The organism is Tropicimonas aquimaris (genome assembly GCF_042676185.1).
In the GTDB taxonomy this organism is placed as follows: domain Bacteria; phylum Pseudomonadota; class Alphaproteobacteria; order Rhodobacterales; family Rhodobacteraceae; genus Tropicimonas; species Tropicimonas aquimaris.
The window spans coordinates 57672-169599 of sequence record NZ_JBHTJT010000012.1 but is presented as its reverse complement, the minus strand read 5'-3'; the positions used below and the strand labels follow the sequence as shown (position 1 = coordinate 169599).

Sequence of the window (111928 nt, the reverse complement as noted above, 5' to 3'; positions counted from 1 at the left end):
CCGCGGTGAGTTCGTCGGCCCCATCCGGTCCCTCGCCAAGCGGCGGGCGGTCGACGAGGATGTGGTGGTGCCCGGTGTTGGGCGCGTCCGTGCCGGCCGGCGCAACCTCCATTCCCTCCAGCCCGAAGGCGATGGTCACGGGCGAACTCACGGTCGCCCCGTCCTCGACATTGGCGAAAAAGACCCGCGCCCCCTCCGGCGACGGTGTGTCCTGGGCGATGGCCGGCGCCGCCGCGAGCATGACGGCAAGAAATAGTCCACGCATGGTATGTCCTCCCCATATCGCACGTGGCTGGAAGTATAGCGCGAACGGGGCGCGCCTCAAAACGCGCAGCAGGGGGTGAGGCCTATCCCGGCCGTCGGCGCAGGCGCTGTTCCAGCCGACGAAGGATCAGCGACAGCGACACCGTCATCAGCAGGTAGAGCAGCGCGACCACGTTGTAGGTCTCGAAATACCGGAAATTTCCGGCCGCGGTGACCTTGCCGAGCTGGGTGATGTCCATCACGCCAAGGACGGAAACGAGCGAGCTGTCCTTGATCATGGCGATGAAATCGTTGCCCAGCGGCGGCAGGATTGTGCGCATCGCCTGCGGGAAGACGATCAGCCGGAACCGCTGCCAGCCGTTGAGGCCGAGCGCCTTCGCCGCCTCGACCTGCCCCTCGTCGACCGACATGAGACCGGCGCGAAAGACCTCGGAGATGAAGGCGGAATAGCCGATCGTCAGCGCCATGATCGCGCGCCACAGCAGCGGGAAATCACGGGTGCGGATCGGCTCCATGCCAAGCCCCTCGAGCCCCCAGTTGACCGCGGCCACCAGCGCCGGCGCGATCACGAAGGCCACGTAGAGCAGCAGCACCAGGATGGGCAGCCCGCGCACGATCTCCACGTAGAAGCGGGCGCATTGGCGCAGCAGGGTGTTGCGGGAGAGCGAGGCCACCGCCAGCAGAAGCCCGATCACGCTGGCGGCGGAAAAGGCGACCACCGTGACGAAGATCGTGAGCCAGATACCGCGCGACAGGGTGGACAGGACCTGGCTGTAGAGATCGTCCGTCGCAATGCGCCAGAGAAAGAACGCGGCTATGCCCCCGGCGACCACCAGCCACCAGGGGAATTCCTTGCCGTCGTCCTTTGGGGGTGGAAGCATCGCGGCCTTTCGCATTCAGGTCCGCGATGCCCTCATCGCGGTCAGCCGCCCAACTTGTAGTCGAGGAACCACTTCTTGTTCAACGCGTCGAGCGTGCCGTCTTCTTTCATCTCGGCGATGGCGGCGTTGATCGGCTCCACGAGGTCGGAGCCCTTGGGGAAAATGAAGCCGAAATCCTCGGTGCCAAGCGGCTCGCCGATAATCTTGAGCTTGCCCTCGGAGGCGCTGACATAGCCCTGCGCGGCGGTGGAATCCGAAAGCGCGAGGTCGATGTCGCCGGTGCGCAGCGCCTGGATCGCGGCGCCGAAGGTCTCGAAGAGCTTCATGCGCGGGTTCTGCTCGTCGCCATCCAGAACGTCGTAGATCCCGACGTAGAAGGGCGTGGTGCCCGGCTGGGCGCCGATCAGGAGATCCTCGTTGGCGGCGAACTCGGTGTGATCTGAGAAGCGGTCCTCGTCGCCGGCCACGATCATCATCATCTCGGAGCGCAGGTAGGGAGCGGAAAAGTCTACCTTCTCGGCCCGGTCCTCGCGGATGGTGATGCCGGTCATACCCATGTCGTACTGCGCTTCGGACACGGCCGGGATCATCGCGTCCCAGGAGATGTTCTCGTAGGTCACTGTGATGTTCAGCCGCTCGGCGATCTCGGCCATCGCCTCGTATTCCCACCCGATCGCGTCTCCGGACGCCGGGTCGACGAATTGCAGCGGCGGATAGGCATTCTCAGTGACGACAACCACCTCACGCCCCCCGAGATCGGGGGTCTCGGCGAGGCTCGGCACGGCGCCGAGCGAGAGCAAAGCGGCCAGCGCCGCGACGGATCTGGTGAAGGGCATTACTGCCTCCCTGTTGTTGCGGGACGAGTATGGCGCAGCTTGCGCCACTGTCCAGACGGCGACGGCTCAGCCGCCGCAAACCGGGCAATCGGCACGCGGTTTCAGCGATATCTGCCGGGTTTCGCCGTAAAGGGCGTCGTAGATCAGCATCCGCCCGCGCAGCGGCTCACCGGCCCCCGAAAGCAGCTTGACGGCTTCCGCTGCCATCATCGCGCCTACCACGCCAGGCAAGGGTCCGAGAACGCCGGCCTCGGCACAGGTCGGGGCAAGGCCCGGTGCCGGCGCTTCGGGAAAGATGCATTGGTAACAGGGCGTTCCGCGTGCCGGGTCGAAGACGGAGATCTGCCCCTCCCACTGGCTGAGCGCGCCGGAGATCAGCGGGATGCCTGCAGCTGCGGCGGTGCGGTTCGCGAGGTAGCGGGTGTCAAAATTGTCTGTGCCGTCGAGGACGAGGTCATACTCGGCAAAGAGATCGGCGGCGATCTCCTCGGTCAGCCGACGATGGTAGGGCTTGATCGTCGTGAACGGGTTGCGCGCCGACATCGCCCGCGCCGCGGACAGCACCTTGGGCGTGCCCAGATCCTCGTCGCGATGCGCGATCTGGCGCTGCAGGTTCGAGACATCGACCTCGTCGTCGTCGATCACTCCGATGGTGCCAACCCCGGCTGCCGCGAGGTAGAGCAGCGCCGGCGAGCCGAGCCCGCCTGCCCCGATCACCAGAACCCGGGCCTCGCGCAGCTTCTTCTGCCCCGGCCCGCCGATCTCGCGCAGCATGATGTGGCGGGCGTAGCGGTCGAGTTCGTCGGTCTGGAAGGTCTTGCCCGATTGCGGCGCATCGTCCGCCGCTTCCGGCTGCGCCCGCCGCCGCAGCCAGCGCACGCCCCGGGAATAGCCCCAGGCCAGCGCCGCGAAGCCGCCGAAGAGGAGCCATGGGGCTGGCGACTCGCCGGTCGCCATGCGCAGCGGATGGCCGGCCGGCAGCAGGAGCTGCTCCGCCAGCACGCCCAGATATAGCACCCCGATCATCGTCCAGCGCAGGCGACGCGGCGCCGACATCACGGCGCCGATCCCCCAGATGATCGCGGCGAGGACAAGAACCAGAATCATCAGCCGCGCCCTGTGGAGCCAAAGCCGCCCGCACCGCGGGCGCTGTCACCGAGGGCTTCTGCAATCTCAAAACTGGCCTGCACGACCGGTGCCACGATTATCTGCGCCACGCGCTCGCCATGCCGGATCCGGTGCGGCTCGGCCCCGAGGTTCACCAGCAGGATGCCGAGCGGGCCGCGGTAGTCGCTGTCGATGGTGCCCGGCGTGTTGGGCAGGCTGATCCCGTGTTTCAGGGCGAGGCCGGATCGCGGGCGGATCTGCACCTCGTAACCGGGCGGGATCTCAAGTCGCAGGCCGCTGGGAATGATCCGGCGTTCCATCGGGGCCAGTTCGATCCCCTCGGCGCGATCCTCCGGCGGGAAGTTGGCGCGGATATCCGCACCTGCGGCCCCGGCGGTCTCGTAGCTCGGCAAGGCGACCTCCGGGTCGGCCCAGTCCTCGCGCAGCAGCTTGACGAGCACGCTCACGCCAGCGCCTCCGCGATCCGCTGTGCCAGTTGCCGGGCGACGGCGTCCTTGCCCATGCGTGGCCAGGTCTCCGCCCCCGCGTCGGAGATCAGCGTGACCTCATTCTCGCTGCCGCCCATGATCCCGGTGCCCTCCGACACGTCGTTGGCGAGGATCCAGTCGCAGCCCTTGCGCGCGCGCTTGGCGGTGGCATGGGCCACCACGTTATCCGTCTCGGCGGCGAAGCCTACGACGAGGGCGGGCCGGCCCTCCGTCAGGCCGGAGATCTCGGCAAGGATGTCGGGGTTCTCGGCGAACTCGAGCGCCGGCGGCGTGCCGCTGCCGTCCTTCTTCATCTTGCGATCCGCGGCATTGGCCACACGCCAGTCCGCCACCGCAGCGGCAAAGACGCCGGCATCGGCCGGAAGCGCCGCCATCACCGCATCGCGCATCTGCCGGGCGGTCTCCACCGAGACGACCTCGACCCCGGGCGGCGGAGGCACGCTTGCCGGTCCGGTGACGAAACTCACACGTGCACCGAGCGCGACGAGTGCCGCGGCAATTGCCGTTCCCTGCGCGCCCGAGGAGCGGTTGGCGATGTAGCGCACGGGATCGATCGGCTCGTGGGTCGGCCCCGAGGTGACAACCACATGGCGCCCGGCAAGCGGCCCGTCGGCGAGAGCCGCCTCCACCGCCGCCACGATGTCTGGCACCTCGGCCATCCGGCCGAAGCCGAATTCCCCGCAGGCCATCGCCCCTTCGTCGGGCCCGATCGTCCGGACCCCGTCGGCCAGCAGCGTGGCGAGGTTGCGGCGCGTCGCCGGATGCTCCCACATCCGCACGTTCATCGCAGGCGCGATCAGAACCGGCGTGTCGGTCGCCAGCAGCAGCGTCGAGGCCAGATCGTTGGCGTGCCCATGGGCCATCTTGGCCATCAGGTCCGCCGTTGCCGGGGCCACGACGATCAGGTCCGCCGAGCGGCTGAGCTCGATATGGCCCATTTCCGCCTCGTCTGTCAGGTCGAAGAGATCGCGGTAGATCTTCTCGGCGGCGAGCGCCGAGGCGCTGAGCGGGGTCACGAACTGTTCCGCCGCGGGGGTCAGCACCGGGGTCACGGCAAAGCCGCGGTCGCGCAGGCGGCGGATGAGATCGAGCGACTTGAAGGCCGCGATACCGCCACCGATGATCAGAAGGATGCGCCTCTGCGTGCTCATGTCCCGCCTTCCCCAGCTTTCCTGACCAACGGTTTAGGGGGCGCCAGCGGGGCTGGCAAGCAGCGGCGGCCGGCTCACCCCTTGCGGAACACCGCGCAAGGGTCCTCGCGCTCCGCCGGCTCGGTCACCAGCCAGGCATCATGCGGAACCTCGCCCGATGCCGCGTCGAACGGCGCCTCGAACTGGCCGAGTGTCACGACACGCAGTCCCGGCGCGGCGGCGGCAAGGTAGGCCGGCATGCCCCAGTCCCGCCGGGCATGGCCATTGCCGGTGATCACGGCCACCGGTCCGCCGGTTTCCTCCAGTGCCACCAGCGTCGTCTCGCTGAACCGTGCGTCGCGCAGGCGCTGTGCCTCGACCATTCCGCCGAGCATCTCCTCGGGGAGGGCGTTGCAATGAGCCTCCATCTGCATCGCCTCGCGTTCGGCCTGCTCCGCTTCGGGCAACGGACCGAGCCCATAGCGCTCGGCCTCGTCGCCAAAGACCTCTGCGGCGCTGCTGCCCATGGCCTCCATCAGGTCTTCCCGCGCCACCGCTGCGCCATAGATGCGCGCCTCCGGGGCCGCCAGCAGGATCGGATGGTAGAGTGAGAAATCGGGCCAGCCCGTCTCCGACCAGGCCAAGGCCTCGGCCAACGCCGCGCCATCCTCGCGCGCCATGTCGTTGGCAGTCTCGGCTTGTTCAGGGGTGAACATCTCGAACACGAGCGCTGCGGGCTGGATTGACCCGACCACCTCAGCCTGATTGGCGTGATGCGCAGGGTTGTCGTGCACCTCGCCTAGGATCACCACCGGGGCGTCGGCAGGATCGAACACCTCTACGCTCCCGACGTCTCCAGCCAAGGCCTGACCGGCGAGCAGGGTGAAACACAAGGGGGTCAGCGACAGCTTCATGCCAGCAACTGATACACCTCCGGGCTGTTGCCCTCTAGCGTCTTGCGCATCTTTGCGAAGGCCGCGGCCTCCAGCTGGCGGACACGCTCCTTGGAAAGCCCAAGCTCGACACCGAGCGACTCCAGCGTACGCGGCTCGTCCCGGAGCTTGCGCTCGATCACGATGAACCGCTCGCGTTCCGGAAGATCCTGCAACGCGGCCTGGAGCCACCCGCGCAGCGTTTCCTGATCGCGATCGACTTCGACAAGGTCTGCGGCGCACGGCCCGTCGTCTTCAAGGGTCTCGACCCACTCCCGCCCCTCGTCATCCGAGGATTGCGTGGCGTTTAGCGAGAAATCACCTCCCGACAGCCGGCCCTGCATCATCTCGACGTCCTTCAGCGGCACACCGATCTCCGTGGCGATCTGCTGACGGAGCTGGTGGCCGTCGAGAGGCGCGCCCTCTGCCTCCGCCTCGCGCTCGAGCCGAGCCTGAACCCGGCGCAGGTTGAAGAAAAGCGCTTTCTGGCTGGAGGTGGAACCGGTCCGCACCAGCGACCAGTTCCGCAGCACGTGATCCTGGATCGAGGCTTTGATCCACCAGACCGCGTAGGTCGAGAATCGAACGCCCCTGTCCGGGTCGAACTTGTCGGCAGCCTTCATGAGACCAAGCGCAGCTTCCTGGATGAGGTCGTTCATGGGTGCGCCGTAGCGGCGATACTTGGAGGCCATGGAGATCGCCAGCCTCATGTAGGCAGTGACCAGACGGTGAAGTGCCTCGGTGTCTCGCCTGTCCCGCCATGCGCGAGCGAGATCCAGTTCGGTCTCGGCGTCCAGAAGTTCCGCCGACATCGCGCGGCGGGACAACGTCATATCACGGGTTTGATCGAGTGGCATGGTCTCCCCTCCGTCATGCTTCGCAGGCGTTCTCATCTCTCTTGTGTTCTGTTACGGAAGGCGTCGGAAGTCGGATCAAAATAAAACGGAGCGGCCGGAGATGACGGGACTGACCCTGGTTCTGGGGGGCGCGAGCTCCGGCAAGTCGGACTGGGCCGAGCGGCTGGTGGGAACCACCGGGCTGCCGAAGGTCTATGTCGCCACCGCGCAGGCCTTCGATCCGGAGATGGAAGCCAAGATCGCCCGGCACCGCAGCGATCGCGGCGGCGGCTGGCAGACAATCGAAGCGCCGCAGATGCTGACCGAGGCGCTCTCCAGCCTGCCTGACGGCCATGTCGCCCTGCTCGACTGCGTCACCATGTGGCTGAGCAACCGTCTGCTTGCGGATGCGCCGCTGGAGGAGGAGATCCCGGCGCTGCTCGACGCGCTCGACACCTGCAATGTGCCCGTAGTCGTCGTCTCGAACGAGGTCGGCTTGGGGATCGTGCCGGACAACGCCCTGTCGCGCCGGTTCCGGGACCTGCAGGGCCGGCTCAATCGGCAGATCGCGGAGCGTGCCGACCGGGTGGTCGCGGTGATGGCCGGGCTGCCGCTCGTGCTTAAGGGAACGCTTCCGGAAACCGCCACATGGTAAGGTGGTGGTGGGTGCGCCACGGCCCGACGGGACGGCGCGACATGAACGGCTGGACGGACGTCCCCGCCGACCTCTCCGACACCGACCGGCTGGACCGGCTGGCGGACTTCCTGCCGGCGGAGGCCACGGTGATCTCTTCGGATCTCACCCGCGCCATCACCACCGCCGACCGCCTCCAGCGGGACCGCGCGCGGTTGCCCAACGAGGCCGGGCTGCGGGAGATCAACTTCGGCGCCTGGGAAGCGCGCAGTTTCGACGATGTGCAGGCCGAGGATCCGCGCCTGGTGCGCCGCTACTGGGAGAGCCCGGGCGACGTGCACCCGCCCGGCGGTGAAAGCTGGAACGACCTGTCGCACAGGGTCGGCAAGGTCGTGGACTGGCTCACCGGGGAGGCGGGGGACATCATCGCCGTCGCCCATTTCGGCACCATCCTGACCCAAGTCCAGCGCGCACGCGGCTGCACCCCGACCGAGGCGCTCGCCCAGGAGATCGACGCGCTGTCCGTCACCTGCCTCGTCTGGAACGGCCAGGGCTGGTCCGTCGATCTGGTCAACCACCACCCCTGACCCGGCGCGCATCCGCCGCCCGGGACGATTGGCCTCAGATTGGCATGGACCGGAGCGGTGATCTTCTTTACGCCAAGGGGCGTTCAGTCAGCGCGGGATCCCCCGCGGAGGTGCATCGTGACGTATGAGTTGTTCATCGGGAGCCGGGCCTATTCCTCTTGGTCGCTACGTGGCTGGCTGCTGTTCGAGCGGTTCGGATTGACCTGTAAGGTCCGCAAGGTGGACTTCCTCGAAGCCGGCGTCGCGGAGCAACTGGAAGCCGTTCCGCCGGCCCGCACCGTGCCGACCCTGCGCATGACCGACGGGACGATCCTCTGGGATTCGCTCGCGATCGCCGAGGAACTGGCAAGCCGTCATCCCGAGGCCGGCCACTGGCCCTCCGACCCCACCGCCCGCGCCATCGCCCGCTGTCTCGCCGCCGAGATGCACAGCGGGTTCACCGCACTGCGCAGCCAGTGCCCGATGAACCTGCAGGCCGCCTATTCCGAAGCGCCGGTGCGCGGGGACCTGCAGGCCGATCTCGATCGGATCGAGCAGATCTGGGACCACGCCCGCACGAGCCTCCGCCCCAAAGGCCCGTGGCTCTGCGGAGATTATTCGATCGCCGACGCGTTCTACGCTCCGGTTGCGGCGCGGATCGCGGGCTATGGCCTGCCGGTCTCCGAGGCCGGCCAGGCCTATGTCGCGGCCCATCTGGCCGACCCCGCGTTCCGGCGTTGGCGGGCGATGGGGATCGCGGAGGGCACCGACCTGCCCTGGTACGACCGCGACTACCCGCTGGCCGACTGGCCCGGACCGGAACCGATCCCGGCGCGGGCGGTCGATGCGGGGCCGTCGATTAACGAGACCTGCCCCTATTCCGGCGATCCGGTAACCGACTACGCCGAGATCGCCGGCCGTGTCATCGGCTTCTGCAACCCGTTCTGCCGCGACAAATCCGTCGCCGATCCGGCGGCTTGGCCGCAGCTGGCCCCTCTCATTAAGACTATGTAAACCATCCTGCCCGCATCCTCGGCCGACTTTGTCGAAACGAGGCGTTAGATGGTTGCGCGGGCGCATACGGTGGCCTTCGAGGGCGTGGAAGCCCGGCCCGTCGAAGTGCAATGCGCGATCAGCGCTGGCATCCCGGCCTTTTCCATCGTTGGCCTGCCGGACAAGGCGGTGAGCGAGGCCCGAGAGCGCGTGCGGGCGGCGCTCGGCGCGATGGCTGTCGCCCTGCCCTCCAAGCGGATCACCGTCAATCTCTCGCCCGCGGACTTGCCCAAGGAAGGATCGCATTTCGACCTGCCGATCGCGATGGCGTTGCTCGCGGCGCTGGAGATCGTCCCGGCCGACCTCGTCGAACAGACCGTAGCCCTTGGAGAGCTGTCGCTCGATGGCGACCTGGTATCGGTCATCGGCGCGCTGCCCGCCGCGATGACCGCCGCCGAGGACGGCCGCAGCCTGCTCTGCCCGGCGTCTTGTGGCCCCGAAGCGGCCTGGGTCGATGCCGTGCAGGTCATTGCACCGGCCTCCCTTACCGCCGCCGTGCGCCATTTCACCGGCCAGACGCCCCTCGCCCCGGCCAGCGCCGGAGAGGTCGTCACCACCGGCAACCTGCGCGACTTTCGCGACGTGAAGGGCCAGGAGCGCGCCAAAAGGGCGCTGGAGATCGCCGCGGCCGGCCGCCATCACGTTCTGCTCGTCGGCGCGCCGGGCGCTGGCAAGTCGATGCTCGCGGCTCGGATGCCCGGCATCCTGCCGCCGCTCTCGCCGGCCGAGGCGCTCGAAACCTCGATGATCCACTCGCTGGCCGGCCTGCTGGACGAAGGCGGCATTTCCCGCGACCGGCCGTTCCGGGAGCCGCATCACACCGCCTCGGTCCCGGCCATCGTCGGCGGCGGCCGCGGTGCGAAACCGGGGGAAATCTCGCTCGCCCACAACGGCGTCCTGTTTCTCGACGAACTGCCGGAGTTCCCGCGACAGGTGCTCGAGACCCTGCGCCAGCCGATCGAGACTGGCGAGGTCGTGGTCGCCCGCGCCAATGCCCATGTGCGCTACCCATGCCGCTTCCTGCTGGTCGCCGCCGCAAATCCCTGCCGCTGCGGCCATCTTGCCGAACCGGGCCGCGCCTGCGCCCGCGCGCCCGCTTGCGGCGAGGATTATCTTGGCCGGATCTCCGGGCCGCTGCTCGACCGGTTCGACCTGCGCATCGAGGTGCCGCCCGTCGCCTTTTCGGACCTCGACCTGCCGGAGGCCGGGGAAGGATCGGCAGAGATCGCGGCCCGGGTATCTCGCGCCCGCGACGTCCAGACGGAAAGGTATGCAGAAGCCTCGGGCGTGCGCGTCAATGCCGACGCCGAAGGCGGCCTGCTGGAGCAATCCGCACGCCCCGATTCCGAGGGCCGCGCGCTCCTGCAGAAGGTCTCGGACCGCTTCGGCCTGACCGCGCGCGGCTACCACCGGATTCTGCGTGTCGCACGCACCATTGCCGACCTCGATGGAAGCGCAGAGGTGCGTCGGCCCCATGTCGCCGAAGCCGTTTCCTTCCGTCTCAGCAGCGCACTTGCGGGATAGCGCCCCGCAGCCGCGTCCCGGATCAGTGCTGCTCGATGAACCGCGCCACCGAGCCGATGCATTCGCGCGCCTCGGGGATGTAGCCGTCGAAGATCGGCCAGATATGCGGCACGTCCTCCCATTCGTTCAGCTCGACCATGCCTCCGGCATCCCGAAGATGCGCCGCCATGCGCCGACTGTCGTCCCTCAGCATCTCCGTCGTGCCGACGTGCAACTGAACCGGCGGCGGCGCGTCGTAAAACGAGTAGAGCGGCGAGATGCGCGGATCATCCGCCGGCAAATCGCCCAGCGCCAGTTCGCTGGCGCGCTGCAGTCGGGCCGCCGGCAGGAACGGATCGCGCTCCGCATTCTCGACGACGCTGGGGCCGGAAAGTCCGAGGTCGACCCAAGGCGAAAAGGCGAAAACGGCCGCGGGCCGCTGCCCTTGCGCGCAGAGCCAGGCCAGCAGCGACAGCGCCAGCCCCCCGCCGGCGCTGTCGCCGCCCAGAATGATCCGGTCCGACGAGTAGCCGAGCTCCAGAAGGCGCGCATGCGCGCGGCACGCATCGTCGAACGCGGCGGGCGCGGGATGCTCGGGCGCCAGCCTGTAGGCCGGCGCTGCGATGGGAAGGCCCGTCACTCGAGAAAGACGCCCCATGATGCTCAGGAAGTTCTCCGGTCGGCCCGCGATATAGGCGCCCCCGTGGAAGTAGAGGATCACGCGCACCTGCGACACCGGTCCGGAACTGACCCAGTGGAGGACGGGCTCGCCCGCCGATCTCTGATGCAGCAGGTAGGGCGGGCGGCGCAGGAAACGCGCCGACATTCGGTCGAGGTCGCGCCGTGCCTCGGCGATCGAGGAGGTTGCAGCGAGCCTGGGCTTGACCACCCGGCGCAGCGCCGCGTTAAGGAGCCGGAGCCTCCGGCTCACACCGCCCGCCGCGCCTCGATCGCCTGCCAGATCTTCTCCGCGACGTTGATCCCGTCGAAACGCTCGAGCTCCTGGATCCCGGTGGGAGAGGTCACGTTGATCTCGGTCAGGTAGTCGCCGATCACGTCGATGCCCACGAAGATCTGGCCGCGCTCCCGCAACAGCGGACCGATGGCCGCGCAGATTTCCCGGTCGCGCTCGGTCAGCGCGATCTTCTCGGGCCGCCCGCCGACATGCATGTTCGACCGCGTCTCGCCCTCCGCGGGCACCCGGTTGATCGCCCCAACCGGCTCGCCGTCCACCAGAATCACGCGTTTGTCGCCATTGCTGACGTCGGGAATGAACTTCTGGGCGATAAGCGGCTCGCTGCTCAGCGAGGCGAACAACTCATGCAGGGATGCCAGGTTGCGGTCGTTCGGGTCCAGCCGGAACACGCCGGCACCGCCGTTGCCGTAAAGCGGCTTGAGGATGATGTCGCCATGCTCCTTCTTGAAGCGCCGCAGGTCTGGCAGGTCACGCGCGATCATCGTCGGAGGGATCAGGTCGGGGAACTGCAGGACGAGCAGCTTCTCGGGGCAGTTGCGGACCCAGAACGGGTCGTTGGCCACGAGGACCTTCGGCGACAGCCACTCGAGGATGTGCGTGGTCGTGATGTAGCCCATGTCGAACGGCGGGTCCTGCCGCAGCCAGACGACATCCATTTCACCGAGGTCGAGCTGCACCTCGGGGCCGAGCGTCACGTGATCGCCCTGGACCCGCCGCACCGTCATCGCCTGTGCCCGCGCCATGACGCGGCCGTCCTGCCAGGTCAGCCGCTCGGGGGTGTAGAAGAACATCTCGTGACCGCGAGCCTGGGCTTCCTCGGCCAGCCGGAACGTGCTGTCCGCGTCGATATTGACCCCGGTCACCGGGTCCATCTGAAAGGCAATTCGCAGTGGCATTGCAGGCGCTCCCCGTAAGCTTTCCGACTTCATCGCCGATGTGCCCGGAGGAGGCAACCGCTCGCGTCAGGCGCCGAAGGCATTCTCCAGCACGCGCAGCCCGCCGCGGGCATCGACCAACGCAACGTCGAACCGCATCTCGGTAAGTTGTCCGTTCGGCATCCGGCCGATGTATTCGGATGCGGACGCCACGATCCGCTCCATCTGGCGCGGCGTGACCCGTTCCACGGCGCGTGCGAAATCCCGCGCCTTCTTGACCTCGACAAAGATCAGGCCATCGCCATCGCGGACGATCAGGTCGATCTCGCCGCCGCGCCCGCGCCAGCGCCGTTCGACCACTGGAAGACCGGTTCCCGCGTAGTGACGCTCGACGATGTCCTCCGCCGCGAGCCCGGCATGGTAGGACACCGAACCGCTCATCCCTCGTCCTTTCCTTCCTGCTTCATCTGCAAGGCCATCTGGTAGACGTCCCGCCGTTTCAGACCATAGACACCGGCCAGTTCCGCCGATGCTTCCTTCACCGTCAGCCTGCCGAGCGCCTCGCGCAGCGCGGCCTCGACGTCTTCCGGCGCCGCCTCCCGGTGCTGCGCTCGGTCGATCACCAGAACGATCTCTCCCTTCAGGGACCGCTCCGACAGCCTTTCCGCGAGGTCCGCCAAGGTTCCCCGCTCGACCTCCTCAAATCGCTTGGTCAGTTCCCGGCAGACCGCTGCCTCGCGATCCCCGCCGAAACTCTGGACCAGTTCCCCTAACAACCGGCTAATGCGCTTGGGCGATTCGAACAGAAGCAGCGTGGCGTCGCTGCCTGCGAGCCCGTCGAGCCAGCTGCGGCGCGCCCCTGCGGCGGCCGGCGGGAAACCGGCAAACAGGAACCGGTCGCTCGGGAGGCCGGAGAGGGTGAGCGCCGCGAGCACGGCCGAAGGGCCCGGTGCGCAGGTCACCATGACCCCTGCCTCGATCGCGGCGCGTCCGAGCTGGTAGCCCGGGTCGGCGACGAGCGGCGTTCCAGCTTCTGACACATAGGCGATGGAGCGCCCCTCCTGCGCCATCCGCAGCAGGCGTGGCCGCTGGCTGGCGCCGTTGTGGTCGTGGTAGGCCACCATCGGCCGTCCGCCGAGGGGAATGCCGTGCAGCTCCATCAGGTGACGCGCGGTGCGGGTATCTTCGGCTGCGATCACGTCCGCGGAGGCGAGAATGTCGAGGCCGCGCAGCGTGATGTCGCGGGCCGTTCCGATCGGCGTCGCGACGAAATGAAATCCCGCCGGCAAGGTCTCCAAGCGAAACACCGGTGCCTGTTCTGTGTGAGACATTTACTTGCGACCCTCCACGCCTTACGGTCGGCCCCGTTCCGGGGGCCGCAAATGCCCGATACCAGCCCCGACCACGAAGAGCGAGATTTAGTCCATGTTTTCTGCATTGAGAATGCCCCGAGCGGTCGCGGCCCGCGGCCTGGCCCTCGTCGCCGCCGCCTTCCTGGCCGCCTGTGACACCGTGCCGACCGCCGGCGGCGGCCCCCGTATCGACGCGGGCGCACCGGTCGCCGTGGCGCTCCTGGTTCCCGGCGGGGCGGGCGGCGACGCGCTGGTTTCGCGCAGCCTCGAGAACGCGGCCCGCATGGCAATCGCCGATCTCGGCAATGTGCAGATCGACCTGCGGGTCTACACCACGGGCGGCAACGCCGCAGGCGCCTCCGGCGCCGCCACCCGTGCCGCCGACGAGGGCGCCAAGATCATCCTCGGCCCGCTCTATTCCGAGGCCGCGAATGCCGCGGGTCTTGCCGTCGCCAGCAAGAACATCAACGTGTTGTCCTTCTCGAACAACGCCGCGATCGCTGGCGGCAACGTCTTCGTTCTCGGCAACACCTTCGACAACACCGCCTCGCGGCTCGCCAGCTTCGCCGCCTCGCGCGGCAAGGGCGACATCTTTGTCGTCAACGCCCGGACCACCGCCGAGGAAATCGGCCGGGATGCGATCCTGCGAGCGGTCAACAGCAGCCGGGCGCGGCTCGCGGGCAATGCCTCCTTCGACTTCTCGCAGCAGGGGATCGTCGCGGCGGTGCCTCAGATCAGCCAGCAGGTGCAGGCCTCCGGCGCGAACGCGATCTTCTTCACCTCCGACAACGACGGGGCGATGAGTTTCCTGGCGCAGCTTCTTCCGGAGAACGGCATCGGCGCGCCCAATCACCAGTTCATCGGCCTGACCCGGCTCGACGTGCCTGCCGAGGCGCTCTCGCAGCCCGGCCTGCAGGGGGCCTGGATGGCCCTGCCCGATCCGCAGCTCAACGCCAGCTTCCGCGACCGTTACGTCTCCGCCTACGGCAGCCAGCCGCACCCGCTGGCCGGCCTGTCCTACGATGGCATCGCCGCAGTGGGCGCGCTCGTCGGGCGCGGGCAATCCGATGCGCTAACCCGATCGGCGCTCACCCAGGGCTCCGGGTTCGTCGGCGTCAACGGCATCTTCCGGCTGATGGACAACGGCACCAACCAGCGTGGCCTGGCCGTCGGCCAGATCCAGAACAACCAGGTAATCGTCATTGACCCTGCCCCAAGAAGCTTCGACGGCTTCGGCTTCTGAGCCGACGCCCGCCTTCGTTGCACCGGCCGCGCCGCGCGACCTGATCTGCGCGCCCGACACCATCTTCGATGCCGCCGGCCTGCCCGACCGCCTCGCCGAGGCGGTCGAAGGGAAGGAGGGCACGGGCCGGCGCTCCCGTGCCACTGCGATCCTCGCCGAGGCGCTTTCCGGGGGCCGGGACGCCATCGAACAGGCGTTCGACGCCTCGCCGCGGGCGGCGCGACCGCTCGTGCATTCCTACGCCTGGTTGACGGACTGCATCATCCGGAGCGCCTTCTGGACGGCCTCGACTCTGCTGTCGGACAAGCCCGCCAAGCGCACCCCCCAACGCATGTCCCTCATCGCCGTCGGCGGATATGGCCGCGGCGAGATGGCCCCGCACTCGGATGTCGACCTGCTGTTCCTCTGCGAGGATTCGGTCACGCCGGAGGTGGAGCATATCGTCGAGGAAATGCTCTACATCCTGTGGGACCTGCGCCTGAAGGTCGGCCACGCCACCCGCACCATCCGCGACTGCCTGAAGCTCGGCCGCGAGGATTTCACGATCCGGACCTCGCTGCTCGAGATGCGTCACCTCGAGGGCGACGCGGCCCTGACCGAGACCCTCGCGGACCGGCTCTGGAACGAACTCTTCAAGGGGTCGAGCAAGGATTACATCGAGGCCAAGCTGGCCGAGCGGGCCGAGCGTCACCGCAAGCAGGGCGGGCAGCGCTACATGCTGGAGCCCAACATCAAGGAGGGCAAGGGCGGCCTGCGCGATCTGCAATCCTTGTTCTGGATCGCGAAATACGTCAACCGGGTGCAGAGCATCGAGGAACTCGTCGGGCTCGGCGTCTTTACGCCGGAAGAATACTGGGCCTTTGAGCAGGCCGAGTCCTTCCTCTGGGCCTGCCGGGCACATCTGCATCTGCTGACCGACCGTCCGGTGGACCAGCTGACCTTCGACGTGCAGGTGCCGGTGGCCGAACGGCTCGGCTACACCGACCATTCCGGGCGCCGGGCGGTCGAGCACTTCATGCAGGATTACTTCCGCCATGCCACGCAGGTAGGCGAGCTCACGCGGATCTTCCTCACCGCGCTGGAGACAGCCCATGTGAAGCGAGCCCCCAAGCTCGCGAAACTCTTTCGCCGCCGCAAGAAGATCCGCGAAGGCTTCGAGATCGAGAACGGGCGATTGGCGATCGTCGACGAGGAGGCGTTCCTCTCCGACAAGCTCAACATCTTGCGGCTCTTCGACGAGGCGCTGCGGACCGATACGCTGATTCACCCCGATGCCATGCGGCTGGTCTCGGCCAACCTGAATCTGATCGACGCCGACATGCGCCGCAATCCGGAGGCAGCGCGGATCTTCCTCAGGCTCATGCTCGACCACGGCAACCCCGAGCGGGCGCTTCGGCGCATGAACGAACTCGGTGTCCTGGCAGCCTTCGTGCCGGAGTTCGAGCCGATCGTGGCGATGATGCAGTTCAACTTCTACCACGCCTACACGGTCGACGAGCACACGATCCAGTGCATCCGGGTCCTCGCGCAGATCGAGCATCGCGAACTGATCGAGGAACTACCCGTCGCCTCGCGCATCCTCGAGCGAGGCGTGAACCGCCGCGTGCTCTATCTCGCGGTCTTCCTGCACGACATCGGCAAGGGCCGGGTCGAGGACCATTCGATCCTGGGCGCCCGCATCGCCCGTCCGGTCTGCCAACGTCTCGGCCTCGACGAAGAGGAGGTCTCCACGGTCGAATGGCTGGTGCGCTCCCACCTCGTGATGTCGGACATGGCGCAGAAGCGCGACATTTCCGATCCGCGCACGGTCCGCGATTTCGCCAAGGCGGTGAAGACCCGCAAGCGGCTCGACCTGCTTACCGTCCTGACCGTCTGTGACATCCGTGGCGTCGGACCGAACGTCTGGAACAACTGGAAAGCGCAGCTTCTGCGCTCGCTCCATCGCCAGACCGCCGACGCGCTGGAAAACGGGCTGGAAGAGATCAACCGGGACAACATCGCCGAGGAGGCCCACGCCGCCCTGCGCGACTCGCTGCAGGACTGGACGCCCGAAGAGATCGAAGCCGAGATCGAGCGGCATTACCCGCCCTACTGGCAGGGCCTGCAGAACGAGACCCACCAGATCTTCGCCCGCCTCCTGAAGGGCATCCCGAACGACGAGATCCGGATCGACCTGACCCAGGACCCCGGGCGGGACGCCACGCGGGCCTGTTTCGCGCTGGCCGATCACCCCGGCATCTTCTCGCGGCTGGCCGGGGCGCTGGCACTGGTGGGCGCCAACGTGGTGGACGCACGGACCTATACGACCAAGGATGGCTACGCGACCGCGATCTTCTGGATCCAGGACGGCGACGGCGCGCCCTATGAGGCCGACCGCCTGCCGCGCCTTCGGGCGACGATCCACAAGAGCCTCAAGGGCGAGATCATCACCGGCCAGGCCCTCAGCAAGCGCGACAAGCAGAAGCGGCGCGAGCGCGAGTTCCGCTTCCCCACGTCGATCCATTTCGACAACGAAGGCTCCGACATCTACACGATCATCGAGGTCGACACCCGCGACCGGCCCGGCCTGCTCTACGATCTGACCCGCACCCTCGCCAACGCGAATATCTATATTGCGTCGGCCGTGATCGCGACCTATGGCGCTCAGGTAGTGGACACCTTCTACGTGAAGGACATGTTCGGCCTGAAGATCCACTCCGAGAGCAAGCGCAGCGCTCTCGAGAAAAAGCTGATCCAGGCCATCGAGCGCGGGGCTGAAAGGGCCAGAACCGAATGAAACCAATCCGCCTGATGGCGGGATTCCTGACGGTCGGGGTCTGGACCCTGATGTCGCGGATCCTTGGATTCGTGCGCGATATCGTCATCGCGGCCAAGCTGGGGGACGGGCCTATGGCGGAGGCCTTCCTGATCGCCTTCAGCCTACCGAACATGTTCCGCCGCTTCTTCGCCGAGGGCGCGTTCAACATGGCCTTCGTGCCGATGTTCTCCAAAAAGCTGGAGCGCGACGAGGACCCGAAGGGCTTTGCCCAGGACGCGTTCAATGGCCTCGCCTCGGTGCTGATCCTGTTCTCGCTGCTGGCGCAGGCGGTGATGCCCTGGCTCGTGCTGGCCATGGCCTCGGGCTTTGCCGGCGACGAACGCTTCGGCATGGGGGTGCATTTCGGCCGCATCGCCTTTCCCTACATTCTGTTCATCTCGCTCGCGGCGTTGCTCTCCGGCGTGCTGAACGCGACGGGCCGCTTTGTTGCGGCCGCCGCGGCGCCGGTTCTGCTGAACGTGATCCTCGTCACCTCGATGCTGCTGGCCGAGGCGACTGGTGGCGATTTCGGCACCTTTCTCGTCTGGGCCGTGCCGGTTGCGGGCGTGGCGCAGCTCGGGCTGGTCTGGTGGTCGGCCGCCCGGGCCGGGTTCCGGCTGACGCTCTCGCGGCCGCGGCTGACACCGGACATGAAACGGCTGGCGCGGATCGCCGCCCCGGCGATGCTCGCCGGCGGCGTGGTGCAGGTGAACCTGCTGGTCGGCCGGCAGGTCGCCAGCTATTTCGACGGCGCGATCCAGTATCTCAACCTTGCCGACCGGCTCTACCAGTTGCCGCTGGGCGTGGTGGCCATCGCCATCGGCGTGGTGCTGCTGCCCGACCTCTCGCGGCGCCTCGCCGCCGACGACACAGTGGGCGGCCGCGCCGCTCTGAACCGCGCGACCGAGTTCGCGCTGCTCCTGACCCTGCCCGCCGCGGTTGCGCTGGTGGTCATCGCGGAGCCGATCGTCTCGGTGCTCTACCAGCGCGGCGCCTTCGGGGCGGAGGCCGCGGCGCGCACGGCGCTGGTCACCGCGATCTATGGGCTCGGCCTGCCCGCCTTCGTGCTTCAGAAAGTGTTCCAGCCGCTCTACTTCGCGCGTCACGATACGCGGACGCCGTTCAACTACGCACTCGTCGCGATGGTGCTGAACGCGGTCATCGCCATCGGCGGTTCCTACTTCTTCGGATTCTACGCCGCCGCCTGGGCGACCACCCTCGCGGCCTGGGCGATGGTGCTTCTGCTGTGGCGCGGATCGCGGCGGATGGGCGAGGCCGTCGTGCTGGACGACCGCCTGAAACGGCGCAGCTGGCGCATCCTGGTAGCCTGCGCCGTGATGGCCGCCTGCCTTCTCGCGACCGAATGGGCCCTGGGCGATGCGCTCTACCAGTCCGGGGTGCGCTACGCGGCGCTGCTGGTGCTGGTGGGCGTGGGGATCGTGAGCTACTTCGGCGCCGCGCAGTTGGTCGGGGCAACGCAGCTCACCGAGATTCGCCGCGCGATGCGTCGCAACCACTCCGCCTGAGGCCGAGCGGGCCCTCCCGCCCGTCGTTGCCCCATCGAAGATGTGCCGCCGCCCGTTGGGCGTGGCCGCGCATCTGCGTGCGCGGCGAAGCATTCTTTGCGACCGCGCCCCATTCAGAAAACGCATAGCAGATCCGCAAATTTCGCAAATGAAATATTTTTTACTTTAGATATTTCATTTTTCGAACTATCTGGCATCCGAACGGTTACGGAGGCCTCATGACTGGCGTGACAGCAGACTGCATCTTAGGCGAAGACCTGAACCTGATTCCCCAGGAGCTGCGCATAATGTTCGGCACCCTGGTGCTTGCGCGTGCGCTCGAGGAACAGATGGAAGAGTTCAGGACCGTAGTGCCGCTGACCAAGTCGGAGCGGCAAATGCTGATGAACCTGGGCGTTCCGCGACGCATGGGCCAGATCGCCGAGACGCTCAACACCCAACCCTCGACCGTCACCTCGGTCGCCGACGCGCTCGAAGCCAAGGGCCTGCTGGAACGGGAACGCGATCCCGACGACCGGCGCGCTTGGCAGCTCCGCCTCACCGAGGCCGGCGTCTCCGCCCGCAGAAACCTGATCGAAGTCGCCGTGTCGAAGTTCCGGGAGATCTCCGGGCTGTCGACCAGCGAGATCGAGCAGGTTGCAGGCTTCTTCGATTCCGTGACCGAACACGTCCTCAAATCCGGATTCCCCAAGGGATTGACACTATGATTACCAAGAAACTCGTCATCGGCGCCGCGGTCGCCGGCTGCATCGGGCTGGCCGCAATCGCGCAAAGCACCACGCAGGAGGAAACGCCTGCGGAGATGGCGCTCAAACCGGTCAAGCTCATGCTGGTCGAGGAAGCGGAAGCGACGCTCACGCGGCAGTTCTTCGGCAAGGTCGTTGCCCGCAAGACCGTGGACCTCGCCTTTCAGGTGGCCGGCCAGATCCAGGAATTCCCCGTGATCGAAGGCACCCGGATCGAGGAAGGCGCGCTGGTCGCGCAGCTCGACCTGCGCCCCTTCGAGCTCGCCTTGGAGCAGGCGAGGCTGCAGAAGGAGCAGGCGGACCGGACGGTCGATCGCCTCGAGAAGCTCAAGGGCAGCACGGTCGGCCAAGTCGCCATCGACGACGCGGTGACATCCGCCGGCCTCGCGGAGATCGCGCTGGAGAATGCCGAGATCGCGCTCGAGGATGCGACCCTGCTGGCACCGTTCGATGCGCTGGTGGCCTCGCGGAGCGTCGAGAACTTCACTACGATCTCCGCCGGCACGCCGGTCGTGCGGCTGCACGACATGTCCGAGATCCGGGTCGAAGTCGATGTTCCGGAGGTGCTGGTCCAGAAGGCCGGCCTCGCGGAGAAAGTCAACGTGATGGCGAAGTTCCCCTCTTCGGCGACGGAATACCCGTTGCAGGTCCGCGAACTGACAGCGGAGACCTCGGCCATCGGCCAGACCTATCGCGCCACCTTCGGGATGCAGGCCCCCGAGGGGCTGTCCGTCCTGCCCGGCTCCTCGGTCACCGTGACCGCGACCCTCGCACAAGACGACGGCGGCATCATCGTGCCGGCCTCTGCCATCGCGATCGAGACGGATGGCAGCACCTTTGTCTACGTTTTCCGCCCGACCGGTGCCGCAGAGGGCTCGCTGGCAAGGACGGTGGTCGCCATCGAGCCGACCGACGACGGCGAGGTCCGGGTCGTCTCCGGCCTGACTCCGGGCGAGGAAATCGCTGTTGCCGGCGTGAACGAGCTGAAGGACGGCATGCAGGTCCGCCGCTTCGCTGGCTTCGGGAACTGAGGACGCCTCCATGACCATCGCACGCGCCTCCATCGAGCGGCCGATCTACACATGGCTGATCATCCTGGGCTGCCTTCTCGGCGGCATCTGGGGCTTCAATTCCATCGGCCGGCTGGAAGACCCGGCCTTCACCATCAAGAACGCGGTCATCGTCACCACCTACCCCGGCGCCACGGCCGAGCAGGTGGCGACGGAGGTCTCCGAACCGATCGAATCCGAGATCCAGAAGATGGGCGAGGTGGACAACATCACCTCGACCAACCGCCCGGGCTCGTCCCTGATCGAGGTCGAGATCAAGTCGACCTATGACGGCACCGAGCTGCCCAAGATCTGGACCGACCTGCGCAACCGCGTCGCAGATGCCCAGCTGCCCGACGGCGCCGGGACACCCTATGTCAACGACAGTTTCGGCGACGTTTTCGGCATCTTCTACGCGATCACCGCGCCGGGCTTCTCGGATGCCGAGAAGCACGAGCTGGCGACGTTCCTGCGGCGCGAACTGCTCGCCGTGGAGGGCGTGGCCGATATCGAGGTGTCGGGCCTGCCCGAGGAGGCCGTCTTCGTCGAGCCGGACATGACGCTCGCGGTCAACCAGAACATCTCGCCCTCCGCCCTTGCCGCGGCGCTTTCCACCGCCGACTCGGTGGTCGATGCAGGCGGCGTCGAGCACGGCCCGAACCGGACCATCATCCAGCGCCCGCAGGGTGACGATACCGTCTCGGCGATTGCCGGGCTGACGGTCGGGGTCGGTGGCGAGGTGCTTAACCTCTATGACCTCGCCAATGTCTATCGCGACCGCGAGGAGAACCCCTCGCTGATCATCCGCCAGGACGGCAAGGATGCCTTCACCCTCGGCATCGCCGGGCTTTCAACCGAGAACATCGTGACCGTCGGCAAGAGGGTCGACGAGCGCCTTGCCGAACTGAGCGCCGAGATCCCGTTCGGGGTCGAGATGAGCCCGATCTACCAGCAGCACATCGTGGTCGAGGAGGCTTCCGACGCCTTCCTGCAGAACCTCGCGATGTCGGTCGCCATCGTTGTCGCGGTGCTCGCGATCTCGATGGGCTGGCGGGCAGCGGTCGTCGTCGGCGCGACGCTGCTCCTGACCGTGGTTGGCACCGTGTTCTTCATGGACATGTTCTCCATCGAGATGGAACGGATCTCGCTCGGGGCGCTGATCATCGCCATGGGTATGCTCGTGGACAACGCCATCGTCGTCGCCGAGGGCATGCAGGTTGCGATGCTCCACGGCAAGAACGGCCGCGTGGCCGCCGACGAGGCGACCAAGAAAACGCAGATCCCGCTGCTCGGTGCCACCGTGATCGGCATCATGGCCTTTGCCGGCATCGGCACCAGCCCCGACGCCACCGGCGAGTTCCTGTTCTCGCTCTTCGCGGTGATCGGCATCTCGCTGATGCTGTCGTGGATCCTCGCCATCACGGTCACACCCTACCTCGGCAACCTGCTGTTCCGCGAGATCGACGAGGGCGAGCACGACGCCTATGGCGGGCCGCTCTTCCGCGCCTTCGGCTGGACGTTGAACGTGGCGCTGCGGCTGCGCTGGCTGGTCGTCGTCGGCCTCATCGCGCTGACCGCCCTCTGCTTCAACGCCTTCGCGAAACTGCCCCAGCAGTTCTTCCCCGACAGCAACACGCCGCTGTTCTTCGTCCACTACAAGCTGCCCCAAGGCACGTCGGTCAAGACGACGTCGGAACAGATGGCGGTGGTCGAGGACTGGCTCGACGAGCGCGAGGACGTGGTTTCCTACACCACCTTCGTGGGTCAGGGCGCGACACGATTCATGCTGACCTACTCGGCGGAAAACGCGAACCCCAGCTACGGGCACATGATTGTGCGCACCGATTCCATCGAGCAGATCCCGGCGCTCAAGGCCGATCTCGATGCCTTCGGGGCCGAAGCTCTGCCCGAGGGCGAGTTCCGCACCAAGCGGCTGGTCTTCGGGCCCGGCGGTGGTGACCCGATCGAGCTGCGCCTGTCCGGTAACGACCCGGAGGTCCTGCGCACCCTCGCCGACGAGGCGATGGGGATCATGCGGGGTGCCAGCGACAACCTCACCACGATGCACACCGACTGGCGCGAGAAGGAACTGGTGCTGCGGCCTATCTACTCGACCGACCGGGCGCAGACCGCGGGCATCACCCGCGACGACATCGCCTCGATCCTGCAGTACGCCACGGACGGCACCCGCGGCGGCACCTACCGGGAAGACGACCGGCTGATCCCGATCATCATCCGCGAGCCGCTCGACTCGAGCCTCACGCTGATGGACCAGGTGGTCTATTCGACGGCGGCCGGGACCTTTGTGCCGATCGAGCAGGTAATCGACGGCTTCGAGTTCATCCCCGAGGACACGCTGGTGCAGCGGCGCGACCGCCAGTTCACCATCACCGTCGGCGCAGACATCCGCGACGACGTGACGGCCGCCACCGTTCATAGCGAGATCAGCGCGGCCATCGAAGCGATGGACCTGCCGATCGGCTACAGCATGGCCTGGGGCGGTGAGCACGAGAACTCCGGCGAGGCGCAGGCCGCGCTTGGAAAGCAGCTCCCGATGAGCTTCCTCATCATGGTGCTGATCTCGATCGTGCTGTTCAACGCCCTTCGCCAGCCGCTGATCATCTGGCTGCTGGTGCCGATGTCGGTGAACGGCGTGGTGATCGGCCTCGGGATGACCGGCCTGCCCTTCAGCTTCACTGCCCTCCTGGGCCTGCTGAGCCTCTCGGGCATGCTGATCAAGAACGGCATCGTGCTGGTAGAGGAGATCGACCTGCTGCGCCACGACGGGCTGGAGCTGAAACCGGCGATCATCCGGGCCTCGACCTCGCGTCTGCGGCCGGTGGTGCTGGCGGCGGCGACGACCATCCTCGGGATGATCCCGCTGCTGACCGATGCCTTCTTCGTCTCGATGGCGGTGACCATCATGGGCGGGCTGGCCTTTGCCACGGTGCTCACCCTCGTGGCCGCGCCGGTGCTCTACTACATCTTCTTCCGCAAGCAGGGGATGGCCGAGGAGCGCAAACGCCACGCGAGGGATCTCGCCACCGGCGTCCCGGCATAGAAAGAAAAAGGCCGCGCGTAAAATCGCGCGGCCTTTGTCGTTCCAGCGGGGCGCGTGCGGCGATCAGCCGGCCGCCGCCCCCTCCTAGACCATCCAGGAAAGCTCCCTGCGCAGAGCCTCCAGCGTCTCCGCATTGCGTGCAGAGACCAAGTAACCCTCGTGGATCGTTGGCGCATAGTCGCGTCCGTCTAGCAGGCCGACCGCGCCACCGGCCTCGACGACGGCCAGCGCACCAGCCGCGTGATCCCAGGGCATCAGCTTGAAATCGAAGCTGAACTGCCCGTTGCCGAAACAGAAGGTCCGGTAGGCGTGGCAGGCGCAGCGCATGTCCGTGACCCGGCCCCGCCCAAGCAGGAACAGCGCGAAGCGCTCCCGCAGGTGTTCCGGCAGAAGCCAGGGCGAGCCGAAGCCGGCGAAACCGGTCGGCCCTTCCGGCACATCGAGCCGCAGCTGCCGGCGCTTCCCGTCCGCGGTGCAGAACCACGTCCCGCCGCCGCGAATTGCCATGATCCAGTCGTCGTTCAGGGGGTCGTAAAGCAGCCCGAACACCGTCTCGCCGCGATGGGTCACCGCCAGCAGCACGCCGAAGACGGAGACGCCCTTGGCGAAGTTCCAGGTGCCGTCGATCGGATCGATGATGACGGCCGTTTCCGCTATGCCGATCCGGTCCAGCAGCGTGGGGTGTTCCGCGACCGCTTCCTCGCCGACAATCTCGGCCTCGGGCAGGATTTTTGCCACCGCTGCCGAGATCGAGGCTTCGGACAGCCGGTCCGCGATGGTCACGAGGTCGTCAGGGTTGCTCTTGGCGTCGACTGAGCCTGCCTCGAGGTTCCGGAACCGCGGCAGGATCTCCTCCCGGGCGGCGGTCCGGACCGCCTCGACGAGGGCGTCCTGCTGTTGCTGGTTGGGGATCATGCCTGCTTTCCTTTCAGTTCCGGACATGGGCCTCGGCACATGTTCCCGCCACGATGCCTGACGGCTTCCTGCCCGCGGTATAGTCGCACCATGCGTCAGCCGTAAGTGCGATGCCCGGACGCGCCGGGCCTCGCTCAGATCGTGTCGAGCAGACGATACCAGCGATAGGTCAAAGGCAGGATGACACGCCGGTGGCGACCAAAGGGAAAGCGCGGCGGCGCCCGGCGCATCAGATCGGGCAGCGGTTGCCGCTGCGGACGCCCGAGCGCCAGATCGGCCAGCCGCGCGCCGGCATAGCTGCCCATGGCGACGCCATTGCCGTGATAGCACATCGCACCAAAGGCATTTTCAAGCCCGTCCAGCGGCCCGGCGAAGGGTGTCAGATCCCGGGACATTGCAACGAAGCCGGACCAGAAATAGGGCGTTTCCACTTTGCGCCAGGCCGGGAAGATCCGCTCGAAATCGGCCCGGGCCATGGCGCGGACTTCCTCGTGAGCGGCCTGTGTAGCCCGCATCGCCCCGCGCAAGCCAAACAGCATGCGCCGGTTCGGCATCAGCCGGAAATAGTGCAACAGGTGGCGCGTGTCGTAGCACATCTGGTTGGAGGTCCAGCCCTGTTCAGCCAGCTCTCCTTCCGTCATCTCGCGCGTGACGAGGATGTTGGTCTGAACCGGCAGGAACCGCCCTGCCATCCACTTCGGAATGTCGTCCGAGCCGTAGCCGTTGGTGGCCATCAGCAGTTTCGCCGCCCGCACGACACTGCGCGCCGTCTCGACCCGCCAGCCGCCGCCCTCTTCGGTGATCGTCTGTGCGGAAGAGGCGGCGAAGATCCGTGCCCCCGCCTCGGAGGCCGCGCGGGCCAGGCCGAGCGCGTATTTCAGCGGATTGAGCGCGAAGCCGATCGGGGTCGTCAGCGCGCCGTGAAATTCCTCGCTCGCCATGCCGTGCGCCACCAAATCGGTACGGTTCAGCACCTCGCAGCGCACACCGAAGCGGGCGCTGACCTCACGCGCCTCGACCTCCAGCCCGCGCACGTCCGACGCGCGATGCGCCAGCAGCGTCTCGCCATTGGAATGTACATCGGCCGCGATGCCGTGACGGTCCAGCCTCTCGGCCACCAGGTCCACCGCCAGCTTCTCGGCGTCGAAGAAACGGGCGGCATCCTCCGCCCCATAGCGGCGCTCCAATGCTGCGGGCGAAAGCTTGGCGCCGCCGAGGCAGCAGAAGCCGCCGTTTCTGCCAGACGCCCCCCAGCCCGGGGCTTCGGCCTCGAGCACCACGACATCCGCGCCCACCTCCGCCAGATCGAGCGCCGCCGACAGCCCGGTGTACCCACCGCCCACGACGACGACATCGCATCGGATATCGCCCTCGCTTTCCGGCCAGCGGGGCACCTCGGCTTCCGTCACCGTCTCGCGCCAATAGCTCGCCTCGATCGGGCGCGGCCCATAGGCCATCTCTTCATAGGGTCTCAGCATGGAGCGCTTCCGGCCGTCAGGTTTGGGCGGCCGCCTTCTCCTCGCGTGCCTGCCGAACAATGGCGTTTTTCGACATCAAGGACGCGACGATCACGCCCACCGCCACGATCGCGATCATGATCGTCGACAGCGCGTTGATCTCCGGGCTGACGCCCAGCCGCACCGACGAGAAGATCTTGATCGGCAGAGTCGTCGCGCTCGGACCAGCGGTGAAGGAGGCGATCACGAGATCGTCGAGCGACAGCGTGAAGGCGAGCAGCCACCCCGACGCCACCGCCGGCAGGATGATCGGCAAGGTCACCAGCCGAAATGCCTGGAACGGCGTGCAGCCGAGGTCGAGCGCCGCTTCCTCGACCGAGCGGTCGAAGCTGACCAGCCGCGACGACACCACGACGGAGACGTAGCACATGGAAAAGGTGGTGTGGGCCAGCACGATGGTGATGATCCCGCGATCCAGCCCGATGGCGATGAAGAGCAGCAGCAGCGACAGGCCGGTAATCACCTCGGGCATGACCAGCGGGGCATATATCATGCCGGAGAACAGCGTGCGGCCAAAGAACCGCCCGCCGCGGACCATGACATAGGCCGCCATCGTCCCCAGCACCGTCGCCACGGTGGAGGACATCACGGCCACCCGCAACGTCACCCAGGCCGCGTCGAGGAACGCCTCGTTGCGGAGCAGTTCGCCATACCACCTGGTCGAGAAGCCTGCCCAGACCGTCACCAGCTTGCTCTCGTTGAACGAGAAGATGATGAGGATCATCATGGGTATGTAGAGAAAGGCGAACCCGAGCGTCAGCGAGACTGTGTTGAACCAGGTAAGGCGTCTCATTGCTCTGCCTCCTGCTGGCGTTGCTGCTGCCGCTGGAACAGGATGATCGGGATGATGAGGATCGCCAGCAGCACCACGGCCACCGCAGACGCCACCGGCCAGTCGCGGTTGGAGAAGAACTCCTCCCACAGCACCTTGCCGATCATCAGCGTGTCGGACCCGCCCAGCAGCGACGGAATGACGAACTCACCGAGTGCGGGGATGAAGACAAGAAAACAACCGGCGATCATGCCGGGCCGGGACAGCGGCAGGGTGACCAGCCAGAACGCACCCGCGCGGGTGCAGCCCAGATCCTCGGCCGCTTCCAGCAGCGAGGCGTCGAGCTTTTCCAGCGTCGCGTAGATCGGCAGGATCATGAACGGCAGGTAGGTGTAGACGATGCCGATGTAGACGGCGGTGTTGGTGTTCAGGATCGTCAGCGGCTCCGAGATCAACCCGGTCCAGAGGAGGAACTGGTTCAGGAAGCCCTCGTTGGAGAGGATGCCCATCCACGCATAGACGCGGATCAGGAAGCTGGTCCAGAACGGCAGGATCACCAACATCATCAGAGTCGGGCGCCACTCGTCCGGGGCGTTGGCCATGCCGTAGGCGACCGGATAGCCGACAAGCAGCGTCAGAACGGTAGAGATCAGGGCGATCTTGAGGCTGGAAAGGTAGGACTTCCAGTAGAGCGAATCCTCCGAGAGGAAGACGTAGTTCTCGAAATCGAGCTGGGAGAGGAAATCCTTCACGCCCGTCCAGCCGGCCGACAGATCCAGCGTCGGCATGTAGGGCGGGATCGACAGGGCCACGTCCGACAGCGAGATCTTCAGGACAATGAGGAAGGGCACCAGGAAAAGCGCCAGCAACCAGAGGTAGGGAACGAGAATCAGCAGGGCCTTGCGCGGGTTCATGGCATCACTCCGTCAGGACAACGCCGGCGGTCTCGCTCCACCAGAGCCAGACATCGTCCTCCCAGGTGAACTGGCGCCGCTCGATTCGGCGCGTGTTGGCGGACTGGGCCTTGAAGATCTCGCCGGTCGGAATCTGCACATGATAGGTGGACAGATTTCCGAGGTAGGCAATGTCGATGATCTTGCCTTGCATGATGTTGGTCTTGCCCTCGGGGTGCTCCTTGGAGATGTGCACCTTTTCGGGCCGGATCGCGAAGGTGCAGCGCGTGCCGTCGGCGATCGGCTGCATGGGCGTGCCGATGATCGGCGCCTTGCCCTCAGCCCAGTGGATCTGCACCTTGCCATCCGTCTGGTGGGACGTGGCCCGGCCCTCCACCAGGTTCACATCGCCAATGAAGTCGGCGACGTAGACCGATTTCGGCGTCTCGTAGATCCGGTCGGGCGTGTCGACCTGGATCATCTTGCCGTGGTCCATGACCGCCACGCGGGAGGCAACGGTCATCGCCTCCTCCTGGTCGTGGGTCACGATGACGAAGGTCGTCCCCGTCTTTTCCTGGATCTCCATCAGCTCGAACTGGGTGTCCGTGCGCAGCTTCTTGTCGAGCGCGCCGAGCGGCTCGTCGAGCAGCAGCAGCTTCGGCGCCTTGGCAAGGCTGCGCGCCAGCGCCACCCGCTGCCGCTGGCCGCCGGAGATCTGGTGCGGCTTGCGGGCCGCGAATTTCTGGAGTTGGACCAGCCGCAGCATCTCGTCGACGCGCGCGGCGATCTGCTCCTTCGGCAGCTTGTCCCGTTTCAGCCCGAAGGCGATGTTCTCGGAAACCGTCAGGTGCGGGAACAGCGCGTAGGACTGGAACATCATGTTGACCGCGCGCCGGTTGGGCGGCACCGGGCCGATGTCCTTGCCATCAAGCAGGATCTGCCCTTCCGAAGGGTTTTCGAAGCCGGCGAGCATGCGCATGAGCGTGGTCTTGCCACAGCCGGAGGGACCCAGGAGCGCAAAGAACTCGCGCTCGAAGATGTCCACGGTGAGATCGTCGATCGCGGTGAAATCGCCGAATCTCTTTGTCACGTTCTTGAACTGGATCAACGGACGTGCGGCAGGGTCCTTCCAGGGCGCGAACACCGTCGGTCGGGAGGAGGGCGCGGGATCAGACATGGCAGACCTTCGGATAGCAGGAAAAGGCCCCGCGCAGGTGAAGCGCGGGGCCGGTCGGCAGATCGGGCGATCAGGTGCCCGACTTGATCTTGGTCCAGAGCCGGGTGACGACTCGCTGCACCTTCGCGTCGTAGGGCGTGGTGGTGAACAGGTTGTTCAGCGTTGCCTCGTCCGGATAGATCGCGGGGTCGCCGATCACGTCTTCCACCAGGAATTCCTGCGAGGCCTTGTTGCCGTTGGCGTAGTAGACGTAGTTGGACGCAGCGGCCATGTTCTCGGCATCCATGATGAAGTTCAGGAATGCGTGGGCGCCGTCCGGGTTCGGCGCATCGGCGGGGATCGCCATCTGGTCGAACCACATCTGCGCGCCTTCCTTGGCGGCGTTGTAGACAATCTCGACGCCGTTGTCGGCCTCGGCGGCGCGGTCGCGCGCCTGCAAGATGTCGCCAGACCAGCCGACCGCAACGCAGATGTCGCCGTTCGCGAGCGCGTTGATGTATTCGGACGAGTTGAACTTGGAGATGTAGGGGCGGATTGCCATGAAGACCTCTTCGGTCTTGGCGATCACGTCCGGATCGTGGCTGTCGGGATCCTCACCGATGTATTTCAGCGCGGCCGGGATCATCTCTGCCGGCGCGTCGAGGAAGTAGACACCGCATTGGGCGAGCTTCTCCATGTTGGCCGGGTCGAACACCAGCGCAAGGCTGTCGAGCGGCGCGTCTTCGCCGAGCACTTCCTGGACCTTGCCGACGTTGGCGCCAATGCCCGTGGTGCCCCACATGTAGTTGATCGAATAGGCATTGTCCGGGTCGTACTGTGCGGTGCGGCTCTCGATCACGTCCCACATGTTCTCGAGATTCGGCAGCTTTGCCGGGTCGAGCTTCTGGAAGGCGCCTGCCACGATCTGCCGCTGCAGGAACGTGCCGGAGGGCACGACGACGTCATAGCCCGAACCGCCAGCGAGCATCTTGGTCTCCAGCACTTCGTTGGAGTCGAAGACGTCGTAGATAAGGTCCAGACCGGTTTCTTCCTCGAACTTCGCCAGAAGCTCCTCGTCGATGTAGTCGGACCAGTTGTAGACGCGCACCTCGTCGGCCATGGCGGCCGTGGCGGTCACCGAGACCGTCAGAAGCAGCGTCGAGATTCCCTTTTTCATAGTGTCTTCCCTTGGTGGTTGTCAGGCTTCGACATGAGTTTTTATTTGATCAAACGTTGCCTTTCGACGCAAGCTTCGCGGTAATGCGCCAAAATGCAAGCCCCCAGTTACGCACCGCACCCCCTGTCGGTCGCCCGCGACCAAGAAAAAGGCAACGCCGATGACCACGCAAGAGGCAAAGACGCCGGAGCACGAAGCTATATACCTGCGCCTTCGCCAGATGATCCTGTTCGGGGAAGTCGCCCCGGGTGAACCGCTTACGATTCTCGGGCTGCGCGAGCGCATCGGGGCGGGGATGACACCTGTCCGGGAGGCGATCCGCAGACTCACCGCCGAAGGCGCCCTGACCGCGCTTGGAAACAGGCGCATCAATGTTCCGGAGATGACGCTCAACCACTTGGAACAAATCGCCTTCGCACGAAGAGCGATCGAGCCGCAGCTGGCGCGGCTTGCTGCAGAACGAGCCGATTCAAAGCTCATCCAGGACCTTCGGGAGATCGACAACCGCCTGGATCAGGCCATCGGCAACGGCGACGTGCGCGGATACCTCGAGCAGAACTACCGGTTCCATTTCCGGCTTTACGAACAGGCCGGCGCGGAGGTGCTGCTGACGCTCGCCAGCGGCCTGTGGATGCGGGTCAGCCCGTCCCTCCGAATCGTCTGCGGACGTTACGGCACGTCGAATCTTCCGGATCAGCACGACGCCGCGATGGACGCCCTCGTTGAAGGCGATGCGCACAAGGTTTGTGCAGCAATGGAACAGGATATCCTCCAGGGTCTGGATCAGATTCGGAACTCCTTGAAAGAATCCGCGACTGGCGCGCCCTGAGGGCGGTCGCGTTGACTTCGGAATAAATTTGATCATAAATCTGGGCAGTGCCGAACTGCCGCCGATCGGCATAGCGGCTCTTTCACCTATGTAGGATGAACCTTGAATGTCGAGATATTCTCAAAGCTGGATCGGCGAACTTCCGTCTGCCTTCCTCGACTACCTCGGGGATCGGCGGCTGGAGGAGGTCGAGGCAATCATTCCAGATCTCGTTGGCATGTCGCGCGGCAAGGCGATGCCGCACCACAAGTTCTCCCCCCAGGAAACGTTCTTCCTGCCGATCTCGCTCTTCTACCAGACCGTGTCGGGCGAATATGTCGACATGGAGGACATCACCGACCAATGGCTTGAAAAGGACATAGTCCTGCGCCCGGACATGGCCACCGCCACGGCCGTTCCGTGGGCCGAAGACGCCACGCTGCAGGTGATCTGCGATCTGGAAACGCGCGACGGCACGCCGCTCGGAATCGCCCCGCGGAACGTGCTCAAGCGGGTTCTGAGTTTCTATGCAGAGAAGGGCTGGAGCCCGGTCGTGGCCCCGGAGCTGGAGTTCTACCTCACCAAGCCCAACACCGACCCGAACGAGGCGATCGAACCGCCGCTTGGCCGCACCGGCCGCAAGGGCGCAAGCCGGCAGTCCTACTCGATGGTGGCGGTGGACGAATACGGCGAGGTGATCGACACGATCTACGATTATGCCGAAGCGCAGGGGCTCGAGATCGACACCGTGATCCAGGAAGGCGGTGCCGGTCAGATCGAGATCAACCTTCTGCACGGCGATCCGCTCAAGCTCGCCGACCAGGTGTTCTACTTCAAGCGGACGATCCGCGAGGCCGCGCTCAAGAACGGCGTGTTCGCGACATTCATGGCCAAGCCCATGCGGGACGAGCCGGGCTCGGCGATGCACATTCACCAGAGCGTGGTGGACCGCGAGGGACGCAACATCTTCTCCAACGAGGATGGTAGCGAAACCGACGCCTTCTTTCACTTCATCGGCGGCAGCCAGCAGTATCTTATGGCGGTGGTTCCGCTGCTTGCGCCCTACGTCAATTCGTTCCGCAGGTTCAATGCCGAGGGGATGAGCGCGCCCACCAACCTGGAATGGGGCCAGGACAACCGCACCACCGGCCTGCGTATTCCGAACTCGAAGCCCGGCGCTCGGCGCATCGAGAACCGGGTCATCGGGATCGACTGCAACCCATATCTCGCCATAGCCGCGAGCCTGGCGTGCGGCTATCTCGGAATGGTGAACCGCGTCACACCACGGCCGATCGCCGAACACGAGGTCTACGAAAGCGAAACCCGGCTGCCCGAGGATCTTGGCTATGCCCTCGAACTCTTCGACGAGGAACTCGTCGTCCGCGAGGTTCTCGGCGCCGAGTTCTGCCAGCTCTACTCCGGCATCAAGCATGCCGAGCATGATGAATACAAACGAGAAATCTCTCCATGGGAACGTCAGCACCTGCTGCTGAACGCCTGATGAAGGACTGACAGAATGAACATGATCACCAACCACATGCCCACAGCCGAGCTTCAGGCCATCGATGCAGCCCACCACATGCACCCGTTCACCGACGGGGCCGAGCTTGCGGCGAAGGGCGCGCGGATCATCACCCGTGCCAAGGGCGTGATGCTGACCGACAGCGAGGGCGAGGAGATTCTCGACGGCATGGCGGGCCTGTGGTGCGTGAACATCGGCTACGGGCGCGAGGAAATGGCCGAAGTTGCGGCACGCCAGATGCGCGAGCTGCCTTTCTACAACACCTTTTTCCAGACCTCGCATGTTCCCGCCATCGCGCTGGCGCAAAGGATCGCCGAGCTGGCGCCGGGCGATCTGAACCACGTGTTCTTCGCCTCCGGCGGGTCGGATGCGAACGACACGAACCTGCGCCTCGTCCGGCATTACTGGGCCGCGAAGGGCAAGCCCTCCAAGACCGTCGTGATCAGCCGGAAGAACGCCTATCACGGCTCCACCATGGCCGGCGCGAGCCTTGGCGGCATGGGCGGGATGCATGCCCAGGGCGGCCTGCCGATCCCGGGCATCGTACACATCAATCAGCCGCACTGGTATGCCGAAGGCGGCGAGATGTCGCCCGAGGAATTTGGCCTCGCCCGCGCTCGCGAACTCGAGGCGAAGATCGCCGAGCTGGGTGAGGACAACGTCGCTGCCTTTATCGCCGAACCCATCCAGGGCGCGGGCGGCGTGATCATCCCGCCCGAGACCTATTGGCCCGAGATTCAGCGCATCTGCGACGCCCACGAGATCCTTCTGATCGCCGACGAGGTGATCTGCGGCTTCGGCCGGACCGGCAACTGGTTCGGCAGCCAGACCCTCGGAATTCGTCCCCACATCATGACCGTCGCCAAGGGCCTGTCGTCCGGCTACGTGCCGATCGGCGCTTCGATCGTCTGGGACGAGGTTGCCGACACGGTCGCAAGGGCCGGCGATTTCAACCACGGCTACACCTACTCGGGCCATCCCGTTTCCTGCGCCGTGGCGCTGGAAAACCTGCGGATTATCGAGGAAGAGCAACTGATCGAGAACGTGGCCACCGGCACGGGCCCCTACCTCAAGGAAAAATGGGAGCAACTGGCGGATCACCCGCTGGTCGGCGAGGCGCATACCCGCGGCTTCATGGGCACCCTGGCACTGACCCCCGACAAGGCTCGCCGCGCGCCGTTTGAGGCGGCGGAAGGCACGGTCGGGCTGATCTGCCGCGGCCACTGCTTCAAGGGCAATCTCGTGATGCGCCATGTCGGTGACCGGATGATCATCGCCCCGCCGCTGATCTTCCAGAAGTCCGACGTCGACCTGCTGATCGAACGCGCGGTCAAGGCGCTCGACCTGACCCTGGCCGAGATCAAGGACAAGGGTCTCTACAAGTAACCGTACCGGGCGAGCGGCACAGCGATGCAAGACCAGAGCAACGCCCGAATGCGCGTACCGGCGCGCCCTGCCCTCGCCCGGGCTTCGAATTGCGGAATATCGGCCCCGGCCGGCTCACCCCCGCTCCAGCACCTCCACGCTCAGCACTGTCGGCAGGTGCTGGGCCACCGGCGCCCAGCTCTCGCCCTCGTCGGTGCTGGCAAAGACGCTGCCGCTGTTGGTGCCGAAATAGACCCCGGCGGGCTCCTGCGCATCCGTCGCCATCGCCTGACGGAGCACTGTGAAGAAGCAATCCTTCTCCGGCAGCCCAGCCTGCTTCCGCTCCCAGCTCTCCCCGCCATCGCGCGAACGCCAGACCGCGGCCGACGCGCCCGGCGGATAACGCCCGATGCTGTCACCGTTGAGCGGCAGCACCCAGATCGTCTGCGGGTCGCGCGGGTGCACAGCGATCGGGAAGCCGAAGGTCGAGGGCAACCCCTCGGTCCGGTCGTCCCAACTGCGCCCGCCATCGGTGCTGCGGAACACGCCGTGGTGGTTCTGCTGGTACATCAGGTCGCCTGCGCCCCGCGCCCGCACCATGTTGTGCACGCAGAAGCCGATACTCCCCGCCTCCGCCAGCGGGTCGTGGGTATGGCCGGGATGCGCCTCGTGGGCCTCCGCGGTCTCGGCATTGGAAAGCCGGTTGCGCCGTTCCCAGCTCTTGCCGCCGTCCTCGGTGGCAAAGATGCCGGCCGCCGAAATCCCGACCCAGAGCTTCTCCGGCCGGTCCGGGTCCGGCAAGATGGTGTGCAGCACCAGCCCCGCCCCGCCGGGCATCCAGCTATCGCGGGAAGGATGCTCGGTCAGCGCCGGCACCGGCTCCCAGGTCACCCCGCCGTCGCCGCTGGCATAGAGCGAGGCCGGCTTCGCACCGGCATAGACCGTGCCGTTGGAGACCCCGAGCGACCAGAGCTTCTCCAGCGCCCCGCTGAACGGTGCTGGCGCCTCGCGCTCCATGCCGAACAGCTTCGCCTCCTCGGGGTTTTCGTCGATGAAGGCGTTGCGCTGTCCGTTGGCGAGGAGGCTCAACTCCCAGGTCTCGCCATGGTCGGTCGAACGCCAGACGCCCGCGCCCTCCCATTCTCCGCCTCCGGCCGCCCAGATCGTGCCACTCGCGGGGTCGCCGACTACATGATTGACGGGCCAGCCATCGCACAGCGGGCCCCGGACGGACCACGCGGTTCGGCCCTTGTTTCCCTCGATCAGAAAGACACCCTTGGTGGTCCCCACAAGCAACGTCACCGGCATCGCGCAGCCTCCTGTTCACGCCAGCCCAAGGTAGCACAGCCTCACCCCTCTCCCTAGCGCCGACACCTCCCCGCCGGCCCTTCCTCCAGCCTCCGAGTCCACCGACATGGCACACGCCCTCGATCTTCTGACCGCCAACGACAAACCCGGCGAATACCCCGGCTCTTCCTACGCGCAAGCCGCGACCCCACTGCCGCCCTTCCCGGCCGCGAAAGGGGCGCTGCGTTGCGATGTCTGTGTCATCGGCGCCGGTTTCACCGGCCTCTCCGCCGCGCTCCACCTGGCCCAGCGGGGTTACGACGTAATCGTGCTCGAGGCCCAGCGGGTCGGCTTCGGCGCCTCCGGTCGCAACGGCGGGCAGGTGGGCATGGGTCAACGCTTGGAGCAGGACGATCTGGAATCGCTGGTCGGAAAGGACGATGCGAGGAAGCTCTGGGACATCGCCGCGCAATCGGTGGAACTCGTCCGCGTTCTCGCCGGCAATCCGGCTGTCGAAGCCACGTTCCATCCCGGCGTGCTGCACCCGAACCACCGCCCCCGCTACGACAGCCACAGCCGCGCCTATGCCGAGAAGCTCAACAACGAATACGGCTACGACCAGATCCGCTATGTCCCGCCGGAGGAAATGCGACACCTGATCGGCTCGACGGCCTATTCCGGCGGCACGCTCGACATGGGTTCGGGCCATATCGACCCGTTTCAACTGGCGCTCGGCCTCGCCCGTATGGCCCGGGACGCCGGCGCCCGCATCTTCGAACGCAGCCGGGTCACCGGAGTCTCCGAAGGTAGCCCGGCCACCATCGAGACCGAGGCCACGCAGGTCACCGCCGAGCATGTCGTGCTGGCCTGCAACGGCTATCTCGGCAAGCTCGACAAGCGGGTCGCGACCCGCGTCATGCCGATCAACAACTTCATCGTGGCGACCGAACCGATGGATGACGCCGCCCGCGAAGCACTGATCCGCGAGAACTACGCGGTCGCCGACAGCAAGTTCGTGGTCAACTACTACCGCTTCTCCGACGACAACCGCCTGCTGTTCGGCGGCGGCGAGACCTACGGCTATCGCTTCCCCTCAGACATCCGCGCTCTGGTCCGCAAGCCGATGCTGGAGATCTATCCGCAACTGAAGGATGTCCGGCTCGACCACGCCTGGGGCGGAACCCTGGCGATCACCATGAACCGGATGCCGCATTTCGCGCGGCTCGGGACCAACGTGCTGAGCCTGTCGGGCTACTCGGGCCACGGGCTGGCGATGGCGACGCTCGCCGGACAGATCGCCGCCGAGACCATCGCCGGCCAGGCCGAGCGCTTCGACGTGATGGCCCGCGTGCCCAGCCCGCGCTTCCCCGGCGGCAGCGCCCTGCGCTCGCCCTTGCTGGTGCTGGCGATGCTCTGGTTCTCGCTGCGCGACAGGCTCTGAGCGCTGCACGCCCACTTCTTCTGTCCGCAAATATCCCCGCCGGAGGCACGCCGCGAAGCGGCGCCCCCGGCGAGGCCTTGGTCAGAGACCGGCGTAGATCTCCGCGACCCGCGCCACGGCGGTCTCGGGCGGGAGTTCCTCGCTCTCGCCGGTGCGACGGCTGGTGAGTTCCACCACACCATTCTTGAGGCCGCGCGGCCCGACCGTGATCCGCCACGGAAGACCGATCAGGTCCATGGTCGCGAACTTGGCGCCGGCGCGTTCCTCGCGGTCATCATAGAGCGGCTCCAGCCCCTTGTTCTTCAACGCCTTGTACAGGTCCTCGCAGGCCGCGTCGGCCTCCGCGTCGCCCTGCTTCAGGTTGACGATGCCGCAGTGGAATGGCGTCACGCCCTCGGGCCAGATGATGCCGTTCTCGTCGTGGTTGGCCTCGATCAGCGCGCCCAGCAGGCGGCTCACGCCGATGCCGTGGCTGCCCATGTGCACGGGCACCCGCTCGCCGCTCTGCGTCACGACCGTCGCGCCCATCGGCTCGGAATACTTGGTTCCGAAATAGAAGATCTGGCCGACCTCGATGCCGCGCGCGGAGCGGCGGCGCTCCTCGGGGATCTCGTTGAAGACCGCCTCGTCGTGGGTCTCGTCGGTGCGGGCGTAGAGCGAGGTGAACTCCTCCATTACCGCGCGGCATTCCGCGTGGCTGTCGTAGTCGATCTCGCGCTCGCCGAGCCGGATGTCGGTCACCTTGCTGTCGTAGAACACCTCGGACTCCCCGGTTTCGGCAAGCACCAGGAATTCATGCGTGTCGTCGCCGCCGATCGGGCCGCTGTCGGCCCGCATCGGGATCGCCTGCAGGCCCATCCGTTCGTAGGTGCGCAGGTAGCTCACGAGATGCCGGTTGTAGGCATGCAGCGCGTCTTCCTTGGTCAGGTCGAAGTTGTAGCCGTCCTTCATCAGGAACTCGCGGCCGCGCATCACGCCGAAGCGCGGGCGGATCTCGTCGCGGAATTTCCACTGGATGTGGTAGAGCGTCAGCGGCAGGTCCTTGTAGCTCGTCACATGGGCGCGGAAGATGTCGGTGATCATCTCCTCGTTGGTCGGCCCATAGAGCATGTCCCGGCCATGACGGTCGGTGATGCGCAGCATCTCCTCGCCGTAATCGTCGTAGCGTCCGGATTCGCGCCACAGGTCCGCCGACTGCAGCGTCGGCATAAGCAGCGGGATATGGCCCGCGCGCTGCTGCTCCTCGTGCACGATCTGCTCGATCCGGCGCAGCACGCGGTAGCCGAGCGGTAGCCACGAATAGATGCCGGCGGATTGCTGGCGGATCATCCCGGCCCGCAGCATCAGCCGGTGGCTGGCGATCTGGGCGTCCGCGGGGGTCTCCTTGAGGACGGGAAGGAAGTAACGGCTCAGGCGCATTGGTCGATTCCCAAATTCACGTTCCGCTCTCCGTTACGCAAAGGGCGGGGGGTTTTCCACCCCCCGCACTCCCCGGAGGATATTTTCCAACAGGAGATAGGTCCGTGCGGCGCCAACCTGACATGCGGTTCGCTTGCAAAATGCCGTAGCTTGCGCGAAACCCGCGGATGAAAGGAGCAACCATGGCCCTGACCCAACGATCTCAGGTCAAGATCTGGAGCATTGTCGCGGTGGTGTTCCTCGCGCTGATGTGGCTGCTTGGCGACGTGATCCTGCCCTTCGTGCTGGGCGCGGCGATCGCCTATCTGCTGGACCCGCTGGCCGACTGGCTGGAGGCGCGCGGCCTGTCGCGGGCGGCCTCGGTGTCGATCATAACACTCGTGTCGGTGATGATCTTCGTCCTGTCGATCCTGCTCGTGATCCCGACGCTGGCCGAGCAGACGACGCGGCTGTTCGCCACGGTGCCTACGCTCTTCCAGGACCTGCAGAGCTTCCTGACCGAGCGGTTCCCGACGCTCGCGGAATCCGATTCCACGATCCGGCAATCGCTGTCTTCGCTTGGCAATGTGATCTCCTCCAAGGGGGCCGCCTTTCTGGACGGGGTCATGGGCTCCGTAAGCAGCCTTTTCAGCGTGGTGATGCTGCTGGTCGTGGTGCCGGTCGTCGCCTTCTACCTGCTGCTCGACTGGGACAAGCTGGTGACCCGTGTGGACGAGCTACTGCCACGCGACCATGCGCCGGTCATCCGGAGGCTCGCCGGCGAGATCGACCGCACCCTCGCCGGGTTCATCCGCGGACAGGGCACCGTCTGCCTGCTGCTCGGGATCTACTATTGCATCGGGCTGGTGCTGGTGGGGCTGGACTTCGGGATCGTCGTCGGCGCGCTCGCAGGGCTGCTGACCTTCATCCCCTACATCGGGGCGCTGGTCGGCGGGGCGCTGGCCATCGGGCTGGCGCTGTTCCAGTTCTGGGGGGAGTGGACGATGATCGCCATAGTCGCGGCGATCTTCTTTTCCGGCCAGTTTCTCGAGGGCAACGTGCTGACCCCCAAGCTGGTGGGCAACTCGGTCGGTCTGCACCCGGTCTGGCTGCTGCTGGCGCTGTCGGTCTTCGGTTCGCTCTTCGGGTTCGTGGGGATGCTGGTCGCGGTGCCCGTTGCGGCAGCCATCGGCGTGATCGTGCGCTTCGCCATCGAGCAGTACAAGCATGGCCGGCTCTACCAGGGCGTGTCGGGCCGCCAGCCCGACACCGTCGATCCAGAAGACCAGTGATGAGCCGACAGCTGACCTTCGATCTGCCGGTTCGGATGGCGAGCGGGCGCGAGGATTTCTTCGTGACCGAAGCGAATGCCATGGCCGTGGCCGAGATCGACCGGTGGCAGCACTGGCCCGCCGGCAAGCTCGCGCTGATCGGCGACGAGGGCGCCGGAAAGACCCACCTCGTGCATGTCTGGGCCGAGGCGAGCGGCGCACGGATCCTCTCGGCACAGGACCTGCTGCAGCGTGATCCCGCGCCCGGGCATCTCGCCATCGAGGACGTGCCCGCCATCGCCGGCGACAGGGACGCCGAAACCGCGCTGTTTCACTGGCACAACCTTGTGCTGGCCGAGGGCGGGCGCTTGCTGTTGACCGGCACGACCCCACCAGCGCTGTGGCAGATCGCGCTGCCCGACCTCGCCAGCCGGATGCAAGGCACGCCGAGCGTGCGGCTCGAGGAGCCCGACGACATGCTGCTTCAGGCGGTGCTGCTGAAGCTCTTCGCCGACCGGCAGATCACGCCGCAGCCGAGCCTGCTGCCCTGGCTGCTGCGCCGGATGGACCGCTCTTTCGCGGCGGCCGGGCGCGTGGTGGCCGCTCTGGATGCCGAGGCGCTGCGGACCGGGCGGGCAGTCGGGCCGAAACTGGCGGCAGACGTCTTGGAGCGGTTTGACGATCCGGCTACATAGGGGCGACACGGCATCGATTTCACGATGACCGTTCACGCGGATATCCAGCAGGAACCCATGACCCAGGCCGATTTTCTGAACGCTCCCTTTCCCGAACCCGTCGAGATTCCCGCCGCCCATATCACCGGGCCCAAACGTTTCTTCAACCGCGAGCTTTCCTGGGTCGCGTTCAACTGGCGGGTGCTCGAGGAGGCGACCAATCCGAAGGTGCCGCTGCTCGAACGCGTGCGCTTCGTCTCGATCTCGGCCACCAACCTGGACGAGTTCTACACCGTCCGCGTCGCGGGCCTGCGCGAGCTGGCGCGGGAGGGGCACACCATTCCCGCCGCCGACGGGCTGACCCCGGCGGAGCAGCTCAGCGAGATCAACGAGACGGCAAGGAAGCTGCTTCAGGAACAACAGGCGACCTGGAACAAGCTCAAGCGGGAGCTGGAAACCGAAGGCATCCGGATCCTGACGCTTTCCAAGCTGACACGCGACGACAAGGCCTTTCTGCAGGATTACTTCCTATCGCAGGTGTTCCCGGTGCTTTCGCCGCTGGCGATCGACCCGGCGCATCCGTTCCCCTTCATCCCCAACACCGGCTTCTGCCTCGCGCTGCAACTGATCCGCGAATCCGACGGCGTGTCCCGCCAGGCGCTGCTGCCGATCCCGGCACAGATCAATCGTTTCGTGCGTCTGTCGAGCGACCCGTCGGAGCATCGCGTGCTGCCGCTGGAGGACCTGCTCATTCTGCATCTCGGCTCGCTCTTCCCCGGCTATCGGCTGGAGGGGCATTGCGCCTTCCGGGTGCTGCGCGACAGCGACCTCGAGGTCGAGGAAGAGGCCGAGGATCTCGTCCGCGAATTCGAGGTGGCGTTGAAGCGCCGCCGGCGCGGCGAGGTGATCCGCATGAAGCTGACCGCCGGTGCGCCGGAACGGCTGCGGGCGACGATCATGGAAGAACTGGCCATCGGCGAGGAAGAGGTCGTCGAGGTCAAGGGCCTGCTCGGACTCGCCGACCTCAAGGAACTGGTGATCGACAGCCGCCCCGATCTTCTCTGGCCGAGCTACACGCCGCGCGTCCCGGAGAGGGTCCAGGACCACGAAGGCGACATGTTCGCGGCGATCAAGCAGAAGGACATGCTGCTGCATCACCCTTACGAGACCTTCGACATGGTGGTGCGCTTCCTGGCCCAGGCGGCGAACGATCCCAACGTACTCGCGATCAAGCAGACGCTCTATCGCACGTCAAAGGATTCCCCCATCGTTACCGCGCTCTGCGAGGCGGCGGAGGACGGCAAGTCGGTGACCGCGCTGGTGGAGCTCAAGGCGCGGTTTGACGAGGCGGCCAACATCCGCCAGTCGCGCAAGCTGGAACGGTCCGGGGCGCATGTCGTCTACGGGTTCACCAACTACAAGACTCACGCCAAGATCAGCACCGTGGTCCGGCGCGAGGGCGACCGGCTGGTGACCTACACCCATTACGGCACCGGCAACTACCACCCGATCACCGCCAAAATCTACACCGACCTCAGCTTCTTTACCTGCGACGACGCGCTCGGCCGCGACGCGACCAAGGTCTTCAACTACCTCTCCGGCTACGCGCAGCCGGAGGTGCTGGAGAACCTCGCGATCTCACCGCATTCGCTGAAGCCGCGCCTGCTCGAGATGATCGCCCGCGAGGCCGATTTCGCCCGCGCCGGCAAGCCCGCCGAAATCTGGGCCAAGATGAACTCCCTGATCGAGCCGGAGGTGATCGATGCGCTCTACGCCGCCAGCCAGGCCGGGGTGAAGATCAACCTGGTGATCCGTGGCATCTGCGGCCTGCGCCCGGGCATCAAGGGGCTCAGCGAGAACATCCGCGTCAAATCCATTGTCGGCCGGTTCCTGGAGCACTCCCGAATCGTCTGCTTCGGCAACGGCGCCGGCCTTCCGAACAAGCGCGCACGGGTCTTCATCTCTTCCGCCGACTGGATGGGGCGGAACCTCAACCGCCGGGTGGAAACGCTGGTCGAGACCACCAACGCCACCGTCAAGGCGCAGATCGTCAGCCAGATCATGGCCGCCAACATGGCCGATGAAGCGCAGAGCTGGGTGCTGAACCCCGATGGCACCTTCACTCGACACCCGATCGGCGAGGGCGACACCGGCTTCAGCTGTCACAAGTTCTTCCTCGAGAACCCGTCTCTCTCCGGCCGGGGCTCGGCAGGCGCGGCCGACGTGCCGGAACTTACGCACAGCAAGGATTGACCTCGGCGTCACGCCCTGCGCAATGTCTGGTGGCACGACAACGGAGACCGACATGGACGACGGGATACCCGAACCGCATGGCGACTGGGGACCCTTCGGCAGACCGATCTTCACCGATCCGGCCGCGCGCGCGCTTTCCCGGGTCGGTGTGCTCGATGTGGGCTCCAACTCCATCCGCATGGTCGTCTTCGACGGCGCGGCCCGCAGCCCAGCCTATTTCTACAACGAAAAGGTCATGGCCGGCCTCGGCGCTGGCCTGGACCGGACAGGCACGCTCAATGCCGAAGGCCGCGACCGCGCGCTCTCCGCGATCAAACGCTTCTCGACCCTGGCCGAAGGCATGGGCATCGCCCCGCTGACCGCCGTCGCCACGGCCGCCGTTCGCGTCGCCAGCGATGGCGACGAATTCCGCGCGCTGGTCGAGAAGGAAACCGGCCAGACCATCCATGTGATCGACGGCGAGGAAGAGGCACGGCTGTCGGCCCAGGGCGTCCTGCTCGGCTGGCCGGATGCCGCGGGGCTGGTCTGCGACATCGGCGGCTCCTCGATGGAGCTGGCCCGGATCGAGGGCGGTCGCGTCTGGGAACGCGCCACCTCTCCGCTAGGTCCGCTTCGCCTGTCCACCATGGGTGGCGGCAAGAAGGCCCGCAACAAGGAGATCAAGACGGTCATGGCCGAGCTCGCCGAACGGATCGAGCGGCATGATCGGCTCTATCTCGTCGGCGGTTCCTGGCGGGCGATCGCGCGGCTGGACATGGTGCGTAAGGATTACCCGCTGTCGGTGCTGCACGATTATCGGATGACTCCGAAATCGATCCGCGAGACGCTCGACTGGATCGACGGTCAGGATCTGGAAGTTCTGCGCCAGCAGGCCAGGCTGTCCTCGGCGCGGATCTCGCTGGTGCCGATGGCGGGCGAAGTTCTGCGGCGGCTGATGTCCACCTTTGGCATCCGGGAGGTGGTGACCTCCGGTTACGGCATCCGTGAGGGCCTGCTTTACGAGCAGATGCCGCACCGGATCCGTTCGCGCGACCCGCTGATCGAGGCCGCCCGCTACTCGGAGGCCATGTCCGCCCGCCTACCCGGCTTCGGCCATGTGCTGCACGACTTCATCAAGCCGCTGTTTCCGCGCCCGCGGGCCGACCGGCGGTGGATCGAGGCAGCCTGCCTGCTGCACGACATCAACTGGCGGGCGCATCCCGACTACCGCGCCGAGGTCTGTTTCGACAGCGCCACGCGGGGCAATCTCGGCGGGGTGGATCATCAGGGGCGGGTGTTCCTCGGTCTCGCGCTGGCGCACCGCTATCGTAATGCGCGACCGGGCAGCCAGTTCGCCCCGCTGCTCGAGATGCTCGACGAGCGGCTGGTGCAGGAGGCGGAGGTACTGGGAAAGGCGATGCGCTTCGGCGCGATGTTCTCCTTCGCCAACCCCGAAGGCATGGGATTTTTCCGTTACAGATCCAAGAAGATGACCCTTGAACTGTGCCTGCCGCCGGCCTCGGCGTCGCTGTTCGGCGAGGTGGCCGTGGCCCGCTTCGCATCGCTGGCGCGGGCCTTGGGGGTAGAGACCAGCGTGACGCTGACCAAGGCGCGTCCGTCAATTCAACCGGAATAATTTTGATACCTGAACGGGATCGGGAGATCAGATATCGACTTCGACGTCTTCCGCCGGGGGCACTTCCAGAGGCGTCTTGCGGCGCAGGATGATGTCGCCGTTCGGCAGCTTCTCGGGCGGATGGTACATATCGAGGTCGCCGATCAGGTCCGAGAATTCGTCCAGCATCGGCATGAAATCCTCGGCGAAGGCCCGCAGCTTGGGCTCCATCTCGGTCGCGAGGTCCTCCATCAGCGGCTCGATCTCGTCAGTCAGGCCGCGCAGCAGCAGCTTGGCCCCCTCCTCGATCAGGCTGAACCCTTCCTTGAACTCACCATCTTCGGCAGGCGCGTCCTGTGCCGTCGCACCGAAAGGCGCGAGCGAGAGACTGAGCACGAGGGCGAGGCGGCATATGCGGATCATGCACTCACTATAGCGGCCCGCCCCCCGTCGCGGAAGCGCGCAGGTCGAGGTCGAGCGTCACAGGGAAGTGATCGGAGGCATCGAGAAGCGCATCGCGTAGCTCCGGCACCCGAAAGATCCGCGGATCGTCGAACGGATGCCAGATCCGCCAGTCGGGCGCGTACTGGCGCAGCGGCTGCGAGATCATCACGTAGTCCAGCAGCGCCGAGAAATACCGCTTCTCCACGTCATTGAAGAACCGCGCCGTGGAGGGCCGCGCCGCGGTCGGGCGGAGGAGGGCCGGATGCGCATGCGGATCGTAAAGCTGCTCCGGCGTCGGGCGCTCCAGACCCTGCACGATGTCTACCCCCGAGCGGCCGAACAGCTCCTCGTATTCGTCGAGCCCCGGACCGTCGTTGAAATCCCCCAGCACGATCAGCGGATCGCCGGCGGCGATGAGTTCATCCACCCGCTGCCGCAGCCAGATGCATTGCGCGAGCTGCTTGCGACGGTTGGCGATGGCGCGGCGCATGATCTCGGCGCTGCCCCGCGCGCCGTGCGGGGCCTTGGACTTCACGTGCACGCCGATCATCCGGAAGGCAAAGCCCTCGGTCGTCCGCAGCGCCAGCTCCAGCGGCGGCTTGGAAAACTGCACCACGTCCAGCGTCGCGTCGATATCGAGGTCGATCTGGAAGGAGCCGTCGAAGCGCGGCGCGTCCCCCGCGCCCTTCTTGCCGGCAAACTCCCCCAGCGGTGCATGCTCCGCCGTCAGCACGTCTGGATCGAAAAGCAGCGCGATCTCCTGCTCGGTATGGTTCTGGAAGCCGATCACAGCCCGCCGCTGGCGCAGATTGAACACCTCCGCGAACCTCTCCAACGCCCGGACCGTGCTACGGCGGCGGTTGGTGTCCGGCGCCTCGACGATCAGCACGGCATCGGCATCGAGCGCCGCGAACACGATACCGAGCGCCTCGAGCTGTCCTGCGCGGGTGACGTTGTAACGGGCCGACCATTCTTCGTCCGCCAGCGGTTCACCGTCGTCGTCGAACAGCGCGTTCATCCATTCGACGTTGTAGGTCGCGATGCGCATCCGTTTCTCCACCCGGCCCGGCGCGCGAATCACACCGTCCTGCCGGGTGCGTTCCGCGCCATCCCGGCTCTTCGGGGCGGACGCTGCCGCGAAACCGCCCTCGCATCAATCACAAAGACCTTCGGCGCTACCACGACAGATCCATGCAAGGCCGCAGTCGCACTGGCGATTTGGAGCGCTAACGGTCTGACGGGGTTTCGAAAACCGCGGAACAGACAATGACTTTGGTCATTGTTCGCGCAACGGCTCGCCCCTACCGTTCCGCCACCATGATCGAATATCGCATCCATGGCCGCGGGGGACAGGGCAGCGTGGCAGCCGCCTACCTGCTTGCTTCGGCGGCTTTTGAGGCTGGGCACACCTGTCAGGCGTTCCCGTCCTTCGGCGCGGAGCGACGCGGTGCGCCAGTCACCGCCTTCGTCCGCATAGACAATCAACCGATCCACCTGCGCAGCCAGGTCCGCACGCCGGACTTCCTGATCGTGCAGGACGACACGCTGCTGCTCGACAGGGGGATCACCGACGGGCTGAAGCCGGGAGGCGCGATGATCGTGAACTCCCGCCGCTCGGACGAGGATGTGGCGGAGGCGTTCTCCTGCAGGACGAAGTGCATCCCGGCGACCGAGCTGGCCCTCGACTACATCGGCCGGCCGATCCCCAACACCGCCCTGCTCGCCGCCTTCCTGACGATGACCGGGCACTTGCCGGTCGAGGCGCTGGCGGCCGCGCTGAAGGGCCGGTTCAAGGGCGCGGTCCTGGAAAAGAACCTCGCGCTGGTCGACGCCGTGGCGGGCATGGTTCCCGCCGGCGCCTGGAAGGAGAGCGAAGATGCGTGAAGCCCTCGAAGGAAGCCAGGCCATCGCCCGCGCGGTAGCGCTCTGCGAGCCCGACGTCGTCGCCGCCTACCCGATCACCCCGCAGACCCATATCGTCGAGAACCTCTCCAAGCTGGTCGCAGACGGCGAGCTGCACACCGAATTCGTGAGCGTGGAGAGCGAGTTCTCCGCAGCCTCCGTGGTGCTCGGCGCCGCCGCCTCCGGTGCGCGCGCCTATACAGCCTCGTCCTCGCAGGGCGTGCTGTTGATGGCCGAAGTGCTGTTCAACATCGCGGGGATGCGCATCCCGCTGGTGATGACGGTGGCAAACCGCGCCGTCTCCGCGCCGCTCAACATCTGGAACGACCATGCCGACAGCATGGCGGTGCGCGACAGCGGCTGGATCCAGATCCATTGCGAGAACAACCAGGAAGCCGTGGACACCACGATCCAGGCGTTCCGGATCAGCCAGGAAACCGACCTGCCGGTGATGGTCTGCATGGACGGTTTCGTGCTGACCCACACGATGGAGGTGATCGACATCCCCACCATCGCGCAGGTCCGAAAGTGGCTGCCGCCCTTCGAGTTCAAACGCGCGCTCGATCCGAGCGACCCCAAGTCGCTGGGCGCGCTGGTCGGGCCCGACTTCTTCCCCGAAGTGCGCCATTCCCACCACGCCGCCGTGACCAAGGCCCTGCCAGTGATCGAAAAGACAGACCGCTCCTGGGCGCGCGCCTTCAAGCGCGGCTGCGGCGGGCTGCTGACCACGGAAGGGCCGAAGGACGCGAAGATCGGCATCATCGCCATGGGCTCCACCGTCGGCACCCTGCGCTCGGGCCTCACCAGGGCTGAGGGCGCCAGCGTCCGGCTCATCAAGTTGCGCGCGTTCCGGCCACTGCCGGAAGAGGCGCTGCGGGAAGCGACACGTGGGCTGGACCACCTGATCGTCATCGACCGGGCGATCTCTCCCGGTCTAGGCGGTATCCTCGGAACAGAGATAAAGGCGGTGCTCTACGGCACCCCCGACGCGCCACGCATCCACAACCACGCCATCGGACTCGGTGGGCGGGACATTCCGGAAACCATCGTGGGCGATCTGCTTTCGGCGATCGAGGATCCCGATGCCGCGCCATTCTCCGTCTTCGATGCCGATCTGACCATGCTGCCCCCGGAGGACAGGTGATGAGCGACCACGACACCGATCAGAGGGCCGAACGGCTGGCCGAACTTCGCGAGAAATTCGGGCGTCACCCCATCGAGCCGAAGAAACCCTTCCACCAGGGCGCCTCGCTGCGCGACCGGCAGCCCCGGTTCTGCGCGCTTGAGAGCGGACACCGCGCCTGCCAGGGCTGCGGTGAAGCGCTGGCGGCGCGGCTGGTGATGGAATGCGCCGGCCCCGACGTGATGGTCGCCAATGCCACCGGCTGCCTCGAGGTCTTCACCACGCCCTGGCCGCAATCGGCCTGGCAGGTGCCCTGGGTTCACTCCCTGTTCGAAAACTCCGCAGCAGTCGCCTCCGGCATGGAAGCGGCGATGAAGGCCAAGGGCAAGAACACCAAGATCCTCGCCTTTGGTGGCGACGGCGGTACCTACGACATCGGCTTCCAGGCGCTGTCGGGGATGCTGGAGCGGTATCACAACATCCTCTACGTCTGTTACGACAACGAGGCCTACATGAACACCGGCATCCAGCGGTCGTCCTCGACGCCCCACGCTGCCTCGACCACGACTTCGCCGGCCGGGCCCGAGCGAATGGGCAAGCGGCACCTCAAGAAGGACCTGCTCGGCATCATCGCCGCGCACCACATCCCCTATTCCGCCTCCGCTTCGGTGGCCTATCCCGCCGATCTGCAACGCAAGGTGCGCTACGCCATGGGGATCAACGGGCCGACCTTCCTGGTCGTCCACTCCCCCTGCCCGCTCGGCTGGAAACACGATAGCCACCTCACCATCGAGGTCGCCCGGCGTGCCGTGGAATGCGGCCTCTTCCCGATCGTCGAGATGGAGCGGGGCGAGTTGGCCAACGTCATGCCGATCCGCGAGGTGCGGCCGGTGAAGGACTACCTCGCGCTTCAGGGCCGCTTCGGCCACTTGATGAAGCCCGACGACCCGCGCGCGGTGGAGGAACTCACCCACCTGCAGGCGCTGGCCGACTACAACATCACGCATTTCAACCTGCGCGGCGAAGGCGAGGACCCGGCCGATACCGTCGGCATCAGCCAGGTCGCCCGCGACCGCGCAGCAGGGGAGGCCTGAGATGGTTGTCATCAACCGAGGCGCACATGCCGAACCCGGCACCTCGCTGGAATTCAAGACTGGTAACTGGCGGTCCAGCGAATGCCCCGTCCACGTCCATGCCAAGGCTCCCTGCCACGCCGCCTGCCCCGCGGGGGAGGACCAGCAGGCCTGGTTCGCCTGGCTGCAGGAAGGCCACGTCGAGGAGGCCTGGCGCGAGCTGGTCTCCGCCAACCCGCTGCCCTCGGTGACGGGCCGGGTCTGCCCGCACCCATGCGAGACCGCCTGCAACCGCACGAGCATCGATACACCGCTGGCGATCCATAATGTCGAACGCTGGCTGGGCGATGAAGCCGTGGCCAAGGGCTGGGCCTACCCGGTCGAGGCGCCGGCCGCCGACGCGCCCTGCGTCGCCATCGTCGGCTCCGGACCCGGTGGGCTCTCGGCGGCCTATCACTGCGTCCGCAACGGGCTCCGGGCCGAGATCTTCGAGGCTCTCCCCGAGGCGGGCGGCCTGCTGCGTTCGGCGATCCCTCCCACGCGCCTGCCGCGCACGGCACTCGACGCCGAGATCAACCGGCTGCTCGCCCTGCCGGGGATCACGCTCAACCTGCGCTGCAGGCTGGGGCGCGACGTGATGCTCGACGAACTACGACACAGCCACGCCGCGGTCATCCTCTCGCCGGGCTGCGGGCTGAGCAAGGAATGGAACATCGACGGCGCCGTGCCCACCGACCTGCACGAGGGCCTGCACCTTCTGCGCGAGTTCATGGACCACGGCGAATTCCCGGAAGCCAAGCGCGTGGCTGTCCACGGCGGCGGCAACACAGCCATCGACCTCTGCCGGCTGATGAAGCGCTATGGCGTCGATGACGTGACCCTGATCACCGCCTCGGCCCTGCCCGGCCCGGACACCGATCCCTCCGACCTTATCAACGTCGTCCCGCGCGAGCTGGAAGAGGCGCTCGAGGAAGGCATCGAGATCATCGAACACGCCACCGTGAAGCGCCTGATCATGAAGGGCAGTCGAATGACCGGGGTCGAGATCGTCTCGCTCAAGAAGCTGCCGGGCACCGATGGGCGCATGCACCGGGTGCAGTTCGAGGGCACCGAGCGCGTGGTGTCGGTGGACATGGTAATTCCCTGCATCGGCGAACGCGTGAACCCCGATGGGATGCACAACCTGCTAAACCGCTGGCACTATCTCGACGCCCAGGACCGCTGGAGCCGGACGCCGCAGGAAAACGTCCACGCCATCGGCGACGCCCGCGGCGACCGCGGCACCGTGGCCGAGGCGATCGGTGACGGGCGGTTGGCGGTGGAGGCGATCGCGGCGCGGCTTCAGGGCCGGCCGGACCCGGTCGAGGACGCGCGCCCGGAGATGCCGGCAAGCGGCCTCAACCCGGTCTACTTTGGCCGCATCTCCCGCATCGCCGTGCCCAAGCTGCCGGTGGCAGAGCGGACGTTCGAAGCCGAGATCGAGGGCGACATCGGCCGGATGGCCGCCCTGCGGGAGGCCACGCGCTGCCTGAGCTGCGGCAATTGCCTGGCCTGCGACAATTGCTGGGTCATGTGTCCCGATAACGCGGTGATCAAGACGGCGGAGCTGGCGTCCGACGGGTCGCATTACGTGTTCGATCTGGATTTCTGCAAGGGCTGCGGCATCTGCGCCAAGGAATGCCCGACGGGCTTCATCCAGATGGCCGAGGATACCTGGCACGAGGGCGATTGAGCCTCGCGGAAAGACGACAGGGGCGTTCGGCGCGGGCCACCGGACGCCCCGTTCTATTCCGGACGCTGCCGGGCCAGCACCAGCAGCCGCACGCCCAGCATCGCGGCAAAACTGATCGCCGCCGCCGGGCCTTCGGGCACGACTTCCAGCAGCAGCAGGTAGAGCGCGCCCCCGGCCAGCGAGATCGTGGCGTAGAGATCCTGCTTCAACACCAGCGGGGTCACATTGCACAGCAGGTCGCGGATCATCCCGCCAACGGTTCCGGTGATGCAGCCGATGATCACCGCGATGATCGCCGATGTGTCCGCCTGTTGCGCCACCCGCACCCCCATCAGCGTGAAGAGCGCGAGCCCCATTGCATCGAGCCGCATCAGCCACGCCAGCCGCAGGCCATTTCCCGCGGCCATCCGCGTGGCGACGAAATACCCGGCGATGGCAACCGGAACGGTGGTGAGAATGAAGGTCAGGTCGTTGATCCAGAAGACCGGCAACTTGCCCAGCAGCATGTCGCGCACCGTCCCGCCGCCAAGCGCTGCGGCGATGGCTAAAACCGTCGCGCCGAACAGGTCGAGCCCGTGGCGGACTGCCTGGATCGCGGCCGAGGCGGCCATGACGGCGGTGGCCAGGACCATCAGGCCGAGGCTGAGATATTCGAGCGTCACGCCCCCTCCCTCACGCGGAGATTTCTTCCCAGGCCCGGTTGATCGCGATCAGCCGCTGTTCGGCCAATCGCACGGCCTCCTCCGGCACGCCGCGCGCAATCATCCGGTCCGGATGGCTTTCCCGCACCGCCCGGCTCCAGGCGCGGCGGATCTCGGCCATCGGCATGTCCGGCGTAACGCCGAGCACGTCGTAGGGATCGGGCGCGGCATCGGGCACCGACCGCGCCCGAAGACTGCGGAACTCGCGCTCGCTCAGCCCGAAGATCGTCGCCACCTGGAGCAGCACCTCGTTCTCGGCCTCGTGGTAGCTGCCATCCGCGGTGGCGATGTGAAACAGTCCTTCCATGAGGTCGTGCAGAACCTCGTGCCCGTCCTCGAAAAGCGAGGCGATCCGCCGGGCATATACATCGTACCCGGCCACGTCCTGTCGGGCGAGGTTGAAGACGCGAGCGGCGTTGGCCTCCTCGCTCTCGGGAATGATGAACACTTCGCGGAAGGCGCGCACCTCGTCGCGAGTCACCGTCCCGTCGGCCTTTGCAAGCTTGGCGCCAAGGGCAATTACCGCGATGGCGAAGGCGACGCTCCGCTCCGGCGGCGTGCGCAGCCGGTCGAAGACGTCGGACAGCGGCTCCCCGGACGCCAGCGCGGACAGCGCGTCGGATATGCGACTCCAGATCGACATGGGCGCACCCTATCCGCCCTGTTCGGGGTCCGACAGGAATTTCTGCATCAGCACAAGATCGAGCCAGCGGCCGAATTTCCAACCGACCCGGGGCAGCCGGGCAACCTCCCGGAAGCCGATCGCGGCATGGAATGCGAAGCCCGCGTGGTTCTCGGCGCTGACCCCGGCAAAGATGCTGTGCGCCCCGTTCGCGGCGGCATGGCGCTCCAACGCGGCCATGAGCGCACGCCCGGCGCCGTGACCGCGCCCGCCGGGGGCGAGGGCGATGCTGTGCTCCAGCGTGCGGGCATACCCCGGTCCGTTGCGGAACTGGAAGGAGGTCGCGTAACCGGTGATCCGCCCCTCGTGCTCCGACACCCAGACCGGCCGTCCACCGGCAATCAGCGCGGCGAATTCCTCTGCCGTCTTCTCCTCGGTCGAAAAGGAGATCGTCGTCTCGCGCACGATGGGGTTGATGATGTCCACGATGGCTTGCGCATCGGCCGGCACCGCCGGCCGCACGATCACCGGACACCCCACGGCGCAGGTACCAGCGCCGAAGCGCGGCTTTCGGAAGGATGACGCCGGATACCTGGCGCGGTTCCGGCCCCGAGCCGGAGCGCCGCAGCCGCGCGATCTTGGAATTCAAGCAAGCCCGCCTCCAAAGCAAGAGGCGCGCCCTTGCCGGGCGCGCCCCTTTCGTTTCTCCGTTTCCCGTGCCGATGGCAAGGGGCGGGTCAGGCAGCCGTCTCCTTCGGCGCGCCGATGAGGTTCAGGATATCCTGCGCGGCGGAGGGAATGTTCGTTCCCGGCCCGAAGATCGCCTTGACCCCGGCGTTGTAGAGGAACTCGTAATCCTGGTGCGGGATCACGCCGCCGCAGATCACGATGATGTCCTCGGCGCCCTGCTTCTTCAGCTCCTCGATCAGCCGAGGCGCCAGCGTCTTGTGACCGGCGGCCTGGCTGGAGATGCCGATGATGTGGACGTCGTTGTCGATGGCGTCCTGCGCGGCTTCTTCGGGGGTCTGGAACAGGGGGCCCACGTCGACGTCGAAACCGATGTCGGCAAAGGCCGTCGCGATCACCTTGGCGCCACGGTCGTGGCCGTCCTGGCCCATCTTGACGACGAGCATCCGTGGCCGCCGACCTTCCTTCTCGGCGAAGTCCTCCACCGATTTCTGGATCGCGGCAAAGCCGTCGTCGCCCTCGTAGGCCGCGCCGTAGACGCCGGCAAGCGTCTTGACCTCGGCCCGGTGGCGTCCGAACACCTTCTCCATCGCCATGCTGATCTCTCCAACCGTTGCCCGGGCGCGCGATGCCGCGACGGCGGCTTCCAGCAGGTTGCCGCCCTCTGTCGCCCGGCGGGTGATCTCGTCCAGCGCGGCCTGGCAGGCCGCCTCGTCACGCGCCGCGCGCACCTTCTCGATGCGGGCGATCTGGCTCGCGCGAACGGCGACGTTGTCGACGTCGAGGATGTCGATCTCCGCTTCCTCGGCCAGCTTGTACTTGTTGACGCCGACGATCACTTCCTGGCCACGGTCGATCATCGCCTGGCGCTTGGCGGCGGATTCCTCGATGCGGAGCTTCGGCATGCCGGAGTTCACGGCGGCCGTCATGCCGCCCATCTCCTCGACCTCTTCCATCAGCGCCCAAGCCTTCTCGACCAGTTCGGCGGTCAGCGCCTCGACGTAGTAAGAACCGGCCAGCGGGTCGACGACCTTGGTCACGCCGGTCTCTTCCTGGAGGATGATCTGGGTGTTCCGGGCGATGCGGGCCGAGAACTCGGTCGGCAGGGCAATGGCCTCGTCGAGCGCGTTCGTATGCAGCGACTGGGTGCCGCCGAGTGCTGCCGACATCGCCTCGTAGGCGGTGCGGATGACGTTGTTGTACGGGTCCTGCTCGGCCAGGCTGACGCCCGAGGTCTGGCAGTGGGTGCGCAGCATCTTGGAGCGCGGATCCTTGGCGCCGAACTCGTCCATCACGCGGGCCCAGATCGTGCGCGCAGCGCGCAGCTTGGCCGCCTCCATGAAGAAGTTCATGCCGATGGCGAAGAAGAAGCTCAGACGCCCTGCGAACTTGTCGACCTCCATCCCGGCCTTGATCGCGGTGCGCACGTATTCGCGCCCGTCCGCCAGGGTGTAGGCCAGCTCCTGCACCAGGTTCGCGCCGGCCTCCTGCATGTGGTAGCCCGAGATGGAGATCGAGTTGAACTTCGGCATCTCGTTCGAGGTGTATTCGATGATGTCTCCGATGATCCGCATCGAGGGCTCGGGCGGATAGATATAGGTGTTGCGGACCATGAACTCCTTGAGGATGTCGTTCTGGATGGTCCCGGAGAGCACCTTGCGGTCGTGCCCCTGTTCCTCGCCCACGACGATGAAGTTGGCCAGCACCGGAATAACCGCGCCGTTCATGGTCATGGAGACGGATATCTTGTCGAGCGGGATGCCGTCGAACAGGATCTTCATGTCCTCGACGCTGTCGATTGCCACGCCGGCCTTGCCGACATCGCCCTCGACGCGGGGGTGATCGCTGTCATAGCCGCGGTGCGTGGCGAGATCGAAGGCGACCGAGACGCCCTGCTGGCCGGCAGCGAGTGCCTTGCGGTAGAAGGCGTTCGACTCCTCGGCGGTGGAGAAGCCGGCGTACTGGCGGATCGTCCACGGGCGGCCCGTGTACATCGTCGCCTTGACGCCCCGGGTGAACGGCTCGAAGCCGGGCAGGGTGCCCATATGCGCGAGACCCGCGGTGTCTTCGGCCGTGTAGAGCGGCTTGACCCGGATCCCTTCGAGCGTGTTCCAGGTCAGGTCGTCAAGAGAGCGGCCACGCAGCTCCTTCGTGGCCAGTGCCGCCCACTCCTGTGGTAGCTGTTTTTCGGTCATCGGGCTGTCTTCCTTCTGTCCTGTCCACCGGGCGCAGCTCGTTGGCGTCTGCGGTCGCGATGAGGGTTGCACGCCCGTTCGCACCGGAGCGCAACCAGGCAAGATCTTCGGCGTAGTGTTCGGCGAAGGCCGCACGCTGGACATCGTCGAACGGCTGCCATCGGCCGGTCACATCCACCGACAGGGGGCTGGGCAAAGAGCCGCTATGGTCGGATAATACCCTGCCCAGATGCGGTGTAGAAGGGCTGCGGCGATGCCAATCTCGCACGCCTGCCATGTGCCCTGCGACGCCCAGGGGCAAAGGTCGCCCCGTCATTGCGGCAAGCTGTCGCTCTGGCATGCCTGCAAGGCGTTCGAAGGGCAGCACGAGGATCTCGGCCTGGGGAAAACAGGCCGACACCTCCTCCACCAACCGGCGCCAGCGCAGGGGTTGCAGGACCAGCCGGTCGAGCAGCGCGCGCGAGGGCAGCGGATGTCCGCAGACCACGGCCTGCGCCATCAGCGAGGCCCAGAACCGGTCGTAGGCGCGAATCGTCAGCACGATCCGGTCGCAACGGTCCTCGAACGCGGGCAGGAAACGGCCCAGCCGCTCGCCCGGCCAGGGATAGAGCCGCTCCTGGACAAGGCATTGCGCCGGCATCCCGATCATCGCCGGCTCGCTGACGATCAGCCGACGAACGCCGTGCCGCGCCAGCCGCTCCTGCCTCAGGCGCATTGCACGCAGCGAGCGGCGGCCGACGCGCTCGTCGATGAGCGATACCGCTTCCGGCCTCCGCACAAGGGCGGACATCATGCCGCGGCGGGTGTCCGGCGCCAGCCAGGCCGCAAGGCCCATCCGGCGCAGGCTCGGCGCATTTCGGCGCAGAAAGTGCTGAAAGGTGGTGACGCCCGTTCGATGCGCACCGAGGTGGAGAGATACATCCATATGGGACCACTGGCTTGGAACATGCGCCCATTCGGCGCCTCCCAGCCATAGCCCGCCACGCATTTCCGGGCCGTTAAGGACGCCGTACCCGCCCGCACGCGGCGATTTTTCCTTAGATTTCCCGAACCCCTCACCTATATCATGATCGACACGAGGAGAGCCCGACTTGCGCCGCAAACCCCTGACAGCCTTGCTTGCCAGTCTGATGCTTGTAGCGGCGGCTTCCGCACAGGCGCAGGAGGCTTCGCAGGCCCCTGCCCCCGGCACTGCAACCGAAGGGCTACAGATCATGGATGCGGCATCGGTCGATATCGGCGAATTTCTTTGGCTGAAGCGCGTGCTCGCGGTGTTTGCCGACACGCCAGCCGATCCGCGGTACATCCAGCAGATGCAATTGCTGGCAGAACGCCCCCGTGACCTGGTCGAGCGCGACGTCATCGTGATCACCGACACCGACCCCACCGCCCGTACGGAGGCCCGGCGGGACCTGCGGCCACGCGGCTTCGCGCTCGTGCTGGTCGACAAGGATGGCGTGGTAAAGCTGCGCAAGCCCTCGCCCTGGTCGACCCGCGAGATCTCGCGGTCGATCGACAAGACGCCGCTCCGGCGCGACGAGATCCGCGAAGGCCGCGGCAGCACACTCACCCAGTGACAGGCCGCCGCATCGATCATCGAAGGGCCTCCGGCTCAGGAACGAAGTACGCGCCCTCGGGCAAACCATGCTGCCACTCCTGAATTTTCGCGAGAAGGCCGGGCGCGACATCGGAGGACGCGGCGTAGAAGGCGACCTGTGACTGATGCGCGTAATCCGAAGGCCCCTCAAGTTCCAGCTGGCCGAGGCGCACCCAGTTTTCGCCGATCTGCGCCCCCAGCCATGCGTCATAGATCATTGCGAGGTTGATACCGTGCTGCTCTGCGAGCAATCCTGCCCAGCGGTCGGTATCACCGCTCCTGCGATAGCGCAGAGCATCGAGCGAACCGAGGCCCCACAGGTCGAGCACATAGTGACGATTGCCCCAGGCAACGCGGCCGATATCGTTCACAGCCACCGGGCCAACATGGAAATCCTGTGCGAAACGTGCCATCTGCGCCTGCTGGCGATCGATGGTGCGCGTGGCGTGCGGGTATTTCAGAATGAATTCAGGTGTGTAGACCGCTGCAGCCAACGCGACCGGCAGTAGCGCCTGAGCCTTGGCAATCGGCGTCGCGGCGGCGGCACATGCCAGCAGGCCGGACACGGAGGCCACGAGAATGTAATTCTCGTATCGGTTCATCCAGCCGGTCTTGCCAGCAACAAGATGGGCCAGGAGTGCAAGCGCTATAAACGGCAGGAGGGCTCGACGCGCAGCGTTCGACGGCACTTGCCGCAGCAAGAGCAACGCCGCCAGAAGCGCTCCTATCAGTAAGACGGTATTGCGCTTGAGTGGCGTCTGAAATGTCTCGGCGACGCGGTCCGAAAGCGATGCGCTCGCGCCGAGCTTGGCTTGCACGGAACTGGGCAAAGGGTCCAGCCCGAGCGAGACCAGAAAGGCCGTGAAAAGCCCGGCCACAGCCAGCGCCCCGACACCGCACAGGAACCCCGCGCGCACGTGACCACGCAGAATCAGGAAGAGCGCCGCCAGCCCGGAGATCGCAAGTGCTTCAAAGCGCATCGCCGGACCAAGCAGAACGCCGGCGATCAGCCAGGGAGACACCCGATTCTCATCGACCAGCACCAGCAACCCGAGGATCACCGCGAGGCTCGTAGCCGTGTGCAGAGTGTGCTCCATGCCGATGTAGGCAATGCCGGGCAGGTTCAGGACCAATGGCACGGCAACGGCCAGCAGAACGCCGAAGGCGCGATCCGCCGTGTCGTATCCCGCCTGCACCAGGATACGCCCCCAGAGCCATCCGCAGGCAGCGAGCGCAGCGATGTTCCAGACCAGCGGCAGGAAGCGCTGCGCCTCGCTGCCGGCAAAGGGCACCAGCAAGAGAGGGTAGACCGGCGAGGAGGCCGCGGAGGCATATTCCCCGGGGTTCACCCCGTAGCCCCCGGCGGCGATCTGCTCGGCCACCGCGAGGTGGATGTAGACGTCGTCCAGCGGGTATTCGAAGACACCGGCATTAAGATAGGCAGCGATCTGGAGGGCCGCGAAGCCCAGCAACACGCTCGCAAGGCTCACCGCCGGCAGCCGGAGCCGCCCGCGCGCCGCGCCCTCCAGTGTCGCCGCCTGGCTCATTCGAACTCCATTATCACGTCATCGACGGCCAGGCTGTCGCCGGGCCCCGCGTTGATCGCGGTGACGACCGCCTGTTTCTCGGCGCGCAGGATGTTCTCCATCTTCATCGCCTCGACGGTGCACAGCGCCTGCCCCTCCTGCACCTCGTCGCCGACCTGCACGTTCACCTTCACCACCAGCCCGGGCATCGGGCAAAGCAGCATCTTCGAGGTATCGGGCGGCAGTTTTTCCGGCATCAGCCGTGCAAGCTCGGCCTGCCGCGGCGTGTAGCAGCGCACCTTGACGTCGGCGCCACGGAAACGAATCCGGTAGCCGGCGGTGATCTTCTGCATCTTGAAAGCGTGCTTGACGCCGTCCACCTTGACCACCGCGAGGCTGTCGCCCGGGGTCCAGTCGCTCTGCATCTTGATACAGCGCCCGTCCTCGAAGAGTACGTCGGTTCCCTTGCGATGGGCCTCAATGGTCACCGGGAACTCCTCGCCATCGACCGAAACGATCCACTCCTTGCCGACCTGGCGCTTGTGGTTGTCGATGGTCCCGCTGATCCTCGTGCGCCGGATTTCCGCCACGCGGAAGGCGCCCGCTGCGACCGCCGCGACCATCTGCCGATCCTCCGGAGAAAGCTGCACGCCGCCGAAGCCCTCGGGATATTCCTCGGCGATGAATGCGGTGGTGATGTTGCCCTCGATGAAACGCGGGTGATCCATCACCGCCGACAGGAAGGGCAGGTTGTGCCCGATCCCCTCGACCTCGAAACTGTCCAGCGCATCGCGCATCACCTCGATCGCCGCGGCACGATCCGGCGCCCAACTGCAGAGCTTGGCGATCATCGGGTCGTAGAACATCGAGATTTCGCCGCCCTCGAACACCCCTGTGTCGTTGCGCACCGCGGCCTCGCCGTTCGCCACCTCCGCCGGAGGGCGATAGCGCGTCAGCCGGCCGATCGACGGCAGGAAGTTGCGATAGGGGTCCTCGGCGTAGAGCCGGCTCTCAATGGCCCAGCCGTTGATCCCCACGTCCTGCTGGGCGATCTCAAGCTTCTCGCCCGCCGCGACGCGGATCATCTGCTCCACGAGGTCGACGCCGGTGATCAGCTCGGTCACGGGATGCTCCACCTGAAGGCGGGTGTTCATCTCGAGGAAGTAGAAGTTCTTGTCGCCGTCGACGATGAATTCCACAGTCCCGGCAGAACAGTAATCCACAGCCCGCGCCAGCGCGCAGGCCTGTTCGCCCATCGCCTTGCGGGTCTCGGGGTCGAGGAACGGGCTCGGGGCCTCCTCGATCACCTTCTGGTTGCGCCGCTGGATGGAGCATTCGCGCTCGTTGAGATAGATCGTGTTGCCGTGCTTGTCGGCCAGCACCTGGATCTCGATGTGCCGCGGCTGGGTGACGAATTTCTCGATGAAGATCCGGTCGTCGCCAAAGCTGCTGGCCGCCTCGTTCTTGGACGACTGGAAGCCCTCGCGCGCCTCATCGTCGCTCCAGGCGATCCGCATACCTTTGCCGCCGCCACCGGCGGAGGCCTTGATCATCACCGGATAGCCGACCTCGTTGGAGATCCGCACCGCTTCCTCGGCATCCTCGATCAGGCCCATGTAGCCGGGCACGGTCGAGACCCCGGCCTCCTGCGCCAGCTTCTTGGAGGTGATCTTGTCGCCCATCGCCTCGATCGCCCCGGCCGGCGGCCCGACGAAGGCCACGCCCTCGGCCTCGAGCGCCTGCGCGAACTTCATGTTCTCCGACAGGAAACCGTAGCCGGGATGCACCGCCTCCGCGCCGGTCTGCCGGATCGCGTCCATGACCTTGTCGATCACGATATAGGACTGGTTGGCCGGCGGCGGGCCGATATGCACCGCTTCGTCCGCCATCTTGACGTGTAACGCATCGCGGTCGGCGTCAGAATAGATCGCGACGGTCTGGAGTCCCATCTTCCGCGCGCTCTTGATGACCCGGCAAGCAATCTCGCCCCGGTTGGCAATCAGCAGCTTCTTGAACATCCTCGGTTCCTTCCCCGTTCTCCCATGAGCCGCGCGCGCGGCCCCTCCTGTCTGTCAGACATGACAAGGGCCACCGGAGCGATCAGCTCCGATGGCCCTGCCATGCATCTTGCCTGGCCGGTGACCCGGCCGAATTCCTTATCAGTTGATGGCGTCGCGCGCGTCGTTCGAAAGCGCACCTGCAGCGGCGCCAACAGCAACGGACGTGCCGAGATTGGTCCCCGTGAGCGCCGAGACGCCTGCGCCTGCACCGGCCCCGATTGCGGCATTCTCCAGGTTGGAGTTGCCTTCGCACGCCGCCAGAAGCGCGATACAGGCCAGAAGAGACGCGAGCTTGATAGGTTTTGCCATCTTGTTTTTCCTTTCGAGGATAGTTGTTTCGGCGATCCTAGTCCGCCGAACGCAAAAGGAAATCGGATGCTGCCCCCGACGGCCAAATCCCGCCGATGCCGACGGCCGGAAAAGATCGGCGGCCGGGACAAAGCCCACGGCCGCCGTAAGTGAGAAAGGGTACCTGGATAGATCCCGAAAACGGCGGGTGTGCTGGGATGCGCCGTTCTCGAGACATTGGTGCAGCAAGCGGCCCACAGATCAAAGCACTTGCGCGCGGCGGCCCGGCAATCAGCCACTTCCCGCCGGAATCCGGTAGGGTTCGGCAGGTTCACGCCCATCCTTCACCGTCCTCGTCGCCGTCTTCGATGATCTCGAAGTTATCCAGCATGTTCGGGTAGCTACTCTGCACCTCCGCCAGGTCGACACGCAGCAGCGCCTCGTAGGACGCCGGATCGAACGGCTCCTCCGCCGGCACCACCTCGCGCCCGAACAGCCAGCTGAGCCGGCCCGCGTCGAGATTGCCGCGCTCGAAGGGCGCGTCGCCGAACTGCTCCAGCAAGGCCAGCAAAAAGCCCTCGTCCGCGCGCCGATCCGCCGGCCTGCGGTCCGCATGACGCTTGCGCGCCTGGAGCGGCGTGGCGCCGGACTTGTTCTCCCGGCGAATGGTGAACTGGTAATCGGTTCCGGCCAGGCGGCTCGGAAATCCTCTGTGCTTCAGCATGCGCTGCCCTTTCCGGCCGCCTCTTTCTCCGGACCCCACCTCATTGCCAGACACATCCAGTGTCGGCCAGCAGGTAGGCCCCTATGAACATCGTCGCTTCGGGATCGAACGTGCCCCGCTCGATGGCGCGGTCCATCAGGGTGATGTTCACCTGCTGCACCGCTCCCGCTTCCGCCGCTTCGGCGCGCCCCTGCGTCTCGCAGAGCGCATCGAGATCGGCGGAAATCTCGTCATAGCCGACCTCCCCGTCCTCCGCACCGATCCGGGGCGAGATGTAGCGCAAGGTCAGCCAGGTCTCGCCGTCGGACTGGACCTCGACGATCCGGTCATGGAAGCTGACGACCAACCCCGACGGCAGGGTCACCTCCTGCGCCGCGGCCGCCTGGCCTCCCAGCAGGATTGCAGCCGCCAGCGCTGCCCCGCGCAGATCCATCATCCGGCCCTCCCGGCACAGCGCAACCATCGCGCCCGGTTGCGGGGCTCCGCCAGCACGGCCTCGATCCGCGCCTCCAGCCCGGCCCGGTCGAACCTGCCCGCGGCCACCCGGCCTCCGGCCCGAACCTCGACGAAATCGCCGCGGTCGGTCACCTCGACCACCGGGGAGAAGCCCCGCTGCCCCTGAAGCGCGCGCCAGAGGTCCTGGCGGATCTGCGTCGCGAGCCGCTCCCGGCGCACCGGGGGGAACCGACCGGCCGCCACCACGTCGAACCGCAGCGGCACCTGGCGCGCCAGCACCAGGATCGCGCCATCGCGCAGCACATGCCAGCCGCCACGCCTCATCCGCATCTCCCGTGCAGGGCCACCCGTCCGTCAGGCAACATCTCGTGCGACACCTTCTTCTTGGCTCAAATACCCCGGGGGTCCGGGGGCAGCGCCCCCGGCCTCGGCCTCATCTCACAACGGGATGTTGTTGTGTTTCTTCCACGGCGTCTCGCGCCGCTTGTTGCGCAGGCTGGCAAAGGCACGGGCCACCCGTCGGCGGGTCGAGTGCGGCTGGATCACCTCATCGATGAAACCGCGCTCGGCGGCGACGAAAGGGTTGGCAAACCGCGACTCGTATTCCGCGGTGCGCGCCGCGATCTTCTCCGGGTCGCCCAGTTCGGAGCGATAGAGGATTTCGGTGGCGCCCTTTGCCCCCATCACCGCGATCTCGGCGGTCGGCCAGGCATAGTTGATGTCTCCCCGCAGGTGCTTCGAGCTCATCACGTCATAGGCCCCGCCATAGGCCTTGCGGGTAATCACCGTCACCTTCGGCACCGTCGCCTCGCCAAAGGCGAAGAGCAGCTTGGCGCCGTGCTTGATGACCCCGCCGTATTCCTGGCCCGTCCCCGGCAGGAAGCCCGGCACGTCGACAAAGGTCAGCAGCGGGATTTCGAAGGCGTCGCAGAAGCGCACGAAGCGCGCCGCCTTGCGCGAGCTGTCGATGTCGAGACAGCCGGCCAGCACCATCGGCTGGTTGGCCACGACGCCGGTGGTCTGCCCCTCGATCCGGATGAAGCCGGTGATGATGTTCTTCGCGTAATCCTCCTGGATCTCGTAGAAGTCGCCCTCGTCCGCGACCTTCAGGATCAGCTCCTTCATGTCGTAAGGGGTATGTGCGTTGTCCGGGATCAGCGTGTCGAGGCTCTCCTCCACGCGGGCGGGCGAGTCGAAGAACGGCCGCACCGGCGCCTTCTGGCGGTTGTTCGAGGGCAGGAAGTCGAACAGCCGCCGGATCTCGATCAGCGCCTCGACATCGTTCTCGAAGGCCCCGTCGGCGACCGACGACTTCCGGGTGTGGGTCGAGGCGCCTCCCAGCTCCTCCGCGGTCACGACCTCGTTGGTCACGGTCTTCACCACGTCAGGGCCGGTGACGAACATGTAGGAGGTGTCCTTCACCATGAAGATGAAATCGGTCATCGCCGGCGAATAGACCGCGCCGCCCGCGCAGGGCCCCATGATCACCGAGATCTGCGGCACCACGCCGGACGCCTCGATGTTGCGCTGGAACACCTCGGCGTATCCGGCGAGACTGTCCACGCCCTCCTGGATCCGCGCCCCGCCCGAGTCGTTCAGCCCGATCACCGGGGCGCCGTTCTGCACCGCCATGTCCATGATCTTGCAGATCTTCTGCGCATGGGTCGCCGAGAGCGAGCCGCCGAAGACGGTGAAGTCCTGGCTGAACACGTAGACCATGCGCCCGTTGATCGTGCCCCAGCCGGTGACCACCCCGTCACCGGCGGGCTTCTCGGCCTGCATGCCGAAATCGGTGCAGCGATGGGCCACGAACATGTCGAACTCCTCAAAGGAGCCTTCGTCGAGCAGCAGGTCGATGCGCTCACGCGCCGTCAGCTTGCCCTTCTGGTGCTGGTTGTCGATCCGGCGTTGCCCGCCACCCAGGCGCGCAGAGGCACGGCGGGTTTCCAGCTCTTCGAGAATGTCCTTCATGTCTCCGTCCCCTTGATTTGCTGGTCCAATGCCTATCAAAACGGGAGGCCATTCAGGAAGCGCCATTTTGAAAATTTGCAAAGTATTGGCAGATCAATGAGAGCAAAATGCAAATCCGGAAAATCATTGGCGCGGGGCGATTTTCCCTTGCCCCGATAGACTTCGCGCCGGTGAGCAGATAAGGCCCGAGCATGTTTACACCGCCCACGGTCCGCATTCTGGACCGAACCACGCCGCCACATATCGTCACACTCGTCTTCCTCGCCGGATTGTCGGCGATGAACATGAGTATCTTCCTGCCGTCCCTGCCCGCGATGACCGAGCATTTCGGCACCGATTACGCGATCATGCAGCTGTCGGTTTCCCTGTATCTGGCCACAACTGCCGTCATGCAGCTGCTGATCGGACCGATCTCGGACCGCTACGGACGCCGCCCGGTGGTGGGCATTTCGATCTCGGTCTTCCTGATCGCCACGCTGGGCTGCCTGCTCGCGCCGAACGTGACCGTCTTCCTCGCCTTCCGGATGCTGCAGGCCGTCGTCGCGGTCGGCATGGTGCTGTCGCGCGCGGTAGTGCGGGACGTCTACCCGCAGGACCAGGCCGCCTCCCGCATCGGCTATGTCACAATGGGCATGTCGCTGGTGCCAATGTTCGCCCCGATGATCGGCGGCACGCTGGAGCAGCTCTTCGGCTGGCAGGCGATCTTTGTCTTCCTGATGCTTGCGGGCGGGCTGATCGGCTGGCTCGCATGGGCCGACATGGGCGAGACCGCCACCAATACCGGCACCAGCTTCGCCAGGCAGGTGCGCGACTATCCCGAACTCCTCGCCTCGCAGCGTTTCTGGGGCTACGCTTTGGCGACCGCCTTCGCCTCCGGAGCCTTCTTCGGCTTCCTCGGTGGCGCGCCCTACGTGGCGGACGAAGTCTTCGGCCTTTCGCCCTTCTGGACCGGGGTCTGCTTCGGCGCGCCCGCCGTCGGCTACACGCTGGGCAATTTCATCTCCGGCCGGTTTTCCGCGCATTACGGTATCAACCGGCTGATCCTCTGGGGCACCCTGGCAACCACCACCGGCATGGGGCTGTCGCTGCTGCTGGGGTTTGCAGGACTGCACGAGCCGATCATCTTCTTCAGCCTCGTCACCACCCTCGGGCTGGGCAATGGCATGGTCATTCCCAACGGCACCGCCGGGATGCTCTCCGTCCGGCCGCAACTCGCCGGCACGGCCAGCGGGCTCGGCGGGTTCATCCAGATCGGTGGTGGCGCCGCGCTCTCGGTGATGGCCGGGCATGTGCTCGAAGGCGCCACGACGCCGATGCCGCTGCAATGGCTGATGGCCGGCTCCTCGCTCGTGTCGCTCCTCTGCATCCTCTACGTGCGCCGACGGGAGCGGATTTTGCAGCTTGCCAGCTGATCTTTGCAAAGATTAGATCGGCTCATTCGAGAATTTGCAAAGAGCCCCCATGGTACAGAAGAAGCTCTACGCCGGCGCCAAGCTGAACGAGATCCGGTCCAAGCTGGGACTGACGCAGAAGGTCTTTGCCGCCAAGCTGGGCGTCTCGCTGCCCTATCTGAACCAGATGGAGAACAACCACCGGCCGATCTCGACATCGGTGGTGCTGGCCCTGGCGCAGGAATTCGGGCTCGACGTGACCGAACTCAGCTCGGGCGACACAGAGCGGCTGGTCGGCGACATGCGAGAGGCGCTGGCCGACCCGATCTTCTCCGGCACGCCGCCATTGGCAGACCTGCGCCTCGTCGCCTCCAACGCCCCCGCCCTGACCCGCGCCTTCCTGGAGCTGCACAGCGCCTATCGCCGGACCCAGGAACGGCTGATCTCCCTTGACGCCGCCCTCGGGCAGGACAGTGCCCGCATGGCCCGCACGCCTTGGGAGGAAGTACGGGACTTTTTTCACTACATCGACAATTACATCGACGCGGTAGACCGCGCCGCCGAGCATTTCGCCGGGGACGACCCGATGGCGGCCGCCCGTGCCGTGTTCGACGAGCGAGGCATCGGTATCCGTGTCGGCGAGGCGGCGAGCCTGCGCGCATATGACGCCGATGCACGGGTCCTGAACCTCTCCGCCCGCGCCAGCCCCGCGACGCAGAACTTTCAGCTTCTGCACCAGGTCGCGCTGCTGACCCAGAACGACCTGCTGGAGGCGACGCTGGACCTCGCCCGATTCCAGACCGAGGAGGCGCGCGCCATCGCCAAGATCGGCATGGCCAACTACTTCGCCGGCGCGGCGCTGCTGCCCTATGGCCGGTTCCGAGCCGCCGCCCGCGAGACGCGGCACGACCTGGAGCGGCTGGCGCTGCGCTTCGGGGCCTCGATCGAGCAGGTGGCGCACCGGCTCTCGACGCTCCAGCGCGGCGGCGACAAGGGCGTGCCGTTCTTCTTTGTGCGGGTGGACCAGGCGGGAACGATCACCAAACGGCATTCGGCCGCGCGGATGCAGTTCGCCCGCTTCGGCGGCGCCTGCCCGCTGTGGAACGTGCACCGCGCCTTCGAGACGCCGGGCCACTTCCTGCGCCAACTTGCCGAGACCCCGGATGGCGAGCGCTATATACTGCTGGCGCGCGACGTCTCGAAATCCGGCGGCGCCTGGGGCGAGCCCGACCGGCGCTTCGCCATCGCGCTCGGCTGCGACGTCGGCTTCGCGCGGGAACTCGTCTATGCCGACGGGCTCGACACCGGAAATCCGTCCGCCTTCGAACCCATCGGAACGTCGTGCCGAATCTGTGAAAGGCGCAACTGCCACCAGCGATCGCTTCCGCCGCTGGAGCACAGCCTTCGTGTCACGCCCGACCGGCGCGGCACCCTGCCTTACGAGATTGGCGAATAGGGCGGCTTACCGCCCGGGCCGGCTCACGCCTCCGCCAGCCTTCGGTTGATTTCGTCCTTCAGAAACGCCCGGCGCTTCTTCAACTGGTGCTCCGCCAGCTCTTCCATCGGCTTCACATAGGTGTCGGCTTCGTGGACGCGCTGGTTGAGCTTCATGTATTCCGCGGCCATCTCGGCGAACTCGGGATCCTCGCTCACGAGTTTGCCGATCAGCGCGATCTGCGACGGAAATTCCTCCGAAAGCTCATGGGGGACGTGGGACATGGCGTCTCTCCTCTCTTTTTATGCGATCAATTTTTGACGCCGCGACTCGGACGGCGTCGTTGACCTGCGTCAAACGCTGACGAATTCGCCGGATGTGACTGGGAGCCACCGTTACAGGCGGACGCTCTTCATCCTAGACTTGCCGCACCATGGAGACCGCCGTCACATTCATCACTCTGGGCGCGCTGTTTCTCGCGGGCCTGCTCGCCGATCAGATCGGGCGGCGCACGCGGCTGCCCCGGGTCAGCCTTCTGCTCGGCTGCGGTCTCCTCGTCGGGAGCGGAGGGCTGGACCTGTTGCCGGACGACGTAAAGGCGCTCTATGAGCCCCTCTCCATTATCGCGCTCACGATGGTGGCCTTCCTGCTCGGCGGCGCGTTGACTCTCGGAAACATACGGGAGCACGGCACCGTCATCATCGCGATCTCCCTGACGGTCGTGGTGGCGACGCTGGCCGTGGTCGGCACCGGCCTCTGGCTGATCGGCGTCCCGCCCGGTCTCGCCTTCGTTCTGGCGTCCGTGGCAACCGCCACAGACCCCGCCGCGACCAACGACGCGCTCGACCAGGCCGGGGAGACGGGCGGCTTTGCCGACACCCTGCGCGGCATCGTGGCGATCGACGACGCCTGGGGCCTGATTGCCTTCAGCCTCGTGATGGTGGCGGTCGCGCAGGGAAGCGGCACCAACGAAACGGGTATGGTCCTGGGCGCGATCCGCGAGATCGCGGGCTCCGTAGCGCTCGGCGCAGCCGTCGGTCTGCCCGCCGCGGCGCTGACAGGCCGGCTCAGGCCGGGCGAGCCCTCGCAATCCGAGGCGCTGGCCATCGTTTTCCTGACCGCAGGGATCGCGATCCGCTTCGATCTGTCCTACCTGATCGCCGGCATGACCGCGGGGACGATCATCGTGAACGTCGCCCGGCACCACGAGCGCGCCTTCCACGAGATCGAGGGCTTCGAATGGCCGTTCCTCGTGCTGTTCTTCATCCTCGCCGGCGCCACCCTGGATCTTGGTGCGCTCTGGCAGATCGGGACGCTCGGGCTGGCCTACATCGCCCTGCGGGTTGCGGCACGGCTGGCCGGCGGCTGGGTCGGGGCGTGGCTGGCCGGCGCCCCGAGGGAACAGCGCCTGTTGATTGGGCTTTCCTTGCTACCGCAGGCGGGCGTGGCGGTCGGCATGGCGCTGGTCGCTGCCGAGGCCTTCCCGGAATGGGGCGAGACCCTCACTGTCCTGGCCGTCGGCACGACTGTCGTCTTCGAACTCGCAGGACCGCCGGCAACGCTCTGGGCCGCGCGCCGCGCCAGTGCGCGCGAGGGCTCAACCGACGCGTGACCTTCCGCCCCAGCCCACCTCAACGGCTGCCCTTGCGTCTGCTGCGCCCTTCCCCTATCCCCGCTCGCGGACAATACAAAGGGATAGGCGGGCACCATGCCGCTTCTGGTGATGAAATTCGGCGGCACCTCGGTCGCCACACTGGACCGGATCCGGCGCGCGGCGAAGCGTGTCGGCCGCGAGGTCGCGAATGGATACGACGTCATCGTGATCGTCTCGGCCATGGCCGGCAAGACCAACGAGCTCGTGGGCTGGGTCGAGGAGACCTCGCCGCTGTTCGACGCGCGCGAATACGACGCCGTCGTCAGCTCGGGCGAGAACGTGACCGCCGGCCTGATGGCCCTGACGCTCCAGGAAATGGACATCCCCGCCCGCTCCTGGCAGGGCTGGCAGGTGCCGCTCAAGACGACGAGCGCCCACGCCTCCGCCCGTATCGAATCGATCCCGACCGACAACATGAACGCCAAGTTCGCCGAAGGCATGAAGGTCGCGGTGGTCGCCGGCTTCCAGGGCATCTCGCCAGAGGGGCGGATCACAACGCTCGGCCGCGGCGGCTCCGACACCACCGCCGTCGCCTTCGCCGCCGCTTTCGGCGCGGAGCGCTGCGACATCTACACCGACGTGGACGGCGTCTACACGACCGACCCGCGGATCACGTCCAAGGCCCGCAAGCTCGACAAGATCGCCTTCGAGGAGATGCTGGAGCTTGCCAGCCTCGGCGCCAAGGTTCTGCAGACCCGGTCGGTGGAACTGGCAATGCGCTACAAGGTGCCGCTCCGCGTTCTGTCGAGCTTTGAAGAATACGACCCCACTGCAGGCACGCTGGTCTGCGACGAGGAGGAAATCATGGAAAGCAATGTCGTCTCGGGCGTGGCCTACAGCCGCGACGAAGCCAAGATCACGCTCATGTCGGTCGCGGACCGGCCCGGGGTGGCGGCCGCGATCTTCGGGGCCCTCTCGGAAGCCGGGGTCAACGTGGACATGATCATCCAGAACATCTCGGAGGAGGGGCGCACCGACATGACCTTCTCCTGCCCGACCAACCAGGTGACCCGCGCCGACCGCGCGGTCCAGGAAGCCCGCGAGAAGGGCCTGATCAACTTCCACGGGCTGGAAGTGGACAGCGATGTGTGCAAGGTTTCGGTCGTCGGCATCGGGATGCGCAGCCATACCGGCGTTGCAGCGCAAATGTTCGAGGCACTTTCCTCGGAAGGTATTAATATCAAGGTCATTACAACATCGGAGATCAAGATCTCCGTCCTGATCGACCGGAAATATCTGGAACTGGCGGTTCAGGCGCTCCATGATGCCTTCGGGTTGGAGAAAGCGGGCTAACGCCGCCCCGCCACCCGCAGGGGATAGGGACTGGTGAGCGACAGGCAGACTTCAAGCAGACGGCTGCTGGGCCGGCTGAAGCAGGCTCTTGCGGAGCCGGCCGAGGGTCAGGAACGTCTCGACCGCATCACCCGGCTGATCGCGGAGGAGATGCACACTCCGGTCTGCTCGATCTACCTGTTCCGGGACGAGGAAACGCTGGAGCTCTGCGCGACCGAGGGCCTGAAGGCCGAGGCCGTGCACAAGACCCGGATGCGGATGGGCGAGGGCCTAGTCGGCCGCGTCGCGGCCTCGACCAAGCCGATCAACACCGGCAATGCGCCCTCCGAGGCAGGCTTCCGCTACATGCCGGAGACCGGCGAGGAGATCTATTCGGCCTTCCTCGGCGTTCCGATCCAGCGACTGGGCGAAAAGCTCGGCGTGCTCGTCGTCCAGTCCAAGGAACAGAAGGCCTATGTCGACGACGAGGTATATGCGCTCGAGGTCGTGGCCATGGTGCTGGCCGAAATGACCGAGCTCGGAGCCTTCATCGGCGAAGGCGCGGCCATGGCGGCGCCGCACCAGCACCCGGTGATGGTGCGCGGCAACGTCGGCCAGGAGGGCGCGGCGATGGGGCAGGTCTTTCTGCACGAGCCGCGCGTCGTGGTGACCAACCCTTTCGCAGACGATGCGGAGGCCGAACTCAGCCGCCTCCAGCAGGCCGTCGACAAGCTGCGGATCTCGGTCGACGAGATGCTGACCGGCGCTGACGACGCCGACAAGGACCAGCGCGACGTTCTGGAAGCCTATCGCATGTTCGCGAATTCCAAGGGCTGGATGCGACGCATGGAGGCCGACATCAATCGCGGCCTGTCGGCCGAGGCCGCCGTCGAGAAGGAGCAGACCGCAGCGCGCGTCCGGATGCAGCAGGTCCCGGACCCCTATCTTCGGGAACGGCTGCACGACCTCGACGACCTCAGCAACCGGCTCCTGCGCCTGCTGACCGGCCAGGGGACCGACAGTGGCGTCGAGATGCCGGAGGATCCGGTGCTGGTGGCACGCAACATCGGCCCCGGCGAGCTTCTGGCCTATGGTCGCGGGCTCAAGGCGATCGTGCTGGAGGAAGGCTCGGTCGGCAGCCACGCCGCCATCGTCGCGCGGGCCCTTGCGATCCCGCTGGTCATCAACGCCGACCGGATCACCACCGAGGCGCTTAACGGCGATCGGGTGCTGGTCGATGGCGATCAGGGCATCGTCCATCTGCGCCCGGAGGAATCCGTCACCGCCGCATTCCGCGACAAGATGGCGATGATGACCAAGGCGCAGGAACGCTACGCCTCGATCCGCCGTGTTCCGGCCACCACCGTCTACGGTCCGACGATCCGGCTCGACATGAACGCGGGCCTCATGGCCGATCTCCCCTCGCTGCGCTCGTCCGGCGCCGAGGGCGTGGGCCTGTTCCGCACCGAGCTGCAGTTCCTCGTGCGCAGCAAACTGCCGAGCCGGGGCGAGCTGGCCGCGCTCTACAGCCGCGTGCTGGATGCCGCCGAGGGCAAGCGCGTGGTGTTCCGCACCCTCGACATTGGCTCGGACAAGGTGCTGCCCTACATGAAGCCGCAGGACGAACCCAACCCCGCGCTCGGCTGGCGCGCGATCCGGGTCGGGCTCGACAAGCCCGGGGTCATGCGGATGCAGCTGCAGGCGATGATCCGGGGTGCCGCGGGCCGGCCGCTGACCATCATGTTTCCCTTCGTGGCGCAGTTCGAGGAATTCCTCGCAGCCCGCCGCGCGCTGCTTGCCGAGATGGAACGGGAGGAAAGGCTCGGCCATGTCCTGCCCCAGAAGCTCGAGATCGGCGCCATGCTGGAGACCCCGAGCCTCGCCTTCGCACCGAAGCATTTCTTCGAGGAGGCCGACTTCATCTCGGTCGGCGGCAACGATCTCAAACAGTTCTTCTTTGCAGCAGACCGCGAGAACGAACGGGTCCGCCGCCGCTACGACACGCTCAACGTCTCCTTCCTGACCTTTCTGGAATGGATCGTCATGCGGTGCCGCGAGACCAAGACACCGCTGAGCTTCTGCGGCGAGGATGCCGGACGGCCGGTGGAGGCATTGTGCTTTGCCGCCATGGGGTTCCGGGCGCTGTCGATGCGGCCGGCCTCAATCGGGCCTGTCAAGCATCTGCTGCGCCGGTCCAACCTGGCGGAGGTGCGCGAGATCATCGACGAGGCGCGCGCCACCGGCATGCAATCGGTGCGGCCCGCCGTGATGGACTGGCTTCGCCAGCAGGGCTGAGCACGAAATCCGGCCCCGCCCGCGGCGCGACGCATCAAACCTGTCCAAAAAGGTAGTATTTCAGCCCGCCCAGCGAGGTTGAGATCGAACGCATCCCGCTCTAGGTTTCGGTCAGGAGCAGGATGCGCCAGATCGTCCAAACATCGGGCGTCGGTCCCTCATCCCCAGCCTGGTCCGGAATAACACGAGCACCGCGTCCGAATGCCTTTTCGGATGTAAGTACGGATACAGGCCGAAAGGACCCGGGCGCGCATCCCGGGCATTAAATTGCAATGACCAACATTCTTGAGATCGAAATACCGAGGAGCCGCAGCGAGACGGCGCGCCAGGTTCTGGAGCGCATCGCCTGGCGCGGCTATATCCCGCCCGAAGCGGGCGAGGACAGCACCGTCTGCTGGCACCTGCCCGCCGACCAGATCGACCTCATCCGCTCGGTCCTGCGCCGCAACCGCCGTCTCGCGGGAGAATCCCCGGTGCAGTGGGGCTCGATCGATCGGGTCTGCGAGACCATCGAGGCCGAATCCCGCCGCACCGGCACCCGTCCGCACTACGGTTACGACAACTTGAAACCCTGATGCGCCGGCGGCGTGTTGGCGCCGGCGACCCGCAGCACCTTACCGCTGATGCCGTCCCAGTCGCCGATGCCAAGCACCCTGTCCGGATTGGTCGGCGGGGGCATCTCCACGCCGTCGAGCCGGGTGAAACCGAACCGCCCATAGTAAGGCGCGTCTCCCACCAGCATCAGCCGCTCCCAGCCGATATGGTGCGCGCGGTCGATCACTTCGCGGATCAGCATGCCGCCGAGCCCTTCGCCCTGGTGCGTCGGGTGCACCGCGACCGGCCCGATCAGCGCCACCGGACGCCCCGCGACGCGCACCGGCCAGACCCGGATCGCACCGGCCAGGATACCGTTCTCGCGCGCCAGCAGGCAAAGCTGTGAGACCGGGGCGACACCGTCGCGCAGGCGATAGGAGGAGAGGGCCTCCCGTCCCGGAGCGAAGCAAAGGTCGAAGAGCGCTTCGACCTCCCACCAGTCCGCCGCCTGCTCCTGTGTAAGGTTCACCTCTTGCACAGTCCTGCCCATCATTCATGCTGGAAACGGTACCGGTGCAGCGTTAGACCAGTCGCAGAGGAGACTCCAGACATGTTCTACCGCCCAAAGGACGGCCACGGCCTGCCGCACAACCCTTTCAGTGCCATCGTTTCGCCGCGCCCGATCGCATGGATCTCGACGCGCGGGGCGGACGGGTCGGAAAACCTCGCGCCCTATTCCTTCTTCAATGCCGTGGCCTATTCGCCGCCGCAGGTGATGTTCGCAACAACTGGCAAGAAACACGACCGGGAGGGCACCAAGGACACGCTGTCCAACATCCGCGACACCGGCGTCTTTGCGGTGAACATCGTGGAATACGCGCAGCGCGAGGTGATGAACCTCACCTCCGGCCCCTGGGACAAGGACGTCGACGAAGCCGAGATGGCCGGCATCGAGCGCGCGGAGTGCGAGACCATCCCCTGCTCCCGCGTCGCCAATGCACCCGCCACGCTGGAATGCCGTCTGACCCAGATCGTCGAGCTTGGCGGAAGCAACAACCTCGCCGCCTTCGGCGAGGTGACCGGCATTCACCTGCGCGACGATTGCCTGCGAGACGGCATCTTCGACGTGACGCGCTACCAGCCCCTCGCCCGCCTCGGGTATCGCGACTTCACCCACGTCGCCGAAGTTTTCACGATGAAGCGCCCGGGCGAGTGACGCCCGTCGGTCAGGTCCGCGCCAGAGATACCGGGCGGTTGGCCCGCATCACACTGTAGCGCACTTTCGGGCTGAGCACGATCAGCAGAATGCCGATGGAGAACAGGCACCAGACGGCCGGCATTTCGCGCGGGTCGCTGGTGGTGAGCATGGCCAGCACCGGACCGGCCAGCGCGTGCAGCAACACGAAGCGCCATGCGCCGTAGAGCAGCGGAAACAGGAAGACCGCCACGAGATAGGCCGGGAACTGGACCTCGAACCCGGGAATGAACGCCAGCGGCTGGACCTGTGCGGTCAGCGGCAGCTCCCACCCGATATGCCACTCGCCCGAAACCAGGCAGAGGCGCGTGCCGCACATGACGTCGACACCCGGCCTGCAGCCTCCGAGCGCCTCCCAGGGCAGCAGCCGGCCAAGCATCAGGAGCGTTGCCCCCCCTGCAGCGACAAAGATCCACCGCCGCAGACGGGGCGGAACAGGCTGCGGTGCGATCTGCATCGCGAAGGCGTTCAGCACCAGTGGCTGGAAGGCGATATGCATGTAGGAGAGGAGCGTCAGCCCCCGGTTCGTTGGCAGCCCGCATTGATCCACGACCGTGTAGCCGGTGGCCTGAAGGGCTTCCATCACCGTGAAATAGGCCAGCGTGCCCCAGATCGCGAGAGGCTCGTTGCGGCTCCAGGCCAGGGTCGCGGCGGCACTGCCAACCACGACCATGGCCACCGACGCCGACGCGTTCCAGCACATCGCGGGCCTCCGGGGTCTTCCTGCCGGACCAGCCTAGCCCCGGAATGCCCCCACCGTGAAGGGGGCAGGAGCCCAAGGGCTCCCGCGGGCCACCTCAGTGGCCGGCGTGCAGCACGCCGGTCCGAACCTGGTAGTTGGCGGCGATCGCGTAATCCGGGTCGTCGTCGGAATCGACCATGAGCTGGCCGGCCTTCTTCAGCAGCTGGTGGCAATCGTGGCTCAGGTGGCGCAGCTCCAGCTTCTTTCCGGCATTCTCGTATTTCGTCGCCAGCGCTTCGATGGCGGTGAGCGCGGACTGGTCGGCCACCCGGCTCTCGGCGAAGTCCACCACGACGCGGCCCGGATCGTTCGCCGGGTCGAAGATCTCTCCGAATCCCTCGACGGAGCCGAAGAACAGTGGCCCCTGGACCTGATAGACCTTGGCGCCCTCCGGCGTGACGTAGCTTTTCGCGTGGATGCGGGAAGCGTTCTGCCAGGCATAGGCGAGCGCCGAGACGATCACGCCAACGACAACGGCAGTCGCGAGGTCGGTCGCCACCGTCACCACGGTGACGAGCACGATCACCACCGCATCAGTGCGGGGCACCTTGCGCATGATGGTCAGAGACTTCCAGGCAAAAGTGCCGATGACCACCATGAACATCACCCCTACGAGCGCGGCCAACGGGATCTGCTCGATCAGCGGCGCGGCAAACAGGATGAATGACAGCAGGAACAGCGCTGCCGACACGCCGGAGAGCCGGGTGCGGCCGCCGGACTTCACGTTGATCATCGACTGGCCGATCATCGCGCAGCCGCCCATGCCGCCGAAGAACCCGGTCACCGTGTTGGCAAGGCCCTGCGCCACGCATTCCTGGCTGGCGCCGCCGCGCTCGTGTACGATCTCGCTGACGAGGTTCAGCGTCAGCAGGCTTTCCAGCAGGCCGATGGCGGCGAGGATCAGCGCATAGGGCAGGATGATCTGCAGGGTTTCCCAGGTGAACGGCACCATGGGAATGTGGAACTGCGGCAGGCCACCCTCGATCGAGGCCATGTCGCCAACCCGAGGTACGTCGATGCCGAAGGCGATGACGATGCCCGCCACAATGGCAATGCCCGCCAGCGGCGCCGGAAAGGCGTTGGTGAGCTTCGGCATGGCCCAGATGATGGCCATCGTCAGCGCGACCAGGGCGAGCATGACCACAAGCGGCCAGCCGGTCAGCCACTCGCCGCCCGACATGCCGTGCCCCGATGCCTCGGCCGTGCCCGGCACCTGGAACTGGCTGAGCTGCGCGAGGAAGATGACGATGGCGAGCCCGTTGACGAAGCCGAGCATCACCGGATGCGGGACCAGCCGCATGAACTTGCCCAGCCGGAAGATGCCGGCGAGGATCTGGATGATCCCCATCAGCACGACGGCCGCGAACAGGTACTCGACCCCATGCTCGGCCACCAGGCTGACCATGACCACCGCAAGAGCGCCCGTGGCGCCCGAGATCATGCCCGGACGGCCGCCGATCAGCGCGGTGATAAGTCCGACGATGAAGGCCGCGTAGAGACCGACCAGCGGATGCACCCCGGCGACGAAGGCAAAGGCGACCGCTTCCGGCACCAGCGCGAGCGCCACGGTCAGACCCGACAGGATCTCGGTGCGCAGATGGGTGGATCCGTCCCGTTCTCCGGCGGAGAACTGCGCAAGGTAGTTGCTGTCAGCCAGGGCTGCCATAATGGTTCGGGTCAAGAGGTGCCTCTTTCAAAAAACATCGGGCGGACCAGGAAGGCCCGCCAGCTTGGCGCGACCGGCAATCCGGTCGGCGGGGCATCGCCCGTCTCGGCAGCGCCAATGGCGCGCGGGGGCAACGCGGTTCGGTGCTGGCGTTACCAGAGACCTGCGACTTTCAGAAGCAACCCTAACGGGAGGCCGCTATGCAAAAATTGCATACCAGATTTCCCTTCCGGTGTCACGGCTGACGCTCGTTGTGGCGATTCACAAAGAGATACAACAAGATGATCCAGTTCGTCAGGAAGTCCGCGGCGATGCCTCCGACCGAGACGAAAAGCACCCACAGCGCCGGCTCTCCGGCCACGACGAGAAGCCAGGCCCCGACCGCCCGCAGCGCAAGGGAGACCGCCACGATCAACAGCGCGTCGGACGCCCCCTGCCCGCTGCCGGACCAGATCGAGGGGATTCGGTCAGTCAGGTCCGGTGCGAAACGCAGCACCACGAGGATTCCGAGCGCCAGACCAAGCAGCAGAATGGAAACGCCCTGCTGCACGACCTCGGGCGAGGGCGCGAACAGGACCAACGGCGCGAGAATACCGCCGACACCCCAGCCGACCGACACGTCCACCGGAAGGACCTCGCGGCGGAAGAGCAGGATGTTGCGCATCAGGAAGACAAACAGCGCCGTCGCGACGGCGATATTCAGGGGCTCGACCGGCTGGCCGAAAGCCAGGACGTCGCGCCCGTTGAAGGCAGCGAAAACTGCGAGCAGCGCGAGGCAGGGGGCAATCCCTGCGAGGTCGGGCCGCGGAACAAGAACGATTGTACGAAATACCCACATGCGGCGGAGGTTGCCCCTGCAATCGGGCGAAAGTGCGGAGATTTCAGGAGCTTTCCACGCCCGGATTGCTGTCATAGGCTCCGCCCCGGACATGGATGTTATCGGAGCGTTAAGATGGAGACTATGATCGGCGTGATCGGAGGCAGCGGGCTCTACGAGTTCGAAGGGCTCGAGGACGCGGCGTGGCAGAGCGTCGACACCCCGTGGGGCGCTCCGTCGGACGAGATCCTGACCGGCCGGGTCGGCGGCGTCGCAATGGCCTTTCTGCCGAGACACGGCCGCGGCCATGTCCATTCGCCCTCGTCCGTCCCCTACCGGGCCAATGTCGACGCACTGAAACGGCTCGGCGTGACCGACGTAATCTCGGTCTCCGCCTGCGGCTCGTTTCGCGAGGAGATGGCGCCGGGCGATTTCGTGATGGTCGACCAGTTCGTCGACCGGACTTTCGCCCGCGAGAAGAGCTTCTTCGGCCCGGGTTGCGTGGCGCATGTGAGCGCCGCCCACCCCACCTGCCCCCGCCTCGGCGCGGCCTGTTTCGAGGCGGCGCAGGCGCAGGGGATCACCGTCCACCAGGGCGGCACCTACCTGGCGATGGAGGGGCCGCAGTTCTCGACGCTCGCCGAGTCGCGGATCTACCGCGAGCAATGGGGTTGCGATGTCATCGGCATGACCAACATGCCGGAGGCCAAGCTCGCCCGGGAGGCGGAGCTCTGCTACGCCTCCGTGGCCATGGTGACGGATTACGATTCCTGGCACCCCGACCACGGCGAAGTGGACGTGACACAGATCATCAAGACATTGATGGGCAATGCCGAGAAGGCGCGCGGCATGGTGGCCCGTCTGCCGGCCCTGTTGGGCGCCGAACGCCTGCCCTGCCCGCATGGCTGCGACCGGGCGCTGGAATACGCGATCATGACCGCGCCGGAGAAACGCGATCCGGCCCTCGTGGCGCGGCTCGATGCGGTGGCCGGGCGGATCCTCTGAGGCACCCCGTTCTGAGCGCAAGGATGACGCCGGGGGCTCCCGCCCGTCGTCACGGCATCCGGGGATGCCACTCCTCCAGTTGGGCCGGGCCGCGGGCAAGGCCCGCGGCGCGTCAGGGCCCGGCAGGTGCGAGCCTGCCGCCCTGGCGTATCATCTCGACGCGGGTGGCCTTGCCGGTGGCATCGTCGGTCTCGACATAGAGCCCGCTGACCGTCGCCTCCCCAAGCGCCGGCGTGAACCGCGCTTTGGGCATGCCGGTCACGAAGCGGCGCATCGGCTCGGTCTTTTCCATCCCGATCACACTGTTGTAGTCGCCGCACATGCCGGCATCGCTCTGGAAGGCGGTGCCACCCGGCAGGATCTGGGCGTCGCTGGTGGGCACATGGGTATGGGTGCCGACGACAACGCTCGCCCGGCCATCACAGAAATGACCGACCCCCATCTTCTCGCTCGTGGCCTCGCAATGGATATCGATCAGGCTGGCCGCCACCTGGCCACCACGCGGATGCGAACGGAGCACCTGGTCGAGGGCGGAAAACGGATCGGCGAAGGGCCGTTTCATGAAGACCTGTCCGAGGACCTGCGCCACAAGCACCCGGCGCCCGCTGGCCGTGCGGAACACCGCCGCGCCGCGTCCGGGAGCGTCCTTGGCGAAGTTCATCGGCCGCAGGATCCGCGGCTCCGTCTCGATGAACTGGAGCATGTCCTTCTGGTCGAAGGCATGATCGCCCAACGTCACACAATCTGCGCCGGCGTCCAGCAGCGCCTTGGCGTGGGCGCCGGACAGGCCCATGCCCGAGGTCGCGTTCTCGCCGTTCACCACGACGAAATCCAGTTTCCAGTCGAGGCGCATCCGGGGCAGGCGTTCCGCGACCGCGCTGCGCCCGGACCGCCCCATCACATCGCCGAGAAAGAGTATCCGCATGCGTCTTCCCTAGGCCTCCGGGCGGGGCTTCACAAGGGCATGCGCGATACGCCCGACCTCCGCTTGCCCGCGCGCCGAAGGCGCGCCCGGCCCCAAAGCGGCGAGACGCGTCAGCGTCGAGGTGCGAGGGGAACCGCCCCCGCCTCGGTCACGACCTCGTCGAGCGGCTGGTCGGTCGGCTCCGGCGGCAGCGCTTCGACGCGTTGCGCGCCATAGGCAAAGCCCACCGCCCGGATCGGCCCGGCGGCACGCAGGGACTCGAGCGTCCGGTCGTAGAACCCTCCGCCATAGCCCAGCCGATGGAATCGCGGATCGAAGGCCAGCAGCGGTACGATCAGCACTTTCGGCACCAGCCAGTCGCCATCGCGCGGCACCATCACCCGGAAAGGGCCTTCCTCCAGCGCACATCCCGGCCGCCATTCCTTGAAGACAAGCGGCTGCCCCGGCCCCTGGATCACCGGCACGCAGATCCGGTTGGCGCCGGCAAGCGCTTTCATCGCGGGCAGCGGGTCGGCCTCGGTGCGGATCGGGAGGTAGCCGGAGATGACCTGCTCCCGGAGGCTCCCGAGAGCCCGCGTCAGTGCGTCCGACGCCGACTCCCGATGGGCTGCATGGGCCTCGGCCCGCCGCACCATCGCGTCGCGCCGCGCTTGTGCCTTTAGCTCCACGACGCTCAGCGTCACAACAAAACGACGGCGGCGAGGCCGAGGAAGGCGAAAAAGCCCACCACATCCGTAACCGTGGTGACGAAGGTGCCCGAGGCAAGCGCCGGGTCGACGCCCAGCTTCTCCATCGTCACCGGCACAAGGATGCCCGCTAGCGCCGCCACCGCGAGGTTTACCACCATGGCGACCGCGATCACCGCGCCGATCTGGCCGGAGCCGAACCAGAGCAGGGCCACGATCCCCATCACGACGGCGAACACCAGCCCGTTCAGCAGTCCCACCACGAGTTCCCGTCCGACCACGCGCCAGACGTTGGAGCCGGTGAGGTCCTTGGTGGCGATGGCCCGCACCGCGACCGTCAGCGACTGGGTGCCCGCGTTGCCGCCCATCGAGGCCACGATCGGCATCAGCACCGCCAGCGCCACGACCTCGGCGATCACATCGTCGAAGAGCGCGATCACCAGCGAGGCGAGAATGGCCGTCGCGAGGTTCACCGCCAGCCAGGGAAGGCGCAGTTTCGTCGTTTCCATCGCGCTGTCGGAGAGCGAGCTGTCTTCGGCGACACCGGCAAGCAGCAGGATGTCCTCCTCGTGCTCGTCATCGAGCACCGCCATCGCGTCGTCGATCGTGATCACGCCCACGAGGCGGTCGTCGTGGTCGACCACCGGAACGGAGATCAGGTGGTACTGGTTGAACGCATAGGCGACCTCGCCCTCGTCCATGTCCACCGGGACCGTGCGGAACGAATGCTCGGTGATCGATTTCAGCGGCAGCTTCCGCGGGGAGGACAGCAGCTTGCCCAACGTGACGTAGCCCGTTGGTGTCATCGTCGGATCGACGAGAATGACGTGGTAGAACTGGTCCGGCAGGCGGGCGTCCTCCCGGCGCAGGAAGTCGATGGCCTGGCCCACCGTCCAGTGCTCGGGCGCCGAGACCACCTCGCGCTGCATCAGTCGGCCGGCGGAATATTCGGGCCAGCTCAGCGCCTGTTCGACCGCGATCCGCTCGGCGGCGGGCAGCGAGCCCAGGACGATGTCCTTCCGGTCGTCCTCCAGGTCCTCGACGAGGTCGACGATGTCGTCCGACTCGAGATCGAGGACGGCTTCGCTCAGCACCGAATCGGGAAGCGACTCGATAACCTCGGCGCGCACGCCCTCGTCGAGTTCCGACAGGATCTCGCCGTCGATGTCACGGCCCCAGAAACGCAGCAGCAGCTGCCGCGTCTTGTCGCCCACCTGCTCCATGAGGTCGGCGACGTCGGCGGGGTGCATTTCGTCCAGCAGCTTGCCGAGACGCGCGGAATCGCCCGCGTTGATCGCGAGCAGGACCTGCTCGACCCGGTCGCGCTGCAGGGCATACCCTTCGTCCTCGCGTGCTGCAGGTTCGACGGTGTCTTCCGCCATCCCAAGCCCCCTTCCATCCTGTTCGGCTGCAGCATAAGCCTGCATACAGCCGGTGCAACCTGCCGATCGGCGTTGCGGGGCCGGCGGCGGACACCTAGGTTGGATCCATGAACGAACCCTCCACACTCGTGCTCGGCCAGATCCTCGATCTCCACGCAAACCCGTTCGACGTCCCACCGGATGAGGCGGCCCGTTATCTGCGCCGCGGCGGCATCCTGGTCGAGAACGGCAAGATCGCGGCGACCGGCGATGCCGACGGCCTGCGCGCCGCCGCCCCGCAGGCGCGGGTGATCGACCATGGCGATGGGCTGATCCTGCCGGGCTTCGTCGACTCGCACGCCCATTACCCGCAGACGGCGATCATCGCCTCCTGGGGCAAGCGGCTGATCGACTGGCTCAACAGCTACACCTTCCCTGAGGAAATGCGGTTCGGCGACCCGGCCTATGCGGCCGAGATCGCCGATCGCTATCTCGACCTGATGGTCTCTCACGGCACGACCTCGGTGGCGAGCTTCTGCACCATCCACCCCTCCTCGGTCGAGGCGTTCTTCGCGGCCGCCGAGGCCCGCAACATGGCGGTGGTCGCGGGGCGCACCTGCATGGACCGCAACGCCCCGGACGGACTGCGGGACGATGCGCAGACGGCGCATGACGAGAGCAAGGCTTTGCTGGAGACCTGGCACGGCCAGGGGCGCGCGGTCTATGCGATCACGCCGCGCTTCTCTCCGACCTCCACGCCGGAGCAGCTGGAGGCGCTCGGCGCGCTCTGGGCCGAGCACCCCGACTGCCCGATGCAGACCCACCTGAGCGAGCAGACCGACGAGGTCGACTGGGTCCGCGACCTGCACCCGCACCGTCGCGACTATCTCGACACCTACGAGGCGCACGGGTTGCTGCGCGAGGGCGCGATGTTCGGTCATGCGATCTGGCTGACCGACAGCGAGCGCGCCAGGCTGCGCGATCACGGCGCGGCGCTGATCCATTGCCCGACCTCCAATACCTTCATCGGATCGGGCCTCTTCGACACTGCACGCGCCATGGCCGAGGGCCAGCGCGTAGGGCTTGCGACCGACACGGGCGGCGGTTCGTCCTTTTCGATGCTGCACACCATGGCTTCGGCCTACGAGATCGGGCAGCTCTCCGGCACCGCGCTGCACCCGGCGCAACTGCTGTGGCTCGCCACCGCCGGCTCGGCCCGGGCGATGCGCATGGACGACAGGATCGGCACGCTTGCACCCGGCTCGGACGCCGACCTCGTGGTGCTCGATCTCGCCTCCACCCCCGCCATCGCACAGCGGCACGCCCGTTCAGAGACGATCTGGGAAGCGGTCTTCCCGACCATCATGATGGGTGACGATCGCGCCATCGCGGCGGTCTATGTCGCGGGAGCCCAGTTGACGGCAGGCGGCACCCCGCCGGACCAGCACAGCCGCCCTGTGAGCCCTCTGATCGCGGACAGCCTCGGGCTTCCGGGCGGCGCGTGAGCGGTGCGGAGCCGCTAACGCCGATTCCGCCAAACTGCGGCAAAACAGCACCCAAAACCGCGGAAAAGGGCTGAAATCGCGGCAAAACGCCTCTTTTGCACGCATCTCGCTCATACCGAGCGGTCCGTATTTGCATGACCTTTGGGCTTTATATCGAGGCCAGATGGGAGTTTACTCGCGGCGTCCAGGGAAATCGTGATTGCGGGTCGGTTTCCCGAGATCGCCGAGGCGATTCCGGGGTTCCGCGCGAACGACGACTTCCCGCCGGGAGGACGGTTCGGCCATCCGCTCGGGTAACGCCGCTTCCTTCCCGGCTGCGGCCCTAACAAAGCAGTATGACCATGGCGATTTCCAAAGCTCTTGCGGACGAGTTGGAGAGACGGCGCGCCATCGCGCTCGAAGGCGGCGGGGCGGCCAAGGCCGAGGACCGACATGCCAAGGGGCGCATGACCGCGCGCGAACGGCTGGACGAGCTCTACACCAAAGGGACGTTCCAGGAATTCGGCCTGCACGCGCAGCACAAGACCCGTCACTTCGGCATGGAGAAGAAATCCATCCCCACCGATGGCGTGATCGCCGGCTCCGGCTTCATCGACGGTCGGCCCGTCGCAGCCTTCAGCCAGGATTTCGGCGTCGCCGGCGGCTCGCTGGGCGAGATCCACGCCAAGAAGATCTGCCATGTGCTCGACCACGCGGTGAAGGCCGGCATCCCGGTCGTCGGCTTCAACGATTCCGGCGGGGCGCGCATCCAGGAGGGCGTCGGCTCGCTCTCGGCCTACGGGCAGGTGTTCTACCGGAACGTTCAGCTCTCGGGCGTGGTGCCGCAGATCTCGGTCATCGCCGGCCCCTGCGCCGGCGGCGCGGCCTACAGCCCGGCGCTCACCGATTTCCTGATTATGACCCGCGAGAACGCGCAGATGTTCATCTGCGGGCCAGAGGTGATCCGCTCGGTGACCGGCCAGGTCACGACGATGGACGAGATCGGTTCGGCACAGGCCCACGCCAGCGTGTCGGGCAACATCCATTTCATCGCCGAGGACGACGCCCACGCCGTGGCAATCGTGCACCGTCTGCTGTCGTTCCTGCCGTCTAACAACATGATGGACCCGCCGCACAAGATCGAGGCGGATCTCTCGGTCGAGGAGGATCCGACGCTGGACGAACTGGTCCCCGAAGACCCCAAGATGCCCTTCGACTGCCGGGTGGTGATCCGGCAGATCGCCGACGGCGGCGATTTCATGGAGGTGATGGAAAGCTTCGCGGCCAACATCGTGATCGGCTTCGGCCGGATCGGCGGCATCGTGGTGGGCTTCGTCTCCAACCAGCCGACAGTGAAGGCCGGCACGCTCGACATCGACGCCTCCGACAAGGCGGCGCGGTTCGTGCGTTTCTGCAACGTCTTCAACATCCCGCTCGTCACCCTGGTCGATGTTCCGGGCTTCCTGCCCGGCGTCAACGAAGAGCGGCGCGGCATCATCCGGCACGGCGCCAAGATGCTGTTCGCCTATGCTTCTGCCACGGTCCCGAAGATCACGGTGATCATGCGCAAGGCCTACGGCGGTGCGTATCTCGCCATGTGCAGCCAGGACATGGGGGCGGACCGGGTTCTGGCCTGGCCGACCGCCGAGATCGCCGTGATGGGCGCTGAGGGCGCGGTGAACATCCTCTACCGCAAGGAACTTAAGGAAGCCGAGGACCGGGCCGCCAAGGCCAAGGAACTGGCAGACGAGTATCGCGCCGAGTTCGCGACGCCCTATCTCTCGGCCGGAGAGCTCTTCGTCCATGACATCATCCAGCCGCGGCAGACCCGCAGCTCCCTGGCGCTCACCCTGCGCGGCCTGATGTCGAAGCGCGAGACCCGGCCGCCGAAGAAGCACGGCAACATTCCCCTGTAGGCGGAGGCCAGAGCATGATCGACAATCTGGAACTGATCGGCACCGGCTTTGCCGTGGTAATGATGGTCCTGGCGGCGATCTGGGGCGCTTGCGCCCTGGTGGGCAGCTTCTTCATCCGCGCCGACAAGGCACGCGAGAAGGCGGCGGCCGATGCCGCCGCCAAGGCCGCCGCCACCATCCCTGCGTCGCCCGCCGCCCCGGTGGCGGCAGGCGTTCCCCCACATCACCTAGCCGCCATCGCGGCGGCCGTGGCCCATACGCTGGGCGCCGGGTATCGCGTGACCCATGTCGCGGCACCTGCACATCTGGTCTCCAACTGGCCGCTTGAAGGCCGGATCGAGACCTTCTCGAGCCGCCGCATTCGCAAGGACTGGGGTCCGACCCGGCCCACGCTTGGCGGCGAGACCCCCAATATTCTGAGAGGACAGAAGCAATGAAGCGCTTGCGGATCACTGTGGAAGGCGTCGCCTATGACGTGACGGTCGAGGACCTCGACGCGGGCGCCACCGCCGCCCCGGCGGCAGCCGCACCGGCCGCAGCCCCGGCCCCAGCCCCGCGCCCGGCCGCAGCGCCGGCTCCGGCCCCTGTCGCTGCCGCACCGGCCGCCGCCGCCGGCCCCGGCGATGTCGCCAGCCCGCTGGCCGGCACTGTCGTCAGCGTCGATGTCACCGTCGGCCAGGCGGTGAAATCCGGCGACAGCCTGCTGGTGCTCGAAGCGATGAAGATGAACACCAACATCGGCGCGCCACAGGACGGCACCGTCGCCGCCATCAACGTGACCCCCGGCTCCACCGTGACCGAGGGACAGGTCCTTGTAACCCTATCCTGATTGGGGGGCTCCTTCGATGGAAGGCACCGTATCGGAGACCTCCAAGCTCGAGCAGCTCTGGCAGCTGACCGCCATCAATGACGTCACGGGCCAGATGGTCGTGATGTGGGTGATCATCGCCGGGCTGTTCTACCTGGGGGTCTACAAGAAATTCGAACCGCTGCTGCTGATCCCGATCGCATTCGGGGCGCTGCTGGCCAACCTGCCCACCGAGGGCCTTATCAACGCGCCGGTGGGCGACCACCCGGGCGGCCTCTACTACTACATCTCCAAGGGTGTGGAATACGAGATCTTCCCGCCGCTGATCTTCCTCGGCGTTGGCGCTCTCACCGACTTCGGGCCGCTGATCGCCAACCCACGCACCCTGCTGCTCGGCGCGGCGGCACAGTTCGGGGTCTTCGCGACCTTCCTCGGCGCCACGATCATCGGCTTCTCGCCGATGGAAGCCGGCGCCATCGGGATCATCGGCGGTGCGGACGGCCCGACCTCGATCTTCCTCGCCAACAAGCTGGCGCCGCACCTGCTCGCGCCGATCGCCGTGGCCGCCTACAGCTACATGGCGCTGGTGCCGATGCTGCAGCCTCCGATCATGCGCGCGCTGACCACCGAGGAAGAGCGCAAGATCCGCATGAAGTCCCTGCGCACCGTGTCGCGTCTGGAGAAGCTGATCTTTGCCGGAATGGTCACCATCGTCGTCATCCTGCTTGTCCCCGCCGCGGCGGCGCTGATCGGGATGCTGATGCTGGGCAACTTCCTGCGCGAGAGTCTCGTGACGGAACGCCTGACCAAGGCCGCCCAGAACGAGCTGATCAACATCGTCACGATCTTCCTTGGCACCTCCGTCGGCATTACGATGACCGGCGAACGGTTCCTGAACTTCGACACGATGAAGATCCTCGGGCTCGGCGTGATCGCTTTCGGCATCGCCACTGCCTGCGGTGTGCTGATGGCCAAGGCGATGAACCTCGTCAGCAAGAACAAGATCAATCCGCTGATCGGTTCGGCCGGCGTCTCCGCCGTTCCCATGGCCGCTCGGGTGAGCCAGGTCGAAGGACAGCGCGCCGATCCGGGTAACTTCCTGCTGATGCATGCGATGGGCCCGAACGTCGCCGGTGTGATCGGCACCGCCGTGGTCGCGGGGTACTTCATCGCCTGGTACGCCGGCTGACACCCTACCACTCCGGAAGACGCGCCGCCCGCCTCCCCCGGAGGCGGGCGGTGTCCGTTTCAGGTCAGCCCTGCCAATGGCTCTCGCCGGTGGTCTGGCCGTCGCGCGGGTCGAGCACGCGGCGCAGCACCGTGTCCTTGGTCACCTGGCCGATCACCTTCCCGTCGTCCTCGACAGCGATTGTATCGGGGCCATCAAGAAGGATCCGCATCACCTCTTCCACCGGCGTCCTTGCCGCGATACGCGGGCCGGAGGCGTCGCCCACAGCCGGTTCCATCACATCTCGGGCCCGCAACACGCCGAGCGGGTTCATATGGGCCACGAAGTCGGCCACGTAGTCGTTGGCAGGGTTGGAGAAGATCTCCTGCGGCGTGCCGCACTGAACGATCCGTCCGCCCTCCATGATCGCGATGCGGTTGCCCAGCCGGAAGGCCTCGTCCAGGTCGTGGCTGACGAAGATGATCGTCCGGTGCAGCCGCTCCTGCAACTCCAGCAACTCCTCCTGCAGGTGATTGCGGATCAGCGGGTCGAGTGCGGAGAACGGTTCGTCCATCAGCAGGATCGGCGCTTCAGTGGCAAAGGCCCGCGCCAACCCCACCCGCTGCTGCATCCCGCCGGAGAGCTCGCTCACCTTGTTGTCGGCCCAGTCGCTCAAGCCCACGAGTTCGAGCTGTTCCTCGACCTTGGCCGCCCGCTCGGCGCGCGGCATTCCGGCCAATTCCAGCCCGAGCCCGACATTTTCCCGCACGCTGCGCCAGGGCAGCAGGCCGAATTGCTGGAACACCATCGCGACGCATTCGCGGCGGATGCGGCGCAGGTCCGCCGCGGAGGCGCCGACCACCTCCGAGCTCCAGTCACCGTCCCGGATGGTGACTTGGCCACGAACAACGGGGTTGAGCCCGTTGACAGATCTCAGCAGCGTGGATTTGCCCGAGCCGGACAGGCCCATAAGCACCAGGATCTCCCCCTGCGCGACCTCCAGCGAGCAATTGTGCACGCCCAGCACCTGGTCGGTCTCCGCCTGGATATCGGCGCGCGACTTGCCCGCATCCATCAGCGGCAGCGCCACCTCCGGCCGGTCGCCAAAGACGATGGAGACGTTGTCGAACGTAACAGCCGCGCTCATCCCCGCCTCCCGGTCTGCAGCACCCTGTCGAGCATGATTGCAACGACCACGATCACGAAGCCGGATTCGAAGCCGAGCCCGGTGTTCACCTGGTTGAGCGCGCGCACCACCGGCACGCCGAGCCCGTCGGCGCCGACCAGCGCCGCGATCACCACCATCGAGAGCGACAGCATGATGGTCTGGTTCAGCCCGGCCATGATCTGCGGATAGGCATAAGGCAGCTCGACCTTCAGAAGCGTCTGCGTCGGCGTCGCGCCAAAGGCAGTCGCCGCCTCGAGAAGCGGCTTGGGTGTCCGCGATACCCCCAGATGCGTCAGCCGGATCGGCGCCGGCAGAACGAAAACGACCGTGGCGATCAGTCCGGGCACCATGCCGATCCCGAAAAAGACGATCGCGGGGATCAGGTAGACAAAGGTCGGCAAGGTCTGCATCAGGTCCAGAACCGGGCGCAGATAGGTGTAGAACCGCGGGTGATGCGCCGCGACGATGCCAATGGGCACCCCGATCGCCATGCAGACGACGCAAGCCGACAGCACGAGCGTCAGGCTTTCCGTCGTCTCCTCCCAGTATCCCTGGTTGAGGATGAACAGAAACCCGAGGAAGACAAACAGGCAGGTCTTCCAGTTGCGCTGCAGCAGGAACGTCAGGGCGACGAAACCGAGCACAACAGCCAGTGGCGGCGGGGTCTGCAGGACATACAGAATGCCGTCGATCAGCGCCTCCAGCATGTCCGACAGGCCGTCGAAGAACCACTCGCCATGCAGTTGCAGCCAGTCGAAGACGTCGGAGGCCACCTTTCCCACCGGGATCTTGTTGTCGGTCAGCCAGTCCATGCGTGCCCTGCTCCTCCGTGTCGTGGGAAAGAATGGCCCCGACAAAATGCCGGGGCCGGTGCGTCCGGGTTACATCCCCAGGGCGGCCTTCACGGCCGCGACCGCGTCGCCGCCGTCGAGCGTGGTCACGCCATCGAGCCAGGCCGTGAAGACATCCGGGTTGGCCGCGAGCCAGGCGGTGGCCGCATCCGCGGGTTCCTCGCCGCCGTCGAGTATCGCGCCCATGATCTCGTTCTCCATCTCGAGGCTGAAAACGAGGTTGGAGAGCAGCTTGCCCACGTTCTCGCATTCGCCGACATAACCGGCGCGGGTGTTGGTGAAGACCGAGGCGCCGCCGAGGTCCGGACCGAAGAAATCGTCGCCGCCGGTCAGGTAGCCCATGTCGAAATTGGCGTTCATCGGGTGGGGTTCCCAGCCGAGAAAGACGATGGGCTCATCCCGTTTCGTCGCCCGCTCCACCTGCGCCAGCATCCCCTGCTCGGAGCTTTCCTTGACCTCGAAGCCGGAGAGCCCGAAGGCGTCGGCGTCGATCATCGACTGGATCAGGCGGTTACCGTCGTTGCCCGGCTCGATGCCGTAGATCTCGCCTTCGAGCGCCTCTTCATGGGCAGCAATATCGGCGAAATCTTTGATCCCGAGATCCATCGCCGCCTTGTTCACGGCCAGCGTGTACTTCGCGCCGCTGAGGTTCTCGCGCACGGTGTCCACGGTGCCGGCCTCGCGATACGGGGCGATGTCGGCCTCCATCGTCGGCATCCAGTTGCCGAGGAACACGTCGATGTCGCCCTCTGCCATCGAGGTATAGGTCACCGGCACGGAGAGGACCTTGATGTCGGTCTCGTAGCCGAGCGCTTCCAGCACGACGGTCGTTGCGGCGGTGGTGGCGGTGATGTCGGTCCAGCCGACATCCGAAAAGGTCACGGTTTCGCAGGCGGCGTGGGCAAAGGTCCCTGCCGAGATCGCGATCGTGGCAAGCAGCATCGTCTTCTTCATGGTTCGGTCTCCCCTGTTGGCGTGTTCGATCGAGCGTTGTTGATTGACGAGTCAATCAAGCTTCTTCTATTCTCTCCCGTGTTTCAACCATAACCTTGGAGCCAGGGACCGGCTATGCCCAGGATCGGAATGGAGCCCATCAGACGCGCCGCGCTGGTCGAGGCCGCGATCCATGAAATCGGCGCCTCCGGAACCCTCGATGTCACCGTCAGCCAGATCGCCAAGCGGGCCGGCGTATCGGCGGCACTGGCGCATCACTACTTCGGCAACAAGGAGCAGCTTTTCCTCGGCGCTATGCGGCACATGCTTTCGCTTTACGGCACGCAGGTCCGCGAGGGGCTCGCCGTTGCCGACGGACCGCGCGCGCGGCTCGAGGCGATCGTCCGCGCCGGGTTCACCGCCGAGAAGTTCCAGCAGGAGACCATCGCCGCCTGGATGAACTTCTACGTCCTGGCCCAGATTGCCCCCGGCGCGCAGCGGTTGCTGTCGGTCTACCACCGGCGGCTCCACTCGAACCTCGTGCACGACCTGCGCCCGCTTGTCGGCGACACCGCGCCGAAGGTCGCTGCCCACATCGCCGCGCTGATCGACGGGCTCTACCTGCGTCACGCCCTGAAGACCGACCTGACCACCGGGACCGGCGCCACCGCCGAAGTCCTGCGGGCGCTCGATACCGAACTGGCCGCGCTCGGCACCTCCACGCCGCTGCCCGGCACCAGCCCAGACATCTGACCGAAAGTTTCCCCATGACCACCGCCCCCACAGCCAGCCATTACATCGACGGCAGCTACGCCGAGGACGCAGCCGGCACGGCCATCGACATCATCTATCCCGCGACCGGCGAGATCATCGGCCGGGTCCACTCGGCCACGCCGGAAATGGTGGAACGCGCGCTCGCAAGCGCCCGCCGGGCACAGCCGGAATGGGCGGCGATGACGGGCATGGAACGCGGCCGCATCCTCCGCCGCGCCGCGGACATCATCCGGGACCGCAACCGGGAGCTGTCGATCCTCGAGACCTACGACACCGGCAAGCCGCTGCAGGAAACGCTGGTCGCCGATGCGACCTCGGGCGCCGATGCGCTGGAGTATTTCGGCGGCCTCGCCGCGAGCCTTGCCGGCGAATACATCCCCCAGCCCGGCGGCGATTTCGTCTATACGATCCGGCAGGCGCTCGGTGTCTGCGTCGGCATCGGCGCCTGGAACTACCCCACCCAGATCGCCTGCTGGAAGGCCGCCCCGGCGCTCGCCTGCGGCAACACGATGGTGTTCAAGCCGTCCGAGACCACGCCGCTCTGCGCCCTCAAGATCGCCGAGATCCTGACCGAAGCCGGCGCGCCTCCCGGCGTCTTCAACGTGGTGCAGGGCCTGGGCGATGTGGGAGCTGCGCTGGTCAACGACCCACGTGTCGCCAAGGTCTCCCTCACCGGCTCCGTGCCCACGGGCCGCAAGGTCTATGCGGCCGCGGCGGCGGGGATGAAGCACGTCACGATGGAACTCGGCGGCAAGTCCCCGCTGATCGTCTTCGACGACGCGACCCTCGACGACGCCGTGAGCGGCGCGATCCTCGGCAATTTCTACTCCTCCGGGCAGGTCTGCTCCAACGGCACGCGGGTCTTTGTGCAGAAGGGGATCCGGGACGCCTTCCTCGCCCGCCTCTGCGAACGGCTCTCGACCGCGAAGCTCGGCGACCCGCTCGACGAGGCCACCAATTTCGGCCCGATGGTCTCCGAGGCGCAGCTCTCCATCGTGAAGCGATACATCGCCAAGGGCATCGAGGAGGGCGCGTCGCTTGCTTATGGCGGCAAGCGGCAGCCCGGCCCGGGCTTCTTCCTCGAGCCCACCGTCTTTGCCGGCGTCACCGACGAGATGACCATCGCCCGCGAGGAGATCTTCGGCCCCGTCCTGTCGCTGCTCGAGTTCGACGACGAAGAGGAGGTGATCGGACGCGCGAACGCCACCGAGTTCGGGCTGGCCGGCGGTGTCTTCACCAATGACCTCACCCGCGCACACCGCGTCGTGGCGCGGCTGGAAGCCGGGACCTGCTACATCAACACATACAACCTTGCACCCGTGGAAGCGCCCTTCGGCGGGGTCAAAGCCTCCGGCGTCGGGCGGGAGAACTCCAAGGAGGCCATCGCCCATTACAGCGAGGTCAAGACCATCCATGTCGCGATGAACGGCGTGGAGGCGCCGTTCTGATGTCCATGCAGGCGGAATATGTGGTCGTCGGCGCAGGGTCGGCTGGCTGCGCCATCGCATACCGGCTGGCCGAGGCCGGCAAGCGCGTGCTGGTGATCGAGCACGGCGGCAGCGACCGCGGGCCGTTCATCCAGATGCCGGCGGCGCTGTCCTATCCGATGAACATGCCGGTCTATGACTGGGGCTTCAAAAGCGAGCCGGAGCCGCACCTCGGCGGCCGCAGCCTCGCCACGCCGCGCGGCAAGGTGATCGGCGGCTCCTCCTCGATCAACGGCATGGTCTATGTGCGCGGCCATGCCTGCGACTACGACCACTGGGCCGAAAGCGGCGCGGATGGCTGGGCCTTTGCCGACGTGCTGCCCTATTTCAAGCGGATGGAGAGCTGGCACGATGGCGGCCACGGGGGCGACGAGGCATGGCGCGGCCACGACGGCCCGCTGCACGTCACCCGGGGCGAGCGGGCGAACCCGCTGTTCGACGCCTTCGTGCAGGCGGGCCTGCAGGCGGGCTACGAGGTCACGGACGACTATAACGGCGAGAAGCAGGAGGGCTTCGGCCCGATGGAACAGACGGTCTGGAAAGGCCGTCGGTGGTCCACCGCCAATGCCTATCTCCGCCCGGCCCTGAAGCGCCAGAACTGCGAGCTGATCCGCGGCCTCGCGCTTCGTCTCATGATCGAGGAAGGCCGCGCCGTGGGCGTCGAAATCGAGCGGGGCGGCCGGGTCGAGACCATCCGGGCCGAGCGCGAGGTGATCGTCGCCGCCTCCTCGATCAACTCGCCCAAGCTGCTGATGCTCTCCGGCATCGGCCCGGCGGCGCATCTGGCCGAGCACGGCATCACCCCCGTGGCCGACCGCCCGGGCGTCGGGCAGAACCTGCAGGATCACCTGGAGGTCTATCTCCAGATGGCGTCGAAACAGCCGATCACGCTCTACAAGTACTGGAACCTGTTCGGAAAGGGGCTGATCGGGGCACAATGGCTGCTGACGGGCCGGGGCCTCGGCGCCTCCAACCAGTTCGAGAGCGCGGCCTTCATCCGCTCCCGGCCCGGCGTCCGCTACCCGGACATCCAGTATCACTTCCTGCCCATCGCCGTGCGCTACGACGGCAGGGCGGCGGCGGAGGGGCACGGGTTCCAGGCCCATGTCGGCCCGATGCGCAGCCCCTCGCGCGGCGCGGTCACGTTGCGGTCCGCCGATCCCAAGGAGCCGCCGCGGATCTTCTTCAACTACATGTCCACCGAGCAGGACTGGGAGGATTTCCGCGCCTGCATCCGCCTCACGCGGGAGATTTTCGCGCAGGAGGCCTTCGCGCCCTTCGTGAAATCCGAGATCCAGCCGGGCGCTGCGCTGCAAAGCGATGACGAGCTCGACGGGTTCATTCGCGAGCATGCCGAGAGCGCCTATCACCCCTGCGGCACCTGCCGGATGGGACGGCGCGACGATCCGATGGCGGTGGTCGACCCGGAAACGCGGGTGATCGGCGTGGAGGGCCTCCGGCTCGCCGACAGCTCGATCTTTCCCCGGATCACCAACGGCAACCTCAACGGACCCTCGATCATGGTGGGTGAGAAGGCGGCCGATCATATCCTTGGGCGCACCCCGATGGCGCCGGAGAACGTCGCGCCCTGGATCCACCCGCACTGGCAGATCGCGCAGCGCTAGGCCGCTTCAGGCGCCGGCGAGCGGCGAGGCGTCCTCCCGGCTCGCGGTCCCGGCCTGCCGGACGATGGAGGCGACCTGGCGGAGCTGGTCCGACAGCGGGTTCGACTTGCGCCAGACCATGCCGATGGTGCGCGTCGGGCGCGGCTGCCCGAGCCGCGCCAGCGACACGGCGGCCGAGCGGGTCTCGATCGGCACGGCCATTTCAGGGATCAGGGTCACCCCGATGCCCGCCCCGACCATTTGCACCAGCGTCGACAGCGAGCTGCCCTCCATCAACTCCCGCGGCGCCGAGGTGGAGAGCTTGCAGAAGGACAGCGCCTGGTCGCGGAAGCAATGCCCCTCCTCCAGCAGCAGGAGGCGCATCTGCTGCAGCATCTCGGGCTTCGGGACCAGCTTGTCCGCATCCTCCAGCGGCCGCACGAGCACGAATTCCTCCTCGAACAACGCGACCTCCTGCAGCACCGGCTCCGAGATCGGCAGCGCGATGATCGCCGCATCCAGTCGCGCTTCGAGGATGTCGGACACCAGCGTCCCGGTGATTGCCTCCCGCGGGCGCAGGTCGAGCCCGGGATAGGCCGCGGAGAGATCGCCGATCAGCCGCGGCAGCAGGTAGGGCGCGACAGTCGGGATCACACCGATTCGCAGCCGGCCGGCGAGCGGGCCTTGCGAGGCGCGGGCCAGGTCGCGCAGGTCGTCCACGGCGCGCAGGATATCCCGCGCTCTTGCCGCGAACTCCTCGCCGAGGCCGGTCAGACGGGTCTGCCGCCCGCCGCGCTCCACAAGCGGCGCACCGATCAACTCCTCCAGTTCCCGCACCTGAACCGAGAGTGCGGGCTGGGTAATCGAACAATCCTCGGCGGCGCGCCCGAAGTGTCCGTGACGGGCCAGCGCCTCGAAGTAGCGCAGGTGTTTCATCGACAATCCATTCATAACCTCCACTTATGACATCGGTTAGAAAATGCAATTACACTTTATCGTCGACGGCTGCTATTGGATGGCTGCGATTGGAACAAGCCACGCAGTTCCGGGGGATCAGGAAGGCAAATCGACCGGGCCACAGCGCAGCCATTCCCGGCTGAGGCGCGCCCCTGTCATTGCCTGAGATCCCCGCCGAAGCTGCACAGCACAGAGGAACCTTGAAATGGACGGAAACGATATGGAATCGGGCGGCAAGTGCCCGGTCATGCACGGCAGCAACACTGCCAGCGGTAAGTCGGTCATGAGCTGGTGGCCCAACGCGCTCAACCTCGAGATCCTGCACCAGCACGACACCAAGACCAACCCGATGGGCAAGGACTTCAGCTATCGTGAGGCGCTGAAGGACCTGGACGTCGAGGCGCTGAAGAAAGACCTGCACGCGCTGATGACCGACAGCCAGGAATGGTGGCCGGCGGACTGGGGCCATTACGGCGGCCTGATGATCCGCATGGCCTGGCACTCGGCCGGCTCCTACCGCCTCGCCGACGGCCGTGGCGGCGGCGGCACCGGCAACCAGCGCTTCGCCCCGCTGAACTCCTGGCCCGACAACGTCAGCCTCGACAAGGCCCGCCGCCTGCTGTGGCCGATCAAGAAGAAGTACGGTAACAAGATCAGCTGGGCCGACCTGATGATCCTGGCCGGCAACATCGCCTATGAGTCGATGGGCCTGAAGACGTTCGGCTTCGCCTTCGGGCGCGAGGACATCTGGCATCCCGAGATCGACATCTACTGGGGTGCCGAGAAGGAATGGCTCGCGCCGTCCGACGAGCGCTATGACGACGTGGCGAACCCCGCGACCATGGAAAACCCGCTCGCCGCGGTGCAGATGGGCCTGATCTACGTGAACCCCGAGGGGGTGAACGGCAAGCCCGACCCGATGAAGACCGCCGCGCAGGTGCGCGAGACCTTTGCCCGGATGGCCATGAACGACGAGGAGACCGCGGCGCTGACCGCCGGTGGCCACACCGTCGGCAAGACCCACGGCAACGGTGACGCAGCCCTGCTGGGCGCCGATCCGGAAGCCGCCGGCGTCGAGGCGCAGGGCATGGGCTGGGAAAACCCGAACATGGGCGGCAAGGCGGCCAATGCCGTGACCTCCGGCCTCGAGGGCGCATGGACCAGCGAGCCGACCAAGTTCGACATGGGCTTCTTCGAGATGCTGTTCGGCCACGAGTGGGAGCTGCGCAAGTCGCCCGCGGGCGCCTGGCAGTGGGAGCCGGTCGATATCAAGGAAGAGGACAAGCCGGTCGACGCCAGCGACCCTACCCAGCGTCACAACCCGATGATGACCGACGCCGACATGGCGATGAAGGTTGACCCAATCTACAACGAGATCTGCCAGAAGTTCATGGCCGATCCGGAGTATTTCAAGGACACCTTCGCGCGCGCCTGGTTCAAGCTGACCCACCGCGACATGGGCCCCAAGGCCTGCTACATCGGCCCCGACGTGCCCGCGGAAGACCTGATCTGGCAGGATCCAATCCCGGCCGGCCCGACAGGTTATGACGTCGCGGCGGTCAAGGCGAAGATCGCGGCCAGCGGCCTGAGCATGGGCGACATGGTCGCCACCGCCTGGGACAGCGCGCGCACCTTCCGTGGCTCCGACAAGCGCGGCGGCGCCAACGGCGCCCGCATCCGGCTGGCTCCGCAGAAGGACTGGGAAGGCAACGAGCCCGAGCGTCTGGCCCGCGTGCTCTCCGTCCTCGAGCCGATTGCCGCCGAGTCCGGTGCGAGCATCGCCGACGTGATCGTGCTGGCCGGCAACCTCGGCGTGGAGCAGGCGGCGAAGGCCGCGGGCTTCGACATCGAGGTGCCCTTCGCGCCGGGCCGCGGTGACGCGACCGACGAGATGACCGATGCCGAGTCCTTCGAACCGCTGGAGCCGCTTGCCGATGGCTACCGGAACTGGATGAAGAAGGACTACGTGGTCAGCCCCGAGGAGCTGATGCTCGACCGCACCCAGTTGATGGGCCTGACCGCCCCCGAGATGACCGTACTGGTCGGCGGGATGCGGATGATGGGCACCAACCACGGCGGCACCAAGCACGGCGTCTTCACCGACCGCGAAGGCGCGCTGACCACCGACTTCTTCGTCAACCTGACGGACATGGCCAATGTCTGGAAGCCGGCCGGCAAGGGCACCTACGAGATCCGCGATCGCAAGACCGACGCGGTGAAGTGGACGGCGACCCGGATGGACCTGGTCTTCGGCTCGAACTCGATCCTGCGCTCTTACGCAGAGGTCTATGCCCAGGACGACGCCGCCGAGAAGTTCGTGACGGACTTCGTGGCCGCCTGGACCAAGGTGATGAACGCCGATCGCTTCGATCTGGCCTGATCCCCCGCCCCGCGCGGTCGCCACGACTGCGCGGGGCATCCCTACCCGGAGCTCCGGCCTCAGCCCGCGCGCCAGGGCGGCGTCCGACCGATCCGGTCGATCAGGAAATCCATGAAGACCCGCACCTTCGGCGACAGCACGTTGGCCTTTGGATAGACCAGCCAAAGAACCGAACCGTCCGCGACCTCGATCTCTGGCAACACCCGCACCAGTTGCCCCTCCACTAGCTCCCGATGCACGCTCCAGAGCGAGTTGACCGAGATGCCGGCCCCGGCCAGCGTCGCGCCCCTCTGGCTCGCCCCGTCGTCCATCACCAGCCTGCACCGCTCCGGCCTCGGGTCGAACGCGCCCGCCGGCTGGCCATTGCGCATGAGCGGCCGGGGCGCCCGGTCCCGGAAGGCGACGAGGCGATGGGTTTCCAGATCCTCCACCGTCTCCGGCGTGCCGTACTCCGCGAGGTATCCGGGCGAGGCGCAGAGAATACGGGTTTCATCGGCGAGCTTGCGCCCTTTCAGGGCAGTCTCGGCCAGCGGCGCGCTGCGCAGCGCCAGGTCGTAACTCCCCTCGATCAGGTTGAACTGCGTATCCGAGAGCCGCATGTCGAGCGTGATGCCTGGCTGCGCCTCGAGGAACTCCGTCACCAGCGGCATGATGTAAAGTTGCGCGAAACTGCTGGGGGCCGCGAAGCGGAGGGTGCCGGTGGCCGCTACACCGCGCTGGCCGAGCGCCGCGCGTGCGGCGGCTTCCTGGGCGAGGATCTCCCTGGCGAAGGGCAGGAACTCCGCGCCGTCCTGCGACAGCGAGACCCGGCGCGTCGACCGGTGCAGCAGATCGGCGCCGACGCTCTTTTCAAGCCGCGCCAGACGCGCGCTGGCCACGGCTGGGGCCAGCCCCAGATCGCGCCCCGCCGCCCCTATGTTGAGCTTTTCCGCCGCGAGCACGAAGAGGCGCAGGCTTTCAATGTCCATCAGGATTATGTCCGATTTCCGAATTCTGAAGCGTCATTCTCTCTATTTATATGCTATAAATCAATAAATAGCTTCAGCTCACACCGCAAGATTCCGCCACACCCGAACCGGAGGCCCTGTTATGACCTCCTGCTCCGACGGGCGCAGTTGGAGAGAGACATGCCTGATACTACCCCGACGTTTGGCCCGCTCAACCGGGCCTATGACACGGCCTTCCGGCCCGGGCAGCTGAGCCTCGGGCTGGTGGTGCCGCTCTAAGCCTATCCCCAGAGCGCGGTGCCGACGATGCAGGACCATCTGCGGCGCGCGCAACTGGCGGAAGAGCTGGGCTTTGCCGCGCTCTGGCTCCGCGACGTGCCCTTCAACGTCCCCTCCTTCGGCGACGCCGGGCAGACCTTCGACCCCTTTGTCTATCTCGGCCTGCTGGCCGGACGCACCGAGCGCATCGGGCTCGGCGTGGCCAGCGTGATCCTGCCCCTGCGCCATCCTGCGCATGTCGCCAAGGCCGCGGCGAGCGCCGACGTGCTCTCGCAGGGCCGGCTGCTGCTCGGAGTCGCCTCGGGCGACCGACCGGATGAATACCCGGCGATGAACATGGGGTTCGAGGATCGCGGCGACCGCTTCCGCGAGGCGATGGGCTACATCCGTCAGATGGCGGCCTCCTACCCGGCCTTTGCCTCCGGCCACGGCAGCCCGCGCGGGATGGACATGCTGCCCAAACCGACCGCCGGCCGCCTGCCGCTTCTGATCACCGGCAACAGCCGGCAGCACCCGGACTGGGTGGCGGAGCATGGCGACGGCTGGATCACCTATCCCCGCCCCGCCGCTGCCCAACGCGAGGACGTCGCGGACTACCGCAATCGCCTGCAGGCCACAGGCCAGCCCGAAAAGCCGGTGATACAATCGCTCTATATCGACCTTGCCGAAGATCCCGACCTGCCGCCGCGGCCCATTCACCTCGGCTTCCGGTCCGGCGTGCACCCCCTGCGCGACTACCTCGCGGCGCTGCGGGAGATCGGCGTCAACCACGTCGCCCTGAACCTGCGCTTCAACCAGGCCGACATCGAAACAACCATGGCGCGGCTGGCAAAGGACATCCTGCCCGATTTCCCCTCCTGAAAGGATTGACCATGACCAAGACCATTCTGATCACCGGCGCGACGGACGGAATCGGCCTAGAAACCGCCAGGCAGCTTGCGCAATCGGGGCACCGACTCCTGCTCCACGGCCGCAACCCGGAGAAGCTCGAGGCTCTGGGCGCCGAGATGCCGGAGGGCACACGCGGCTTCCTCGCCGACCTGTCGCGCCTCGACGAGGTCGTCCGCCTCGCCGAGGACGTGGCCGCGTCGGAGGAGCGGATCGACGTGATCATCAACAACGCCGGCGTCTACAAGATGGCCGATCCGATCACCGAGACCGGGCAGGACGCTCGCTTCGTGGTGAACACCCTCGCACCGCTCCTGCTGACCCGCCGTCTGCTGGACCGGATGCCGAAAACGGGGCGCGTCATCAGCCTGTCCTCGGCCGCGCAGGCGCCGGTCGATCTCGACGCGCTGAGCGGCACACGGCGCGTGGGGGATATGGACGCCTATGCACAAAGCAAACTGGCGCTCGTCGTCTGGACCCAGGCCCTCGCCCGTGACCACCCCGAGGGGCCAGCCTTCATCGCGGTCAACCCGGGCTCGCTGCTGGCCACCCGGATGGTGCGCGAAGGCTTCGGCGTTTCCGGCAACGACATCGGCATCGGCGCCGACATTCTCAGGCGCCTCGCGGTGTCGGAAGAGTTCGAGGGCTGCTCCGGCATGTATTTCGACAACGATGCCGGGCGCTTTGCCTCGCCGCACCCTGCGGCCGCGGATCCCACGCGCTCGGCCGCCGTCATGGCGACGCTGGAACGGCTCCTGCCCACCTGAACGCTTGGCCGGAGGGGGTCAGACCGAGCTCAGCAGGATCGACGTCTCGCTGTTGGTGATCCCCTCCACGCCCCGCACCTCCCGCAGGACACGGTCGAAATCCGTGAGGCTGGCCGCGCCGAGTTCCGCGACGAGGTCCCACTTTCCGTTGGTCGAGTGGAGCTGCAGCAATTCCGGAATTCCCCGTAGCCGCCGGATCACGGCGGTTGTCGACTGTCCGGTGACCTCGATCATCATGATCGCGCGAACCCCGCCGTCCGCGTGGTCCTGCCGCGCGCGGATGGTGAAGCCCAGCACCGCGCCGCTTTCCAGCAACCGATCGAGCCGGTTCTGCACCGTCGCCCGCGACACCCCGAGGATCGTCGCCAGCTTGGACACCGGCGCACGCCCGTCCTCGCGCAGGATCGCGATCAGGGAACGGTCGAGGTCGTCGAAGACATGCATGACAGATTGTCAATCCAGGCTGTGCAATTTGCTCAAGCTATACCGGCAAATCGCTCAGGCTGACAATGCAATCCATCACCGTTTGGTGGCTAGAAAGGATATCCCAGTCCGGAGTCATCCTTTGCCAAAGCCCCCTTCCAGCCGCGCCTACGTGCCTTTCGTGTCGGTCGAGAACATGATGGCGCTGATCCATCACTTCGGCATCGAACAGGTGCTGACCCTGCTGGCCGACGAGATCGAGGCCGATTTCCGGCGGTGGGAGCTGTTCGACAAGACGCCCCGCGTCGCCTCGCATTCCAGCGTTGGCGTGATCGAGCTGATGCCGACCTCCGATGGCGAAACCTACGGGTTCAAATACGTCAACGGCCACCCGAAGAACACGCGGGAAGGGCTGCAGACCGTGACCGCCTTCGGTGTTCTGGCGGACGTCGATTCCGGCTATCCGATCCTGCTCAGCGAGATGACCCTTCTCACCGCCCTGCGCACCGCCGCCGCCTCGGCAATGGCGGCCCGGCACCTTGCCCCCAAGGGCGCCCGCAGTATGGCGATGATCGGCAACGGCGCGCAATCCGAGTTCCAGTGCCTCGCCTTCAAGCCGATTTGCGGCATAGGCACCGTCCGCCTCTACGACATCGACCCGGAGGCCACCGCCCGCTGCGCCCGCAACCTGGCGGGACGCGGGCTCGAGGTGGTGCAGTGCCGGTCGGGTCAGGAGGCCGTGGAGGGCGCCGAGATCATCACGACCTGCACCGCCGACAAGCAATATGCCACGATCCTGACCGACAACATGGTCGGCAGCGGCGTCCACATAAACGCCATCGGCGGCGACTGCCCAGGCAAGACGGAGCTGCACCGCGATATCCTGCTGCGGTCTTCGATCTTCGTCGAATACCCGCCGCAGACCCGGATCGAAGGCGAGATCCAGCAGCTCGAGCCGGACCACCCGGTCAAGGAGCTGTGGCAGGTGATCACCGGGCAGGTCACCGGGCGGACCTCCGAGCGGCAGATCACCCTCTTCGACAGCGTCGGCTTCGCCATCGAGGATTTCAGCGCGCTGCGCCTCGTGCTCCGCCTCATCGAAGGCACGGAGTTCTACACGGAGCTCGACATGATCGCCGATCCCGACGACCCGCGCGACCTGTTCGGCATGCTGGAACGCGCCAAACGGTAACGCGGCCGGGCTTGACTTGCGCGCCGTCCGGACGCTACCGCTTGCCGGTACGCGGCTCGTGCGGCACGGAGATCATTGTGAACACCCAGTTTTTCGCCGAGGCCGGCCTGCCGACCCCACCCCGCCGCATCTGCCGGAGCGACGCGGCCTAGGCCGCCGGATCGCCCCGGATGGATCACCTGAACACACCTTTCGCGCCAGCGCGTGCCTGCCGAGGCGCCCTTGGAAACGGTCGGTGCCCGACCGCCGGCGTGACGCAATGAACGCAGCGGATATCTGGAGTTTCCTGCCGCTGGCGATGGCGGGTGCGCTCTGCGTGGGTCTCGCCAAGGGTGGCTTGCCGGCCGTCGGCATGCTGGCCGTGCCGCTCCTCGCCTTCCGCATCGACCCGCTGACCGCGGCCGCGCTGCTGCTTCCGATCTACCTGATCAGCGACTGGGTCGGCGTCTGGCTCTACCGGCACCATTTCGACCCTCGAAACCTGAAGATCCTTATCCCGGCGGGCCTCTGCGGCGTGCTGGTGGGCTACCTGCTGGCGCCGCATCTTTCGACCGACGGCATGAGCATCGCGGTTGGGGTCATCGGCATCTTCCACTGCCTCCGCCACTGGTTCCTCACGCCGAAAAACGCAGCCCCGCGCCCGGCCCGTGTCGTGCCGGGGCTGTTCTGGGGAACAATGTCGGGCCTCACCAGCTTCATCAGCCACGCCGGCGCTCCGCCCTACCAGATCTACGTGCTGCCACAGCAATTGCCGAAACTGGTCTTTGCCGGCACGACGCAGTTCGTCTTTACCGCGGTCAACATCGCCAAGCTGCCGCCCTACCTCGCGCTCGGCCAGTTCCCGGAGATGGACCTCAAGGCCATAGCGCTGCTGGCGCTGACCGCGATCTTCGGGGCCTGGGGCGGCTCCAGGCTGATCCGGATCATTCCCGACGGCATCTTCTTCTCGGCGATCCGGCTCGCCCTGTTCGCATTGTCGATCAGCCTGATCTGGCGTGCCGTCACCTGATTGCCGAAGATCACCCGCGCGCTATTTTCCTCCAACACAGCTTGACCTTCCGGTTGGTGAAGGTTGCAGAACAGGGGAGCAACAAGATCGTGAGACACTAGATGAATCGCAGACATTTCATGCTCGCCACAGTCGGAACCGCGCTCCTGGCGCGACCGTCGCTTGCCGCCACGCCGCAACTGGAGGTCTTCAAGTCGCCGACCTGCGGATGCTGTTCGGCCTGGATTGCGCATATGCGGCAATCGGGATTCGAGACCGTCGCCAGCGACATCGACGACGATGCCCTGTGGCTGCTCAAGGAGCGCACCGGGATCACTCCCGAACTCGCTTCGTGCCACACCGGGTTTATCGACGGCTACTTCATCGAAGGCCACGTGCCCGCCGCGGATGTGCAGCGCCTGCTGGGCGAACGGCCCGATGCGCTCGGGCTGACCGTGCCCGGCATGCCGATCGGGTCGCCCGGCATGGAGATGGGCGATGCCCGCGAGCCCTACGACACCCTGCTCGTGCTGAAGGGCGGCGCTTCGGAGGTCTTTCAGAGCCACGCCTGAGCACCTGTTGCCTTTGGCAGAAAAGGTGGGGCCTTTGTCCTAACGGTCAGCGCAATGGTCGGGCTAGTGTCCGACCATGACAGACGACTCGACATATCGGACAGAAAAGCGCGCGCGCAGCGTGGTGATGGTGACCTACCCGAACGCCCACATCCTCGATGTGGTGGGCCCGCTGGAGGTGATGACCGGCACCAAGTTCTTTCTGCCGGAAGGGCCGGATCCCTATGACGTTACGGTGCTCGCCACGCGCGCGGGGCCGGTGAGGACCACCTCCGGTCTGACCATCTCCGCCGACCGCGCCTTTGCCGACGCAATGCCCGAAAGCGGCGAGATCGATTCGCTGATCGTCAGCGGCGGGCACGGCACGATGGCCGCACTCGAGGACGACGCCCTGATGGACTATGTCCGCGCCGCAGCCGGTCGGGCACGCCGGATCGTCTCGATCTGCACCGGGGCGATGATCCTCGCCGAGGCCGGACTGCTGGACGGCCGCCGCGCCTGCACCCATTGGTGGTGGTGCCCGGTGCTCGAGAAGCGGCACCCGCAGGTCAGGGTCGACCGCGACGCGATCTTCGTGCGCGACGGCAATGTCTGGACCTCGGCAGGAGTGACCGCCGGCATGGACCTGGCGCCCGCGCTCGTCGAGATGGATTGGGGCCACGACATTGCCCTGCAGGTCGCCCGCTACAACGTGATGTACATGATGCGCCCCGGCGGGCAGTCGCAGTTCAGCGCCCACCTGCTGGCCCGCAAGGCGCAGGACCCCGCGATCAACGAGACGCTGGACCACATCCTCGCCAATCCGGGCGACGGGCTCACCGTGACCGTGCTGGCCGCGCGTGCCGGTTTGTCGGAACGGACCTTCGCACGCCGTTTCAGGGACGAGACCGGCAAGACCCCTGCCGCCTATGTCGAGACCGCGCGGGTGCAGGCCGCCCGCGTCGTGCTGGAGACCACTGCCACCGGGGTCGAGCAGATCGCGTTGCAGACCGGCTTCCAGAGCGCCGAACGGATGCGGCGCGCCTTTCACCGACACCTCGGCATCTCGGCCACCGAGTACCGCGAGCGGTTCCGAGGCGCGCAGCCGCCGCCGCAGATCCGCGACGGACCCGGCTGACGCCGCACGGATCCTCCGCACCCGAACGACCTCCCGCGCCGGCCCATCGCGCTGGCGCGCTTTATTGCCATGCCCAGATACAGGAATTCAGCATGAATCCGACCTACCTTCCCCTCCTTCTCGCGGCGTTTCTGGCCGCCTGCGCCGACAGTGGCGCCAACTACCAGCCAATCCTCGACGGCACTCCTAGCCCAGCCTACGAAGCCGACCTGGCCGCCTGCCAGCAACTGGCCCGCGACCAGCGCGCTTTCGACCAGGAAACCGCTGCCGCCGCGGTGCTGGGCGCGGGGGCCGGCGCGCTTCTGGGTGCGGCCGATGACGATGCCGACGCCGCGGGCGGGGCCATCGTGGGCGCGCTGGCGGGCGGCACGGCCGGTGCCGTCAACGCAAATGACCGGCGGCAGGAGATCGTCATCGAATGCCTGCGCGGTCGCGGCCACCGGGTTGTTGGATAAGAGCTGCGCAAAATGACCCCCGACATACTGGATCGCCCGGTCCCTTTGGCCGGGCTTCGCACCTTGATCGCGAACTGGCGCTTACCGGCCACCGCGTTGCCCGTCTCCCCAGGCCTGCCCACCTCCCCGCGCCTCCGGCGCGACATCGGCCTACCGGAGATCGAACCCGCGCCGCAGGTCGTCACGCCCTTCGGCGAGAGGATCTGACGCTCCGCGCCGGTCGGCCCTTTGCGGGCTGGCCGGGGCATGCAAGAAGGAAACCGTCATGCAGACCGTCTTCATCGCCGGGGCGACCGGATATCTCGGCCGCCACCTCTGCGCCGAATACCGCGGAGCCGGTTGGTATGTCCGCGCGCTGGTCCGGAACGCGGCTCGGGCGGCGGACCTTGACGCGGACGAGCTGATCGAAGCGCAGGCAACGCGCCCAGATACGCTGTATGGCTGCATGGAAGGGGCAGCGCTGACGATCTCCGCGCTCGGCATCACGCGGCAGGCCGACGGGCTGGACTATCGCGATGTCGACTACCGGGCGAATCTCAATCTGCTGGCAGAAGCGCGCCGGGCGGGCGCTGGACGCTTCGCTTATGTCCATGTGCTGAACGCCGACCGGATGCGGGATGTGCCCCTGGTCGCGGCAAAGGCCGCATTCGTCGATGCGCTCCGCGCCGAGGACATCGCCTCCACAGTGATCGCGCCCTCCGGCTACTTCTCCGACATGGAGGATTTCCTCGCTATGGCCCGCGCCGGGCGGGTCTGGCTGTTCGGGGACGGCGCGAAGCGGATCAACCCGATCCACGGCGCCGACCTGGCCGCCGCGACAGCCGCGGCGATCGCCGAAGAGCGCGACTGGATCGACGTGGGCGGACCCGAGGTGTTCACCCATAGGGAACTGGCCGAGGCAGCCTTTGCCGCCCTCGGCAAGCCCGCAAGGATCACCCGCTTGCCCGAGGCGCTGCGCCGCGCCGCACTGGCCGTGCTGCCCCGTGTGACGCCCCGGCGCATCCACGGGCCGGCCCGGTTCTTCCTGACGGCGATGGGCATGGACATGGTCGGGGAGCGGCATGGAACGCACCGCCTCGGCGCACGTTTCGCGGACCTCGCGGCCGGGATGAAATCCGGGAGGCCCAACCTATGACCCTTCACCACAGCGGCGGTATCGCTGCCCTGCTTTGCGGCGCGACCTATGTGGCGGGCTTCGCCCTGCTCCTCACCCTGCTCACCCCGCTCGGATACGGCACGGAGGAGATCGACACCCGAGCCGTCGCCGCACTGGCCGAGGCCCAGCCCGGGCTGCTCATTGCCTGGAACAGCACGATCTACATCGCGAACGGGCTGGCGCTCGCCGTGCTCACCGTCGCCCTCGCAGAACGGCTCCAGCCCCGCGTCCCAGGCTGGGCCGGGGTGTCCCGTGCGCTCGGACTGATCTGGGCGACACTCGTGCTTGGTGCAGGGATGGTCGCGAACGTGGCGGTCGAACGCACGTCGGCGCTCCACGCGACCGATCCGCAGGGCGCCGCGGATCTCTGGGGAACGCTGCACGCGGTCGAACTGGGGCTCGGCGGCGGCAACGAGATCGTCGGCGGGGCCTGGATCCTCTGTATCAGCATCGCAGGACTGGTCTCCCGGCGGCTGCCGCGAGGCAGTGTGGCACTGGGCCTACTGACCGGGCTCGCCGGGCTCGCAACCTTGGTGCCGGCCCTCGGCACAGCCGCGGGGGCTGGTTTCGGGCTCGGAGGTATCGCCTGGTTTCTCGCGGTGGGCACGGCACTGCTCAGAGACCTAAGCCGTCCTGCAACGCACCATCCCAAATGAAAAGGGGCGCTCCAATGAACGCCCCTCCAATGCGGTTCGGCCCGGATTACTCGAAGGTCTGCAAGTAGGCGATGACGTCGGCGATATCGCTTTCCTTCTTGAGGCCGGCGAAGGACATCTTGCCTTTCGGGATCACATCCTTCGGCTTGGTGAGATAGGCGACAAGGGTCGGCTCATCCCAGACGAGGCCGCCCTCGGCGAGTTCGAGCAGGTTCGGCGAGTACTTGTAGTCCTCGACCCGGCCAGCCGGCGCGCCGACAACCCCGTTCAGCGGCGGCCCGACGCGGTTCTTCGCGTCTTCGCCGACCATGTGACAGGCCTGACACTTCTTGAAGACATTCTCGCCGTTGGCGGCATCTCCCTCGGCAAGGACGGGTGCGGCGGTCACCGTGGCAAGCGCCGCGGTCAGGGATAGAAGAGCGGATCTCATGTCTGTTCCTTTCGTGTTCAGACCAGTGTCTCTGTGGCGGCAACCGGGAACCTCCCGATTGCAAGGCTGAGTCTCTGTGGTGCCGACTGACAGCAGGCTGTCGACGACCGTTCGGCAAGAACCGCGGCGCGTGCGCTGGCCGCGCACGGAGCACGTCCTGCAGCCAACGAACCGCCTTCCGGTCCGAAGCCTTGCCTTACCCACCGCGACGGATCAAGCACCGCAGCTTGCGAGGCATGGGCCGGAAGCGGAAAGTCGGACAACGTGACGCGCCTCGGAGCGGCATTTGCCGGCCTGCGTCACATCGGGCGCCGCGCTCCGGGTGCCCGGCGAGCCGTGCCGGCAATCCACCGCCATTCGCAATGATAATGTCGAATCTTCCGTCGGCAAACGAATTGGCGCAATGCGTCGCGCACGGATGGCATCGGGCTTTCACCCGATGCGCCGGCTTTCTATGATACGCTCTCGCCGGCATCGCAGCATCCCGGCGCTTGGGCACGAGGCTTCAGGGAGGCAGAGTTTCATGACGGACGACCCGCGAAGGCAGATCGCCCGCAACTCCATGCTGATGCAGAGTTTTTCCGACGCGCATGCCGAAGCGTTGCTGCAGAGGTCGCAATGGCAACGCTTCAGACGCGGCGAGACGCTGTTTCTTCAGGGCGAAGAAGCGCGGGCGATCCACATCGTCATCGACGGCTGGGTCAAGCTCTACCGGATCACGCCCAGCGGCGGCGAGGCCATCGTCTCGGTCTTCTCCGAGGGGCAGAGCTTTGGCGAGGCGGTGGCGCTGCGCGGCGCACCCTATCCCGTCTCGGCCGAAGCGGTGACGGAATGCGAGGTACTGCGGCTTCCCTCAGCCGCGGTCACCGACATGCTGCGTCAGGATCCCGAGATCGGGATCAACATGCTCGCCGCCACCTTCGCGCATCTGCATTCGCTGGTCGGGCAGCTCGAACAGCTCAAGGCCCAAACCGGGGCGCAGCGAGTGGCCGAGTTTCTGCTAGGGCTCTGCAACGGCTCCACAAGCCCATGCAAGGTGACCCTGCCCTACGACAAGACGGTGATCGCCGGCCGGCTAGGCATCAAGCCCGAAAGCCTCTCGCGCGCGTTCGCCAAGCTCGGCACCGTGGGGGTGACGGTCAATCGCAACACGGCGACGATCGAGGATATCGAGCGGCTGCGGGACTTCTCCACCTCCGATCCCGCCGGGTTCTGGAACAAGGGCGGCTAAGCCATCACGCAGGTTGCGCATCGGCGGGCAAGACTGGCGAAAGGGCCTTGCATCGCCGTGCCGCGGCATGCTGACAGGACCGGACGCAAGGAGGCCGGAATGACCGACAGCAGCAGCACGCAGCCGCCCCAGCGCGAGGGAACGCCGCGCGAGGTATTCGCGGCTTTTCTCAAGCTCGGCCTGACGTCCTTCGGCGGGCCGATCGCGCATCTCGGGTACTTCCGGGACGAGCTGGTGACCCGGCGCGGCTGGCTCGGCGATCATGCCTATGCAGATCTCGTCGCGCTCTGTCAGTTCCTGCCCGGCCCCGCCTCCTCGCAGGTGGGCTTTGCCCTGGGGATGATGCGGGCCGGCTGGCTTGGCGCACTTGCCGCCTTCACCGCCTTCACCCTCCCTTCGGCGCTCTTGCTGCTGGCCTTTGCGCTGAGCGCTTCCGCCATTTCCGGGCCGTTGGGAACCGGCATCCTCCACGGGCTCAAGACCATCGCGGTGGCCATCGTGGCGCAGGCGGTCTGGGGCATGGCGTGCACGCTCTGCCCGGACCGGGCAAGGGCCGGCATCGCGGTGGGTGCGGTTGCCCTCCTCGCCTTCCTGCCCGGCGCCTTCGGCATGGTGGCCGTCATCATCTTCGGGGCGCTGGTCGGGCTGGCGTTGGGCAGCGGGACGGGCACGCCTATCGGCGGCCACCTGACCATGCCGGTGCGCAGCGCGCAGGGCGGCATCGCCCTTGCTGTGTTCATTGCCCTGCTGTGCCTCCTGCCGCTGACAGCAGGTGGGTCGCAGGCGTTGGCCGTTTTCGACAGCTTCTATCGCGCCGGTGCGCTGGTTTTCGGCGGCGGCCATGTCGTGCTGCCGCTTCTCCAGGCCGAGACCGTCGCGCAGGGCTGGGTCACGCCCGACGCCTTCCTCGCCGGCTATGGAGCGGCGCAAGCGGTGCCCGGCCCTCTCTTCACCTTTGCAGCCTATCTCGGTGCGGTGCTCGGCCCGGAGCCGAACGGGGTCGCGGGCGCGGCCATCGCGCTGGTCGCGGTGTTCCTGCCGGGGTTCCTGATCCTCGTCGGGGTGCTGCCGTTCTGGGACAGGTTCCGCTCCATGGCCGCCGCGCAATCGCTGATGCAGGGCGCGAACGCGGCGGTGGTCGGCATCCTGGGCGCGGCGCTCTACGACCCCGTCTTCACCAGCGCCATCGGAGGGCCGAAAGATTTCGCCCTCGCGCTCGCCTGCTTCGTCTTGTTGATGGCCTGGAAAGCGCCGCCCTGGGCGGTGGTGATCGTCGCGGCGGCGGGCGGCGCGGCGCTGACTGGCTTCTCCTGACGCAGGATCGTGGTAGGGATCGGGCGACGCCATCCCGGCGCAAGAGGGACGCCCAGATGACAAGCTTTCGACAGCAGATCGCCGAGGCCCTCGGCCCCGACATGCCCCCCCGGACCCGGGTGTTGGAGATCGGCGACGGCGCGCTGCCCTCCTGCTTCGACGTTACCGGCCTCACCCTCGCCTCAATAGAAGCCGCGGCGGCGGAACTGGGCGACCTGCTCGGCGCTGCACAGGTGACACTGAACCGCCGCCATGCGCTCATGTGGTTCGACATGACGCTGCGCCCCACCGGTTGGGAGTTGCCGGGGGCATGGGATCCGATCGCAGGCAACTACCCCGCAGCGGATGGCTGGATCCGGCTGCACACCAACGCGCCTCGCCACCGCGCGGCGGCTCAGTCGGTGCTAGGCTGCACGCCGGACCGGGAGGCGGTGGCTCAAAGCGTCCGGGACTGGGAGAAGGATGCGTTGGAGACGGCCGTCGTCGCGGCGGGCGGCGCGGCGGGGGCAATGCGCGGGCTTGCCGATTGGGCGCGGCATCCTCAGGGCCGCGCCGTCGCCGCCGAGCCCCTTGTTGCATGGACGCACAAGGGCGATGCCGCTGGAGACCTTCGGCTAAACGGCCTGCGGGTGCTCGACCTCACACGTGTGCTTGCCGGGCCGGTCGCCACGCGCTTCCTTGCAGGCTTCGGCGCAAACGTCCTGCGGATCGACCCGCCCGACTGGACCGAGCCGGGCGTCGAGCCGGAAGTCACCCTCGGTAAGCGCTGCGCCGGGCTGGACCTGACGCTGCCCACCGACCGTGTGCGCTTCGAAACGCTGCTTCGGTCGGCCGACGTGCTGGTGCATGGCTATCGCCCGGATGCGCTCGAACGGCTGGGGTTCGGTGCGGAACGGCGGCAAAGCCTTGCTCCGGCGGCGATCGAGGTGACACTGAACGCCTATGGCTGGACCGGTCCCTGGGCCGGGCGGCGCGGATTCGACAGCGTGGTGCAGATGAGCTGCGGGCTGGCCGCCGAGGCGATGCGGCAGGCGGATGCGGACCGGCCGGTCGCGCTGCCGGTGCAGGCGCTCGACCATGCCACCGGCTATCTCATGGCCGCCGCCGTGCTCCGCGCGGTGCGTGTCCGAAATGGCCGCCGGCAGGTACTCTCCGCCCGCCTTTCGCTGGCCCGGGCGGCGCATCTGCTGGTGTCGGCCGGGCTGCACGGCCCGTCAGCTCCGATGCCGCCGGAGACCGACGCGGATCTCGCGCCGGAATCCGAGGCCACCGGCTGGGGTCCGGCGCGGCGCATCGCCTTTCCGGTCGAAGTGGATGGTCGGATGCCGACATGGCGTCACGCCGCGGGGCCGCTGCGCAGGTCCGCAGCAGTGTGGGAAACCTGACCCTCGCGAGGTCAGAACACCTTCAGGAGGCGTTTCGGAAGCCTTCATCCAGATCGAGATCGTCGAACTGCTTCGGCAGGTCCTTCAGGAGGGCGGAGAGCTCTTTCTCGTCGACCAGCTTCGCTGCCTTGCGGGGCGAGAACCAGTGCCGCTTGCGTTGATTGCGCTCCTTCCAGCGGCGCTTAAGCTTCTCGACCATCATCGGGTAGAGCGTGACCCGGCACGGCACCACCCCACCTTGCCCCACCCGTTTGTCGTAGTGGTAAAGCCCGATCGGCTGCTCCGAGACGAACCCTACCGCGCCCGCCTCTTCCAGCGCCTCGATCTCGGCGGCATGCCAGGGCATCTTGTCATCCATCAGCCAGCCCTTGGGCATAACCCACCGGCCCGTATCGCGCGAAGTCACCATGAGAACGCGGAGCTTGCCGTTACGGTCACGATGCAGCGGCAGCGCGGCAATCTGATCGACCTGGTCCCTCGGCAAGTCACGTCCTCCTCACGTGCGATTATACATTCCGTGCCATCAGCGCAGATCACCCTCTCCGAACGACGCGCAAATCTCGCTCACACCGATCCTACGGCTTTTGACTTCCGGCTCAATGATCGCGCGTTCGGATCACCGATCGTCTTCAGGTGGCCTGCTCTTGGATGGTTCTTTGCGTTTTGCGAATACTCGCGCCACAAAGGTGGTCTTTGCAACAAAAAACATTGCATGACTTCGGAAATACCACAATTCTTGCTCACGGGTGCGACACGGCGGGAAAAATGCAGGAAATCGAGACCTATCAGGAGACCGCACGCGGGAGCCGTGACCGCCTAAGGAAGGCGGAGCGACAGAAGCAGATCCTGCTGGAACTGAAGCTGAGACCCCATGTGCGCATCAGCGAACTGGCCCAGCGCTTCAATGTCTCGACCGAAACGGTCCGCCGCGATTTCGACGCGCTGGCCGGCGACGGGCTGGTATCTCGCGCTCACGGCGGCGCCTCGGCTCCGCCGCAGGGTCATTATCCAAACCTCGACGAACGCTCGGTCGCCCGGATCGAGGAGCGGGAGCGGATCGGGCGGCGCGCCGCAGCACTGATACAGGATGGCGAGACCGTGATGATCGACTCCGGCTCGACCACGCTGCAACTGGCCCGGGCACTGGCCTTTCTCGACACGCGGTGCACGGTGATCACCAATTCGATCCCGGTGGCGATGACCATCGGCCACGGCGCCGCCGAGGTGCTGCTCGCCCCCGGCGCCTATCTGCCGGCGGAATCGGCCCTCGTCGGTCCGGAGACCGTGGAGTTCCTTGACCGTTTCAACGTCGACCGCTGCATGATCGGCGCCTCCGCGCTCTCCGCCGAAGGTCCGTCGGAAACCGTGCGCGGCTTTGCGGCGGTCAAGCGGGCGATGCTGCAACGCGCAGTGCACCGGCATCTGCTGGTCGACTCCTCGAAATTCGGTCGCAAGGGCTTTGCCCATGTCGGTGGGCCGAAGGCGCTGTCCTCCCTCGTCGTCGACCTCGCGCCTGAAGGAGAGTTGAAGGCCGCCTTCACCGAAGCCGGTGTGCAGATTCTGGTGGCCGATCCGGCTTAGTCGGCGGCCGGCAGGCGGCTGCGCCAGACGAACTGCCGCAAGGCGAACCGTGACCGCACCGAACGGATGCCCGGCACAGTTGTGAGTTTATCCTGCAGGAACCGCTCGAAGGCCGGCAAGTCTTCCACCACCACCCGCAGCAGGAAATCCTGGCTGCCGGTCATCAGGAATCCCTGCACCACTTCCTCGAACTCCGCCACGCGCCGCTCGAACAGCGCAAGGCTCTGCGCCTCCTGCCGCTCCAGTTCCACCGAAACGAAGGCGGTGATCGGGTAGCCGGCCTTCTCCGGCGAGACCACCGCCCCGTAGCGTGCGATCACCCCCGTCTGCTCCAGCTTGGCGACGCGGTTCCGGCAAGGCGTCGCCGAGAGCCCCACGCGCTCGGCCAGTTCGACGATGGAGATCCTCGCGTCCTTCTGAAGAATCTCGAGGATTCGTCGATCGATCTTGTCCATGGTGAAATCCTCTTCAGAACGAACATTTTGCAGCGTTTATGGCCACAAATTGAGAAGTATAGAAGTGCATTTGGCGAAACCCGCTTTCCAGTCTCGGGTAGATTGGCGGTAAGGACATCCATGGAGCGCCAGACACCAAATGCAGGACACGCCCAAGCCGCGCATGACCGTTCCGGAGCCGCAATTCCGGCCCGGCGACGTGCCCGATTATTCCGACGTCAAGATCCCGGAGGCCGGCGCCGTCACCCTGCCACCGCTCGACGTCGCGCCGCGCCTGCTCCGCAACCACGCCTTCTCGATCATCCGGATCCTGCGGCGGGATGGCGAAGCGGTCGGCCCCTGGGCCACCATGCTGTCGGACGAGGAACTGCTGGCCGGCCTTCGGCAGATGATGATACTGCGCACGCTCGACGCCCGCATGATCGCGGCGCAGCGGCAGGGCAAGACCTCGTTCTACGTGCCGCAGCTGGGCGAGGAATCGGTGGCCATCGCCTTTCAGCGGGC

General features: G+C 66.5%; 106 protein-coding genes and 1 pseudogene (2 of these 107 only partly in view). 55 read left to right on the top strand and 52 right to left on the bottom strand.

Going from position 1 to position 111928, the window contains the following annotated elements; all coding sequences use genetic code 11:
- The 8 genes from ACFQ2S_RS11200 to ACFQ2S_RS11165 form a co-directional block, all read right to left on the bottom strand.
- On the bottom strand, positions 1-265 hold the 5' portion of the coding sequence (locus ACFQ2S_RS11200; RefSeq protein ID WP_089234382.1) for a DUF4399 domain-containing protein. The gene continues 167 nt to the left of window position 1, outside the view; 265 of the gene's 432 nt are visible here — the first part of the coding sequence; its start codon is at positions 263-265; its stop codon lies beyond the left edge, outside the window.
- A gap of 82 nt (positions 266-347) precedes the next feature.
- Positions 348-1145 carry an amino acid ABC transporter permease gene (locus ACFQ2S_RS11195; protein WP_386074541.1) on the bottom strand — a complete coding sequence of 266 codons (798 nt, stop codon included), beginning with the start codon at positions 1143-1145 and terminating at the stop codon, positions 348-350.
- Positions 1146-1186: 41 nt separating this feature from the next.
- The gene (locus tag ACFQ2S_RS11190; protein ID WP_386074540.1) at positions 1187-1981 is read right to left on the bottom strand and encodes a transporter substrate-binding domain-containing protein; all 795 of its coding nucleotides are present in this window, start codon (positions 1979-1981) and stop codon (positions 1187-1189) included.
- A gap of 66 nt (positions 1982-2047) precedes the next feature.
- Positions 2048-3088, bottom strand: a complete 1041-nt coding sequence (locus ACFQ2S_RS11185; RefSeq protein ID WP_386074539.1) for a HesA/MoeB/ThiF family protein — start codon at positions 3086-3088, stop codon at positions 2048-2050.
- A complete protein-coding gene (gene dut, locus ACFQ2S_RS11180) occupies positions 3088-3555 on the bottom strand; it encodes a dUTP diphosphatase (protein WP_386074538.1) in 468 nt (155 codons plus the stop codon). Before dut ends, ACFQ2S_RS11185 begins: the two co-directional genes overlap by 1 nt.
- Positions 3552-4748, bottom strand: coding sequence for a bifunctional phosphopantothenoylcysteine decarboxylase/phosphopantothenate--cysteine ligase CoaBC (coaBC, locus tag ACFQ2S_RS11175; protein ID WP_386074537.1), 1197 nt, complete (start codon positions 4746-4748; stop codon positions 3552-3554). The genes dut and coaBC overlap by 4 nt, the downstream gene beginning before the upstream one ends.
- Before the next feature lie 74 nt (positions 4749-4822).
- Entirely contained in the window at positions 4823-5641 is an 819-nt protein-coding gene (locus tag ACFQ2S_RS11170; protein WP_386074536.1) for a ChaN family lipoprotein, read from the bottom strand.
- Entirely contained in the window at positions 5638-6516 is an 879-nt protein-coding gene (locus ACFQ2S_RS11165) for an RNA polymerase factor sigma-32 (protein WP_386074535.1), read from the bottom strand. Before ACFQ2S_RS11165 ends, ACFQ2S_RS11170 begins: the two co-directional genes overlap by 4 nt.
- A gap of 100 nt (positions 6517-6616) precedes the next feature.
- On the opposite strand from ACFQ2S_RS11165, the gene cobU reads away from it, so the two are divergent.
- From cobU to ACFQ2S_RS11145, 4 genes are all read left to right on the top strand, one after another.
- Positions 6617-7150, top strand: coding sequence for a bifunctional adenosylcobinamide kinase/adenosylcobinamide-phosphate guanylyltransferase (cobU, locus tag ACFQ2S_RS11160; protein WP_386074534.1), 534 nt, complete (start codon positions 6617-6619; stop codon positions 7148-7150).
- On the top strand, positions 7144-7716 hold the full coding sequence (locus ACFQ2S_RS11155) for a histidine phosphatase family protein (RefSeq protein WP_089234391.1): 573 nt from the start codon (positions 7144-7146) through the stop codon (positions 7714-7716). Before cobU ends, ACFQ2S_RS11155 begins: the two co-directional genes overlap by 7 nt.
- A 117-nt stretch (positions 7717-7833) precedes the next feature.
- On the top strand, positions 7834-8709 hold the full coding sequence (locus tag ACFQ2S_RS11150) for a glutathione S-transferase (RefSeq protein ID WP_386074533.1): 876 nt from the start codon (positions 7834-7836) through the stop codon (positions 8707-8709).
- A 48-nt stretch (positions 8710-8757) separates the two neighbouring features.
- On the top strand, positions 8758-10272 hold the full coding sequence (locus tag ACFQ2S_RS11145; RefSeq protein WP_386074532.1) for a YifB family Mg chelatase-like AAA ATPase: 1515 nt from the start codon (positions 8758-8760) through the stop codon (positions 10270-10272).
- Positions 10273-10294: 22 nt separating this feature from the next.
- Here the strand turns inward: ACFQ2S_RS11145 and ACFQ2S_RS11140 are convergent, their stop codons facing one another.
- From ACFQ2S_RS11140 to rsmI, 4 genes are all read right to left on the bottom strand, one after another.
- The gene (locus ACFQ2S_RS11140) at positions 10295-11182 is read right to left on the bottom strand and encodes an alpha/beta hydrolase (RefSeq protein ID WP_386074531.1); all 888 of its coding nucleotides are present in this window, start codon (positions 11180-11182) and stop codon (positions 10295-10297) included.
- Positions 11179-12123 (bottom strand): glutathione synthase, encoded by a 945-nt coding sequence (gene gshB, locus ACFQ2S_RS11135; RefSeq protein WP_386074530.1) that lies wholly within the window; start codon positions 12121-12123, stop codon positions 11179-11181. Before gshB ends, ACFQ2S_RS11140 begins: the two co-directional genes overlap by 4 nt.
- 66 nt (positions 12124-12189) lie before the next feature.
- On the bottom strand, positions 12190-12543 hold the full coding sequence (locus tag ACFQ2S_RS11130) for a YraN family protein (RefSeq protein ID WP_386074529.1): 354 nt from the start codon (positions 12541-12543) through the stop codon (positions 12190-12192).
- Complete coding sequence (rsmI, locus tag ACFQ2S_RS11125) at positions 12540-13433, bottom strand: 16S rRNA (cytidine(1402)-2'-O)-methyltransferase (RefSeq protein ID WP_386074528.1); 894 nt, start codon at positions 13431-13433, stop codon at positions 12540-12542. The genes ACFQ2S_RS11130 and rsmI overlap by 4 nt, the downstream gene beginning before the upstream one ends.
- Positions 13434-13527: 94 nt before the next feature.
- Between rsmI and ACFQ2S_RS11120 the strand changes: the two genes are divergently transcribed.
- The 6 genes from ACFQ2S_RS11120 to ACFQ2S_RS11095 all read left to right on the top strand — a co-directional run bounded on the left by ACFQ2S_RS11120 (position 13528) and on the right by ACFQ2S_RS11095 (position 23876).
- Complete coding sequence (locus ACFQ2S_RS11120; RefSeq protein WP_386074527.1) at positions 13528-14697, top strand: ABC transporter substrate-binding protein; 1170 nt, start codon at positions 13528-13530, stop codon at positions 14695-14697.
- Positions 14657-17473, top strand: coding sequence for a [protein-PII] uridylyltransferase (locus ACFQ2S_RS11115; protein WP_386074526.1), 2817 nt, complete (start codon positions 14657-14659; stop codon positions 17471-17473). The genes ACFQ2S_RS11120 and ACFQ2S_RS11115 overlap by 41 nt, the downstream gene beginning before the upstream one ends.
- Entirely contained in the window at positions 17470-19020 is a 1551-nt protein-coding gene (gene murJ, locus ACFQ2S_RS11110; RefSeq protein ID WP_386074525.1) for a murein biosynthesis integral membrane protein MurJ, read from the top strand. Before ACFQ2S_RS11115 ends, murJ begins: the two co-directional genes overlap by 4 nt.
- A 218-nt stretch (positions 19021-19238) precedes the next feature.
- Positions 19239-19727, top strand: coding sequence for a MarR family winged helix-turn-helix transcriptional regulator (locus ACFQ2S_RS11105; RefSeq protein ID WP_386074524.1), 489 nt, complete (start codon positions 19239-19241; stop codon positions 19725-19727).
- Positions 19724-20797, top strand: a complete 1074-nt coding sequence (locus tag ACFQ2S_RS11100) for an efflux RND transporter periplasmic adaptor subunit (protein ID WP_386074523.1) — start codon at positions 19724-19726, stop codon at positions 20795-20797. Before ACFQ2S_RS11105 ends, ACFQ2S_RS11100 begins: the two co-directional genes overlap by 4 nt.
- Positions 20798-20807: 10 nt before the next feature.
- Positions 20808-23876, top strand: coding sequence for an efflux RND transporter permease subunit (locus ACFQ2S_RS11095; RefSeq protein WP_386074522.1), 3069 nt, complete (start codon positions 20808-20810; stop codon positions 23874-23876).
- An 84-nt stretch (positions 23877-23960) separates the two neighbouring features.
- Here ACFQ2S_RS11095 and ACFQ2S_RS11090 read toward each other — a convergent pair whose 3' ends face one another.
- From ACFQ2S_RS11090 to ACFQ2S_RS11065, 6 genes are all read right to left on the bottom strand, one after another.
- Positions 23961-24791 (bottom strand): inositol monophosphatase family protein, encoded by an 831-nt coding sequence (locus tag ACFQ2S_RS11090; RefSeq protein WP_386074521.1) that lies wholly within the window; start codon positions 24789-24791, stop codon positions 23961-23963.
- Positions 24792-24925: 134 nt separating this feature from the next.
- Positions 24926-26269 (bottom strand): NAD(P)/FAD-dependent oxidoreductase, encoded by a 1344-nt coding sequence (locus ACFQ2S_RS11085; protein ID WP_386074520.1) that lies wholly within the window; start codon positions 26267-26269, stop codon positions 24926-24928.
- Between the two features lie 16 nt (positions 26270-26285).
- A complete protein-coding gene (locus ACFQ2S_RS11080; protein WP_386074519.1) occupies positions 26286-27101 on the bottom strand; it encodes an ABC transporter permease in 816 nt (271 codons plus the stop codon).
- Positions 27098-27994 carry an ABC transporter permease subunit gene (locus ACFQ2S_RS11075; protein ID WP_386074518.1) on the bottom strand — a complete coding sequence of 299 codons (897 nt, stop codon included), beginning with the start codon at positions 27992-27994 and terminating at the stop codon, positions 27098-27100. Before ACFQ2S_RS11075 ends, ACFQ2S_RS11080 begins: the two co-directional genes overlap by 4 nt.
- Before the next feature lie 4 nt (positions 27995-27998).
- Complete coding sequence (locus ACFQ2S_RS11070) at positions 27999-29150, bottom strand: ABC transporter ATP-binding protein (protein WP_386074517.1); 1152 nt, start codon at positions 29148-29150, stop codon at positions 27999-28001.
- A 70-nt stretch (positions 29151-29220) separates the two neighbouring features.
- A complete protein-coding gene (locus ACFQ2S_RS11065; protein WP_386074516.1) occupies positions 29221-30306 on the bottom strand; it encodes a polyamine ABC transporter substrate-binding protein in 1086 nt (361 codons plus the stop codon).
- A 160-nt stretch (positions 30307-30466) separates the two neighbouring features.
- On the opposite strand from ACFQ2S_RS11065, the gene ACFQ2S_RS11060 reads away from it, so the two are divergent.
- The 3 genes from ACFQ2S_RS11060 (at position 30467) to ACFQ2S_RS11050 (ending at position 34022) form a co-directional block, all read left to right on the top strand.
- Positions 30467-31135, top strand: a complete 669-nt coding sequence (locus ACFQ2S_RS11060; RefSeq protein WP_386074515.1) for a GntR family transcriptional regulator — start codon at positions 30467-30469, stop codon at positions 31133-31135.
- A gap of 106 nt (positions 31136-31241) precedes the next feature.
- Entirely contained in the window at positions 31242-32615 is a 1374-nt protein-coding gene (locus ACFQ2S_RS11055; protein WP_386074514.1) for a glutamine synthetase family protein, read from the top strand.
- A 15-nt stretch (positions 32616-32630) separates the two neighbouring features.
- Positions 32631-34022 carry an aspartate aminotransferase family protein gene (locus tag ACFQ2S_RS11050; protein WP_386074513.1) on the top strand — a complete coding sequence of 464 codons (1392 nt, stop codon included), beginning with the start codon at positions 32631-32633 and terminating at the stop codon, positions 34020-34022.
- 114 nt (positions 34023-34136) lie between these two features.
- Here the strand turns inward: ACFQ2S_RS11050 and ACFQ2S_RS11045 are convergent, their stop codons facing one another.
- Positions 34137-35309, bottom strand: a complete 1173-nt coding sequence (locus ACFQ2S_RS11045) for a WD40/YVTN/BNR-like repeat-containing protein (RefSeq protein WP_386074512.1) — start codon at positions 35307-35309, stop codon at positions 34137-34139.
- A 106-nt stretch (positions 35310-35415) separates the two neighbouring features.
- Between ACFQ2S_RS11045 and ACFQ2S_RS11040 the strand changes: the two genes are divergently transcribed.
- Positions 35416-36729 carry an NAD(P)/FAD-dependent oxidoreductase gene (locus tag ACFQ2S_RS11040; protein WP_386074511.1) on the top strand — a complete coding sequence of 438 codons (1314 nt, stop codon included), beginning with the start codon at positions 35416-35418 and terminating at the stop codon, positions 36727-36729.
- A gap of 81 nt (positions 36730-36810) precedes the next feature.
- On the opposite strand, the gene proS is transcribed toward ACFQ2S_RS11040, so the two are convergent.
- Complete coding sequence (gene proS / locus ACFQ2S_RS11035; protein WP_386074510.1) at positions 36811-38148, bottom strand: proline--tRNA ligase; 1338 nt, start codon at positions 38146-38148, stop codon at positions 36811-36813.
- Between the two features lie 182 nt (positions 38149-38330).
- On the opposite strand from proS, the gene ACFQ2S_RS11030 reads away from it, so the two are divergent.
- Genes ACFQ2S_RS11030 through ACFQ2S_RS11015 form a run of 4 tightly spaced genes read left to right on the top strand, consistent with a single transcriptional unit; the run spans position 38331 to position 43940 of the window.
- The gene (locus tag ACFQ2S_RS11030) at positions 38331-39419 is read left to right on the top strand and encodes an AI-2E family transporter (RefSeq protein WP_386074509.1); all 1089 of its coding nucleotides are present in this window, start codon (positions 38331-38333) and stop codon (positions 39417-39419) included.
- Positions 39419-40093, top strand: coding sequence for a chromosomal replication initiator DnaA (locus ACFQ2S_RS11025; RefSeq protein WP_386074508.1), 675 nt, complete (start codon positions 39419-39421; stop codon positions 40091-40093). The genes ACFQ2S_RS11030 and ACFQ2S_RS11025 overlap by 1 nt, the downstream gene beginning before the upstream one ends.
- 57 nt (positions 40094-40150) lie before the next feature.
- A complete protein-coding gene (locus tag ACFQ2S_RS11020) occupies positions 40151-42325 on the top strand; it encodes an RNA degradosome polyphosphate kinase (protein WP_386074507.1) in 2175 nt (724 codons plus the stop codon).
- A gap of 52 nt (positions 42326-42377) precedes the next feature.
- The gene (locus tag ACFQ2S_RS11015; protein WP_386074506.1) at positions 42378-43940 is read left to right on the top strand and encodes a Ppx/GppA family phosphatase; all 1563 of its coding nucleotides are present in this window, start codon (positions 42378-42380) and stop codon (positions 43938-43940) included.
- 27 nt (positions 43941-43967) lie between these two features.
- On the opposite strand, the gene ACFQ2S_RS11010 is transcribed toward ACFQ2S_RS11015, so the two are convergent.
- A complete protein-coding gene (locus tag ACFQ2S_RS11010; RefSeq protein ID WP_386074505.1) occupies positions 43968-44342 on the bottom strand; it encodes a hypothetical protein in 375 nt (124 codons plus the stop codon).
- A gap of 7 nt (positions 44343-44349) precedes the next feature.
- Complete coding sequence (locus ACFQ2S_RS11005; protein ID WP_386074504.1) at positions 44350-45411, bottom strand: endonuclease/exonuclease/phosphatase family protein; 1062 nt, start codon at positions 45409-45411, stop codon at positions 44350-44352.
- Positions 45412-45629: 218 nt separating this feature from the next.
- On the opposite strand from ACFQ2S_RS11005, the gene ACFQ2S_RS11000 reads away from it, so the two are divergent.
- From ACFQ2S_RS11000 to ACFQ2S_RS10985, 4 genes are read left to right on the top strand one after another with little or no spacing between them, the layout of a single operon-like run.
- Complete coding sequence (locus ACFQ2S_RS11000) at positions 45630-46247, top strand: 2-oxoacid:acceptor oxidoreductase family protein (protein ID WP_386074503.1); 618 nt, start codon at positions 45630-45632, stop codon at positions 46245-46247.
- Complete coding sequence (gene porA / locus ACFQ2S_RS10995; RefSeq protein WP_386074502.1) at positions 46240-47409, top strand: pyruvate ferredoxin oxidoreductase; 1170 nt, start codon at positions 46240-46242, stop codon at positions 47407-47409. The genes ACFQ2S_RS11000 and porA overlap by 8 nt, the downstream gene beginning before the upstream one ends.
- On the top strand, positions 47409-48482 hold the full coding sequence (locus ACFQ2S_RS10990) for a thiamine pyrophosphate-dependent enzyme (protein ID WP_386074501.1): 1074 nt from the start codon (positions 47409-47411) through the stop codon (positions 48480-48482). Before porA ends, ACFQ2S_RS10990 begins: the two co-directional genes overlap by 1 nt.
- Position 48483: 1 nt before the next feature.
- The gene (locus ACFQ2S_RS10985) at positions 48484-50193 is read left to right on the top strand and encodes an FAD-dependent oxidoreductase (RefSeq protein ID WP_386074500.1); all 1710 of its coding nucleotides are present in this window, start codon (positions 48484-48486) and stop codon (positions 50191-50193) included.
- A 53-nt stretch (positions 50194-50246) separates the two neighbouring features.
- Here ACFQ2S_RS10985 and ACFQ2S_RS10980 read toward each other — a convergent pair whose 3' ends face one another.
- The 5 genes from ACFQ2S_RS10980 to ACFQ2S_RS10960 form a co-directional block, all read right to left on the bottom strand.
- Positions 50247-50855, bottom strand: a complete 609-nt coding sequence (locus tag ACFQ2S_RS10980) for a trimeric intracellular cation channel family protein (protein ID WP_386074499.1) — start codon at positions 50853-50855, stop codon at positions 50247-50249.
- Between the two features lie 10 nt (positions 50856-50865).
- A complete protein-coding gene (locus ACFQ2S_RS10975; protein ID WP_386074498.1) occupies positions 50866-51537 on the bottom strand; it encodes a TerB family tellurite resistance protein in 672 nt (223 codons plus the stop codon).
- Positions 51538-51546: 9 nt separating this feature from the next.
- The gene (locus tag ACFQ2S_RS10970) at positions 51547-52041 is read right to left on the bottom strand and encodes a GNAT family N-acetyltransferase (RefSeq protein WP_386074595.1); all 495 of its coding nucleotides are present in this window, start codon (positions 52039-52041) and stop codon (positions 51547-51549) included.
- Between the two features lie 212 nt (positions 52042-52253).
- Positions 52254-54398, bottom strand: coding sequence for a methylmalonyl-CoA mutase (scpA, locus tag ACFQ2S_RS10965; RefSeq protein ID WP_386074497.1), 2145 nt, complete (start codon positions 54396-54398; stop codon positions 52254-52256).
- Entirely contained in the window at positions 54328-55323 is a 996-nt protein-coding gene (locus ACFQ2S_RS10960) for a hypothetical protein (RefSeq protein ID WP_386074496.1), read from the bottom strand. Before ACFQ2S_RS10960 ends, scpA begins: the two co-directional genes overlap by 71 nt.
- A 166-nt stretch (positions 55324-55489) precedes the next feature.
- Between ACFQ2S_RS10960 and ACFQ2S_RS10955 the strand changes: the two genes are divergently transcribed.
- Positions 55490-55975: a DUF4174 domain-containing protein gene (locus tag ACFQ2S_RS10955; RefSeq protein WP_386074495.1), complete on the top strand. Its 486-nt coding sequence runs from the start codon at positions 55490-55492 to the stop codon at positions 55973-55975.
- Between the two features lie 16 nt (positions 55976-55991).
- Here ACFQ2S_RS10955 and ACFQ2S_RS10950 read toward each other — a convergent pair whose 3' ends face one another.
- From ACFQ2S_RS10950 to ACFQ2S_RS10915, 8 genes are all read right to left on the bottom strand, one after another.
- A complete protein-coding gene (locus tag ACFQ2S_RS10950; protein WP_386074494.1) occupies positions 55992-57542 on the bottom strand; it encodes a hypothetical protein in 1551 nt (516 codons plus the stop codon).
- Positions 57539-59539 carry an acetyl-CoA carboxylase biotin carboxylase subunit gene (locus ACFQ2S_RS10945; RefSeq protein WP_386074493.1) on the bottom strand — a complete coding sequence of 667 codons (2001 nt, stop codon included), beginning with the start codon at positions 59537-59539 and terminating at the stop codon, positions 57539-57541. The genes ACFQ2S_RS10950 and ACFQ2S_RS10945 overlap by 4 nt, the downstream gene beginning before the upstream one ends.
- Before the next feature lie 141 nt (positions 59540-59680).
- A complete protein-coding gene (locus tag ACFQ2S_RS10940; RefSeq protein ID WP_386074492.1) occupies positions 59681-59890 on the bottom strand; it encodes a hypothetical protein in 210 nt (69 codons plus the stop codon).
- Between the two features lie 310 nt (positions 59891-60200).
- On the bottom strand, positions 60201-60593 hold the full coding sequence (locus tag ACFQ2S_RS10935) for a hypothetical protein (RefSeq protein WP_386074491.1): 393 nt from the start codon (positions 60591-60593) through the stop codon (positions 60201-60203).
- Positions 60594-60633: 40 nt separating this feature from the next.
- Positions 60634-61029 (bottom strand): DUF6497 family protein, encoded by a 396-nt coding sequence (locus ACFQ2S_RS10930; RefSeq protein WP_386074490.1) that lies wholly within the window; start codon positions 61027-61029, stop codon positions 60634-60636.
- On the bottom strand, positions 61026-61373 hold the full coding sequence (locus ACFQ2S_RS10925) for a hypothetical protein (protein ID WP_386074489.1): 348 nt from the start codon (positions 61371-61373) through the stop codon (positions 61026-61028). The genes ACFQ2S_RS10930 and ACFQ2S_RS10925 overlap by 4 nt, the downstream gene beginning before the upstream one ends.
- 114 nt (positions 61374-61487) lie before the next feature.
- Positions 61488-63020 carry an acyl-CoA carboxylase subunit beta gene (locus ACFQ2S_RS10920; protein ID WP_089234433.1) on the bottom strand — a complete coding sequence of 511 codons (1533 nt, stop codon included), beginning with the start codon at positions 63018-63020 and terminating at the stop codon, positions 61488-61490.
- A gap of 52 nt (positions 63021-63072) precedes the next feature.
- On the bottom strand, positions 63073-63306 hold the full coding sequence (locus ACFQ2S_RS10915) for a hypothetical protein (RefSeq protein ID WP_386074488.1): 234 nt from the start codon (positions 63304-63306) through the stop codon (positions 63073-63075).
- Here ACFQ2S_RS10915 and ACFQ2S_RS10910 point away from each other — a divergent pair.
- Together ACFQ2S_RS10910 and ACFQ2S_RS10905 are read left to right on the top strand one after the other, a co-directional pair.
- Complete coding sequence (locus tag ACFQ2S_RS10910; protein ID WP_386074487.1) at positions 63299-64432, top strand: multidrug effflux MFS transporter; 1134 nt, start codon at positions 63299-63301, stop codon at positions 64430-64432. The genes ACFQ2S_RS10915 and ACFQ2S_RS10910 overlap by 8 nt on opposite strands.
- A 49-nt stretch (positions 64433-64481) precedes the next feature.
- On the top strand, positions 64482-65867 hold the full coding sequence (locus ACFQ2S_RS10905) for a helix-turn-helix domain-containing protein (protein WP_386074486.1): 1386 nt from the start codon (positions 64482-64484) through the stop codon (positions 65865-65867).
- A gap of 23 nt (positions 65868-65890) precedes the next feature.
- On the opposite strand, the gene ACFQ2S_RS10900 is transcribed toward ACFQ2S_RS10905, so the two are convergent.
- The gene (locus ACFQ2S_RS10900; RefSeq protein WP_089234436.1) at positions 65891-66130 is read right to left on the bottom strand and encodes a YdcH family protein; all 240 of its coding nucleotides are present in this window, start codon (positions 66128-66130) and stop codon (positions 65891-65893) included.
- Positions 66131-66279: 149 nt separating this feature from the next.
- Here ACFQ2S_RS10900 and ACFQ2S_RS10895 point away from each other — a divergent pair, with 149 nt between their 5' ends.
- From ACFQ2S_RS10895 to ACFQ2S_RS10880, 4 genes are all read left to right on the top strand, one after another.
- A complete protein-coding gene (locus ACFQ2S_RS10895) occupies positions 66280-67458 on the top strand; it encodes a cation:proton antiporter (protein WP_386074485.1) in 1179 nt (392 codons plus the stop codon).
- 96 nt (positions 67459-67554) lie between these two features.
- Positions 67555-68793: an aspartate kinase gene (locus ACFQ2S_RS10890; RefSeq protein WP_386074484.1), complete on the top strand. Its 1239-nt coding sequence runs from the start codon at positions 67555-67557 to the stop codon at positions 68791-68793.
- Positions 68794-68823: 30 nt separating this feature from the next.
- Positions 68824-71067, top strand: a complete 2244-nt coding sequence (ptsP, locus tag ACFQ2S_RS10885) for a phosphoenolpyruvate--protein phosphotransferase (protein ID WP_386074594.1) — start codon at positions 68824-68826, stop codon at positions 71065-71067.
- Between the two features lie 272 nt (positions 71068-71339).
- Entirely contained in the window at positions 71340-71642 is a 303-nt protein-coding gene (locus ACFQ2S_RS10880; RefSeq protein WP_386074483.1) for a hypothetical protein, read from the top strand.
- Here ACFQ2S_RS10880 and ACFQ2S_RS10875 read toward each other — a convergent pair.
- A complete protein-coding gene (locus tag ACFQ2S_RS10875; RefSeq protein ID WP_386074482.1) occupies positions 71621-72151 on the bottom strand; it encodes a GNAT family N-acetyltransferase in 531 nt (176 codons plus the stop codon). The genes ACFQ2S_RS10880 and ACFQ2S_RS10875 overlap by 22 nt on opposite strands.
- 60 nt (positions 72152-72211) lie before the next feature.
- Here ACFQ2S_RS10875 and ACFQ2S_RS10870 point away from each other — a divergent pair, with 60 nt between their 5' ends.
- Entirely contained in the window at positions 72212-72817 is a 606-nt protein-coding gene (locus ACFQ2S_RS10870) for a flavin reductase family protein (RefSeq protein ID WP_386074481.1), read from the top strand.
- A 10-nt stretch (positions 72818-72827) separates the two neighbouring features.
- Here the strand turns inward: ACFQ2S_RS10870 and ACFQ2S_RS10865 are convergent, their stop codons facing one another.
- From ACFQ2S_RS10865 to ACFQ2S_RS10855, 3 genes are all read right to left on the bottom strand, one after another.
- Positions 72828-73559 (bottom strand): DUF5765 domain-containing protein, encoded by a 732-nt coding sequence (locus ACFQ2S_RS10865; RefSeq protein WP_386074480.1) that lies wholly within the window; start codon positions 73557-73559, stop codon positions 72828-72830.
- Positions 73560-73653: 94 nt separating this feature from the next.
- On the bottom strand, positions 73654-75264 hold the full coding sequence (locus ACFQ2S_RS10860) for a SulP family inorganic anion transporter (RefSeq protein WP_386074593.1): 1611 nt from the start codon (positions 75262-75264) through the stop codon (positions 73654-73656).
- A 235-nt stretch (positions 75265-75499) separates the two neighbouring features.
- Positions 75500-76102 (bottom strand): hypothetical protein, encoded by a 603-nt coding sequence (locus ACFQ2S_RS10855; protein WP_386074479.1) that lies wholly within the window; start codon positions 76100-76102, stop codon positions 75500-75502.
- Between the two features lie 114 nt (positions 76103-76216).
- On the opposite strand from ACFQ2S_RS10855, the gene ACFQ2S_RS10850 reads away from it, so the two are divergent.
- On the top strand, positions 76217-77086 hold the full coding sequence (locus ACFQ2S_RS10850) for an S-methyl-5'-thioadenosine phosphorylase (RefSeq protein WP_386074478.1): 870 nt from the start codon (positions 76217-76219) through the stop codon (positions 77084-77086).
- Positions 77087-77198: 112 nt separating this feature from the next.
- On the opposite strand, the gene ACFQ2S_RS10845 is transcribed toward ACFQ2S_RS10850, so the two are convergent.
- The 3 genes from ACFQ2S_RS10845 to mgtE all read right to left on the bottom strand — a co-directional run bounded on the left by ACFQ2S_RS10845 (position 77199) and on the right by mgtE (position 80079).
- On the bottom strand, positions 77199-78011 hold the full coding sequence (locus ACFQ2S_RS10845) for a TIGR00282 family metallophosphoesterase (protein WP_386074477.1): 813 nt from the start codon (positions 78009-78011) through the stop codon (positions 77199-77201).
- A gap of 110 nt (positions 78012-78121) precedes the next feature.
- Complete coding sequence (locus ACFQ2S_RS10840) at positions 78122-78688, bottom strand: 5-formyltetrahydrofolate cyclo-ligase (protein ID WP_386074592.1); 567 nt, start codon at positions 78686-78688, stop codon at positions 78122-78124.
- A 2-nt stretch (positions 78689-78690) separates the two neighbouring features.
- Entirely contained in the window at positions 78691-80079 is a 1389-nt protein-coding gene (gene mgtE / locus ACFQ2S_RS10835) for a magnesium transporter (RefSeq protein ID WP_386074476.1), read from the bottom strand.
- Between the two features lie 107 nt (positions 80080-80186).
- On the opposite strand from mgtE, the gene guaD reads away from it, so the two are divergent.
- The 5 genes from guaD (at position 80187) to ACFQ2S_RS10810 (ending at position 85455) form a co-directional block, all read left to right on the top strand.
- On the top strand, positions 80187-81563 hold the full coding sequence (gene guaD, locus ACFQ2S_RS10830) for a guanine deaminase (protein WP_386074475.1): 1377 nt from the start codon (positions 80187-80189) through the stop codon (positions 81561-81563).
- Between the two features lie 341 nt (positions 81564-81904).
- Positions 81905-83458, top strand: a complete 1554-nt coding sequence (locus ACFQ2S_RS10825) for an acyl-CoA carboxylase subunit beta (protein ID WP_386074474.1) — start codon at positions 81905-81907, stop codon at positions 83456-83458.
- 14 nt (positions 83459-83472) lie between these two features.
- Positions 83473-83895 carry an OadG family transporter subunit gene (locus tag ACFQ2S_RS10820; protein ID WP_386074473.1) on the top strand — a complete coding sequence of 141 codons (423 nt, stop codon included), beginning with the start codon at positions 83473-83475 and terminating at the stop codon, positions 83893-83895.
- Positions 83892-84287, top strand: a complete 396-nt coding sequence (locus ACFQ2S_RS10815) for a biotin/lipoyl-containing protein (protein WP_386074472.1) — start codon at positions 83892-83894, stop codon at positions 84285-84287. The genes ACFQ2S_RS10820 and ACFQ2S_RS10815 overlap by 4 nt, the downstream gene beginning before the upstream one ends.
- A gap of 16 nt (positions 84288-84303) precedes the next feature.
- On the top strand, positions 84304-85455 hold the full coding sequence (locus tag ACFQ2S_RS10810; protein ID WP_386074471.1) for a sodium ion-translocating decarboxylase subunit beta: 1152 nt from the start codon (positions 84304-84306) through the stop codon (positions 85453-85455).
- A gap of 64 nt (positions 85456-85519) precedes the next feature.
- On the opposite strand, the gene choV is transcribed toward ACFQ2S_RS10810, so the two are convergent.
- The 3 genes from choV to choX form a co-directional block, all read right to left on the bottom strand.
- On the bottom strand, positions 85520-86581 hold the full coding sequence (choV, locus tag ACFQ2S_RS10805; RefSeq protein WP_386074470.1) for a choline ABC transporter ATP-binding protein: 1062 nt from the start codon (positions 86579-86581) through the stop codon (positions 85520-85522).
- Positions 86578-87414: a choline ABC transporter permease subunit gene (gene choW / locus ACFQ2S_RS10800; RefSeq protein ID WP_089234456.1), complete on the bottom strand. Its 837-nt coding sequence runs from the start codon at positions 87412-87414 to the stop codon at positions 86578-86580. The genes choV and choW overlap by 4 nt, the downstream gene beginning before the upstream one ends.
- A 69-nt stretch (positions 87415-87483) precedes the next feature.
- Positions 87484-88407 (bottom strand): choline ABC transporter substrate-binding protein, encoded by a 924-nt coding sequence (choX, locus tag ACFQ2S_RS10795; protein WP_386074469.1) that lies wholly within the window; start codon positions 88405-88407, stop codon positions 87484-87486.
- A gap of 114 nt (positions 88408-88521) precedes the next feature.
- Between choX and betI the strand changes: the two genes are divergently transcribed.
- The 3 genes from betI to betA are packed head-to-tail and all read left to right on the top strand — an operon-like array spanning position 88522 to position 92272.
- Complete coding sequence (gene betI, locus ACFQ2S_RS10790) at positions 88522-89139, top strand: choline-binding transcriptional repressor BetI (protein WP_386074468.1); 618 nt, start codon at positions 88522-88524, stop codon at positions 89137-89139.
- 14 nt (positions 89140-89153) lie between these two features.
- Positions 89154-90608, top strand: a complete 1455-nt coding sequence (gene betB / locus ACFQ2S_RS10785) for a betaine-aldehyde dehydrogenase (RefSeq protein ID WP_386074467.1) — start codon at positions 89154-89156, stop codon at positions 90606-90608.
- A 5-nt stretch (positions 90609-90613) separates the two neighbouring features.
- Positions 90614-92272, top strand: coding sequence for a choline dehydrogenase (betA, locus tag ACFQ2S_RS10780; RefSeq protein ID WP_386074591.1), 1659 nt, complete (start codon positions 90614-90616; stop codon positions 92270-92272).
- Between the two features lie 6 nt (positions 92273-92278).
- Here betA and ACFQ2S_RS10775 read toward each other — a convergent pair whose 3' ends face one another.
- Entirely contained in the window at positions 92279-93202 is a 924-nt protein-coding gene (locus ACFQ2S_RS10775; RefSeq protein WP_386074466.1) for a hydrogen peroxide-inducible genes activator, read from the bottom strand.
- Between the two features lie 211 nt (positions 93203-93413).
- Here ACFQ2S_RS10775 and katG point away from each other — a divergent pair, with 211 nt between their 5' ends.
- Positions 93414-95588, top strand: coding sequence for a catalase/peroxidase HPI (gene katG, locus ACFQ2S_RS10770; protein WP_386074465.1), 2175 nt, complete (start codon positions 93414-93416; stop codon positions 95586-95588).
- Positions 95589-95647: 59 nt separating this feature from the next.
- Here katG and ACFQ2S_RS10765 read toward each other — a convergent pair whose 3' ends face one another.
- Positions 95648-96556, bottom strand: a complete 909-nt coding sequence (locus tag ACFQ2S_RS10765) for a LysR family transcriptional regulator (RefSeq protein ID WP_386074464.1) — start codon at positions 96554-96556, stop codon at positions 95648-95650.
- Positions 96557-96829: 273 nt separating this feature from the next.
- On the opposite strand from ACFQ2S_RS10765, the pseudogene ACFQ2S_RS10760 reads away from it, so the two are divergent.
- Together ACFQ2S_RS10760 and ACFQ2S_RS10755 are read left to right on the top strand one after the other, a co-directional pair.
- Positions 96830-97675 (top strand): annotated as a pseudogene (locus ACFQ2S_RS10760) (TIGR03571 family LLM class oxidoreductase); the annotation flags it as partial.
- Positions 97676-97686: 11 nt separating this feature from the next.
- Positions 97687-98469: an SDR family NAD(P)-dependent oxidoreductase gene (locus ACFQ2S_RS10755; protein ID WP_386074463.1), complete on the top strand. Its 783-nt coding sequence runs from the start codon at positions 97687-97689 to the stop codon at positions 98467-98469.
- An 18-nt stretch (positions 98470-98487) separates the two neighbouring features.
- Here ACFQ2S_RS10755 and ACFQ2S_RS10750 read toward each other — a convergent pair whose 3' ends face one another.
- Positions 98488-98913: an Lrp/AsnC family transcriptional regulator gene (locus ACFQ2S_RS10750; protein WP_386074462.1), complete on the bottom strand. Its 426-nt coding sequence runs from the start codon at positions 98911-98913 to the stop codon at positions 98488-98490.
- Between the two features lie 121 nt (positions 98914-99034).
- Here ACFQ2S_RS10750 and ACFQ2S_RS10745 point away from each other — a divergent pair, with 121 nt between their 5' ends.
- From ACFQ2S_RS10745 to ACFQ2S_RS10710, 8 genes are all read left to right on the top strand, one after another.
- A complete protein-coding gene (locus ACFQ2S_RS10745; RefSeq protein WP_386074461.1) occupies positions 99035-100084 on the top strand; it encodes an ornithine cyclodeaminase in 1050 nt (349 codons plus the stop codon).
- A gap of 259 nt (positions 100085-100343) precedes the next feature.
- Positions 100344-101093 (top strand): sulfite exporter TauE/SafE family protein, encoded by a 750-nt coding sequence (locus tag ACFQ2S_RS10740; protein ID WP_386074460.1) that lies wholly within the window; start codon positions 100344-100346, stop codon positions 101091-101093.
- Positions 101094-101194: 101 nt separating this feature from the next.
- A complete protein-coding gene (locus tag ACFQ2S_RS10735) occupies positions 101195-101644 on the top strand; it encodes a DUF411 domain-containing protein (protein WP_386074459.1) in 450 nt (149 codons plus the stop codon).
- 76 nt (positions 101645-101720) lie between these two features.
- Entirely contained in the window at positions 101721-102761 is a 1041-nt protein-coding gene (locus ACFQ2S_RS10730; protein WP_386074458.1) for a GlxA family transcriptional regulator, read from the top strand.
- Between the two features lie 92 nt (positions 102762-102853).
- Positions 102854-103216: a glycine zipper family protein gene (locus tag ACFQ2S_RS10725; protein WP_386074457.1), complete on the top strand. Its 363-nt coding sequence runs from the start codon at positions 102854-102856 to the stop codon at positions 103214-103216.
- Between the two features lie 12 nt (positions 103217-103228).
- Positions 103229-103423 carry a hypothetical protein gene (locus ACFQ2S_RS10720; protein ID WP_386074456.1) on the top strand — a complete coding sequence of 65 codons (195 nt, stop codon included), beginning with the start codon at positions 103229-103231 and terminating at the stop codon, positions 103421-103423.
- 58 nt (positions 103424-103481) lie between these two features.
- Entirely contained in the window at positions 103482-104351 is an 870-nt protein-coding gene (locus tag ACFQ2S_RS10715) for an NAD(P)H-binding protein (RefSeq protein ID WP_386074455.1), read from the top strand.
- Positions 104348-105028 carry a hypothetical protein gene (locus tag ACFQ2S_RS10710; RefSeq protein WP_386074454.1) on the top strand — a complete coding sequence of 227 codons (681 nt, stop codon included), beginning with the start codon at positions 104348-104350 and terminating at the stop codon, positions 105026-105028. The genes ACFQ2S_RS10715 and ACFQ2S_RS10710 overlap by 4 nt, the downstream gene beginning before the upstream one ends.
- Positions 105029-105074: 46 nt before the next feature.
- Here the strand turns inward: ACFQ2S_RS10710 and ACFQ2S_RS10705 are convergent, their stop codons facing one another.
- On the bottom strand, positions 105075-105458 hold the full coding sequence (locus ACFQ2S_RS10705) for a c-type cytochrome (protein WP_386074453.1): 384 nt from the start codon (positions 105456-105458) through the stop codon (positions 105075-105077).
- A gap of 523 nt (positions 105459-105981) precedes the next feature.
- On the opposite strand from ACFQ2S_RS10705, the gene ACFQ2S_RS10700 reads away from it, so the two are divergent.
- The 3 genes from ACFQ2S_RS10700 (at position 105982) to ACFQ2S_RS10690 (ending at position 109388) form a co-directional block, all read left to right on the top strand.
- Positions 105982-106689 (top strand): Crp/Fnr family transcriptional regulator, encoded by a 708-nt coding sequence (locus ACFQ2S_RS10700; RefSeq protein WP_386074452.1) that lies wholly within the window; start codon positions 105982-105984, stop codon positions 106687-106689.
- A gap of 99 nt (positions 106690-106788) precedes the next feature.
- Positions 106789-108003, top strand: coding sequence for a chromate efflux transporter (gene chrA, locus ACFQ2S_RS10695; RefSeq protein ID WP_386074451.1), 1215 nt, complete (start codon positions 106789-106791; stop codon positions 108001-108003).
- A gap of 56 nt (positions 108004-108059) precedes the next feature.
- Positions 108060-109388 carry a CoA transferase gene (locus tag ACFQ2S_RS10690; protein WP_386074450.1) on the top strand — a complete coding sequence of 443 codons (1329 nt, stop codon included), beginning with the start codon at positions 108060-108062 and terminating at the stop codon, positions 109386-109388.
- Between the two features lie 22 nt (positions 109389-109410).
- Here ACFQ2S_RS10690 and ACFQ2S_RS10685 read toward each other — a convergent pair whose 3' ends face one another.
- On the bottom strand, positions 109411-109872 hold the full coding sequence (locus ACFQ2S_RS10685; RefSeq protein WP_386074449.1) for an NUDIX hydrolase: 462 nt from the start codon (positions 109870-109872) through the stop codon (positions 109411-109413).
- Positions 109873-110153: 281 nt separating this feature from the next.
- On the opposite strand from ACFQ2S_RS10685, the gene ACFQ2S_RS10680 reads away from it, so the two are divergent.
- The gene (locus ACFQ2S_RS10680; protein ID WP_386074448.1) at positions 110154-110969 is read left to right on the top strand and encodes a DeoR/GlpR family DNA-binding transcription regulator; all 816 of its coding nucleotides are present in this window, start codon (positions 110154-110156) and stop codon (positions 110967-110969) included.
- Here the strand turns inward: ACFQ2S_RS10680 and ACFQ2S_RS10675 are convergent.
- Positions 110966-111424, bottom strand: a complete 459-nt coding sequence (locus ACFQ2S_RS10675) for an Lrp/AsnC family transcriptional regulator (protein ID WP_386074447.1) — start codon at positions 111422-111424, stop codon at positions 110966-110968. The genes ACFQ2S_RS10680 and ACFQ2S_RS10675 overlap by 4 nt on opposite strands.
- Before the next feature lie 139 nt (positions 111425-111563).
- On the opposite strand from ACFQ2S_RS10675, the gene ACFQ2S_RS10670 reads away from it, so the two are divergent.
- A protein-coding gene (locus ACFQ2S_RS10670; protein WP_386074446.1) for a thiamine pyrophosphate-dependent enzyme crosses the window boundary here: on the top strand, positions 111564-111928 show its 5' end (the start). The gene runs 874 nt beyond the window's last position; only the first 365 of its 1239 coding nucleotides appear in the window; it begins with the start codon at positions 111564-111566; the stop codon falls past the right edge of the window.

Excerpts from the sequence above, each read along its gene's own strand:
- scpA (WP_386074497.1), bottom strand. The coding sequence starts at position 54,398 with ATGACCGAAAAACAGCTACCACAGGAGTGGGCGGCACTGGCCACGAAG.
- ACFQ2S_RS10740 (WP_386074460.1), top strand. The coding sequence starts at position 100,344 with ATGAACGCAGCGGATATCTGGAGTTTCCTGCCGCTGGCGATGGCGGGT.
- ACFQ2S_RS11030 (WP_386074509.1), top strand. The coding sequence starts at position 38,331 with ATGGCCCTGACCCAACGATCTCAGGTCAAGATCTGGAGCATTGTCGCG.
- ACFQ2S_RS11025 (WP_386074508.1), top strand. The coding sequence starts at position 39,419 with ATGAGCCGACAGCTGACCTTCGATCTGCCGGTTCGGATGGCGAGCGGG.
- ACFQ2S_RS10700 (WP_386074452.1), top strand. The coding sequence starts at position 105,982 with ATGACGGACGACCCGCGAAGGCAGATCGCCCGCAACTCCATGCTGATG.
- ACFQ2S_RS10750 (WP_386074462.1), bottom strand. The coding sequence starts at position 98,913 with ATGCATGTCTTCGACGACCTCGACCGTTCCCTGATCGCGATCCTGCGC.
- ACFQ2S_RS11090 (WP_386074521.1), bottom strand. The coding sequence starts at position 24,791 with ATGATCCCCAACCAGCAACAGCAGGACGCCCTCGTCGAGGCGGTCCGG.
- ACFQ2S_RS11155 (WP_089234391.1), top strand. The coding sequence starts at position 7,144 with ATGGTAAGGTGGTGGTGGGTGCGCCACGGCCCGACGGGACGGCGCGAC.
- ACFQ2S_RS10765 (WP_386074464.1), bottom strand. The coding sequence starts at position 96,556 with ATGGACATTGAAAGCCTGCGCCTCTTCGTGCTCGCGGCGGAAAAGCTC.
- ACFQ2S_RS10675 (WP_386074447.1), bottom strand. The coding sequence starts at position 111,424 with ATGGACAAGATCGATCGACGAATCCTCGAGATTCTTCAGAAGGACGCG.
- ACFQ2S_RS11075 (WP_386074518.1), bottom strand. The coding sequence starts at position 27,994 with ATGAACCCGCGCAAGGCCCTGCTGATTCTCGTTCCCTACCTCTGGTTG.
- ACFQ2S_RS10855 (WP_386074479.1), bottom strand. The coding sequence starts at position 76,102 with ATGTGGGTATTTCGTACAATCGTTCTTGTTCCGCGGCCCGACCTCGCA.
- ACFQ2S_RS11070 (WP_386074517.1), bottom strand. The coding sequence starts at position 29,150 with ATGTCTGATCCCGCGCCCTCCTCCCGACCGACGGTGTTCGCGCCCTGG.
- ACFQ2S_RS11040 (WP_386074511.1), top strand. The coding sequence starts at position 35,416 with ATGGCACACGCCCTCGATCTTCTGACCGCCAACGACAAACCCGGCGAA.
- ACFQ2S_RS10900 (WP_089234436.1), bottom strand. The coding sequence starts at position 66,130 with ATGTCCCACGTCCCCCATGAGCTTTCGGAGGAATTTCCGTCGCAGATC.
- ACFQ2S_RS10810 (WP_386074471.1), top strand. The coding sequence starts at position 84,304 with ATGGAAGGCACCGTATCGGAGACCTCCAAGCTCGAGCAGCTCTGGCAG.
- choW (WP_089234456.1), bottom strand. The coding sequence starts at position 87,414 with ATGGACTGGCTGACCGACAACAAGATCCCGGTGGGAAAGGTGGCCTCC.
- ACFQ2S_RS11005 (WP_386074504.1), bottom strand. The coding sequence starts at position 45,411 with ATGCGCATCGCGACCTACAACGTCGAATGGATGAACGCGCTGTTCGAC.
- ACFQ2S_RS11095 (WP_386074522.1), top strand. The coding sequence starts at position 20,808 with ATGACCATCGCACGCGCCTCCATCGAGCGGCCGATCTACACATGGCTG.
- ACFQ2S_RS11000 (WP_386074503.1), top strand. The coding sequence starts at position 45,630 with ATGACTTTGGTCATTGTTCGCGCAACGGCTCGCCCCTACCGTTCCGCC.
- ACFQ2S_RS10710 (WP_386074454.1), top strand. The coding sequence starts at position 104,348 with ATGACCCTTCACCACAGCGGCGGTATCGCTGCCCTGCTTTGCGGCGCG.
- choV (WP_386074470.1), bottom strand. The coding sequence starts at position 86,581 with ATGAGCGCGGCTGTTACGTTCGACAACGTCTCCATCGTCTTTGGCGAC.
- mgtE (WP_386074476.1), bottom strand. The coding sequence starts at position 80,079 with ATGGCGGAAGACACCGTCGAACCTGCAGCACGCGAGGACGAAGGGTAT.
- ACFQ2S_RS10720 (WP_386074456.1), top strand. The coding sequence starts at position 103,229 with ATGACCCCCGACATACTGGATCGCCCGGTCCCTTTGGCCGGGCTTCGC.
- ACFQ2S_RS11015 (WP_386074506.1), top strand. The coding sequence starts at position 42,378 with ATGGACGACGGGATACCCGAACCGCATGGCGACTGGGGACCCTTCGGC.
- ACFQ2S_RS10940 (WP_386074492.1), bottom strand. The coding sequence starts at position 59,890 with ATGGCAAAACCTATCAAGCTCGCGTCTCTTCTGGCCTGTATCGCGCTT.
- ACFQ2S_RS11065 (WP_386074516.1), bottom strand. The coding sequence starts at position 30,306 with ATGAAAAAGGGAATCTCGACGCTGCTTCTGACGGTCTCGGTGACCGCC.
- ACFQ2S_RS10715 (WP_386074455.1), top strand. The coding sequence starts at position 103,482 with ATGCAGACCGTCTTCATCGCCGGGGCGACCGGATATCTCGGCCGCCAC.
- ACFQ2S_RS10925 (WP_386074489.1), bottom strand. The coding sequence starts at position 61,373 with ATGAGGCGTGGCGGCTGGCATGTGCTGCGCGATGGCGCGATCCTGGTG.
- ACFQ2S_RS10775 (WP_386074466.1), bottom strand. The coding sequence starts at position 93,202 with ATGAATGGATTGTCGATGAAACACCTGCGCTACTTCGAGGCGCTGGCC.
- ACFQ2S_RS10990 (WP_386074501.1), top strand. The coding sequence starts at position 47,409 with ATGAGCGACCACGACACCGATCAGAGGGCCGAACGGCTGGCCGAACTT.
- ACFQ2S_RS11085 (WP_386074520.1), bottom strand. The coding sequence starts at position 26,269 with ATGCTGAGACCCTATGAAGAGATGGCCTATGGGCCGCGCCCGATCGAG.
- ACFQ2S_RS10875 (WP_386074482.1), bottom strand. The coding sequence starts at position 72,151 with ATGGGCAGGACTGTGCAAGAGGTGAACCTTACACAGGAGCAGGCGGCG.
- ACFQ2S_RS10915 (WP_386074488.1), bottom strand. The coding sequence starts at position 63,306 with ATGTTCATCGCCGACAATCCGGCGAGGAAGACGAGTGTGACGATATGT.
- ACFQ2S_RS10930 (WP_386074490.1), bottom strand. The coding sequence starts at position 61,029 with ATGATGGATCTGCGCGGGGCAGCGCTGGCGGCTGCAATCCTGCTGGGA.
- ACFQ2S_RS11080 (WP_386074519.1), bottom strand. The coding sequence starts at position 27,101 with ATGAGACGCCTTACCTGGTTCAACACAGTCTCGCTGACGCTCGGGTTC.
- ACFQ2S_RS10845 (WP_386074477.1), bottom strand. The coding sequence starts at position 78,011 with ATGCGGATACTCTTTCTCGGCGATGTGATGGGGCGGTCCGGGCGCAGC.
- ACFQ2S_RS10705 (WP_386074453.1), bottom strand. The coding sequence starts at position 105,458 with ATGAGATCCGCTCTTCTATCCCTGACCGCGGCGCTTGCCACGGTGACC.
- ACFQ2S_RS10870 (WP_386074481.1), top strand. The coding sequence starts at position 72,212 with ATGTTCTACCGCCCAAAGGACGGCCACGGCCTGCCGCACAACCCTTTC.
- ACFQ2S_RS11195 (WP_386074541.1), bottom strand. The coding sequence starts at position 1,145 with ATGCTTCCACCCCCAAAGGACGACGGCAAGGAATTCCCCTGGTGGCTG.
- ACFQ2S_RS11130 (WP_386074529.1), bottom strand. The coding sequence starts at position 12,543 with ATGAGCGGTTCGGTGTCCTACCATGCCGGGCTCGCGGCGGAGGACATC.
- ACFQ2S_RS10730 (WP_386074458.1), top strand. The coding sequence starts at position 101,721 with ATGACAGACGACTCGACATATCGGACAGAAAAGCGCGCGCGCAGCGTG.
- ACFQ2S_RS11170 (WP_386074536.1), bottom strand. The coding sequence starts at position 5,641 with ATGAAGCTGTCGCTGACCCCCTTGTGTTTCACCCTGCTCGCCGGTCAG.
- ACFQ2S_RS10920 (WP_089234433.1), bottom strand. The coding sequence starts at position 63,020 with ATGAAGGACATTCTCGAAGAGCTGGAAACCCGCCGTGCCTCTGCGCGC.
- ACFQ2S_RS10820 (WP_386074473.1), top strand. The coding sequence starts at position 83,473 with ATGATCGACAATCTGGAACTGATCGGCACCGGCTTTGCCGTGGTAATG.
- ACFQ2S_RS10680 (WP_386074448.1), top strand. The coding sequence starts at position 110,154 with ATGCAGGAAATCGAGACCTATCAGGAGACCGCACGCGGGAGCCGTGAC.
- ACFQ2S_RS10850 (WP_386074478.1), top strand. The coding sequence starts at position 76,217 with ATGGAGACTATGATCGGCGTGATCGGAGGCAGCGGGCTCTACGAGTTC.
- porA (WP_386074502.1), top strand. The coding sequence starts at position 46,240 with ATGCGTGAAGCCCTCGAAGGAAGCCAGGCCATCGCCCGCGCGGTAGCG.
- gshB (WP_386074530.1), bottom strand. The coding sequence starts at position 12,123 with ATGCCACTGCGAATTGCCTTTCAGATGGACCCGGTGACCGGGGTCAAT.
- ACFQ2S_RS10905 (WP_386074486.1), top strand. The coding sequence starts at position 64,482 with ATGGTACAGAAGAAGCTCTACGCCGGCGCCAAGCTGAACGAGATCCGG.
- ACFQ2S_RS11190 (WP_386074540.1), bottom strand. The coding sequence starts at position 1,981 with ATGCCCTTCACCAGATCCGTCGCGGCGCTGGCCGCTTTGCTCTCGCTC.
- ACFQ2S_RS10945 (WP_386074493.1), bottom strand. The coding sequence starts at position 59,539 with ATGTTCAAGAAGCTGCTGATTGCCAACCGGGGCGAGATTGCTTGCCGG.
- ACFQ2S_RS11055 (WP_386074514.1), top strand. The coding sequence starts at position 31,242 with ATGTCGAGATATTCTCAAAGCTGGATCGGCGAACTTCCGTCTGCCTTC.
- murJ (WP_386074525.1), top strand. The coding sequence starts at position 17,470 with ATGAAACCAATCCGCCTGATGGCGGGATTCCTGACGGTCGGGGTCTGG.
- ACFQ2S_RS10895 (WP_386074485.1), top strand. The coding sequence starts at position 66,280 with ATGGAGACCGCCGTCACATTCATCACTCTGGGCGCGCTGTTTCTCGCG.
- ACFQ2S_RS10865 (WP_386074480.1), bottom strand. The coding sequence starts at position 73,559 with ATGTGCTGGAACGCGTCGGCGTCGGTGGCCATGGTCGTGGTTGGCAGT.
- ACFQ2S_RS10960 (WP_386074496.1), bottom strand. The coding sequence starts at position 55,323 with ATGGATGTATCTCTCCACCTCGGTGCGCATCGAACGGGCGTCACCACC.
- ACFQ2S_RS10890 (WP_386074484.1), top strand. The coding sequence starts at position 67,555 with ATGCCGCTTCTGGTGATGAAATTCGGCGGCACCTCGGTCGCCACACTG.
- betI (WP_386074468.1), top strand. The coding sequence starts at position 88,522 with ATGCCCAGGATCGGAATGGAGCCCATCAGACGCGCCGCGCTGGTCGAG.
- ACFQ2S_RS10755 (WP_386074463.1), top strand. The coding sequence starts at position 97,687 with ATGACCAAGACCATTCTGATCACCGGCGCGACGGACGGAATCGGCCTA.
- ACFQ2S_RS11185 (WP_386074539.1), bottom strand. The coding sequence starts at position 3,088 with ATGATTCTGGTTCTTGTCCTCGCCGCGATCATCTGGGGGATCGGCGCC.
- ACFQ2S_RS11145 (WP_386074532.1), top strand. The coding sequence starts at position 8,758 with ATGGTTGCGCGGGCGCATACGGTGGCCTTCGAGGGCGTGGAAGCCCGG.
- cobU (WP_386074534.1), top strand. The coding sequence starts at position 6,617 with ATGACGGGACTGACCCTGGTTCTGGGGGGCGCGAGCTCCGGCAAGTCG.
- ACFQ2S_RS10880 (WP_386074483.1), top strand. The coding sequence starts at position 71,340 with ATGACCAACATTCTTGAGATCGAAATACCGAGGAGCCGCAGCGAGACG.
- ACFQ2S_RS10975 (WP_386074498.1), bottom strand. The coding sequence starts at position 51,537 with ATGTCGATCTGGAGTCGCATATCCGACGCGCTGTCCGCGCTGGCGTCC.
- proS (WP_386074510.1), bottom strand. The coding sequence starts at position 38,148 with ATGCGCCTGAGCCGTTACTTCCTTCCCGTCCTCAAGGAGACCCCCGCG.
- ACFQ2S_RS11050 (WP_386074513.1), top strand. The coding sequence starts at position 32,631 with ATGAACATGATCACCAACCACATGCCCACAGCCGAGCTTCAGGCCATC.
- ACFQ2S_RS10690 (WP_386074450.1), top strand. The coding sequence starts at position 108,060 with ATGACAAGCTTTCGACAGCAGATCGCCGAGGCCCTCGGCCCCGACATG.
- katG (WP_386074465.1), top strand. The coding sequence starts at position 93,414 with ATGGACGGAAACGATATGGAATCGGGCGGCAAGTGCCCGGTCATGCAC.
- chrA (WP_386074451.1), top strand. The coding sequence starts at position 106,789 with ATGACCGACAGCAGCAGCACGCAGCCGCCCCAGCGCGAGGGAACGCCG.
- ACFQ2S_RS10910 (WP_386074487.1), top strand. The coding sequence starts at position 63,299 with ATGAACATGAGTATCTTCCTGCCGTCCCTGCCCGCGATGACCGAGCAT.
- ACFQ2S_RS11045 (WP_386074512.1), bottom strand. The coding sequence starts at position 35,309 with ATGCCGGTGACGTTGCTTGTGGGGACCACCAAGGGTGTCTTTCTGATC.
- ACFQ2S_RS10935 (WP_386074491.1), bottom strand. The coding sequence starts at position 60,593 with ATGCTGAAGCACAGAGGATTTCCGAGCCGCCTGGCCGGAACCGATTAC.
- ACFQ2S_RS10985 (WP_386074500.1), top strand. The coding sequence starts at position 48,484 with ATGGTTGTCATCAACCGAGGCGCACATGCCGAACCCGGCACCTCGCTG.
- ACFQ2S_RS10725 (WP_386074457.1), top strand. The coding sequence starts at position 102,854 with ATGAATCCGACCTACCTTCCCCTCCTTCTCGCGGCGTTTCTGGCCGCC.
- guaD (WP_386074475.1), top strand. The coding sequence starts at position 80,187 with ATGAACGAACCCTCCACACTCGTGCTCGGCCAGATCCTCGATCTCCAC.
- ACFQ2S_RS10950 (WP_386074494.1), bottom strand. The coding sequence starts at position 57,542 with ATGAGCCAGGCGGCGACACTGGAGGGCGCGGCGCGCGGGCGGCTCCGG.
- ACFQ2S_RS10825 (WP_386074474.1), top strand. The coding sequence starts at position 81,905 with ATGGCGATTTCCAAAGCTCTTGCGGACGAGTTGGAGAGACGGCGCGCC.
- ACFQ2S_RS11100 (WP_386074523.1), top strand. The coding sequence starts at position 19,724 with ATGATTACCAAGAAACTCGTCATCGGCGCCGCGGTCGCCGGCTGCATC.
- ACFQ2S_RS11120 (WP_386074527.1), top strand. The coding sequence starts at position 13,528 with ATGTTTTCTGCATTGAGAATGCCCCGAGCGGTCGCGGCCCGCGGCCTG.
- rsmI (WP_386074528.1), bottom strand. The coding sequence starts at position 13,433 with ATGTCTCACACAGAACAGGCACCGGTGTTTCGCTTGGAGACCTTGCCG.
- ACFQ2S_RS11010 (WP_386074505.1), bottom strand. The coding sequence starts at position 44,342 with ATGATCCGCATATGCCGCCTCGCCCTCGTGCTCAGTCTCTCGCTCGCG.
- choX (WP_386074469.1), bottom strand. The coding sequence starts at position 88,407 with ATGAAGAAGACGATGCTGCTTGCCACGATCGCGATCTCGGCAGGGACC.
- ACFQ2S_RS11060 (WP_386074515.1), top strand. The coding sequence starts at position 30,467 with ATGACCACGCAAGAGGCAAAGACGCCGGAGCACGAAGCTATATACCTG.
- betA (WP_386074591.1), top strand. The coding sequence starts at position 90,614 with ATGCAGGCGGAATATGTGGTCGTCGGCGCAGGGTCGGCTGGCTGCGCC.
- ACFQ2S_RS10735 (WP_386074459.1), top strand. The coding sequence starts at position 101,195 with ATGAATCGCAGACATTTCATGCTCGCCACAGTCGGAACCGCGCTCCTG.
- ACFQ2S_RS11165 (WP_386074535.1), bottom strand. The coding sequence starts at position 6,516 with ATGCCACTCGATCAAACCCGTGATATGACGTTGTCCCGCCGCGCGATG.
- ACFQ2S_RS10860 (WP_386074593.1), bottom strand. The coding sequence starts at position 75,264 with ATGGCAGCCCTGGCTGACAGCAACTACCTTGCGCAGTTCTCCGCCGGA.
- betB (WP_386074467.1), top strand. The coding sequence starts at position 89,154 with ATGACCACCGCCCCCACAGCCAGCCATTACATCGACGGCAGCTACGCC.
- coaBC (WP_386074537.1), bottom strand. The coding sequence starts at position 4,748 with ATGAGCACGCAGAGGCGCATCCTTCTGATCATCGGTGGCGGTATCGCG.
- ACFQ2S_RS11020 (WP_386074507.1), top strand. The coding sequence starts at position 40,151 with ATGACCCAGGCCGATTTTCTGAACGCTCCCTTTCCCGAACCCGTCGAG.
- ACFQ2S_RS11105 (WP_386074524.1), top strand. The coding sequence starts at position 19,239 with ATGACTGGCGTGACAGCAGACTGCATCTTAGGCGAAGACCTGAACCTG.
- ACFQ2S_RS10815 (WP_386074472.1), top strand. The coding sequence starts at position 83,892 with ATGAAGCGCTTGCGGATCACTGTGGAAGGCGTCGCCTATGACGTGACG.